Below are 112,604 nucleotides of genomic sequence, written 5' to 3' on the forward strand. Positions count from 1 at the left end.
GGTCTTGAAGTTGTCCAGGTCCACGAACAGCACGGCCGTGGTCGTGCCCGCCCGCGCGCCGCTGGCCAGCACCTGCTGCAGGCGGTCCACCAGCAGACGCCGGTTGGGGAGCTGCGTGAGGGCGTCGTAGAAGGCCAGGTAGCGGGCCTCGTCCTCGGCGGCCTTGCGGCCCGAAATGTCGATGTCGATGCAGAACATTTCGGAGGGGTGCCCTGGCACCTGGATGTAGGCGTGGCTGGAGAAGACGTGTACTGGCGTTCCATCCTTGCGCTGCAGTTGCAGCTCTCCCGCCGGAATCACTTCGCCGGTGGCGAACATGTGCCGCATGTGTTCGCGCACGGTATCGCGCATGGGGGGCGGAATGATGAGCTTCAGCAGGTTGCTGCCGAGCGCCTCGTCGGCCGTGTAGCCGTAGAGCTGCTCGGAGGCCTGGTTCCAGTAGCTCGTGGTGCCATCCTCCAGATAGCCCTGCACCGAGATGGAGGGGATGTTGCGCAGCAGCGAGCGAAACCGAAGCTCGGACTCGCGCAGCGCACTCTCCGCCCGTTTGCGCTCGGTTATGTCGCGTGCCAGAAAAACCACGGCAGCCTGGCCGCCCACCTTCACGCCCAGTGGTTGGGTGCGCCCCTCGAACTGGCGCGTTCCCGACAGGGTCTGCATCTCGTATTCGACACTCTGGGTTTGTCCCGACCGCAGGGTGTCGCGGATCAGCTCCATGAACCGGTCAGCCTGCCCGGCAGGCAGCACATCGTGCATCCGCTTGCCCAGCAGCTGCGGCGGGCTGGCGGCCAGCGGGGCGTCATCGGGCGAGATCACTTCCACATAGCGCCCTTCGGCGTCCAGTACCAGCAACACGTCAGGAATGGCCTGCGCAATGGCCCTCAGCCGCGCCGCTGTGCCCGCCAAGGCGCGTTCAGTGGCCAGGCGCTCTTCTACATCGCGCAGCAGCAGGCCCAGGGCGACCGTGGCAGGTGTGAAGGTCAGCAAGAACGGCAGGGCGAGGGTCTGGTTCACGCGCTGCACCGCCTCGGCCGGGAGCAATTGGAACAGCGCCAGCACGGCCGCGTGCAGCAGCAGCCCGAAGAGCGCCAGCGTCACAGGCTCCACACCCAGGCGTGCGCGTGCGCGGCCTTCCCGGTAGACCAAGCCCGCCACGGTGCACAGGGCGATCACCATCAGGCCCACCTCTGCCCCCGCTCCGCCCAGCCACAGGCGCCCGGTGGCGGCCATGGCGGCAGCGATGCAGGCCACCAGCGGCCCGCCAAACAGGCCCGCCATGCTGAGCACCACCGAGCGGGCATCGAAGATCACGCCCGGCATCAGCGCTACCGGGGTGAGCATGCCCACCACGCAGATGGTGCCAAAGAGGATGCCGGAGAACACCTGCCCGGTCAGCGGATGCCGCCGCCACAGGCGCATGTTGAAGCCATGCAGAAAGCACAGCGCCAACAGCAGGGCAACACCTTTGACCAGCTCAATGAACATGGGCCTTCCGTGCGTTTCCGGGGGGAAGGCCCATCATGGGGGAATTGTGGCTACTCGTAAACGTGCAAATGGCCCCGGAAGGAGCCATGGATCACGGTGGCGGGGCTGCCCTCAGGTGAGCAGCGCTTGGGCGAATTCGCGTGCGTTGAAGGTCTCCAGGTCTTCGAGCTTCTCGCCCACGCCGATGAAATACACCGGGATGGGGCGCTCCTGCGCGATGGCGGCCAGCACGCCGCCCTTGGCCGTGCCGTCGAGCTTGGTCACGATCAGGCCCGTGAGTTGCAGCGCGTCGTCAAAGGCGCGCACCTGGGCCAGTGCGTTCTGGCCGGTGTTGCCGTCGATGACCAGCAGCACCTCGTGCGGGGCCGTGGCATCGGCCTTGGTGACCACGCGGCGGATCTTCTTGAGCTCTTCCATCAGATGCAGCTGGGTGGGCAGGCGGCCGGCGGTGTCCACCAGCACCACGTCCTTGCCACGCGCCTTGCCGGCCGTGACGGCGTCAAAGCTCACTGCGGCGGGGTCGCCACCTTCCTGGCTCACGATCTCGACCGTGTTGCGGTCAGCCCAGACACCGAGCTGCTCGCGCGCAGCGGCGCGGAAGGTATCGGCGGCGGCCAGCAGCACGGCCGCGCCTTCATCCGCGAGGTGCTTGGTGAGCTTGCCGATGGAGGTGGTCTTGCCCGCGCCGTTGACGCCCGCCACCATGATCACGGTGGGCGTGTATTCGCCAATGACCAGTGGCTTCTCCAGCGGGCGCAGCAGGTCGGCCAGTGCGTCGGCCAGCAGGCCCTTGACGGCGGCGGGGTCGGTGGCCTTGGTTTCCTTCACGCGGCGCTTGAGGTCGGCCAGCAGGTGGGTGGTGGCCTTCACGCCGGTGTCCGCCATCAGCAGGGCTTCTTCCAGCTCCTCATACAGCACGTCGTTGATCTGCGTGCCGGTGAACACCGTGGTGATGCTCGTGCCCGTCTTGCGCAGGCCGGACTTGAGGCGGTCGAGCCAGCCCTTGCGTTCGGCCGAGGGCGCGGCGGGCGCGCTGCCCGGTGCCAGGGTGGCTGAGGCAGCGGGCATTGGCGTGGAATGGCCTGCGGGCACGGCGGGGGCCGGAGCAGGCGTTGCGGGCGGGGGCAGCGGCGTGGGGGCTGGCTTGGACTCCGGCGCCGGGTGCGCCGCAGGTTCCGGCGGCTTGGTGCCGAACGGGTTGCGCAGCCATCCAAAGGCTGAGGACCCCGGGGCGGGAGCGGGTGCGGGGGCTGCGGCAGGGGCCTGAGGGGGTTCTACCGGGGTGGGCACAGGGAGGACTGCCGCGGGTCCGCCCGTCCCGGCCGGCGTCGATGGGGGCTCCGCTGCGGGCGGAGGGGGCGCAGCCGCAGGGGCGGCCGTGTCCGTGGTGGGGACGGACTCGGGAGAGGGCTTCTTCTTGAAAAAACTGAACATTGGCGGGTTCTTAGAATCACCCCATTCTATGAAACGCGCTTTCACCCTTCTCGGCCTGGTGGCCAGCCTTTGCAGCGGGGCTGGCTTGGCGGCCACCCCGCCCCTTGTTCCTCCAACCGCCGCGCCATCGGTCACCAGTTCTGGTGCGCAGCAGTTCACGCTCAAGAACGGCATGCAACTCATCGTGCAGCCCGACCGGCGCGCCCCCACGGCGGTGCACATGGTGTGGGTGCGAGTGGGCTCCATGGACGAGGTGGATGGCACCACGGGCGTGGCCCATGTGCTGGAGCACATGCTCTTCAAGGGCACCAAGACGCTGCCGCCTGGCGAGTTCTCGCGCCGCGTGGCGGCCCTGGGCGGACGCGAAAACGCGTTCACCAGCCGTGACTACACCGGCTACTACCAGCAGATCCCGTCCAACCGGCTGGAGGACGTGATGAAGCTCGAAGCCGACCGTTTTGCCCACAACCACTGGCCGGACGAAGAGTTCAAGAAGGAACTGGAGGTGGTCAAGGAAGAGCGCCGCCTGCGCACCGAAGACCAGCCCCGTGCCATGCTGGCCGAGCAGCTGTTCGCGGCCACGTTCACTGCGTCGCCCTACCGCCGCCCCATCGTGGGCTGGATGAGCGACCTGGAATCGATGACGCCGAACGATGCGCGGGCCTTCTACCGCCAGTGGTACACCCCCACCAACGCGGCCGTGGTGGTGGCGGGCGACGTGGATGTGGAGCAGGTGCGCGCGCTGGCCGAAAAGTACTACGGCAGCATCCCCGCCCATGCCTTGCCCGAACGCAAGCCCCGCATCGAGCCCGCACAGCAGGGCCTGCGCCGCATCGCCGTCAAGGCCCCGGCCGAGCAGGCGTATGTGGCACTGGCCTTCCGCACGCCCAGCCTTGAACGCGTGGACCAACTGGCCGATACCGATCGCGACGCACTCGCGCTGATGGTGCTTTCGGCGGTGTTCAGTGGCTACGACGGCGCGCGCCTGGACCGGGCGCTGACCCAGGGCGAGAACCGCGTAGCCGACAGCGCCAGCAGCAGTGCGATGGTGACCGGCCGCGGGCCGAGCCTTTTCATGCTGACTGGCGTGCCCGCCGCAGGCAAGACCGCCGAGCAGGTGGAAGCTGCCCTGCGCGCCGAGGTGGCCCGCGTGGCCCGCGAAGGCGTGAGCGAGGCCGAGCTCACGCGGGTGAAGACGCAGTGGATCGCCTCCACCGTGTACGAGCGCGACTCGGTGATGAGCCAGGCGCAGGAACTGGGCGGTAACTGGATCCAGGGCTTTCCGCTGGACGCCAACGAACGCCTGCTGGCGCTGCTGCGCACCGTGACGCCGGCGCAGGTGCAGGCCGTGGCTGCCAAGTATTTTGGCGACGACCAGCTCACCGTGGCCACGTTGCTGCCCCAGCCTCTCGATGCGCCCCGCCAGCGCGCCCGCCCCGCAGCCGCAGCGGCCCGCCACTGACCCGCATTGCACAGGTTGCCATGATTACTATCAAAAACATAGCTGCTCGCGCTTTATTGATAAGCGCTGGGGCCATTTTTTACTCGAACGCTGCCTGGGCGCTGCTGCCCATCCAGCACTGGACGGAGCCCAGCGGCGCCAAGGTCTACCTGGTGGAAAGCCCCGTCATCCCGATGGTGGACGTGCAGATTGACTTTGACGCGGGCACGCGCCGCGACCCCGCAGGTCAGTCCGGGCTGGCGACGGCGGTGGCGGCGATGGCGAGCAAGGGCGTGAAGGCGCTGGGCGCCGAGCCCGCGCTGGACGAGAACGGCCTGGGCGAAGCCTGGGCCGATCTGGGCGCCAGCTTCGAGGCCGGGGCCGACAACGATGCCCTCCACTACACGTTGCGCTCGCTGACCGACCCGCCGCTGCTGGACAAGGCCGCCCGCCTGGCTGCGCGCCAGATCGGGGAGCCCAGCTTTCCGGCCGACGTCTGGCCGCGCGATCGTGCACGCTGGAGCGCCAGCCTCAAGGAATCGCTGACCCGCCCCTCCACGGTGGCAGCCCACGCATTCGGCGCCGCCGTCTATGGCAGCCATCCCTACGGCACGCGCACCACCGAGGAAACGCTGGCACGCATCAATGTGGCCGACATGCAAGCCTTCCACACGCAGCACATCGCTGCCTGCCGCGCCAAGGTCAGCATCGTGGGCGCTGTCTCGCGTGCGCAGGCTCAGGCGCTGGTGGCCACGCTGCTGTCGCGCCTGCCCGCTACCACCGGCTGTGCGCCGCTGCCGCCCGTGGGCGAGATCAGCGCGCTGGCCGCGTCCGTGGAGCAGAACATTCCCTTCGCCTCGGCACAGGCCCACGTGCTCATCGGCCAGCCAGGTTTTCAGCGGCGCGACCCCGACTTCGTCGCGCTGCTGGTGGGCAACCACATCCTGGGCGGCGGCGGCTTTGTCTCGCGCCTGACCAACGAGGTGCGTGAAAAACGCGGGCTCTCGTACAGCGTCTACAGCTACTTTGCGGCGGGCCTGCACGCTGGCGCCTTCACTGTGGGCCTGCAGACACGGCCCGACCAGGCGCGTGAGGCCGTGAAGGTCTCGCGCGACGTGATCGCGCGCTTCGTGGCGGAAGGCCCCACCGAGGCCGAGCTGCGCGCCGCCAAGGACAACCTCATCGGCGGCTTCGCGCTGCGCATCGACAGCAACAAGAAGCTCCTGGGCAACGTGGCCAACATCGCCTGGAACGAGTTGCCACTCGATTACCTGGACCAGTGGACGAAGAAGGTTGAGGCCCTCACGGTGGCTGATGTGCGCGCCGCCATGGCCCGAAAGCTCCAGCCCGAGCGCATGGTGACGGTGGTGGTGGGGGGCAAGCCATGAGCCGCTCCACCCTGCGCGGCAGCGCCATCCAGGCCGAGATCCGCAAGGCCCAAGCTGCGGCGTCGGCACCGGCGCCGGATCCGAAGAAGGCCAAGCCCAAGCCCGCGGCCGCCGCGCCCAAGGGCACGGGCGAAATCCGCATCATCGGCGGGCAATGGAAGCGAACCCGGCTGCCCGTGGCCCAGCGCCCCGGCCTGCGCCCCACGCCTGACCGCGTGCGCGAAACCCTGTTCAACTGGCTGGGCCAGGACCTGGCGGGCTGGCGCTGCCTGGATGCGTTTGCGGGCACGGGCGCGCTGGGGCTGGAGGCCGCCTCGCGCGGCGCGGCTTCGGTGCTGCTGGTGGAGAACGACGCTGCGCTGGTGGCGCAGCTCCATACACTGCAGCAGCGCCTGCAGGCCAGCGCCATTCGCGTGCAGCGGGGTGATGGCGTGGCGGCCCTGCAGCAGGCCGCGCCTGCCAGCCTGGACCTGGTGCTGCTGGACCCGCCTTTCGATGGGCCCTTCTTCGAACCCGCGCTGCAGGCGGCGGCCCGGGCCGTGGCGGCGGGGGGCTTTGTCTACCTCGAAGCGCCCCGCGCCTGGACCGAAGATGAACTGACCTCGACGGGCTTGGTGCCATACCGCCACCTCAAGGCCGGTGCGGTGCACGCACACCTGTTCCAGCGCGGCTGATCCCTGCAAGCGCTCCGAGTCTCCGGCCTGCGCCCATGCCAAGCCGGTTGAAGTGCCGCGCACGGCGTCGGCCGGACCCGGCTCGATGGGACGAAGTGAGCCAAAGCCGCTCCCCAGCGTCGCCCGCCGCGCCCTGCCATTCGTTTTGACGGTTTTGGCCTCTCGCGCTTTTCCAGAAAGCGCTGGCAGCTACATATTTGATAGCTAATGCGTGGCCTGGCTTAGCCCTCGGGCACCACCCTCAGCCGCAGTGCGCCGCCCTCCAGCGTGTAGATGAAGGTGTAGCGGCCGGGCACGAGCGTGGCTTGTCCGCCGGGGAAAGATGCGTCGGTCACGTGCGTCAGCTGGCGCTGGCCGATCTGGATGCGTGTCTTGCGGTAGTGCGCCAGCACGGGCGGCAGCGCGTGCCAGCGGCTGGTGTCGCCCGGCAGCAGCGGCCCCAGGTCGGCATCGGTGCCCTGCTGCGGCAAACCCTGCCAGACGTGGGTGAAGGCTTCCTGGCTGTCGTTGCGGATGCGCAGCCATACATTGCCATCGCCGGGGGCCTGGGCCTGGGCTCGCAGGCCCGCCCCGGCGAGGGCGAGCCAGGGCAGCGCCCGTGCGAACTGGCGGCGCATCATGGCGAGTCCTTCAAGCTTTCCAGATCGGTGGTGAGCGCGCAGACGCGGGCGCGGCGGCGCTCCAGTGCAGCGCCCCCGATGTTCAGCGCGGCCGAGCTGCCCTGTTGTGCAAACACGGCGCTGTCCCATTGGCCCTGGGCCGCGTCGTAGGCGAGCCAGGCACGTTGTGCTGCGCGCAGGGTGTCGCGCCGCCCCGGGCCTGCGGCTTTCATCACCTGGGCGTAGATGCGGTTGAGTTCCTTGTCCCACGCGGTGTAGGCGGCGTTCTGGGCGTTAATCAGGTCCACCGTCACGCCGCCGCTGCGTTCGGCAGCGGTGGCCAGCGCCTTGTCGATGGGGTGGGCAGTGGGCTGGCCGCAGAAGTGCGGTTCGGCGGCGTGGGCGCCGGTGGCCAGGGCCAGCAGCAGGCCCAGGGCGGCGGGGGTGAAAGCGGGGGTCATGCGAAGAGCCTGTTCAAGCGGGTCTCAGAAGGTACTGCCTCAGCAGCGGAAGGTGGCGGCGCACATCGTCGGCTTGCACGGACAACTGGTAGCCTGTCCACGCCCCGTGGGCGTCGTTGGCGTGGCGGCTGCGCGCGATGCCAAGGCGCTGCAGGATCGCGTCCTTGTCTTCCCACAGGCCATCGGCCCGGCGCAGTTCCACAAAAACCTGGCCCCGGTCGCGCTCGATGCGCAGCTCCAGCGCCGGGGCGCCGTCTGCCGTGCTGGTGTAGCGCGCCACGCAGTTGTCAAAGGCGCGGGGCGTATCGATGAACTCGGCCAGGGTGAAGCCGGCTTCCTGCTCCAGAAAGGCGAAGCCGGCGCGCAGTGGGTGCGTGGCGGTGGCGTTGTTCATGGGCGCGCGGTGGGGTCAACGGCTCACCGCCATCGCCAGCACCACCGTTACGGCAAAGGCCGAGACCACCCATGCCGCCACGGTGATGAGGGCTCCCAGCACCACGCACACGGCCACATGCCACTCGCGCGCCAGGCCCCATGCGGTCAGCCGCCGCGCCAGCGCCAGGCTCGCGCCCCACAGCAGCACCAGGGCCACCGCCATGCCGGCCAAAAAGATGCCACCGCGGTGGCCGTTCATGCCGTTGCTGCCCAGCAGCGCGCCAAACATCCAGGCGCCCGCCAGCAGCAGGTTGGCGCTGCCAGCGAGCAGCATGGTTCCGGCGTGTGGAGACATGCGGGCGGCCTGGGGGTTATTCAGTGACGCTGTAGCTCAGCACGTCGAGCGACTGCGTGTCCTTGGGATTCCACGACAGGCCGGCCGCGCGCGCGATCACGGTGTAGGTCTTGCCCTGTTCCAGCTTGCCGCCGGGCTGCAAGGCGGCGGTGCGCGGGTCCACATACAGCATGGTGGTCAGGCCTTCGGCGCTGCGCAGCAGCACGGGCTGCTTGCCGTTTTTCACCTTCACGTCGTTGACCCAGGCGGCCTTGTTGCCGGTAGGTGGGTTGATGCTTTCGACCGTGCCCGACAGCCGCACGATCTTGCGCCACACCTTGCTGTTCTTGGGGTTGGTGACCTTGCCGTTCTCAGCCGCGTCGGCCTTCTGGATGTCGCCCAGCGACTGGTAGGCGATGGTCCAGTCGCCGTGGCGGGTATCGCGGCGGATGTGGTCGGCCGCCAGCATCAGGTTTTCCGTCCAGTTGCCGCAGGCATTCTTCTTCTTGCACAGTGGCCAGGCGGTGGTCATCCAGCGCTTGAGCTGCTCGGCCTTGTCATGGCTGCCCATCTCCAGCGCGACGCCAGCGCCCAGCACGGCGGCAGCCTGGTTCTGCTCGGGCGCCACCACCAGCACGGCCCCGTTGCCCACGTCCAGCTTGCCCACGCGCAGCTGGCGCATCATGGCGTGGGCGTAGTCTTCAGCGCTTTGGCCGTCCAGGTCTTTCACCAGCAGGGTGACGATCTCCACACCCGTGGCCTGCGCGTGTTCGTACATCTGCTTTTCAAACTGGGCGCGGATGGCCGGGTCCAGGATGCCGAACTCGTCGTAAATGAACTGCGTTCCCTTGGACGGAATGGCAGCCACGTCTACCTTGGGCAGGGTTTCGGCGGGTGCGGCCGAGGCGAGGGCGGGCGCCTTGGCGGGAGGCGCCATAGTGGGGGCCGCTGGCGACGGAGCAGGGGCCTTGGCCACTGGCGTGGCCGGGGCTGGCGCGGGCGTGGCGGCTGGCGCTGCCGCCACCGCCGTGGCCCGCACCGGCTGGCCGCCGCTGCACTGTGCGCCGCCGCCCTGCAGCTCGCAGGCTTCCTTCCAGCCCGCTTCGATGGCGGCCAGGCGCTTTCTGCGGCCGGGGTGGGTTTCGCCGTCCTTCTCGGGGATCAGCGTGGCGATGGCGCGCTGGGCGTCGGCCAGCGGCGCGCCCATCTTGTACAGCACGAAGCCGCTGAACTTGTCGGATTCCAGTTCAATGGGCGGCTGGCTGCCTCCGGGCACGATGGTGTGGCCCGAGAGGTGGTGCCCGATCTCGTGCGCCATGATGCTCACGGGCGCCCAGTTGTTCGATTTGGTGGCCTCGATCACCTGGCCCATGAAGGCGGGGTTGTAGGCAATCACGCGGCGCGGCACCTGGTCGGGGCCCTGCATGATCACGGCGGCCGCGTTGGGCACCTTGCCCTCCACCACCACAAAGTTGGCGGGCAGGCCGGTGTATTTCATGATCTCGGCCACCACCTGCTTGCCGCTGCCCCCGCCCTTGGACAGGTCGGGCGGCGAAAACGCCAGCGGGCTGCCGTCGTACGAGCAAGCCTGCAGCGTGGCGGCCAGCTCAGCCACCAGCTGGGCCTTGCTGGGCTTGGCCACGGCAGCCGTCTTTTGGGCCATGGCCAAGCCGCCCACGGCCAAGCCCAGCATGGTGGCGCAGGCGAAGGCGACAGGGCGAACATTGCGGTGTTTCATGGGTGCAGGTTCCTCAGGTTGGATTGGTGAATTCAGCGGCTGCTGCGCCGTGCATCGCCCAGGGGCGTCGATACGGGCACGCCCCAGGCGTCTCAGGGGGGCGTCTCATACAGTCACCAGCGCCGCTACGCGCAGCACCCGCTGAGCCAGTTCGGCCTGGCCCCGCGTGCCCGTCTTGGCGTACAGGCTGGCCAGCTGGGAGCGCACGGTAGGCATCTTCACGTGCCGGTTGTCGGCCATCTCGCGTGGCGTCATGCCCTGCAACAGCAGCGGCAGCAGGGCCGCCTCGGCGGCCGTGAGCCCATAGAGCGCGCTGCATACCGATACCGTGGCGCCCGGGTGGGGTGGCGTTTCGGGTACCAGGATGAATTGGGCCAGCGGCTCGGCGACAGGCCCCGGGCCGTTGCGTAGCGGAGCGGCCAGCGCCACCAGCGTTCCGCCCGGCGCCGCCGGTGCTGTCGGCGAGGCGTCCTGCGGCGTTTGCAGCCGGGCCGATACCGGCGACTGGGTGCTCAGGCAGGCGGCAAGCAGCGGTGCCAGCCCGGGATGGATCTGCGCCAGCTGCAGCGGCTGGCGCGCCTGCCAGAGTGTGGCGTGGCGCAGCAGGATGCGGCATTCGTCTTCCACGCCCAGCCAGGCGCGGGCGTGCTCGTTCAGGTAGCGCACCTCGCCGCGCCGGTTCACGTGCATCAGCCCCAGCGGCAGCTGGTCCAACGTGCGTTCCAGCGCCTGGCTGTGGCGCTGGGCGTGCTGCAGGCGGCGCTGCGCTCGCATGAGGCTGCGCACCCACGGCGTCGCGGCGCGCAGCCGCGCGAACTGCTCGGGAGTGAACTCGCTCTGGCCCAGGTCGTTGTACATCGCCAGCACATGCATGCCGGTTTCCGGCGACGCCTCCACGATGCTGTTGACCATGGCGTCGATGCCCAGCGGTTTCAGGTAGTCGGCGTAGAACGCGCCGCGCCGCAGCGCCTGGGTTCCCACCAACTGCTGGCTCAGCGATCCACCGCGGGCCAGCGCCTGGGGCTGCTGCCGCTCCAGGGCCTCGCTCCAGGCGTCGCTGCCCTGGATCAGGTTCGCATAGCGCGCCAGGAAGTCATCGGGCATGCCCCATTGGTAAGCGGCCAGCGGGTCGTCGGAGCCGGGCAGCGGGCAGAACAGCACCACCTTGTGGCTGCCCAGCGCCAGGCCCAGGCGGTGCAGCAGGCGCTCCACCATGCCGGGCTCGCCCAGAGCCTCCAGGCTTTCGGCCATGAGCGTGTGCAAGCCGGCAATCCCCAGCTCCTGCGTGAGCAGTTCCTCACCCGTCAATCGTCGCTCCTTGGTGTGTCGGTTGAACTGCGCCGGATGGTAGGTGGCTTGCCTTGGGGGCGGCATCATTCAGGTGAACGATGGGGCCTTGCGAGGCTGGCTTTCCATGAAATTGTTCACGCTTTCCAGCGTGGCAACGGCAACGGCAACGGCAACGGCAGCGGCAGCGGCAGCGGCAACGGGTGCGATGCAAGCCTATCGGCCCATCTGCCAGAGCACCAGTTCCACCACGCCGCGGGCATACCAGTGCGTGGCCTGCCACTTGAGTGCGGCGAACAGGCCCCCCGCCACCAGCAGGCGCCAGCCTTCCTGCGGCAGATCCACCTGGAAGAACTGGCGCAGCGCCACCATGAGCATGGCGGTCTGCAGCGCCGTCATGTACCAGGGCGACCAGGCCTTGTGCCACTGGAGAAGCGCCGGCGTGCCTGCCAGCACCAGCGGCAGCTGGTTGAGCATCTGCAGCGCGATGAACATCGCCTGGCAATACAGCGCCAGCGCCAGCAACTCGGCCGCGTTGTAGCCCCGGCGCCTGAACACGATCCACATGCTGGCCAGCGCTGCCACGGCGCCCAGCGAGAAAGACCATTTCGAATACGCGGTGACCAGCGCGTACATGCGCTGTGCCTCCTCGCTGGGCAGGGTGGGGCGCAGGTAATCGGTGTGCCCCAGCACGATGAGCAGCAGCCCGATGGCCAGGCACAGCAGGGTCAAGGGATGAGGGTGGTCCTTGCGGCGGCCAAGCACGTACTCTCGCGCCATGGTGCCGGGCTGCAGGAGCACGCGCAGCGCGCCGCGCAGGGTGGTCCATTCGAACCAGCGAAACCGCTCCCATGCCTCCTTGCGGACGGTGCGGCCGCCGATGCGGGCGGCCTTCTTCTGGCCGCAATGGGCGCAAAAAGGCCCGGAGAGCACAGCCTGGCAGTTGAGGCAATGCGCGGTCTCAAAGAGCGCGTCGGTGGAGGAGGTGGGGATCACGAACTAAAGCACTGGCAAAGGCGCCGGTGGCGGTGGCGATGCGGCAGCGCATCGTAGGGCGGCTTGACGGACCCGGCATCGTTCACATGGATGAGGTGGGCGACGCACTCCGGCGGATGCGTGTGCTGGCCTGGAGGATCACCCGCCTTTCACGCAGGCGCGGCGTTCATGTTGCACTGCACTGCATAATGCGCGCACGCGGCCCGGCAGGCCCCGGGGCAAGCCCGGCCACGCCCGGGCTACCGCCATTCCGCCAGACAGGAGACAACCAGCCATGGCCCAGAACGTGCTCGCCGTGTACCCCGGAACTTTCGACCCCATCACGCTGGGTCATGAAGACGTGGTGCGCAGGGCCACGCAGCTGTTTGAGCGCGTGATCGTCGCGGTGGCCGCCGGCCACCACAAGAAGACGCTGTTCACGCTGGAAGAGCGCATTGAGATGGTCCGTGAGGCCGTCAAGATGTACCCCCAGGTGCAGGTCGAGCCGTTCTCGGGCCTGCTGCGCGACTTTGTGGTGGAGCGCGGCGGCAAGGCCATGGTGCGCGGCCTGCGCGCCGTGACCGACTTCGACTACGAATTCCAGCTCGCCGGCATGAACCGCAGCCTGATGCCGCAGGTGGAGACGGTGTTCCTCACGCCCAGCGACAAGTACCAGTTCATCAGTAGCACCTTCGTTCGCGAGATCGCCGTGCTGGGGGGCGAGGTCGACAAGTTTGTGTCGCCTTCGGTGCAGGACCGGCTGGCCGAAAAGGTGCGCAGCCTGACGCCGCCCTGATGGTTGAGGCAAGAAAAGGCTCCTGGCGCCCGTCATGCAAGCGCCGGCAGCTATTTAATCCGTAGCATCCTCACGCGGCGGCAGGATGCGAGTATGCCGGCCGCAGGATTTCCCGGATTCAGGCCAAGTCTTCAAGGCGCCGGGCCACATCCGCGGCTTCGGCCCGCAGGGCGTCCAGCATGGGCGCCACCTCGGGCAGCGGCGGGCGGTACAGCGGCAGCAAGGCCGACACGCTGAACGGAATCGAAAATGCCAGCCGCCGCAGGGCCAGCCGGCCGCTGGCCGCAGCGGTCAGGGCTGTCAACGGGTTGACGATGGCCAGGCCCAGGCCGTGTTCCACCATGGCGCAGACGGCCGCCGCGCTGTGGGTTTCCATGCGCAGCGTGCGCGGAACGTCGGCTTCTGCAAACCGCGCGTCGATAAGGCGGCGATAGGGGTCATCGGCCGACAGGCTCACGAAGGGCTGACCGGCGAAATCCGCCAGCTGCAGCACGGGTTGGCTGGCCAGCGCATGGGTGGTGGGCAGCACGGCCACTTCATCCAGGGTGAGCAGCACTTCAGCCCGGGTGCCGGGTGGGGCGGTGGTCTGTTCGCTCAGGCCCAGGTCAAAGCGCTGGGCGCTCATCCATTCCTCCAGCAACGGCGATTCCTGGGGCGTGACGGAGAGGCGCGCATGCGGCTGCACCTGCATCAGCCGCGCCGCCGCACCGGGCAGCAGCGCGTGTGCCAGCGCGGGCAGGCACAGCACGGCCAACTGCACGGCGTCGGAGCGGCCCAGCGCCACGGCGCGGTCCACCACGCGCTCCAGGCCTTGCCACGAGCGCTGCACCTCGTCCCACAGGGCCAGCGCCCGCGCGTTGGCGCGCAGGCGGCCTTGCACGCGTTCGAACAAGGCATAACCCAGCAGCGACTCCAGCCGGGCCAGCTCGCGGCTCACCGTGGGCTGTGAGCTGTGCAGCAGGTCGGCCGCGCCGGTGGCGCTGCCAGCGGTCATCACCGCGCGGAAGACCTCAATGTGCCGGTGGGTGATGCGGTGGGCCAGGGGGAAGTCGGTCGTGCCAGTCATGCGCGAAGCATATCGAAAGTGAATGGATGGCGAATATCAAAGCATTCGACCAAATAATCAGGCGGCGGCATCATCACGGCTTCCATCCGCTTTCCTGCCTTCCGGAGCCCTACATGTCCAACCCCTTCTCCGCCGCCCAGCTCTGGGAGCTGGCCGACCAGTTCGGCACCCCGCTGTGGGTATACGACGCGGCCACCATCCGCCAGCGCATTGCGCAGGTGTCCAACTTCGAGACCATCCGCTTTGCGCAAAAGGCCTGCTCCAACATTCACATCCTGAAGCTCATGCGCGAGCAGGGCGTGAAGGTGGATGCGGTCTCGCGCGGCGAAATCCTGCGCGCGCTGGCGGCGGGCTACGTGGCCGGGGGCGAGCCTTCGGAGATCGTGTTCACCGCCGACCTGTTCGACGCGGCCACGCTCGACTGCGTGGTGGAGCACGGCGTGCCCGTCAACGCCGGTTCCATCGACATGCTGCACCAGCTGGGGGCGCGCTCCCCCGGCCATGCGGTGTGGCTGCGCATCAACCCCGGCTTTGGCCACGGCCACAGCAACAAGACCAACACGGGTGGCGAGCACAGCAAGCACGGCATCTGGCATACCGACCTGCCTGCGGCGCTGGCTGCCATTCAGCAGCATGGCCTGAAGCTGGTGGGCCTGCACATGCACATCGGCTCGGGCGTGGATTACAGCCACCTGCAGGAAGTGTGCGGTGCCATGGTCAACCTGGTGCGCACGGCGCACGCGGCGGGGCATGACCTGCACGCCATCTCGGCGGGCGGTGGTCTGTCCATCCCCTATCGCAGCGGCGACCCGGTGGTCGATACGCAGCACTACCATGGCCTCTGGGATGCCGCGCGCCAGCAGGCCGAGGCCATCGTGGGCCACAAGCTCGGGCTGGAGATCGAGCCCGGCCGCTTCCTGGTAGCGGAATCCGGCGTGCTGCTGGGCCAGGTGCGCGCCACCAAGGACGCGGGCAGCAACCACTTCGTGCTGGTCGATACCGGCTTCAACGAGCTCATGCGTCCGTCGATGTACGGCAGCTACCACGCCATGAGCGTGCTGCGCCGCGATGGATCCGCCGCGGCGCCGCAGCCCACCGTGGTGGCCGGGCCGCTGTGCGAATCCGGGGATGTGTTCACGCAGGGCGACGGCGGCGTGGTGCTGCCGCGTGAGCTGCCCGCCGCGCAGGTGGGCGATCTGCTGGTGATCCATGACACGGGGGCCTATGGCGCCAGCATGTCCTCGAACTACAACACGCGTCCGCTGATTGCCGAAGTGCTGGTGGACGGCGGGCAAGCGCGCCTCATCCGCCGCCGCCAGACGGTGGAAGAACTGCTGGCGCTCGAAGTCGGCCTGTAGGAGTCCGTCCACGGTCTCCCAGGGGTCGCGCAGCGGTCTTTGCGGGATGGTGTGCAAGGCGCGGTACGCAGCCAATAGCTCGGCTATTGGCAAACGCCGCAACGCCACAGACCGCCCGCAAAGACCACTGCCCGAGGGGTTGGAGTGAATTCGGGCTGATGAACTCGGAGCTTTGACGCCCCGGCTGCTTGCATGGGCACGAGCCCATGCGGCACACCCGAAGCATCCACGTCCATCACGATGGCGCTCTCACGCGACCCCTGCGAGATCGCAAACACGTTCTAAGGGGCTGCTCAGGCCGCGGGCAGGGGGGTAGGCACGGGACTACGCGCAGGGGCAGCGATGGCGCACAAGCAGGGGCAGGGGGCGACGATAAGGTGACATCACCTCATCAACCTTTACCCCTTCTACAAGGAGATCACCATGCCCATCATCGCTTGGCTGCTCGGCGTCCCTCTGTCGGTTGTGCTGCTGCTCATGCTGTTTGGCGTGTTCTGAACACCGGGCCTGTCGAGCAGGCATCCCGTAAAGAACGAAAGCCGCATGGCACCTGATTGAAGGGTGCCCTGCGGCTTTTTCTTGTGTGGAAGAAGGGCTCAGGCCTCGACCCGGGGGCCGCGACCCATCAGCTGTGCCACGGCCTCCGCGGGACGCAGGCGGCCATCCAGCAAGGCCACCACGGCCTCAGCAATGGGCATGTCCACGCCCAGCAGCTGCGCACGCTGCACCACGGTGCGCGCGCTGTAGACGCCTTCGGCCACATGCCCCAGCGACTCAACGGCCTGTGCCAGGCTGCGGCCCTGCGCCAGCAGCATGCCCACGCGCCGGTTGCGTGACAGGTCGCCCGTGGCCGTGAGCACCAGGTCGCCCAGGCCCGACAGCCCCATGAAGGTGTCGGGCCGCGCTCCCAGTGCCAGCCCCAGCCGCGTCATTTCGGCCAGGCCCCGCGTGATGAGCGCCGCGCGCGCATTGAGGCCCAGCGAGAGCCCGTCGCACAGGCCGGTGGCGATGGCCAGCACGTTCTTCACCGCGCCGCCCACTTCCACGCCCACGATGTCCTCGTTGGCGTACACCCGCACGCTCGGGCTGTGAAAGGCGTGGACCAGCGCATCGCGCACGGCGGCATGGACGCTGGCCGCCACCAGCGCCGTGGGTTGCGCCAGGGCCACCTCTTGGGCAAAGCTCGGGCCGCTGAATACGCCTGCTATCAAATCGGGAGCTACCTGCGCTTGCACCTCATGCGCCAGCAGCCCAAAAGATGCTGTATCGGCACCGGGCGGCACCGCCTCGAACCCCTTGCACAGCCACGCCACCGGCGCAGCGCAGCCCGCCAGCGCCTGCAGCATGCCACGCAGCGCCGCCATGGGCGTGGCCACGATCACCAGGTCGGCGCCCGGCAGCAGGGCGCCAAAGTGGCCATCCGCCACGGTGAGAGAGGGGGGGAAGTCGATGCCCGGCAGGTACCGCGCATTCTGGCGCGCCGCGCGCATGGCCTGTGCCTGGCCCGCATCGCGCGCCCACAGCGTGACCGCATGCCCGGCCGGGTGCTGGGCAGCACTCATGGCGAGCGCCGAACCCCAGGCGCCGGCACCCAATACTATGATTTTCATAGCTGCTTGCGCTTGCTAGATAAGCGCTGGAGCCCAAAAAGACGTTGAAGTTATCAGACCCTGCGCTGCGACCTGAGAACTGCCGCTGGAACCAGCGCGGCCCAGTCGGGGTAGCCGCGGAACTGGCTTCGCCAGGCCGCTGGCTGCGTCCCCCACCCGAGCGCGCAGCGCGACGAGAGAGGGGGAAGGCGCGAAGCGCCTCAGGGGGAGCACGCTTCTTACTGCGTGACGATCGGCGAAGCCTGGCCAGCGGCCTGGGCTTGCTGCTGCTCGTACATGCCCTGGAAGTTGATTTCAGCCAGGTGCACGGGAGGGAAGCCTGCGCGGTTGATCAAATCGGCCACGTTGCCACGCAGGTAGGGGTACACGATCTGCGGGCAGGCGATGCCCATGATCGGGCCCATCTGGTCTTCGGGCACGTTGCGGATCTCAAAAATGCCGGCCTGCTTGGCTTCCACCAAGAACACCGTCTTGTCCTTGATCTTGGTCTGCACCGTGGCCGTCACCGCCACTTCAAAGATGCCTTCGGCCACGGGCGTGGCTTCCACGCCCAGCTGGATGTCTACGTTGGGCTGCTCTTGCTCAAGCAGGATGGCGGGGGAGTTGGGCTGCTCCAGCGACATGTCCTTGAGGTAGACGCGCTGGATCTGGAAGACGGGAGTTGCTTGATCGGCCATGGTGAAGTCTCTTTTGCAAACGAGTTTTTGGCAAAACGAAACCCGCCGGGGATCAGCTCCCGCAGCGGGCACATGGGGCTGCATTATGCAGCGCCCGGGGCAGGGGTCAGGCGCCTAGCAGGGGCATCAGCTCGCCGCGGCCGTCCAGCGCCACCAGATCGTCGTGGCCGCCCACGTGCGTGTCGCCGATGTAGATCTGCGGCACTGTGCGGCGTCCGGTGATCTCCATCATGTGCGCGCGCGCGGCCGGGTCCATGTCGATGCGGATCTCCTCGATCTGCTCCACACCCTTGGACTTGAGGATCTGCTTGGCCCGGATGCAGTAGGGGCAGACGGCGGTGGTGTACATCTTCACGGGTTGCATGGCGATCCTTCCTTTTCTTCCGGTGGGGCTAAAACCAATGGCAAGACTAGCGCTGATGGAATAACTGGGGGCGGATCAGTTCTTTTCCACGGGCAGGCTGGCTTCGCGCCAGGCCTTGAGGCCGCCGGCCAGGGACTGGGCGTTCTCATAGCCCAGCTTCTTGGCAATCGCCACGGCCCGGTTGGAGCGCGCGCCGCTGGCGCACACGAGCACCACGGGCAGGGCCTTGTTCTTGACCACGGCGGGCAGGCGCTCTTCGAGCTGGCCCAGCGGCACGTTCTTGGCACCGCCCACGTGGCCGGCAGCGTATTCCTCGGTTTCGCAGACGTCGATGACCACGGCCTTCTCGCGGTTGATGAGCTGCACGGCGCGTGCCGGCGTCAGCGAACCGCCACTGGCGCTCTTGAGCGCCGGCCACAGCAACATGCTGCCGGAGGCCAGTGCAACGAAGATCAGATACCAGTTGTCGATAATGAATTTCACAAAGATTCCTTGGGTTGGCGAACCCCGTAATTCTAGAATGCTGGGTTTTGGCCCGCTTTTCGCTTTTCTTAGACCCGCCTTTCCTGGGGAAACCATGTACAAGCTCGTTTTGATCCGCCACGGCGAATCCACCTGGAACCTTGAAAACCGTTTTACCGGCTGGACCGACGTGGATCTCACGCCCACAGGGGTTTCCCAGGCCATGTCCGCCGGCAAGCTGCTCAAGGCGGAAGGCTACGAGTTCGACCTGGCCTTCACCAGCGTGCTCAAGCGCGCCATCCACACCCTGTGGTACGCCCTGGATGAGATGGACTGCACTTGGCTGCCGGTGGTCAAGGACTGGCGACTGAACGAGCGCCACTACGGTGCCCTGCAGGGTCTGAACAAGGCCGACATGGCCAAGCAGTACGGCGACGAGCAGGTGCTGGTGTGGCGCCGCAGCTATGACACGCCGCCGCCCGCCCTGGAGGCCGCCGACCCCCGCAGCGAGCGCAGCGACCGCCGCTACGCTGGCCTGGCCGAAGGCAGCGTGCCGCTGACCGAATGTCTGAAAGACACCGTAGCCCGCGTGCTGCCGTTCTGGAACGACGCCATGGCGCCGGCCATCCGCTCTGGCAAGCGCGTTGTGGTGGCGGCGCACGGCAACTCCATCCGGGCCCTGGTGAAGTACCTGGACAACATTTCCGAGTCGGACATCGTGGGCCTGAACATTCCCAACGGAATCCCGCTGGTATACGAACTCGACGCCGAGCTCAAGCCCATCCGCCACTACTATCTGGGCGATGCGGAGGCGGCTGCGAAGGCCGCCGCCGCTGTGGCTTCGCAGGGCAAAGCGTAAAGCCCGCGTAAAGGCGGGAAAACCCCGCCATATTCCGCTGCCAAAACCAGCGTCCGCGCGGAACCGCAGCGGGCCAGGCCCTTCCAAGGTGTATATTGATTTCGAAGCGGGAAAAGGTAGTTGTATGGGCCAGAAACTGAAAATCGCGGGTTGGGTGTCCGTCGGGGTGGTGGCGGGTGCGCTCACCACCGTGTCGCTGCAGACCGTGGCGCGCGGGGCCATGACGCCGCTGCCCCTGGAAGAAATCCAGCAGCTGTCGGCGGTGTTCGGCCTGGTCAAGACCGATTACGTCGAGCCGGTGGATGACAAGAAGCTCATCACCGACGCCATCTCCGGCATGGTCGCGAGCCTGGACCCCCACTCCCAGTACTTCGACAAGAAGTCCTTCAAGGAATTTCGCGAAGGCACCTCGGGCCGTTTTGTGGGCGTGGGGATCGAAATCACCCAGGAAGACGGCCTGATCAAGGTGGTGTCCCCCATTGAAGGCTCGCCCGCCTTCCGCGCCGGCCTCAAGACCAACGACCTGATCACCAAGATTGACGAGACAGCCGTCAAGGGGCTGACGCTCAACGACGCGGTCAAGCGCATGCGGGGCGAGCCCAACACCAAGGTCGTGCTCACCATCTTCCGCAAGGACGAAAACCGCTCGTTCCCCGTCACCATTACGCGCGAGGAAATCAAGACCCAGTCCGTCAAGGGCAAGGTGGTGGAGCCGGGCTACGCCTGGATCCGCCTGTCGCAGTTCCAGGAGCGCACGGTGGATGACTTCGTGCGCAAGGTCGAAGAGGTCTACAAGCAGGAGCCCAACCTCAAGGGACTGGTGCTGGACCTGCGCAACGACCCGGGCGGGCTGCTGGATGCCGCCGTGGCGATCTCTGCGGCGTTTTTGCCCGAGAACGTGACCGTGGTTTCCACCAACGGCCAGCTGGCCGACAGCAAGGCCACCTACAAGGCCTCGCCCGACTACTACCAGCGCCGCGGCGGAGGTGATCCGCTCAAGCGCCTGCCCGCAGCGCTCAAAACGGTGCCGCTGGTGGTGCTGGTCAATGAAGGCTCGGCCTCGGCCAGCGAAATCGTGGCGGGTGCGCTGCAAGACCACAAGCGCGCCACCATCATGGGCAGCCAGACTTTTGGCAAGGGCTCGGTGCAGACCGTGCGCCCCCTGGGACCGGACACCGGCATCAAGCTGACCACTGCGCGTTACTACACCCCGAGCGGCAAATCGATCCAGGCCAAGGGCATCGTGCCCGACGTGATGGTCGACGAGTCCGAAGAAGGCAACCTCTTTGCAGCGCTGCGCATGCGCGAGGCTGATCTGGACAAGCACCTGGGCAGCGGCCAGGGCGAGGAAAAGAAGGACGAAGCCCGCGAAAAGGCCCGTGAGGACGCCCGCAAGCGCATGGAAGAAGAGGCCAAGAAACCCGCGGCTGACCGCAAGGTGCCCGAGTTCGGCAGCGACAAGGACTTCCAGCTCGTGCAGGCGCTCAACCAGCTCAAGGGCCGTTCTGTCCTGGTCAGCAAGACGCAGACGGAGCGCAAGGAAGAAAAGAAGGAAAATTGAAGCTTCTTTTCTGAAGCCCAAAGCCGGATTCCCGCGGAATCCGGCTTTTTCATTGGCCCTCCCGGCCCCCTGAAGATTGCCTCATGACCGACGACCAGCTCCTCCGATACTCCCGCCACATCCTGCTGGATGAAATGGGCATCGAAGCGCAGGAAAAAGTGCTGGCTGCCCACGCGCTCATCATCGGCGCCGGCGGCCTGGGCTCCCCGGCAGCGCTGTACCTCGCTTCGGCCGGCGTGGGGCACATCACCCTTGTGGACGATGACGTGGTCGATCTGACCAACCTCCAGCGGCAGATCGCACACACCACGGCAAGGGTGGGTCAGCCCAAGGTAGCCTCTGCGGCCGTGGCGATGAGCGCCATCAACCCCGAAGTGCGGGTGACCGCGCTGCAGGCACGCGCGGATGCTGCCGGGCTCGATGGCCTGGTGCGCGAGGCCAGCATTGTCCTGGACTGCAGCGACAACTACGTCACCCGCCATGCCGTCAACGCGGCATGCGTGCGCCACGGCAAGCCGCTGGTGGCCGGAGCGGTCATCCGCTTCGACGCGCAAATCACGGTGGTGGACCCGCGCGATGCGCTCTCGCCCTGCTACGCCTGCATCTTTCCGCCCCAGGCCGAGTTCGAGGAGGTGCGTTGTTCCACGATGGGCGTTTTCGCGCCACTGGTCGGCGTGGTGGGGGCTCTGCAGGCGACCGAAGCGCTCAAGCTTGTGGCGGGCGTGGGCACCTCCCTGGCGGGGCGCCTGCTGATGCTGGATGGCCGGTCCATGGAGTTCAGCTCGCTCCAGCTTCAGCGTGCTTCCCACTGCGCGGTGTGCGGGACCGAGGGACTTGCAAACGCAGCGGCTCACGCGTAGCCCCTGGAATCCGCCGCGCCGGTCTGTACCGATTCCTCGAATGGGGTGAACCAGCAAGGGTGTGGCGGGGTAGGAAAACGCCTACGAGCGCCGCGTGCGGCGGCTGGCAGAATTGCGATGTTCGTGCATCTACATTGGAACTTCGATCAGCGCAACTGTGCACCGGTCGCACCTTGGATTCACCCGTGAAACTCCGCACCTACATTGTTGAAGACAACGCGACCATTCGCGAGAACCTCATCGGGACTCTCGAAGAACTTGCGTCCGTAGAGGCAGTCGGGGTGGCGGAAACGGAAGACGAAGGCAAGAGCTGGCTCGCCGCGCACCGCGGCGAGTGGGACTTGGCCATCGTGGATCTCTTTTTGCGCCAGGGCAGTGGACTGGGTGTTCTGGCCGCATGTCGCGACCGCAAGCCCGGCCAAAAAATGGTGGTGCTCAGCAACTACGCCACGCCGGATGTGCGCATGCGTTGTGCGCAGTTGGGTGTCGATGCAGTGTTTGACAAATCCAATGAAATCGACGCGTTGGTGGACTACTGCATCCAGCACAGCACCCCGGTGGGCCTGGACTTCAATCCACCCATGCCCGCTTCAGGGCAAGCCGCCTGAGGTCATCAGCCAGCGGCGGCGCCAAGCCCCCGTTACCGCGGTGACTGTTGAAATCTCTTCTGTCGGCGGGTCACCGCTTCCGCGCGGGCTGCCTTGCGCGCTGCGGCAAGCCGTGTTGGCGCGGCTGAGGCATCCACCGCCGTGCCAACGTGGCTCGCATGCTGACCGTGCCCGGTGCGCACCGGGCAGCGGCCGCAGTTCCGTCGATCAACCGGTTCTTGAGAGCGTAGTAGGTCAGGTCGCTATTGGACGAGAGGCTCATCTTCTCCATCAACCGCGTGCGGTAGGTGCTCACCGTCTTCACGCTCAGCGACAGGGCCTTGGCAATATCGCCCGCCGTTTCGCCCTTGGCCAGCTTGAGGAACACCTGGAACTCGCGTTCCGAGAGTTGTTCGTGGGGCGGCGCGTCGTCCTTGCGGTTGAGTTGCTGGGCCAGCAGTTCGGCCACGGCAGGCGTGAGGTAGCGTCGACCCAGCGCAATGGTGCGAATGGCCTCCACGATCTCGGAAGGTTCGCATTCCTTGTTGAGGTAGCCGCTGGCGCCTTGCCGGATCAGGTTGATGGCGTAGTGCTCTTCCGGGTAGCCGCTCAGGATCAGGATGCCCATGTCGGGCGCCTTTGCACGCAGCATGGCCAGTGCGTCGAGCCCGCTCTGGCCGGGCATCGACAGGTCCATGAGAAGGACGTCAATCTCTTTGTTGCGCACGAGGTCGATCGCTTCGCGGCCGTTGGCAGCCTCGCCCTCGACCCGCAGGTCCACATGCTCGGAGAGGAACTGTCGCAAGCCGGAGCGAACAATCGCGTGGTCATCCACAATGCCAATTTTGATCATCGAACTTTCTTTCGCAGGGCGGGAGTGCCGCGCCTGATGGTGATTGGTTGGAAAGGTTCTCGGGCAGCCGACCCTGGGTGCAGGGCGGTGCTTGTAGGGCTTACACATTATCCAGAATACCGCGTATGAGCCTTAAAGAAAACACCCGCATCTGGCTGCCCAAAGTTCGCAAGATGGCGCTGAGCCTGCCAATGGCCTTGCTGGCTGCGATGGTACTGGTGGGTATCAACGAGACAGGGCACATGCGTTCCCAGGATGCCGTGGAGCAAATGACCCACGGGCAGAACACGCGCAAGGCCGTCAATCTCTTGCTGCAGAGCATGCTGGACGCTGAAACAGGCCAGCGCGGCTATCTGCTCACGGGCAACGAGACCTACCTTGAACCCTACGACAAGGCCGTGGCGAGTGTGCAGACCAATCTGGACGGATTGCGGAACCTGTTCATGAACTCGCCAGAGGACATGCAGGAATTCGCGCTGCTGTCGCGGCAGATATCGCGCAAGCTGGCGGAGATGGAGCTCAGCCTGCGTCTGCGCCGCCAGGGCAACGAAGATGCGTGGAAGTTCATCTTGCACACCGACGTGGGCAAGGAGCACATGGAGGGCATCCGCAAACATGCACACGAACTGATTGCTCGCAGCGACGAACATGTGCGGCTGGGGCGCGAACAGATTGAGCAGTCGCTCATGCTTTCGCGCATTGGCATTGCCACGGTGACGGCCATCGGCTTGCTCGCGTTCTACATGTACCTGCGCCAGGCACAGGCGCTCCAGTCGGTCAACCTGCGCGAGCAGGCATTGCTAGAGCGTGAGCGTGACCGTCTGGAGAGTCTGGTGAAGCTGCGCACAGCCACCCTCTCTGAACTGGCGAACCACCTGCAGCAGGTGCGGGAGGAAGAGCGGGGCCACCTCGCGCGCGAGCTCCATGACGAACTGGGCGCCTTGTTGACGGCTGCCAAGCTGGACGTGGCGCGGCTCAAATCGCGGATCGACACCGCCGCCACGCCAGAAGTGGGCGAGCGGCTCAAGCACCTCACCGACACGCTCAACAGCGGCATTGCGCTCAAGCGCCGCATCATCGAAGACCTGCGGCCTTCGTCGCTGTCCAACCTCGGGTTGACGGCAGCCATCGAGATCCTCACGCGCGAATATGCGGAACGCGCCGGCATCGAGATCGAGACCAGCCTGGAGTCTGTGCAGCTACCCGACGCCGCGCAACTCACGGTGTACCGCATGGTGCAAGAGGCCCTCACCAACATCGGCAAATACGCCAAGGCCACCAAGGTGCTGGTGTCCATCCACGGGTACCCCACCCATGTGGCGGTGCAGGTGCGCGACAACGGCAGCGGCTTCGATCCCGCCGCAGTGCGGCCTACTTCGCACGGGCTGTCGGGCATGCGGCACCGTGTGGAGTCCGCGGGGGGCCGGTTGTCCATCACGTCCCGGCCGGGCAACGGCACCCTCGTGTCGGCCGTGCTGCCGCTGCAGCAGCGACCCGGTGCGGCGGACACGCCCCTGCCCAAGCCCGCAGAGGCCTGACGGCAAGCGTCCGCACGGCGCGAAATCTACGACGCGCCGGCAGCCATGGCAAAGCATCACGGCTTTGTCCTACAGGGCCCTCCCCGCATCGCCGACAGGGGTGCGCGCCGAGGACCGGCATCGTCCCTCATCAGAACTTCCTACAGTGGACTCCAGGCGCTGAAGTCCTGTGCCGTCCTTAACCGCCGGCACACCCCCTGAAAGGAGAAAAGAAATGTTGCATTACGCAGTGGTTTTTCTGGTGATCGCACTGATCGCGGCTCTCTTCGGCTTTGGCGGCATCGCTGCCGGGGCGGTGGGCATTGCCAAGATTTTGTTCTTCGTGTTCGTGGTCATGGCCATCGTGACCTTCGTGCTGGGCCTGCAGCGAAAGGGCTGACCGCCTGGGCTGCCTGAACACCTCACCGTTTTTGTATTTACCTCACCGCATCCAAGGAGCCCCTCAATGAGCATCCAGACCGCCACCGACAAAGTTGCGAGCAGCGCCCGTCACATCGCCGACGACGTGCTGCAAAGTGCGCAAGACGCCGTCCAGTCCACCCGCGCCACGGCCAACAGCACGTTGGAAAAAGCCGAGGAAGGCGTGCGCACCCTGCGCAGCCAGACGGATCCGGTCATTGACGATCTGGCCGCGCGTGCCCAGGAACTGGCCGCACGCAGCATCGACTACTGCGCTGAAACGAGTGCCCGCGCACGCCAGAAGATGCATGAAGCAGCAGACGCCACCAGCAAGTACGTGGCCGAGCAGCCTGGCAAGTCCCTGGTCATCGCCGCCGCATCTGGTGCTGCTCTGGCTGCCTTGTTCATGATGGCGTCGCGCCGCCGTCATCACCCCCATCATTCAGCCTATTGATCAAGCCAGCCGCTCCTGGCTGGCGCGGCGGCGTGGCGATGAGTCCACTGCCCGGCCGACCAGGAAGCACAAGAACTATCAGACAAACCCAACACTGGAACCCACGGTTTGCCGGTCACGGAGGGTGCAACAGACCGGCGGATTGAACTCCCCAGCACCCGCGTTTCCAACCTATCTTCCATAAGGACAACATCATGAAATACGCACGTGCCCTCGCTTTTGCCGCCGTCGCTGGCGTCACCATCGTCACCGCTACGGGCTGCTCCGTGGCGCGCAATCAGCAGACCATGGGCGCCTACGTGGACGATGCCAGCATCACCACCGCGGTGAAGGCCAAGATGGCGGAAGACAAATCGGTGTCGGCAACCTCCATCAGCGTGGAGACGCTCAACGGCACGGTCCAGCTGTCGGGATTTGCGAAATCGCAGGCCGAAAAGAACCAGGCTGAAGCCATCGCCCGCAATACCAAGAATGTGCGCGAGGTCCGCAACAGCATCGTTGTGCGTCCCTGATCGGACAGACAGCTTGACCTTCGTGTAGCGCGCGGCGCGGCCGCTCTGCAAGAAGGCAGGATGTGGGCTCCAGGACCAGTGCCTGGAGCCTTTGTCATTTGTTGCGAGGCGAGGCAAGCGAGGAGGCTGAAAATCGAGCCGCTTCACTCGCCGCCGCACCAGAGGTATAAGCTCGGCTCCATGCGTGTTTTCAACTGCGACCATTGCGGTCACCTGGTGTTCTTCGATAGTGTGCGATGCCTGCATTGCGGCAGCACCTTGGCGTTCTTGCCCGATGAGCTGACCATGGCGGCACTGGCTCCCGCGCCCCAGGATGGCGCAGGGCTTTGGCGCCGCATGGGAGAGCGCGGGGGCACCCACTACGGAGGCCGCCTGTACCGGATGTGCCACAACCACACGGCTCACGAGGCTTGCAACTTTGCCATCCCCGCCAATGACTATGCCGACCTGTGCGTCTCGTGTCGGCAGACCCGGGTGCTTCCGGATTTGTCGGACGCCGCGAATCTGCGGCGCTGGAAGCAAATCGAGGCGGCCAAGCGCCAGCTCTTCTATACGTTGGCGCGGTTGGGCCTGGAGCCATTGCCGGGGAAATTCGGCCCGGTGTTTGAATTTCTTGCGGACCTGCCAGGGGGCCCAACGATCCTCACGGGCCATCTGGGCGGCACCATCACCCTGAACGTGGCAGAGGCGGACGACGACGAACGGGCCCGCCGCCGCATTGCCCTGGGTGAGCCTTACCGCACGCTCATCGGGCACCTTCGGCACGAGTCGGGTCACTTCTACTGGGACCAGCTCGTGCGCGATGGCGGCCGCATTGAGGCATTTCGGCAGGTGTTTGGCGATGAGCGCCAGGACTACGCCGCTGCACTGGACGCGCACTACGCGCGGCGCAATGATCTCGGCGACTGGGCTGCACGCCACGTGAGCGCCTACGCCGCAGCCCACCCCTGGGAAGACTGGGCCGAGACATGGGCCCATTACCTGCACATGATCGACTTGCTGGAGACGGCAGCCAGCTACGAGACGGGCGTCACCGTCCCTGACCCCCATGCAGCCCTGCGTCACCACGTCACTGATCCGTTTGCCGAACCTCGCCCTGCGTTCCAGGACATGGTGCGCCAGTGGGTTCCGCTGACCTTGATGCTCAACAGCCTGAACCGGAGCCTGGGTCAGCATGATGCTTACCCCTTTGCGCTGTCTTCTGGGGCCATGGTCAAGCTGAGGTTCGTGCACGATCTGGTGCAGGCCCAGTCTCCTCGGGCGTCCCCGCAGGTGGCATCATCGGAGATGCTTTGAGGTAAAAGCGGCCCCCGCGCTGATGGAACAAGCGCAGGCAGCTACTAAATCAGTAGCATTAGAACTCGAGATTGTCGATGAGCCGGGTGGTGCCCAGGCGTGCAGCTCCGAGCACGACCAGTGCGCCGGGCTGGTCCTGCGCCGTGGGGGGCTGCAGGTCGCTGCGGCGGCGCACGGTCAGGTAGTCCGGCTGCCAGCCCCGCGCGCGAAGCGCTTCCATCGCGAGCGCCTCCAGGGCATCGCGTTCGTGGGGCGCGCTGGTGGCCCACCGCCCCGCGAGCTGCTGCAGGGCCTGCGGCAGCGCCACCGCCTCCTGCCGTTCTTGCGAGCTGAGATAGCCGTTGCGTGAACTCAGCGCAAGCCCATCCACTGCGCGGCGCGTCTCGCCTGCCACGATGTCGATGGGCAAGGCGAATTGCTGCACCATCTGGCGGATGACCATGAGTTGCTGATAGTCCTTCTTGCCAAACACAGCGGTGCCGCCGGTGGTGCCCAGCACGCAGGCAAACAGCTTCATCACCACGGTGCTCACACCCACGAAAAATCCGGGGCGGTAGTGGCCTTCCAGGATGTCCGCGAGGGCCGGGTCGGGGTGCACCTTGAAGGTCTGGGGCTGCGGGTACAGGTCTTTTTCGCGGGGGGCGAACAGCACGTCGCAGCCTGCCGCCCGCAACTGCGCACAGTCCGCGTCCCAGGTACGGGGGTAGCTGTCAAAGTCCTCGTGCGGCAGGAATTGCAGGCGGTTCACAAAAATGCTGGCTACCGTGACGTCGCCCAGTGGCTTGGCCTGGTGCACCAGGGCAATGTGCCCGGCGTGCAGGTTGCCCATGGTGGGTACAAAGGCGGGGTGGCGGTGCGGGGCCAGGGCCTGGCGCAGCTCGGCGATGGTGTGGGCGATGAGCATCGGAATCGGAAGGGAAGGCGAACGGGAGTTCGGTGCGCGCAGCGCGTGAAGGGCTGCCGAGGGCTACCAAGCATGCACGGCGTTGTCGGGAAAGTGTCCATGCTTGACGGCTTGCACGTACGTTTCCATGGCCGCACGCACGCTGCCCGCGCCGTCCATGAAGTTGCGGACGAACTTCGGCATCTTGCCCAGGTTCATGCCCAGCATGTCGTGCAGCACCAGCACCTGGCCTGCGGTGCCGTTGCCTGCGCCGATGCCGATCGTGTGGCAGTGCGGCAGTTCGGCCGTGATGTCGGCGGCCAGCGCACTAGGCACCATCTCCAGCACCAGCATGGCGGCCCCGGCGTCCTGCAGTTCGTGGGCGTGCTGGCGCAGCGTGCGCGCGGCATCTTCGCCCTTGCCTTGCACTCGGTAGCCGCCAAGGGCGTGAACGGTCTGGGGCGTGAGCCCCAGGTGCGTGCACACCGGCACGCCGCGTTGCACCAGGAACTCCACGGCGGGCACGGTCCACCCGCCGCCTTCGAGCTTGACCATGTGGGCGCCTGCCTGCATCAGCGTGCAGGCGCTGCGCAGGGCCTGCTCGCGGCTTTCGGCATAGGTGCCGTAGGGCAGGTCGGCGATCAGCCAGGCCGTGCCCTGCGCCCGCTGCAGGCCCCGCGCCACGCTGGCCGTGTGGTAGGCCATGGTGTCCAGTGTCACCCCCACGGTGCTGGGCAAGCCCTGACACACCATGCCCAGCGAGTCACCCACCAAGATGCATTCCACGCCCGCAGCATCGGCCACGGCGGCGAAGGTGGCGTCGTAGGCTGTCAGCATGGTGATCTTTTCACCCGCCTGCCGCATCTGCGCCAGCCGCGGCAGGCTGACGGGGCGGCGCTGGGGCATGGGGGACGCGGGCGGCAGCGTGCCGTAGGGCGACGCGGAAACGGCGCTGGTTGCTGTCATGAGGGCTCCCGGGGCAAGAAAAATTGCCGCGAGTCTATGCGACCAATCATGGGCGTACTTATGGTTTCCGGGGCGGGAGGCCGTGGCCTACTCTGGCGCAGTGGCCTTTGCGTTCCCGGTATGCTCGCGGCTCATGACAGCAGTGTTACACCCCGCGACCCGTCCCATGAATGACAACGATGTGAGGGCTCTGGCCCAGGCTGATGTGGCCCGTGCCCTGGCTGAAGACGTCGGCTCCGGCGACCTCACGGCCGGTTTGATCAACCCCACCCGCCGGGCCCGCGCCCGCATCCTGGCGCGCGAGTCCGCCGTCATCTGCGGCGCTCCGTGGGCCGAGGCGGCGCTGCGCGCACTCGACCCCACCGTGCAGATCACCTGGCATGTGCCCGAAGGCCAGCGCTGCACGCCCGACCAAGTGGTGCTGGAGCTGGAAGGCAACGCCCGCGCGCTGCTCAGCGCCGAGCGCACGGCGCTCAACTTCCTGCAACTGCTCTCGGCCGTGGCCACCAAAACCCGCACCTATGTGGACGTGGTGGCGGGCACCCGTGCCCACATTGTGGATACGCGCAAGACCATTCCGGGCCTGCGCCTGGCGCAAAAGTATGCCGTGCGCGTTGGCGGAGGCACCAACCACCGCATCGGCCTGCACGATGCGGTGCTCATCAAGGAAAACCACATTGCCGCGGCCGGTGGCGTCACGGCCGTGCTGCGCGCGGCCGAGAAGGTCGCTACACAGGCCCAGTTCATTGAGATTGAAGTGGAAACGCTCGAACAGTTGGCCGAGGCGCTGGATGCCGGCGCCAAGATGGTGCTGCTGGATAACATGCCCCTGCCCATGCTGCGCGAAGCCGTGCGCATCAACGCAGGCCGGGCCATTCTCGAAATTTCGGGTGGCGTGACGCTCGATGGCCTGCGCGAGTTGGCCGAAACCGGCGTGGACCGCATTTCCATCGGCACGCTGACGAAAGACGTGAAGGCCACCGATTTCTCCATGCGCCTGCAGGAAGTTCAGTGACCACTCGCCTGAGCCGCTGCGCGGCGGGGCGGCCCTTGCGCGGCGTCCGCTGGCCTCGTGCGTGCCTGTTTGAAGTGCGGCTGCCACTTTGCAATGCTATGGAACCCTGCCATGACTACAGTGATTGATATCGAATACGAGCAGCCCGATGAGGCCGCAGGGGGGGCGGTGTGCTCCACCAAACACGCCTGGGCCCGCGTGCCGCCCGAACCAACCCAGGCCGAGCGCGCCGCGTTGAAAGACAAGATCCGCCGCCTGCTCAAAGAGAAAAACGCGGTCATGGTGTCGCACTACTACGTGCACCCCGACCTGCAAGATTTAGCCGAGGAAACCGGCGGCCTCGTGAGCGATTCGCTGGAGATGGCCCGCTTCGGCCGCGACCACGCCGCCCAGACGCTGGTCGTGAGCGGCGTGCGCTTCATGGGCGAGACGGCCAAAATCCTGAGCCCCGAGAAAACGGTGCTCATGCCCGACCTGGATGCCACCTGCTCGCTGGACCTGGGTTGCCCCGTGGACGAGTTCAGCGCGTTTTGCGATGCGCACCCCGACCGTACCGTGGTGGTCTATGCCAACACCAGCGCTGCCGTCAAGGCGCGGGCCGATTGGCTGGTCACGTCGAGCTGCGCGCTCGACATCGTCGGCGCCTTGAAGGCTGCGGGGCAAAAAATCCTTTGGGCACCCGACCGCCACCTGGGCGCGTACATCCAGCGCGAGACGGGAGCGGACATGGTGTTCTGGAACGGCGCCTGCATCGTGCACGACGAGTTCAAGGCGCTGGAGCTGGAACTGTTGAAAAAGGACCACCCCCAGGCCAAGGTGCTGGTGCACCCCGAAAGCCCTGCGGATGTGATTGCCCTGGCCGACGCCGTGGGCTCCACCAGCGCCATCCTCAAGGCCGCGCGCGAAATGGACGCCACCGAGTTCATCGTGGCCACCGACAACGGCATGATGCACAAGCTGCGCACGCTGAACCCTGGCAAGACGTTTTACGAAGCCCCGACCGCCGGCAACAGCGCCACCTGCAAGAGCTGCGCGCATTGCCCCTGGATGGCCATGAACGGTCTGGCCGACGTGGCCCGCGTGCTGGAGACGGGTGCCAACGCCATCGAGGTGGACCCGGCGCTCATCCCGCGTGCGCGCCAGCCCATTGACCGCATGCTGGCCTTCACCGCGGCGCTCAAGGGCGGCGCGCCGGTGGATACGCTGGTGCCTGGCATCGGCGCAGCCTGAGAAGGTGTGAACGAACCCACCATGCCCGCTCATTCCCCCAAAACACGCCCGTTCGTCGTTGCAAATGCTCGCCATAGCCCGCGCTATGGCTGCGCTTTGCGCCTAGATCGGCCGCGTTTCGGCGGTCTGCTCGGACACGCCGGATTCATTCACACCTTCTGAGGTCCGGGCAGTGGCCTACGCCACGCCGTCCACGATCACCTGCGGTGCCCCCTGCGAGCAGCTTTCGACGCGTGCCTGGATGCGGTAGATCTCCCGAAGCATGTCCGTCGTGATCACCTGGTCGCAAGGGCCGCTGCGCTGCGCCCGGCCGTTGGCGATCACCAGGGCCTGATCGCAGTAGCGCAGGGCCTGGTTGAGGTCATGCAGTGCGACGAATACGATCAGCCCACGCGCCCGCGCCAGTGCGCGCATGAAGTCCAGCACCTGGATCTGCCGGTACAGGTCGAGTGCACTGGTGGGCTCGTCCATGAGCAGGATCTCGGGGTCGCGCGCCAGCGTCTGGGCGATGGACACCAATTGCCGCTGGCCGCCGCTCAGCTCGCCCAAGTTGCGAAAAGCCAGTTCCGCGATGCCCAGGGAGGCGGCGATGGCGCCGACCTGCGCCAGCTCGGCATCGCTCACGGCCCAGCCCTGGTGCTGCTGTTTGGCGGCCAGCAGGATCGACTCATACACCGTGAGCCGGGCGCTGGCGTTGATGTCCTGCGGCATGTAGCAGATACCGCCTGAGCCCCGGCGCGAGCCTTGCAGCAGCACTTCGCCCGGGCCCTTGAGCATGCCGGCCACCCGTTTGAACAGCGTGGACTTGCCGGCTGCGTTCGGGCCGATCACCGCCACCACCTGCCCTGCGTGGTAGACCGGCGTGCTGATTTTCTGCAGCGCCGCACGGCTGCCGTAGTGCGCGCCCAGGCCCTGTAGTTGCAGTGTCACCATGAGCGCCCCCGGCCGCTCAGGATGAGCGAGATGAAGAACGGCACGCCGATCAGCGACGTCACCACGCCGACGGGAAAGATGGCTCCGGGGATGAGCGTCTTGCTGACCACCGAGCTGATCGACAGCAGCAGCGCCCCGGTCATCACCGAGGCGGGCAGAAAGAACCGCTGGTCCTCTCCGATCAGCATGCGCGCGATGTGCGGGCCCACCAGCCCGACAAAGCCGATGGTGCCCACGAAAGCCACCGGGAAGGCGGCCAGCAGGCTGATCAGCACCAGTGTCTGCAGGCGCAGGCGCGACACGTTGATGCCGAAGCTGGCGGCCTTGTCGTCCCCCAGGCGCAGGGCCGTCAAGGCCCAGCTGTTGCGTGCAAACAGGGGCAGCGTGACCGCGATGACTAGGCACGTCACGCCGAGCTTGGGCCAGGTGGCCTTGGTCAGGCTGCCCATCGTCCAGAACACCACGGCAGCGACGGCTTGCTCGGTGGCGAAATACTGCACCAAGGCGAGCAGCGCATTGAAGGTGAACACCAGGGCGATGCCCAGCAGCACCATGGTCTCGGTGGTCACGCCCCGTTTCACGCTGAGCAGATGGATCAACCCGGCCGACAGCATCGCCATGACAAACGCATTGACGGGGACCATGTAGCCCGCGAAAGAAGGGAAGAGCGCGACGCCAAACGCCAGCCCGAGCGCGGCGCCGAAGCTGGCGGCCGCCGAGATGCCCAGCGTGAACGGGCTGGCCAGGGGGTTGTTCAGCGTGGTCTGCATTTGCGCACCGGCCACCGACAGCGCCGCGCCCACGGCCAACGCCATGAGCGCCGTGGGCAGCCGGATGTCCCACACCACCACGCGCAGCTGCAGGGGCACGCTGTCAGGCCACAGCACCGCCTGCACGACCTCCTTCACGCTGTAGCCGACCGGCCCGAGCGCCAGGTCGAGCACCAGGCTCAAGGTGGTCAGCACCAGGAAGCCCAGCAGCAGCCAGCGCTTGCGGCGCACGAGCGCGCGGTAGCCGGCGGTCTGACCCGCCGGGGTTGCCATCGCAGCGATGTTCATGGCGCTGCCTTGGCTGCGGGCGATGCACCGCCGTCCAAGCTCACGAAGTAGCCCGGCTGGTAGGGCACGGGCAGGAAGCGCTCGTGCAATTCGCGGTAGGTGGCGTCCGGGTCAAGGTCCGCGAACAGCGCGGGGTGGAGCCACTTGGCCAGCTGCTGGATGGCCACGAACTCGTACGGACTGTTGTAGAACTGGTGCCAGATGGCGTGAAACGCGCGGTCTTGCGCGGCCCGGGTGCCCGCGTACGCCGGGCGACGGGTGTAGGCTTCCAGCTTGCGCCGCGCTTCGGCCAGATCGGCGCCAGGCCCCACGCCGATCCAGCGGCCCGAGGGCACGTAGGCCTCCCAGTTGGCGCTGGTGACCACGACCTGGTCGGGGTTGGCGGCAATCACCTGTTCGGGGTTGAGCTGGCCGAACGTGCCTGGAATCATGCCCCTGGCCACGTTGGTGCCACCTGCCACTTCCACGAACTTGCCGAAATTTTCGTTGCCGAAGCTCAGGCAGCAGTCTTCCGTGTAGCCGCCGATGCGTTCGATGAAGACCTTGGGGCGCGCTGGCTGAGCCGCCGCAATGGCGCCCGACACGCGCTGGATCTGCGCGTTGCGGTAGGCAATGAACTCCTCGGCGCGCGCTTCCTTGCCGAGCAAGCGGCCGATCAGGCGCATGGTAGGTTCGGTGTTTTCCATGGGATGGTGGCGGAAGTCCACGTACACCACGGGGATCCCTAGCGCCGCGAGCTTCTCGATGTAGCGGGCGTCGTCCGTGGCGCGCTGGGCCTCGATGTTGAGCAGGATCACGTCGGGCTTTTGCGCAATGGCCTGCTCGATGTCAAAGGTGCCGTCCTCGAAGCCGCCAAAGGTGGGGATGTCTGCAATGGCCGGAAATCTCCGTGCGTAGGCCGAGTAGGTATCGGGGTCCGCCTGGATCAGGTCCTTGCGCCAGCCCACGATGCGCTGGATCGGGTTGTCCGTATCGAGCGCCGCCACCAGGTACAGCTGCCGGCCTTCGCCCAGGATCACGCGCTGCGCCGGCACGCGGACCTGCACCTCGCGGCCCAGCAGGTCCTTCACCGTGACGCTCTGGGCTTGCGGTGGCAGAGCAGCGGCTGCAGTGCTGTCTGCGCGGCGACCTGGATCGAGGAGAAAGATGCCCGCGGCCACGACACCGACGGATACGAGAGTCAGGAGCGCAATGCCCCAGCGGCGATCAATTGCCATCACATAGCCTCTTTATGGTTTGAAAAGTGGGGAGTTGAAAAGGGGGCGCTGTCTCAGGGCCCGGCCAGCGTTCCGCTGCGGGCCTGGCTTGCACGGCTTGCGCGCAGCAGCGCCAGGATGACGCCCAGCGCACAGGCATAGGCCGCGGCCACGAGGAAATAGGTGCTGTGCAGACCCAGCAGCTGCGTGAGCCCGCCGCCCAGGGCGATGCCGCTCATCGACGAAAACTGCGCCGTGCTCTGGGCCACGCCCAGCATGCGCCCCTGGCGCTCCCTGCTCGTGGCGTGGGAGATCAGCGTCATCAGCACCGGGGTGGTGGCGCCCAGCAGCACACCCCATGCAAAGTGCAGTGCGATGAAGAACGCCACGCTGCGCGTGACGCCTGCCAGCACCATGAGCACCATGCATACTGCGGCCACCCAGGCCAGGCGCGCCAGGGTGGTGTGGCCGTCGCGCCGCTCAAAATAGCGCGCCCACCACGTGGCGGATGCGATAAAGCCCAGCGAGAGCAGCCCGTAGCACAGGCCGACCACCCAGTTGTCCACCGCGAACACTGAACGCACGTACAGCGCAAACGGCGTCTGCGTGAGCATGCGGGCCACCAGCAGGCACCCCAGCACGGCCAGCAGGCCGGCCACGGGCGACGCGTGCCACGGCACGGGCGGTACAGGCGCGGCGTCGCCGGTGGAGGTGGATGGAGAGCGCTGCGGCGCAGCCAGCGCTGCGGCGCCTTCTGCAGGGGTGCGCGGCAGCAGCCCGGCCACCGCTACGGCGCACAGCGCGCACAGCCCGGCGGCGGTGAGGTTGATCCAGAAGAACGTGGCGTGGTCCAGGATGAGCCCTCCGGCGAGGGCACCCAGAAGCGAGCCCACGTTGGTGGAGACCTGCAGATAGGCAAACAGCCGCCCTCGGCTGGCCGGCGTGACGATGCCCACGCCATAGGCCTGCGCGGGCGCCAGGTACCCGGCGCACGCGCCTTGCAGAAAACGCAACGCGAGAATCGTCCACACGTCCTGCGTGAACGCCAGGGCCAGTTGCGTCACCGCGAGGCCCAGCAGGGCACGGATCATCATGGGCTTGTGGCCGAAGCGGTCGCCCACCTTGCCCCAGAAAGCGCTGGTGAGCGCGATGCCCAGCATGGGGCCCACGTAGACGGCGACGCCGGCAAACGCCCGCAGGGCCGGTGAGGCCGCCAGGGATTGCAAGTGCACAGGCCAGAACGGCCCACTCATCTCCATGGCGCCCATGGAGACGAGCTGGATCACGAACAGCGCGTGGACCAGGCCAGGCAAGCGGGCGTTGGCGATGGAGTGCGCAGCCGGTGCGAGAGCCATCAGCCGTGTGCACTGGGCTGCAACGCCGCCAGCGGATTGGGAAGGTGGTGCTGCAAGCGATAGTCGGCGTACTGCTGCAGGTGCATGCGCAGTACCGAGCGTGTGGGCCAGGGCGCTTCCAGAAACTGCGTGCGCTCCGCATGCCACAGCGAGGGCTCGATGCGGGGCTTCACCGCGTCAAATGCTGCGGCCGTTTCTTCGCGCAGGATCTCCCAGAGCCACGTGGGCGGCAACTGGTATTCGTGCGTGAGCGCCAGCGCCAGTTCGTGCAGGTGGCAGACAAAGCACGCGTCCAGCACAAAAGTGCGAACGGGTTCGATATCGTCCCGGAAGACGGTGGGCAGGATGCCCGGGTGCACGTAGGGCTGCAGCGTGTGCCCGCGCGCCTCCAGCAGTGGAGCAAAGGTCCGCCCGTCCCCGAAATCCCGGATCAGCAGGCCCCGGGGGGTGCCATCCTCGGCGCACAGCACCGAGGTGTTCTGCTGATGTGCTTCCAGCCCGATACCGTAGAGCAGGTAGATGGCCAGTACGGGCTGCACCACGGTGCGTGCGTACTGCCTGAAATAGACGCCCACCGCCTCGGGCGTGGCGCGGCCCGCTAGCGGCCGCTCGATGAGTTCGGTGATCAGCGCTCGCCCATCCACCGGCGAGGCGGTGAAGAGCGTGGCTACGGTGATGGGCAGCAAGCCGTCGTTGCGGTCCAGCGCCTGTGCGGTGGCACGGTAGGCCACCGACAAATGCCTGCCTGGCCGATCTTCCTGGCGGACCGCGTGCCGGTAGTGCAGGGCCACTTCCTCGGGGAAGATCTCCAAGCGATGGCCGAACCCCTGCTCCTGAGCCAGGATGCGTTCAATCACCGCGCTGATGCGCGGGCCCATGTGGATCGACTTGGCCTGCAGGCTGCGCTGCTCGCTGGTCAGCCACAGCGCCAGCGGCAGTTTGATGAAGGGCGGCGTGGCGCTGGGCAGCTGCGGCACCATGGTGCGAAACGACATGGTGGGACGGGTGTCGATGTCGGGGCCGTCGAAGACCAGCACGCCTTCGGCGATTTCGGCGGCGTACGCGTCCTTCACGTAGTGATCGAGGTGCCAGCTGTGGATGGGCAGGGGCAGCCAGTCGCGCTCGTCGAGGTGACGCGCCGCGAGGCCATCCTTCCAGCGTTGCCACACCTGCGGGAACCGCTCGGCAAACCACGTGCGGTAGTCCGCCACGTGGGGCATGCGTTCCACATAGGCCATGTTGGAGCGCAGCGCGGCGATGCGCACCGGCACCTGTGCGTCGAACTCCGGCGACAGCTGCGCGACCTCGGCGGGGCTCAGCTGGGGCTTGGTTTTCCAGGTGGGGTAGAAGGGATGGCCCTCCAGCGAGCCCCATTGCTCGAGCAGCACCGCCGCCTCGCGCAGGGTGCAGTTCTGACGCAGGTGGTCCACCAGGCCCCGGGCGCCCGTGGCCTCCATGGCCTGGCGCAGGGTCTGGTTCCAGTGGGCGCGGTGGGACCGCGCCAGTGCGTCGTTGGCGACGCTGTTGGCCACGTCGTCGTGAAGCCCGGCCAAGCTCTCGGGCGATGGCGTGAAGTCAAACCGGGGTGCCAGCAGGTCGATGAGCTGGCCGGGCGTGTCGATGGCCAGCCGGGTGCCGTCTGCCTTGACCAGGGTGACCGTGCCGGTCAGCACATAGGTGGCCGCTGGCGCGGCCCACAAGCCGCTGAAATACAGCAGGGCGTGCTGGTCCCACAGCGGAAACCATGCGGCTGCGCCGTGGGGCGCGAAAACCAGGGCGCTGCAGTCCAGGATGCCTTCGGCAAAGAGGCAGCGCACCAGGCGCCGCAAGGCGTTGTGCCGCGAGAACGCGGTCGCATCCTGCTGCGGCGCCGATGCTGCAGGCAGGGCCTGCGAGGTGGGCGAGGCGGGCAAGGGGTGGTTGGAAAGTTGCATGGGTGTGCTTCAAGCGTCAGGCCCAGCTGGTCAGGCTGGCCAGGTGGATGGGAAGTAATCGAGCGCGGAGCCGCGCAGGCCCTGCATGTAGCCCACGTTCCAGTCGAAGATCTCCTGGATGTGGGGCAAGCGGACATCCAGTCGGCGCCCCATCTCCACCAGCACGGCCAGGCCGTAGGCCACGTCTTCCTGGAAGGCCCGGCTCTCCTTGTCGATCACGTAGCCGGGCTGGGTGGGGGCCGGGGCCATGGGGGCTTCGATGGCGTCGTAGGCCTGGTTGGTGCGCAGTGTCGACAGCAGCGTGCGCGGGTCGCGGATCTGGTCGCCGTAGGCTTCGACGATTTCCTGGTGCAGCGGCTTGACGGACGACAGATCAATGCCCAGGCGCTCCTGCACCGCCTGGCACAGGCGCTGGCATTCCTCATCGCTGCGCTGCAGAAAGTACGCCCCCAGCTCGGTGCAGTCGGTCCACCAGCACACCGGCGCGGGAAACGCGCGCCCGTGCCACTGGCTGTAGGGGCCTGCCAGCCCATAGACGACCGAGCTGTGCATGATCGGGTTGCCCGGTGTGAGGGTGATTTCCAGGAAGTGGTCGAGCAGGTGCACGGGCGCCGCATACAGGCGCTGCAGCAGGCCTTGCAGTGCGGCCCGGGCCTCGGGGGTTTCGCGTGCATGGGTGCCCACATGCAGCACCTGCTTGGCGCCGCCCATGCGCACCGAGACACCGGGGTGCAGGTCGAACGCGGTGTGCGGCACGTCCTTCATGCCCCAGATCACTGCGTTGGGCCGTTCGGCAAGGATCTGCTCGGCCAGCCAGTCGAAGCCGCAGAAACCGGGGATTGCGCCCACGTACACCGGTTTGTCACGTGGTAGCGCGTGCACCACGCGGCGCAGCCAGGGGGCGCGCACGTGGGCCGGTACGGTCAGGACCACGAGGTCTGCCTGGGCGGCCAGGCTGGCTTCGGCGCCCACGGCGTCCAGGCGCGCGCGCAGCGGCGGGGCATCGGGCACGAAGGCGGTCAGGCTTTCGCTGCTGGCGTGGTGCTGTGCGATCACGTCCTGCCGTGTGGTGAGAAGCGACACGCGAACGCCGGGCACCTGCTTGAACAGCACGGCGTTCAAGTGCCCTGTCCGCCCGCCGCCGCAGACGACCACGTTCAGGTCTTGTCGGGCGCCCACGCTCAGGCCACCTTCAGCCGGTCGGCGGCACGCGGCATTTCTTCCACCACATCCTTCGCAAGCCAGCCATCCAGCTGCGCCCAGACCGTGGGGTCGATCATGTTGCGTTCTTTGAGCCAGGCTTCGTTGAACACCGTGTGCAGGTACTTCTCGCCCCCATCGGCCACCACCGCCACCACGTTGCCCGCGATCACGCCGCTGTGAATGAACTCCAGCGCCTTGTAGAGCACGCCGCCGGTGGATCCCCCCACCAGCAGGCCCGTGTGTTGCGCGAAGTAGCGGGCAGTCTCGAAGGCCTGCGCATCGGTCACCTGCACGCCCATGTCGATGCAGCTGTAGTCCAGCACCAGGCCCACGGTGTCGCCCTTCGGCGTGCCCGTGCCCGACTGGTAATACGGCCGCCCTGGCTGGCCGAAGATGATCGACCCCGCAGGCTCCACCGCGATGGTGCGGGTGCGGGGGTTGTGCAGCTTGAGGCCGCGCGCGATGCCTGTCATGGAACCGCCCGTGCCCACGCAGCCCACGTACGCGTCCACCGGGCCCTGGACCTGTTCCACCACTTCGCGCACGAAGTCGAAATAGCCGCCGGCGTTGGCCACGTTGTCGGACTGGTTCATGAACACAGCGCCGGGGATCTTGGAGGCCACCTCGGCCGCCAGCCGCTGCCGCTCGACCACGGCCACCTCGTCTTCGCGGTATTCGCCCTCCACGTAGCGGATCTCCGCACCCAGGGCGCGCATCACGGCGATCTTGTCGGGCGCGGCGTGGTGGTCTACCACGGCGATGAAGCGCAGGCCGAACTCGATGGCGGCGATGGCCAGCCCGATGCCGGTGTTGCCCGAGGAGGACTCGACCACCACGCCGCCGGGCTGCAGGCGGCCGGAGCGCATGGCCGCCACGATCATGTTGCGGGCCATGCGGTCCTTGATGCTGCCACCCGGGTTGTTCTTCTCGATCTTGAGCAGCAGCCGCGTTTTCTTCGCGGGAATGGGGATGCCCAGGATGGGCGTGTTGCCGATCAGGTCCGTCACTTTGCTGAGAATCATGTCTTTACTCCGTTCGGTTGTCGTCTGGCGAAAAGGCCATGCCGCCGGCCGCAGTGCGCGTGACCGCAATGCGCCGGGGCATGGGGTGGCGGTGAAACTCGTTTTCCAGCAGGTCCATCTGGTAGCCGGCCGTGTTGGCATACACCAGCAGGTCGCCGCGCTGCGGCGTGCGTGCAAAGTGGATCCAGCGGTGGGTCAGCACGTCGTCGTCCAGGCAGCTGTGCCCCGCGATGTAGGCGTGGCAGGTTGCCGGGGGCGCTCCTTGCGGCTGCGGGCACGCTGCGGGCACATGCAGCGGGTCGACCAGGAATTCCGAGCTGAACCACGTTTCGCAGGCGCTGAAACTGCTGCCCTCCACCAGCACTACGCACCGCCCTGGCGCCAGGGGCTTGGTCCGGGTGACGCGAAAGACCGAGATCGCAGCCTGGTCCACCAGGCTGCGGCCGGGCTCGATGGCCAGCGTCAGGTCGGCGCCGCGCAGACACGCGGCCACGTCCAGGCCATCGGCACAGGGGGAGGCCAGCAGGTGCGCGAGCCAGGTGCTCGCATCCATCGGGCCGCCGTAGGGGTAGAAGGAGGCAGGCACCTTGCCGTGGCGGTAGTGGCCGCCGTCTTGCGCCGCCAGGAAAGACGCGTAGGCAGCGGCGTCCACGTAGCGGATCGGCAGCCCGCCGCCGATGTCCAGCATGCGTGGCGCGAGCCCGGCGCGGCGCGCCTCGCGGACCCAGGGGAGCAGCTCGCGGATCGCCTGCACGCGCGGCCCCACCTCATAGCCTCCCAGGTGGAAGTGGAAGCCCTCGAAGGCGACGGTGCCCTGGCGCTCTGCGAGCCGCTGCAGGCAGTCCTGCAGCTCTTGGGGGCCCATGCCGAAACGGCTCGATCCGCTGGCCACAGGCCGGTAGCGCAGCAGCACGCGCGCCGGGCGGCTGGGTGGTCCCGGGCGCAGGCAGTCTTCCAGGTCTTGCAGCTCCTGCCGCGAGTCGATGGAAACGAGCGCGCCTTGCGCGATCAGCAGCTCGTGAAAGGCGCGGGTCTTGGCCGGGCCGGTGGCGCAGAGCCGGCCGGGGTCTGCGCCGGCCTGCAATGCGTCGGCCGCCTCATGGAGGCTCGACACATCAACGCCGATGCCTGCCTGCACCGCGGCATGGATGAACGCCTGGGATTTGTTGACCTTGGCGCCGTAGAAAACCTCGTGCCGCACGCCGTGGCGGCGCAACACATCGGTCAGCTTGCGGGCGTTGTCGCCCAGCAGGTGCGGCCACACCAGATTCAGCGGCGAGCCGTACTGCTCCACCAGCTCGTGCAGTACCACTGGCGATTCCTGCACCAGTTGGGCCACAGCCTCGTCCAGCAGGGGGGGCAGCGGGGGATAGGTGCTTGTCAGCCGCCCGCTCGGCAGCGAATGCACGGTGGCGTGCATTGTGTCGGCCACGCCCGGCAGGCTCGCGGGCTCGCCATGGTGATGCGCTCGCATCGGCGATCGCTCAGAAGTCCACCGTGGCCGAAACCACCAGGGCCCGCGGGGCGCCTTGCACCAGGCTGCCGTATTGGGACACGCTGGCCCAGTAGGCGCGGTCCGCCGCGTTGCGCAGGTTGGCCCGGAAGGTGGTGGTCTTGCCCGCGATCAGCGTGCGGTAGCGCGCACCCAGGTCGAGCGTGGTCCACGCGGGGATGGCGAGCGTGTTGGCACGGTCCACGTACTGCTTGCCCGTGTGGGTGAGGCCACCGCTCAGCGCCAGGCCGGGCAGCCACGGCACGTCCCATTCCAGGCCCAGGTTGGCTTGCACCGACGGAACGCCAATCGCCTTCCTGCCCTGCGTGGTGGCGCTGTTGGTGTGGGTCAGCACGCCTTGCAGCCAAGTGATGCCGCCCGTGACCGACACGCCGGGCGCCGCGCGGCCGCTGGTGTTGAGTTCGATGCCGCGGTTGCGCTGCTCGGCGTCCACCGCAAACAGGCCATTGGTCTGCTGGCCGCTGGGCTTGGTGATCTCGAACAGGCTCAGGGTGGTGACCATGCGGCCCCACTCGACCTTGGCGCCGATTTCCTTTTGCTTGGTCTTGTAGGGCGCGAACATCTCGCCTGCGTTGGTTGCGGTGGCCGGTGCGCTATCGCCCTTGCTGAGGCCTTCGATGTAGTTGGCGTAGAGCGAGACGTTGTTCTGCCAGGGTTTCACCACCAGGCCGGCCAGCGGTGTCACCGCGCTCTGGTCGTACGAAGAAGCCACCGCCCCCGTGGTGGCGTTGAAGTTGTCGGACTGCACGCGCTGGCGGCGCACGCCCAGCATCAGCTGTACCCGGTCATCCAGAAAGGACAGGTTGTCGGCCAGGGCCAGGCTGGACAGCTGTGTGTCCGACACCCGCACCGCCTGGGGGCTGGTGACGTGTTGCGCCGGGCTGGTCACAGGGGCGTAGAGGTTGGACAGCACTGCTGTGCCGTTGACCGAGCCGCGTGCCAGGCGGTCGTTGTATGTGCTGGCTTGCAGCGTGACGGTGTGGCGCACCCCGCCCGTGGCGAATTGCGTGCGCAAGCCGGCGTCTGCGGTGCTGCGGTCCACCTCGAAGCGAAAGCGCTGCGGCAGCGTGCTGGTGTCGCCGCGCAGGTTCAGCAGTGTGGGGTTGCCAAAGAGCCGGTCCACGCGGCTGCGTCCGCCCCCGGCGTTGGCGAACACGGTGGTGCGATCGTCCAGGTCATATTCGGCGTGCAGCAGCAGGGAGCGGTCGGTGGTGTCGAACCACTCCCAGGGCTGGCTCACATTGCGCCGGCCGTCAGGGGCCCGGGGAACCGCCGTGGCGCCCGCGGCGAGGAAGGGGCGGCGCAGGGGCGCGTCCACGCTTTCCTTCTGGACGATGGCATCCAGAGTGGCGCGCAGCCGCTCGCCTTGGTAATCGAGCGCCAGCGCCCCCACGCCGGCCTTGCGCGACTGGTGGTCCAGCAGGGTGTCGCCTTGGTGGTGGCTGCCGTTGAAGCGCACGCCGAACTGGCGTTCGGGGCCGAAACGGCGGCTCACGTCGATCTGGCCGCCGCCCTGGGCGCCGGCGCCGAAGTCGGCGGACACGCGCGTCAACGGTGCGCCCGTCGCGCGCTTGGGCACGATGTTGATGGCGCCGCCCACGCTGCTGGCCGGGGACATGCCATAGAGCAGCGCGGCCGGCCCCTTGATGATCTCGATGCGCTCGGCATAGTCGGCGAGCACGCGGTAGTTGGGCGCAACGCCATAGACTCCATCGAAAGCGATTTCGCCCGAGTTTTGGTCGCCCACCGGGAATCCGCGGATGAAGAACGAGTCGAGCTGGTCGCCCGGATGGCCGGAGAGGCGGACGGAGGAGTCGTTCCTCACGATGTCGGCCACCGTGACAGCCTGCTGGTCCTGCACCATCTGCGACGTGTAGCTGGCCGTGTTCAGTGGCGCATTCAGGACATCGGTGTTGCCCAGCAAGCCCAGCCGCGCGCCGCGTGCGGTGTGCCCGTTGCCCAGCGTGGTGGGCAGGACTGCAGCCTCGCCTTCCGCGGTGACGCGAACCTCGGGCAGCGAAGAGGGCAGGCCTTGAGCCGGTTGAGGTGCCGTGGTCTGGGCGAAGGCCGGCGCCAGGAACCCTGCAGTGACCAGGCCGCCGAGCGCGCGGCGGATGGCGACGGCCAGCGGCGAAAGCGCGGGTGCGCAGGCGCTGCGCGAGGACGAAGGCGATGAACAGGAAGAGCGCAAGGAGGGCTCGTAGCCCGGCAGGGTCGATGGCAGCACAGTGAGAATCCTTGATGGGAAGGAGGCTGGCTGGCGTCGGCTGGCTGCGTCGGGCGACTGGGACAAAAGGCCCAGAAAGCGCGCGGGTTGCACACTATAAACGAGAATTATTCTTATTCAAAATACTCCGGGCCGGTGCGGCGGCCCAGTGTTTGCGTCCGAGCAGGGCGCCCCGGCATCGTGGCGTTTACGATAGCTGCCCGCGGGCCTTGCCGGGCATGATGGACGCCAAGGTTCCGCGTCGCCCGCACATCCCCATGAACTCCTGCATCGACTTCACCGATCCCCTCCACCCCTCGGGCCCCCGTCTGCGCCACGTGTTCAGCACACCGCGCACGGTGCTGGCTGCCCGCGTGCTCGGGGAGGTCCGGCAGGTGCTCGACGATGTCCAGGCGGCGGCAGCGGCGGGCCGATGGTGTGTGGGCTTTGTGCGCTATGAGGCCGCACCCGCCTTTGACACCGCGCTGCAGACCCATTCCGTGGAGGAAGTATCCGGGCCGTTGGCATGGTTCGCCGTGTACGACGCCCCTGGCCCATGGCCGATGGACAGCGGCACGCAGGGTCCCGAGGCCGCGCAGGTGGTGTGGGAGGGCGCCCTTGGGCGGGCCGACTTTGAAGCCGCGATGGCGCGCATCCACCACGCCATCCGCGAAGGCGAGCTCTACCAGGTGAACTACACCGCGCCGTTGTCCGGGCAACTGCTGCAGGGCGATGCCTGGGGTTTTTTCCAGGCGCTGCAGCGCGCCCAGCCCGGCGGCTACGCGGCGTACATCGATGCGGGCGCCGAGCAGGTGTTGTCGGTTTCCCCCGAGCTGTTCTTTGACTGGCGCGACGCGCCCGATGGCGGCAACATCCTGGCGCGGCCCATGAAAGGCACTGCCCCGCGCGGCGCCACGCCCGAAGCGGACGCCGCGCAGGCTGCCCGCCTGCGCACAGCGCCCAAGGAGCGTGCCGAGAACGTGATGATCGTGGACCTGCTGCGCAACGACCTCTCGCGCATCGCGCTGCCCCACAGCGTGCGCGTGCACGACCTGTTCGCCACCCAGGCCCTGCCCACGGTGTGGCAGATGACGTCGGACGTGGCGGCGCGCACGCGCCCCGGCACCACGCTGAGCGATGTGTTCGCGGCGCTGTTCCCGTGCGGTTCCGTCACGGGGGCACCCAAGGCGCGCGCCATGCAGCTGATCCGCGAACTGGAGCCCGCGCCGCGCGGTGTGTACTGCGGCGCGGTGGGCGTGGTGCGCCCGGCGGGGCCAGCGCGGCCCGACGGCAGCTTTGCCGCGGCCGCCACGTTCAATGTGCCCATCCGCACGGTGGTGCTGCGCCCCGGCCGCAGCAGGGACACGGGCGATGCGGCAGTGCAGGCCATCTGCGGCATTGGCAGCGGCATCACGGCCGATGCGCAGCCGGATGCGGAGTGGAGCGAGTGGCGCCACAAGCGCGCCTTTGTGGAAAGGGCCAGCATGCCGTTCGAGATTCTGGAAACCTTGGGTCTGCACGAGGGCAAGTTTCCGCACGCGAGCCTGCACCTGCGCCGCATGGGTGAAGCGGCGGCGCATTTTGGCTATGCCTTCAGCGCCCACGCCGTGCGGCAGGAGTTGCAGGTGACCGCGCTGCGCCACCTGCGCGGCCATTGGCGCGTGCGCCTGCTGCTGGCGCCCGACGGCAGTTCACGCGCCGAGGCGTTTGCGCTGCAGCCCACGCCGGGGCCGGTGCGGCTGCAGCTGGCCACCCGGCCCTTCGAAGCCGCCCACAGCGAGTTCGTGCGCCACAAGACCACACGGCGCGCGCACTACGCCGCCTTTGCCCCCACCACGCCGGGCGTGTTCGACACCCTGCTGTGGAACGAGGCTGGCGAGCTCACCGAGACCACGTTCGGCAACATCGCGGCTTGGGTGGGCGGCGCCTGGGTCACGCCAGCGCTCACCTGCGGCCTGTTGCCCGGCGTGGGCCGTGCAATGGCCTTGGGCGACGGCTTGGTGACCGAGGGTGTGCTGCGGGTGGAGGATGTGCCGCAGGTGGAGCGCTGGGCGTTCATCAACAGCCTGCGGGGGTGGATCGACGCCACCGTGGAGGTGGCGGCAGCCCCTGAGAGCGCCTGATCTCCAGGAACTGGATTCAGGCATTTTTGGCCGCTGGCGCCCGGCCAGTAAGCGCTAATAGCTATCAAATTGGTAGCATTCCGGGCGGCAGAGCCTCACGCCAGCCCACCGGCCGCCCACAGCCGGGTGGCGTGCAGGCCCGCTGGCGTCCAGTGCAGGGCCGGCCCCATGGCGGCCACGAGAGCCGCGCGCCGAGCGTCGCCCGTCAACTGCGCCAGGCGCTCGTCCAACGCCACCCGGTCTGGATCGGACGCGTCATCGGCTGGCAGGCCCCCAGTTGATCGCCCGGCAGAACCGTGCATGCGCTGCAGTGCGCGAAAGCTGGGGCGGCGACCGCTCTGGTTGGCGGCGGCGGGCTCGAAGTACGCTTGGCCGTCCGCGCTGTCGGCACCGCGAATCCAGTCGTGGATCACCTGCAGCTCATAGGGGCTGAACACGCCGAACATCTCGGCACGCTCGCCCTGGAGCAGGTTCCACAGGCGGCTGTCCTGCGCCGGCTTGCCGTGTTGGATCCAGCCGCCGTCGGCCAGCGCCAGCAGGAACTCGCCCATGCGTTCGGGCTCGGCCAGCCATTGATTCACTGTTCGCCCGCCAATGCGCGCGTAGTCCGAATGGAGCCCGGCGCCCGCAGCGGCCTTGGCCTGGAAAATGCGCGTGGCCTCGGCGGCGGCGTCAAAGCTTTCGATCACGCTCACCGTGCCGCGTCCCACGCTGCCCAACTGGCTGCCAGCCCGCACCCGTTGCCAGAAGGCCTGGCGCGCGTCGGCGTCGCCATCGCCGCGCGCGCCCGCAGGAGGCAGCATGTGCAGCACCGCATCGCAGGCTTGCCGTGCGTGACCGCTGTCGCTGTTGTCCACGGTCACATGCAGGGTGAAGTAGTACGGGTCGATGCCCAGTTCGTTGAGCTCGTAGGCCGTGATCAGCAGGTGCAGCGGCAGCTGCTCATAGCCCAGGTTGAAGCCGATGATCTCCGGCAGGAATTCTTCAGCCGTCCATGCCAGCGCCAGCTGCATCAGGCCCTGCTCGTACAGGGCGTCGTCAGTGGGCAGGTCATCGGCCATGCCATGCCGGGCGAGCAGTTTTCGATACAGCGTGACGTGGTTCTTGTCGGCCTGGCCATCACCCAGTTCTTCGAGGTAGGTGCGTACCAGCGGCGCCAGCCGGGGGTTGCCGCCGTGCGCCATCAGGCCATACAGCCAGGCACCGTCCACCAGCTTGGTGGGCGCGACCGAGCGCAGGAAATACAGCGCATGCGCGCGGTTGCTGAAATAACGGCGCGGTGCGCCGGCCCGGCGTTGCTGCAGATAGTCGGCATAGGCCTGCGCGGTCCGGGCGGCCTGTCCGCGCATCCAGGCATACAGATCGTCGGGCGATGCGGGCAAGTCGCATTCGTCCTGGGCCGTGCATGCCAGCGCACCACGCACCCACGCAGCCGCTTCGGCCCGCGCTGCAGGGCTGGGCTCGGGCTGGGCGAGGCGCTGGTAGAGCGTTTGTAGCGGCCCGGGCGTCGGAGCGTGCGGCACGCGGAGCGCTCGGGCTTCCTCTTCTTGCGAGTTGCGATGGAGTGAGGTGAAGGTGCCGTCTGGCAGCGGCCGGTGCGCGAGGGCACAGACGCCGGGTGTGGGCTGGTCGGTGACCGGGCCGGTGGCTGGAGGTGCGGCCAATGTGGCAACGGCGTGAAGGCGCATGGTGAAAGGCTTGGAAGCTTGGGAAGCAGCAGTGATGCCGATGTCCCATGGTCGGCTGGTGCTCGGCTTCGCCGCGCTGGCCGATGGCCCGAAACCGGGTCAGCAGACTCCTACGCCAGGTGGGTGCCCGGCGATTCGATCCAGCCCAGGCGCTGCAGGCGCGCCCATTCGCCCGCCAGCAGACGTTCGCCGATGTCGGTGCGGTAGCGCAGGTTGGGCACCAGCACCTGGCGTGCCAGGGCCACGGCGGCGTCGTTCGCGGTGGAGATGGCGTCACCCCGCCCCAGCGCCACGCCCAGGTAGCCGCAGGCGCCGCTGGCAACGAGCTGGCCGCCTTCTTCCAGCGCCACCTCGCCCCAGGCGATATCCGTGCGCTGTGCGTCGGTCATGCCGGGCCCAAGGAGGATGGGTGTGCCTTTGGAAAGCTCCGCATAGCCCTGGCGGTAGGGAAATGGCGGCACGGTCAGCACCACGCCGGCCGCAAAGCCGCCCCGCGTGCCGAAGTTCAGCCGCTCTGCTGGCGGCGTCCTGTCGCTGTACGCCAGGCGCCGCAGCACCATGTCCCACGGGTCGGTGTGCAGCGCCCCGCAGATCGCAAAGCCGGGATAGCCAAAGCGGCTGGTGAACTCCAGCGGCCACAGCCCCTCTTCGTTGGCGATCAGGTTCACATTGATGTAGCCGCAGTAGCCGCCATCGCGCAGCACGGGTGCCAGCGGCGCCAGCGCTGCCCGGAACAGCCGCTCGCCGCCGCGGTAGGTGACGATGGTCCCCATCTCTCCGGTCAGCTCGCCCAGGTCGCCCGGGAAGAACCGCTTGTGCTCAAAGTCCATGCACACGGGCTGCATGAATTGTTCGCCGTTGAAGTACGCCCCCACGCCCACTTCCACGCCTTCGAGGTGGTCCATGAGCACGTAGTCCACCTCATGGGCCGTTGTGGTGTCGAGGGTTGCGTGCGGGTCCGCGCCGGGGTTCGCGTCGCGGGCAGCTGCATGGTGTGCATAGCCCTGCAGCAGCGCGGCCACGTCGCTGCCATCAGGCGCCTGGCCCACGTAGTTGCGGGTGCGTTCGCTTCCTGCGCCGTTGAACTTGAGCACCAGCCGGGCCGGCGCCCGCTCGATGTGCGCGATGCCCTCGGCATAGCTGGCAAACCGCGTGCACCGTGCCACGGGCAGGCCCGCGGCGCGCAGCACCTCCTGGCCAAAGCTGCGGTCGGCTTCGAGCCGGTCGCCCAGGGTGCTGCCGCCCACCACCCGAAAACCCTCGGCGCGCAAGGCGTCCTGCAGCGGGCCTTGCGTGGCAGATTCAAACAGTACCAGGCTCTCGCCAGAGCCCGCGGCGCGCAGCCAGCCCAGCTCCGCGCTCCAGTCCGGCACGCGTTGCAGCAGGCCGGCGTACACGTCGTGGCATGCCTCGTCACGAATGTAGACCTTCACCTCGTGCCCATGCTCCTGCAGGGCCAGGTACATGGCGGCCAGGTCGTTGGTCTCGCCGATGCCCAGCACCCTCATGCTGCGGGCCTTTGCACCACCATGCCCACAGCGGCAATGCGCTCGGCGCAGACGTAGGCGGGTGCGTCCAGTTCCTCGCCGAAGACATCCGGGTCGAGTTCGCCGTAGGCCATGGGCCAGCCGCGCGCGCGCACGATCGCCGCCAGACTCTCGCGCAGCGGATCGCGGCCGCGCACCATGGCCGCGCCCGTGTAAAGCACCAGACGGCCGCCGGGCCGCAGGAAGTCGAGTCCCTCGCGCACGATGCGCTCCGACAGCTCGCCACCCAGCGCACCGCCGCCGTGCCGGTAGGTGCGCGATGCACCGTCCACCAGGTAGGGCGGGTTGGCAACGATCAGGTCATAGGTTCCTTCGATGCCTGCGTACAGATCCGTGGTCACGCACTGCGCCTGGGGTAGGCCCGCCAGCAGGGCGTTGGCCTGGGCATGCGCCAGGGCGCGGCCGTTGATGTCGGCCAGCACGATGGATGCGGGCGGCACGCCTCGCTCCAGTGCCAGCGTGGCCGCCAGCAACCCGCCGGGGCCGCCGCCGCAGCCCATGTCCAGGATGTGCGCCGCACGGGGCAGGGGCGCCAGGCGCAGTGTTTCGGTGATCAGCGAGGCAAAGCGGTAGGTGTCGGGGCCGAAAAAAACCGCGTCGGCCGCCGTCGTCGGGTAAGCCGAATGGGAAATGAGCAGGCCATCCAGCGTGCTCCAGCGCACGGTGCTGCGCCACGCGCCGCCAGCCCCGTCCTCCACAACGATGCCCGCCTGCAACAGCCGCTGGCCGAGAGCGTGGGGGAGGAGTGTGGGGGCGAAAGGCCGGCTCCAGCCAAACGCGTCGCGCTCGTCGGCGTCTTGCACTGCGCGGTGGCGAGCGAGGATCCGCTGGTGGGTGAGGGGCGTGACAGTGATGAAACGGTAGGCCCGGCTTTGCAGCCAGCGGCCCAGGTCCAGCAGCTCCGCGGGGCCGGGCAGGGCGGGGGGGGGTGGTGGGCGGAGCGAACTGGCGGCTTCCCGCAAGACGGGTGAAATGCTGGACATGGCTGGGGCGTTGTGTACCTCTGCATGGTCCAGCGGCCAAGTGTGCGCCGCTGTAGGACGCGGCATGCGGCGGCTGTCGGTGCCCGCGGCGGCCCGCCGCGCAGGATCAGAGGCGTTCCTTGACGTACGAGCCGCGGTCCATGTCCACCACCTCCACGCTCAGGTGGATCGCCACGCCCTGCGGGCGGGGCGTGCGCTCGCGCAGCACGGCGGCAATGGCTTCGGAGAGCTCCTTCTTGGCCTGGGGCGTGCGGCCTGCCAGCAAGCGCAGCTGGGCATGCACAAAGGCGCGCTGGGCGGGTGCCGTGCCCATCTCGAAGCTGTCGGCCACGATGAAGCGGGTCTTCAAGTCGACTTCGTCCTGGATCTCCGGGTGGGCGCACAGCGCCGCATTCAGCGCGGTGAGGGTTTCGGCCTCCGGGTAGTGGGGCAGGTTGGCGGTGTATTCAATGGTGAGATGGGGCATGGTAGGGGTCCAGTCGGGTCGCTGCGATTCAATGCGCCTCGAAGCCCCGGGGGGGCGCAAGCAACCCCTGGGCCGTCAATGGCACCGTGCAGTTTAGGGCTTGCTCGCACTGTTTTTGCCAGCTGCGTTGCGACGCCAAAGGGCCAGGCGCAAGGCGCCAAAAGAAGGGGGGTTGCGGCCCCGCGAGGCATGGCAACGTCGTGGATGGCCCTTTTGGCATCGCAACCCGAGAGGAAGGCTGCCCTCGCCACGCCACTCGTCGTCACGCGCCTGGATTGGCGCGGTGGGGCCGCCTTCGCGCTGGCAAGAATAGTGTGAACAGGCCCTTAAGCCGCCGTTAAGCTGGGCTATCGACTATCACGCGGCTGCGCTATGCAGCTTGACTTGCATCAATTTATTGTTCTTCAGAAGCCATGATCACCTTCCATCGGATCCAGAAAACCACATTGCTTGCCCTCATCCTGGGCGCTGCCACTTGGGCGAACGCCGAGGGTGCCCACCCCCATTGGGAATACAAGGGCAAACACGGTGCAGCCCACTGGGGCGAGCTTGAACCCGGCTTCGAGGCATGCGCGCGAGGCGCGGCGCAGAGCCCCATCGACATCCGCAAGACCGTGAAGGAGGCGCTGCCCGCACTGGACTTCCAGTACACGGCCGGAGCGCCCACCCTGGTCAACAATGGGCACACCGTGCAGGTGAACATGCCCGCGGGCAGCAAGCTGGTGGTGGATGGCAAGGCGATGGAGCTGCTGCAGTTCCACTTTCATACCCCCAGCGAAGAGGCTGTGGGCGGCAAGCGCGCGGCCATGGTGGCGCACTTTGTGCACAAGGCCGCCGACGGTGGGCTGGGCGTAGTGGCCGTGCTGATCCAGCCGGGTAAGACCAATAGCGTCTGGGCACCCATCTTCGCGCACCTGCCGCGCGTGGGTGAGCAGGTGACGGTGGACGGGCTCACACTCGACGCCAGCACCCTCTTGCCCGCCAAGAAGGGCTACTACAGCTTTGCCGGTTCACTCACCACGCCGCCATGCTCGGAAGGGGTGCAATGGATGGTGCTCAAGGAGCCCGTGAAACTGGGCGCCGGGCAGATCAAGGCGTTTCGCCAGCTCTACAACGCCAACGCGCGGCCGCTGCAGCCGCTCAACGGCCGTGTGGTGAAGGAAAGCGCCTGAAAGCGCCGGACGGTGCGCCGCCCCGGTCACGCAATTGCAGCTGACGGGGCGCTGGTGCCTGTGGCTTGCTCCGGGCGGGCACCGATGCAGTCGGCCGCATGGGCGGCGAGTGCGAGCAGCAATTCCTGCACGTCCGACTCTGTGTGCGCGGCCGACAGCGCAATGCGCAGCCGGGCCGTGCCTGGGGGCACCGTCGGCGGGCGGATGGCGGGCACCCACAGGCCCCGCTGGCGCAGGCTTTCCATCACGGCCAGCGCCGCTTCGTTGCTGCCGATCACCAGCGCCTGCACGGCCGTGTGGGACGGCAGCAAGCGCCAGCCCAGCTGCGGGGGCAGTTCGGCCAGGCCGTTGCGCAGTTGCGCAATGCGCTGGCGCAGCCCTTCGCGCAGGTCGTCTGCCGCAGCGATCAGCGCCAGGCTGGTGCGCAAGGCGCTCGCCAGCAGCGGCGGCGCGGCCGTGGCAAAGATGTAGGTGCGGGTTTTTTGCAGCAGCCACTCAATGATGGCGGCATCACCCGCCACAAAGGCGCCTGCCACGCCCGCGGCCTTGCCCAGCGTGGCCATGTACAGCACGCGGCGCGAGGCATTGGCACCCGTCAGGCCTGCCTGCGCTAGGCTGCCGCGCCCCTGAGGGCCCAGCACGCCAAAGCCATGGGCGTCGTCCAGCAGCAGCAGCGCGTCGTAGCGCTCGCACAGAGCGAGCAGTGCGGGGATGTCGATCAGGTCGCCGTCCATGCTGAACACGGCGTCGCTGATCACCAGCTTGCGGTGTGCCGGGCTGGCGGCCAGCTGCGCCTCCAGCGCGGCCAGGTCGGCATGCGGATAGCGGTGGATGGTGGCGCGTGACAGGCGAGCGCCGTCGATGAGGCAGGCGTGGTTCAGCGCATCGGAGAAGATCGCATCTCCATCGCCCACCAGCGCGGGGATGATGCCGCTGTTGGTGGCGTAGCCCGCGTAGAAGTACAGCGCACGGGGCAACTGCACGAAGGCGGCCAGTTCGTGCTCCAGCGCATCATTGGCTGCGCTGTGGCCGCTGACCAGCGGCGATCCGCCCGAGCCCACGCCAAAAGTGTGCGTGGCTTCGCGGGCGGCCTGGGCCAGCGCCGGGTGGCCGGCCCGGCCCAGGTAGTCGTTGTTGCAAAACGCGAGCATGGACTGCCCGTCCACCCGCAGGCGGGCGCCGCCTTCGGGCTGCACCACGCGGCGGCGGCGCAGCAGGTGGGCGCGCTCGATGTCGGCCAGGCGCTGCGGCATCTCGTCGAGCCAGGAAGCGGTGTGGAGATCTTGGGTCATCGCCATTCCAGGGGGAGTTCGAACGCCAGGCCGTGCGCGTCGGGCAGATCCTGGTAAGGCACCTCGGCCAGCAAGGGGGCGCCCAGGCGCGCGCGCAGGTAGGCAATGTTCTCGTCGGCGGCTTCCATGGCTGGGTCCACGCGATTGGCGACCCAGCCCGCCAGCGTGAGGCCGCGCGCGCGAATGGCCTCGGCCGTCAGCAACGCATGGTTCAGGCAGCCCAGGCGCAGGCCCACTACCAGCACCACCGGCAGGGCCAGCGCCTGGGCCAGGTCGGCGCCGGTTTGCGTGTCGGTCAGCGGCACCAGAAAGCCGCCAGCCCCTTCGACCACCACGGCATCGGCCTGGGCCGCCAGCGCCTGGTAGCTGCGCACGATGGCGGCAATGTCGATCTCCACCCCGGCCCGGGCAGCGGCGATGTGGGGCGACAGCGGGTCGGACAGCAGCACGGGGTTGTCCAGTTCGGGCGCCACGGCCACCGTGGAAGCCGAGCGCAGCGCGACCGCGTCCTCGCTGGCCCAGTCGTCCCCCCAGGGTACGAGCCCGGCGGCCACGGGCTTCATGCCCACCACGCGCGCGTGGTGGCGTGCCAGCGTATACAGCAGGCCGGCAGATACCAGCGTCTTGCCGACACCCGTGTCGGTGCCGGTCACAAAACATCCCATCATCCGTGTGGTTCCTCTTGCAGGGTTGCGTTCAGCGCAGCGAGCGCGCCGCTGGCGAGGCACTGCACGGCCTCGTCGTCGAGCGCATAGGGCGGCATGGCGTACAGCGTCTTGCCGATGGGCCGCAGCACCAGCCCCCGCGCCATGGCGTGTTGGTGGTAGCGGCGTGAAAAGTCGGGCAGGGGGGTGTCCACATCCCAGGCCCAGATCATCCCCAGCCGCCGCGCATGCCGCACGCGCGGGTGCTGTGCCAGGGGGGCACAGGCCGCGTCAATGCGCTGCGCGAGCGCCTGATTGGCGTTCAGCGCGTCCAGCTGGTCAAAAAGTTCCAGCGTGGCCAGCGCAGCGCGGCAGGCCAGCGGGTTGCCGGTGTACGAGTGCGAATGCAGGAAGCCGCGCGCCACGTCATCGTCGTAGAACGCGGCATATACCGCATCGGTGGTGAGCACGGCCGACAAGGGCAGCGTGCCGCCGGTGAGGCCTTTGGAAAGACAGATGAAATCCGGCCGGATGCCTGCCTGCTGGTGCGCGAACATCGTGCCCGTGCGGCCAAAGCCCACAGCGATCTCGTCCACCACCAGATGCACCTCGTAGCGGCTGCACAGCGCGCGGGCCCGGCGCAGGTATTCCGGGTCGTGCATCGCCATGCCGGCGGCGCATTGCACGAGTGGCTCCACGATGAGTGCGGCCGTGGTTTCGTGGTGCTCGGCCAGCCAGGCCTCCAGCGCCGCAGCAGCGCGCAGGGCCGCGTCCTGTGCGTTCTCGCCGGGCGCGGCGCTGCGTGCATCCGGGCTGGGCACGGTCGCGGCCAGGCGCACCAGCGGGGCATAGGCCTCGCGGAAGATGGCGATGTCTGTCACCGCCAGCGCGCCCACGGTTTCACCGTGGTAGCCGCCCGCCAGGCCTACGAAGCGGCTCTTGGCGGGACGGCCAGTGTTGCGCCAGTAGTGCGCGCTCATCTTCAGGGCGATCTCGGTGGCGGCTGCGCCGTCGCTGCCGTAGAACGCATGGCCCAGGCCGGTGAGGGCGCCAAGGCGCTCGGACAGCTCCACCACGGGCGCATGGGTAAAGCCCGCCAGCATCACGTGGTCCAGCTGGCCCAACTGCTCCACCAGCGCGGCCTGGATGTGCGGGTGGCTGTGGCCGAACAGGTTGACCCACCAGGAGCTGATTGCGTCGAGGTATCGCTGGCCGTCGGTGCCATAGAGCCAAGGGCCTTGCGCGCGGGCGATGGCCACGGGTGGCTGGGCCTCGTGCCGCTTCATCTGCGTGCATGGGTGCCAGACGCTGGCGACGCTGCGGGCCACGAGCCCGTCGTGCAGGGGCTGCATGCTCAGACGGCTTGGGTGGGCACGGCGTGGCGCAGTTCCGTCTGCCGGTTGTGCTCGTCCACAAATACCAGCTGCGGCTGGTGCGTGGCCACCTGGTCCTCATGCACCTGGGCGAAGGCCGCGATGATGATGAGGTCGCCCACCGCGGCGCGGCGTGCGGCCGAGCCGTTCACCGAGATCATGCCGCTGCCGCGCTGGCCCTTGATGGCATAGGTGATGAAGCGCTCGCCGTTGTTGATGTTCCAGATATGGATCTGCTCGTTCTCGGCGATGTTGGCGGCGTCGAGCAGGTCTTCATCGATGGCGCAGGAGCCCTCGTAGTGCAGCTCGCACTGGGTCACGGCCACGCGGTGGATCTTGGATTTGAGCAAGGTGCGGAACATCGGGCTTCCTGGGGTGAAGTCTGTGAAATGGGGGGGGCGGGTCCTGGCGTGGCTTCAGGGTGCAGGGAAGTCCAGCACGCAGCTGTCCCCCAGGGCCTCTCGCCACACGCGCACACGGCTCACGCTGGCGCGCAGGTCGGCAGGCAGGGCCCGGGCGATGAACACACACAGGTTCTCCAGCGTGGGCGTGCCCAGGCCGGGCACCTCGTCCAGCATGTGGTGGTCCAGCTGCTCGCGCACCACTTCGAGGCCCCGGCGCAGCAGGCCCAGGTCCAGCACCATGCCGGTGGCGGGGTCGCGCGGGCCGGTCAGGAACACTTCGGCATGGTAGGTGTGGCCGTGCACGCGGCGGCTGCCTTCGGCCTCGATCTCGCGGCGCAGGGTGTGGGCGGCGTCGAAGAAGAAGCGCTGGGAGATGGTGAACAACATACGGGAACCAAGAAGAGAGCTGCTCAACGGATGCCGGCGAGCTTGTGGGTTTGCAGGCTCAATCGCCATGCGGGGTGGGCCAGGCAGGCATCAATGCAGGCGGCAGTGTTCTGGCGCTGCATCGGGCCGTCCATGGGCTGCAGAAAGCGGTGGGTGAACTGCGTGTCCTGCTCCAGCGCCTGCAGGTCGAAGCCGGGCTGGGGCCAGACCAGTTTCAGCTCCTGCCCGCTGCGTTGCACCCAGGGCGCGCCGGCCTTGGGGCTGATGCACAGCCAGTCGATGCCCTCGGGCGCGGCGACCGTGCCGTTGCTTTCAACGGCGATGCGGAACTGCTGGGCGTGCAGCGCGTCGATCAGCGCCGCGTCGACCTGCAGCAAAGGCTCGCCACCCGTCAGCACCACCAGGCGGTGGCCCATGCCCGCAGGCCATTGGGCTGCGATCAGTTCGGCCAGTGCCGTGGCGGTTTCGAACTTGCCGCCCAGCGTGCCGTCGGTGCCCACAAAGTCGGTGTCGCAGAACTGGCAGATGGCCTGCGCGCGGTCCTGCTCGCGGCCCGTCCAGAGGTTGCAGCCTGCAAAGCGGCAGAACACGGCGGGCATGCCGGCCTGGCCGCCTTCGCCTTGCAGAGTGTAGAAAATTTCCTTGACGCTGTAAGTCATCGGGGCACCGGGGGGACGAGGATGGTGGGCGCGGCGGGCGCGGCCATCTCGGGATAGTCGCGGCTGAAATGCAGGCCCCGGCTTTCGCGGCGGGCCTGGGCGCTTTTCACGATCAGGTCGGCCACCTGCACCAGGTTGCGCAGCTCCAGCAGGTCGCGCGAGACGTGGAAGTGGGCATAGAACTCCTGGATTTCGGCCTGCAGCATGGCAATGCGGTGGGCGGCGCGCTCCAGGCGCTTGTTGGTGCGCACGATGCCCACGTAGTCCCACATGAAGCGGCGCAGTTCGTCCCAGTTGTGCGAGATGACCACGCACTCGTCGGCGTCGGTCACGCGGCTGTCGTCCCAGGCAGGCACGGTGGGCAATTCGGCCGCGGGGGCGGCTGCGATGGCCTGCGCGGCCGCGCGGGCAAACACCATGCATTCCAGCAGTGAGTTGCTGGCCAGCCGGTTGGCGCCGTGCAGGCCGGTACAGGCGACTTCGCCCACGGCATACAGGCCGGGCAGGTCGGTGCGCCCGGCCAGGTCGGTCAGCACGCCGCCGCAGGTGAAGTGCGCAGTCGGCACCACCGGGATGGGTTCCTTCGTGATGTCGATGCCGAGCGTCGCGCAATGCGCCAGGATGTTGGGGAAGTGTTCTTGCAGGAATTCAGGACTCTGGTGCGAGATGTCCAGGTGCACGCAATCGAGCCCGTGCTTCTTCATCTCGAAGTCGATGGCGCGGGCTACCACGTCGCGGGGGGCCAGCTCGGCGCGGGGGTCGTGGTCGAGCATGAAGCGCGTGCCGTCGGGCAGCTTGAGCTGCCCGCCTTCGCCGCGCACCGCCTCGCTGATGAGGAAGGACTTTTCGTGCGGGTGGTACAGGCCCGTGGGGTGGAACTGGATGAACTCCATGTTCGCCACGCGGCAGCCCGCGCGCCAGGCGGCGGCGATGCCGTCGCCTGTGGCGGTGTCGGGATTGGTGGTGTACAGGTACACCTTGCCCGCGCCGCCCGTGGCCAGGATGGTTTGTGGCGCGCGGAAGGTCACGACCTCGTCGGTGTCGCTGTCCAGCGCGTACAGACCCAGGCAGCGCTGGCCGGGCAGGCCGAGCTTGCGCGTGGTGATCAGGTCCACCAGCGTGTGCTGCTCGAACAGCGTGATGCCGGGTGTGCTGCGCACCACGTCGATCAGCGTGCGCTGCACCGCTGCGCCGGTGGCATCGGTCACATGGGCGATGCGGCGTGCGCTGTGGCCGCCTTCGCGGGTCAGGTGCAGCTGGTCGCCTTCCAGCGTGAAGGGCACGCCCAGGCGGCGCAGCCAGGCAATGGACTCGGGCGCGTTCTCCACCACAAAGCGGGTTGTGGCCAGGTCGCAGAGGCCTGCACCTGCGACCAGCGTGTCTTCGATGTGGGCCGCAAAGCTGTCGTCGTCGGCCAGCACGGCGGCAATGCCGCCCTGGGCCCAGCCGCTGGAGCCATCCTGCAGCGTGCGCTTGGTGATGACGGCCACGCGGTGGGTGGGCGCCAGATGCAGTGCGGCCGAAAGGCCAGCGAGGCCGCTGCCTACGATGAGGACGTCAAAGTCGTGGGATGCCATGGCTTGCGGGTGAAGAAATGGGTAACGCCACGGCCACCGGCCAGGGCGGTGAACAGGGGAGCCAGCCTAGACCGGCGTGTAAGCGAGGCGCACGTAAATGGGGGCAAAAGCCTCGGCCTGCGTGATCTCGATCAGTGTCTCTTTGGCCAGCTCCAGCAGCGCGATGAAGGTCACCACGAGCACGGTGCTGCCTTTTTCGGGCTCGAAGAGTTCTTCAAACTCCACGAAGCGGCGGCCCTGCAGCGTCTTGAGCACCATGCTCATGTATTCGCGCACGCTCAGCTCTTCGCGCGTGATCTTGTGGTGCTGCACGAGCTTGGCGCGTTTCAGGATATCGCGCCAGGCCTCCTGCAGCTCCACCACGTGCACGTCCGGAAAGCGCGGCTGCAGGCTCTGCTCGATGTAGACCTGGGCCTTGAGGAAGTCGCGGCCGTACTGCGGCAGGTTGGCCAGGCGCATGGCCGCCATCTTCATCTGCTCGTATTCGAGCAGGCGGCGCACCAGCTCGGCGCGCGGGTCTTCGGGCTCCTCGCCGCCCTCCTGCTTCTTGGGCGGCAGCAGCATGCGCGACTTGATCTCGATGAGCATCGCTGCCATCAGCAAATACTCGGCCGCCAGCTCCAGGTTGCGGCTGCGGATCTCGTCCACATACGCCAGGTACTGCTTGGTCACCCCCACCATGGGGATGTCCAGGATGTTGAAGTTCTGCTTGCGGATCAGGTACAGCAGCAAGTCCAGCGGGCCTTCGAAGGCTTCGAGGAAGACTTCGAGCGCATCGGGCGGGATGTACAGGTCCTGCGGCAGCGCAAACAGCGGCTCGCCGTACAGGCGCGCCAGAGCCACCTGGTCGACCACCACGGGCATGCCCTCGGCATCCAGCGTGGACAGGCGCGGGAGACCGTCCGCGTCGGCTTCGTTCGCGGTGGTGGTCATTTTTTGCTATTAAAAAATGAGCTGCCAGCGCTTGCTGGATAAGCGCTGGATGGCAATTAGATGCTCAATCCGCATTCGTCTGGTAGACGTAGGGCTTTTGGCCGACCTGGCCCTGGCGGTATTCGGTCCAGATGTTGCGGTCGACCTTCTTGTCCCACAGCAAGGCACGCCCTGCCTGCTGCTGTGCATCCAGCTCGGGGCGGCTCGCCTTGAGCTGGTTGATGAACTGGGTGGCGTCGGACTGGTAGTCGGGGCGGCGGAAAATGGACATGGACTGTTAACCTTGTTCTGGGAGCGTTGAGCGCAACCCAGGATTTTACCGGGAGCCCCCCCATGCCCTTGAACCACCGTGCCGCAGCCACCCTGGCCGCGGCCTTTTGCCTGCTGGCGCTTGCTGCCTGCGACCCCCAGCGCATCAGCGAACTGCAGCCGGGTGTCTCCACCGAGGCCGACGTGCGCGATCGCTTCGGCGCCCCCGAGAACGTGTGGGACGAACCCGGCGGCGCGCGCACCTTCGAATACAACCGCCAGCCTGCGGGCCAGGTCAACTACATGATCACCATCGGGGCGGACGGCCGCATGACGGCACTGCAGCAGGTGCTCACCCAGGACAATTTCGCGCGCGTGCAGCCCGGCATGGGCATGGATGCTGTGCGCCGCCTGCTGGGCAAGCCGGCCAAGGTGACGCCCTTTGCGCTGCAAAACGAAACCCACGCCACCTGGCGCTACCTGCAGCCGCCCAACCAGCCCAAGGTGTTCTCGGTGATCTATGGCCCCGACCAGCGGGTGCTGCGCACCCAAACCGGTGACGACCTGGACGCGCCGGAATTCAAGGGTGGCGGCCGGTAAGCCGCCCCTGTGCCCTCACAGCCCTATCAGATCGGCACGTCCGCCAGGCCTTGGGCGGCCAGCTTGGCGGCAAAGCCCGAGCGCTCGATGAGCGAGCGCGGCTGGTCTTGCAGATTCACCACCGAGAGGCGCCCGCCGCGCGCCGCCACGGCCTTGAGGATTTGCGCCAGGGCGTCCAGCCCCGTGGTGTCCAGCACCACCAGCTCGCTTGCATCCAGCACCACGTCCAGGCCGTGGGGGCCTTCTTCCACCGCCTGCACGATGGGGTCGACCTTGGCGGCCGCGCCAAAGAACAGCGCTCCGTGCAGGTGCCACGTGGCCACCGGGCGCGGCGCGGTGCCCACCGGGGGCGGCCCGCCCGTGGCGCCTGGGGTGTCAGCCTGCCGCTCTACCCGGAACAGCGCGCTCATGCGCCGCACGAACAGGGCGCAGGCCATGAACAGCCCCACCTCCACCGCCACCGTGAGATCGAACACCACGGTGAGGAAGAACGTGCCCAGCATCAACAGCCGGTAGTGGTTGGTGAAGTATTTCAGCCGCACGAACTCGTGCCACTCGCCCATGTTCCAGGCGACATACAGCAGGATGCCCGCCAGCACCGCCAGCGGAATGTGCAGCGCCAGCGGCGCCGCCACCAGCACGATCACCGCCAGCGTAGCCGCGTGCACCATGCCCGCCACGGGCGATGTAGCGCCCGAGCGGATGTTGGTCACCGTGCGCGCGATGGTGCCGGTGGCTGGCATGCCGCCAAAAAACGGCACCACCAGGTTGGCCACGCCCTGGGCCATGAGCTCCTGGTTGGGGTCGTGCTTCTTGTGGTGCGGGTCGGTGGCCAACTGGTCGGCCACGCGCGCGCACAGCAGCGACTCGATGGCGCCCAGCAACGCGATGGTGAGCGTGGGCGCCACCAGCAGGCGCACCGTCTCCCACGAAAAATCGGGCAGCGCGAACACCGGCAGCCCCTGCGGTATGCCCCCGAAGCGCGAGCCAATGGTCTCCACCGGAAAGCGGAACGCCCAGGCCAGCACGCTCAGCAGCACCAGCGCCACCACGGGCGCGGGTACGCGCGCAAACTGCCGCACGCTGTGGCCTTCCAGCAGCCGGACCACGGGCGAGCCCTTGAGGAACAACCGCGGCCAGATGAACAGCAGCGCCACGCAGGCCAGCCCCAGCCCGAAGGCATACGGGTTGAACGTGCCGATGTGCCGCGCAATCGCACCCACCTGCGAGAAGAAATCGCCCGGCATGCGGTCGATGGACAGGCCCAGCCAGTCCTTCACCTGCGACAGCGCAATCAGCACCGCGATGCCATTGGTAAAGCCGATCACGATGCTCACCGGCACAAACCGCACCAGCGTGCCCAGCCGAAACAGCCCGAGCAGCACCAGCAGCACCCCCGCGCAGGCCGTGGAGATCAGCAGGTTGGCCACGCCATAACGCTCGACGATGCCGTAGACGATGACGATGAACGCCCCCGCCGGCCCGCCGATCTGCGCATTGGTGCCACCCAGTGCCGAGATGAGGAAGCCCGCGATGATCGCCGTCCACAGCCCCGCCTCGGGCTTGAGCCCGCTGGCAATCGCAAACGCCATGGCCAGCGGCAGCGCCACGATGCCCACGGTGACTCCTGCACCCACATCGGCCAGCCAGCGGCTCTGGCCGTAGCCGCGCAGGGCATCGAGCAGGCGGGGGCGGAAGCTGGGCGAGAACGTCATCAACAGGGACTCCTGGGGGCGGGCGGTGCGCGGGGCGCCGCAAAATGCTTGCATCCCTCCAAGCAAGGCGTGTTCCAGTGTAGTAAGCGCGGCGGCAAACGCAACCGAGGGCAACCCCGATCTGCCGCGCTGCGGTCTTCCGGTGGACCACGGGTGCTGCAACTTTTCCTGCTCACCCCGGGGCGGCAAGGGGCTCGCAAATGTCTCATGAGCGGCTTGCGATTGGCCGCTCCATCGCGGGCACCGCGCGGCAGGCGCGGCCCTTGCTTGCAGCGGTGTCATGCACCATGCCGATACTTCCCCCAGCGCGCCTGCCATTTCCCCACTGCCCATGCCCACGCCAGAACCCTCTCCCTCCCTGCGCCACGGCGCATTTGAAGACGCGCAGGCGCTGTTCGCCGGCACGCTGTTTGTTGCCATGGCGCTCATGCTGTTCAACCAGGCGGGGCTGCTGGTGGGCGGCACGGCCGGTGTGGCGTTTTTGCTGCACTACGTCACCGGCATTTCGTTCGGCAAGCTTTTTTTCGCGGTCAACCTGCCGTTCTATTGGTTCGCGTGGACCCGCATGGGCCGCGAATTCACCATCAAGACGTTTGTGTGCGTGGGGCTGCTGTCGCTGCTCACCGAACTGTTCCCGCACGTTATGCACGTGGACTACCTGAATCCGCTGTTCGCCTCCCTGCTAGGCGGCCTGCTGCTGGGCACCGGATGCCTGTTCCTGGCGCGCCACCGCTCCAGCCTGGGCGGGGCGACCGTGGTGTCGCTTTACTTGCAAACCCGCTACGGCATGCGCGCGGGCAAGGTGCAAATGATCATCGACGGCACAGTGGTGCTGCTGGCCCTCTTTGTGGTGCCGGTGGAGCGGGTGGCGTACTCGGTGCTGGCTGTGCTGGTGATGAGCGGGTTTTTGTGGATCAGCCACCGGCCCGGGCGGTACGTCGGACACTGACGCGGGACGAGGCGCAGGCCGCACAGGTCCGGTAGCCGAGCCTGCGAGCTGTCAGTCCGCATGGTTCACGTAGAAAACCCCGTCCGCGTCTTCGCCCACTTCCAGCGCAATACGGCGGCGGCCCGTGCGGTGAAACAGCGACCGCGCCGTGTCTGCAATCTCGCAGTGATGCGCCACGAGCAGGCCCAGCAGTTCGGCGGCGGTGCCTTGCTTTGCGCCGGTGCCGGCGCCGCGCCGGGGCCAGGCCACGTCCACGCCGATGACATCGGTGCCCTCGGTGTAGTCCATGTGGATATGCTGGCCCGTGCGCCGGGTGGCCCGCTGCCGCTCTTTCTGGAGCATCGAGCGCACGACATCGAGCGACGCGCCCGGGTCTTCCTCTCCGGCAACGGAGTCAAGAATGTGGGCTTCGGACAGGTTGGGCTGGCTGGACATGGTGGCGACCTCGCAGGACAACACGCAGAACCGCATGCCCCGCGGCACACAGACCTGCTAACGCAGCCGACATTGGCTGCAACAGGCTCCACGGCGGCGTGGGATGGGCGCCTTCCCATCGTCACCATCGCAAGCACCACGGCGTGGGCCTCCATGCAACCCATTGAGCGCTGGCGGCAACTGCGAGCGTGTCGGAAATCTTCGCACCGTGGGGTCGGCGTGGTCTGGTGCGCTCGGGTTCTCACAGCGCACCGGCACATCGGTGCCCGGCCCAGCATGGGGCCGGAGGCCACGCCGCGCGCCGTCTGAGGGGGCGGGCAGGGCAGGGGGCACAGGGCGGGGGATCAATCCCCCGAAACTCGCACGATTGCTATGTTTTTGATAGCTATCTGCGCTCTTCGGATCAGCGAGGACGGCCTGTAGCGCTCAAATCCCTTTTGCGTTGCAGTGCCCGCACGCCCAGCGTTGCCGCCGCCAATGACAGTAGCGCCAGCGCCCACTCTCCCAGCGTGGGCACGGCCGTGGCAGGCCCTGGCGGCGCGCCGTTGCACTGGGCGTGCCAGGGGGTGACGCCGGTGGCGACGTTCCAGTCGTTGCTGGCGGACGGCGTTAGCGGATTGGGGCACAGGATGGATTGCCCGGTGAGCAGCGAATTCGGCGCGGCGGGCACGGGGCCGGTGAGTTGGTTCTGTTGCGCCACCAGGATTTGCAGGCCGGGAGGTAGTGCGGGAATGGAGCCGCTGAGCTGGTTCGCTTGCAGTGCCAGAATTTGCAACGCGGGCATGCCCGCCAGCGATGGAATGGTGCCCGTGATTTGGTTGTCAGACACGATGAGCCATTCGAGCGCGGGCAGGCCGGTGAGCGGCGGGAGCTGTCCTGTGAAGGCATTTCCTGCAACGATGTAGCGCGTAAGGTGCTGAAGGCCTGAAGGATCCGGAAGCGGACCCGTGAACTGGTTGTTGCCCACGCTGAAGAATGTCAGTTGTGTCAGCCCGGCGATGGGCGGCAAGGGGCCCGTCAAAGTGCTGCTGACGATGCTGATGGAGGTAAGGTCCGGTAACGCCGCCCAATCTGGCAGCGGGGTGCCGGGTGGGGAACTGGACATGGCATTGGCGACGAATTGCATGCCCGTGACGGTGGTTTCCCCGACATCGCAGGTGATGCCAGCCCAGTTGCATTCCGTGCCGGGCACGCCGCCCCAGCCACTGTTGTTGAGCCAGTTGGGCCCGTTGGTGGCGAAGTAGAAATCCATCAGGTACTGGCGCTGGGATGGCGGAATGGCGGCCTGCGCACTGACGACGGCGGCGGCGAGCAGAGCAGGCGCTGCCAGCTGGGTGAAGAGGCGGCGAAGGCTGGAAGTGGCTGGTTTGCGAAATGGCATGGTGCGGGGATTCTTGAGAAACCGCCGCGCCGCGTCGTTGTCGGCAGCGACAAAGCCTGTGCCGCACGCGACATGCTTCCCAAAGTCCTCAACCTGAGGCGCCGCGCACCTCGCTGGGCGTCATGCCAAAGCGCCGCCGGAAGGCGCGGCTAAAGGCGGAGAAATCGTCGAACCCACTTTCCAGCGCAATGGCCAGCACCCGGCGGTGGCGCTGCGCGGGGTCGGCCAGCGCCGCGCGGGCGCGCTCCAGCCGCGCGTCCCGCACATAGTCAGAAAAGCACGTCCCCTCGCGCGCGAACAGGCGCTGCACCTGGCGCGGCGTGATGTGGTGCAACCGTGCAATCTGCGCGAGGCTCAGCTCCGATTGCGCGATGCGCGCAAGGATGTCGCGCTGGATGAGCGCCAGACGCGGCACGTCCACCGCATCGCCCGCGGGCGGACGCGCGCCTGGCTGCCCAGGCCCCAGCAGCATGCCGGCCACCAGCTCCTGCAGGTGCAGTCGGGCTGAATGCAGCAGGGGCGCCGAAAGGCCCGGGCCGGCGGCCAGCAGCTGGGCATAGCCCATGGCCAGCGCCGGTTCGGGTATCCCCGCGTGCAGCCGCCGCAGCGGTGCTTCCTCCAGCCCTGGGACGCGTGCCGCCAATGTTGCGCGGGGCAGCTGAAGGCTGGCCGTGCGCCCGCCCCACCGATGGATGAACTCATGCGCCCGGGCCTTGGAGTGCAGCACAAAGCCCCCCGCCGGTATCTCCAGATCGCCGCCCGCACTGCGGATGGTGCAGCCATGCTGCGTGGTGGTCAGCAGGAGGTCGTCCGCCCCAGCCCCGATGTGCGCGGGCCGGTGCGCAAAATGTGCAGGCGTGTGCTCGCTGTAGGCATACGCCGCCGTCCCCGCGCCGAGCGGCATCAGGGTGACATGGAAATCCAGCGGCACCGCATCTTGGCAAGCCCACAAATCCACCCGCATCAGCGCACGGCCAAACAGCTCCCGCAACGCCTCGGCCTTGTCGCGCCCGGCGTAGTCGCGCGACGACATGTGAACGCGCTGAGGGAGGCTGTGGGACGGCTGCGTTGGCTGCATGGCGGGCAGTTTAAGGCGGCGTGCCGCGGCTTGCCGGGGCCGGTGGTGGTCTCGGGATGCGTCGAAAACTACCCGGAGTGGGGGCTTGTTTCCAGATCCTTGTCCAAAAGACAGGCGATAAAAGCAGCGAGAAGTGCTGGCTGATGCTGCCTGTTCGGGTAGTAGAGGAAAAGCCCTGGGCGCGAGACCGACCAGTCTGCCAGGACTTGGACCAACCTGCCCTGGGCCAGGTGCTCCGCCACGCCATCTCGCTCGAAATGGTAGGCAATGCCGAGCCCATTCAACGCAGCAGCAATGCCAATGTCCGCATGATTGGTGACGACCGGCCCATCCACCGCGACTTCCAGTTTTTGGCCCTTCTTCTCGAACTCCCAGCGGTATTGCCTGCCGTCTACCTGGAGCCGCCAGTTGATGCATGCGTGCCGGTGCAAATCGGCGGGTGTTTTGGGAATGCCTCGCTCAGCAAGATAGCCGGGAGACGCCACGGCCACCATGTTGAGGTCTGGCGTGAGGCGGACGGCGATCATGTCCTTCTCAAGCCTTCCACCCACCCGGATGCCCGCGTCAAAGCGGCCAACGACGATATCGGCCAGCGCGTCATCCACCACGATGTCGAGCACCACATCAGGGTAGGCCTGATGAAAGCGGGAAAGCCGGGGCGCAATGATGGTTCTCGCCGCGATCCCTAGCGTGTTGATGCGCAGTGTGCCCGTGGTCTGCCCTGCCGCTTCGCTGGTTTCGGCAACAGCAGCTTCCATCTCCCGGAACAGCGGGGCGATGCGGCCATAGAGCATCTCGCCGCTTGCCGTTGGCGCAACGCTTCGGGTGGTGCGGTTGAGAAGGCGCGTGCCGATCCGGCCTTCAAGCTGTCGAATGGTCTGGCTGAGCGCGGAAGGCGACAGGCCGAGATGCTCCGCCGCGCGGACGAAGCTGTTGCGTTCGACCACGGCCGCGAAGGCTTTCAGCTCAGCGAATTCAAACCCGCGCATTATGTATTTATTTCTACATAGTTCATTCGAATTTTAGGCGATTAACTTAATTCCATTTGGCGCGCATCCTCGGGGCTCACCGACCACATGGAGCGATAGACATGACCCTCGTCACCCTTCCCGAGCCCATTGCCGCGTACTTTGCGGCCGAGCACCAGCCTGAACGCTTGGCGCGTTGCTTCATGCCCCAAGCGATCCTCAGGGACGACGGCCACACTTACACGGGCGTTGACGCCATCAAGGCTTTTATGGCCGAGGCATCAGCCAAGTACAGCGCCACGAGCGTGCCCTTCGCTTTGGAGCGCGAGGACAGCTTCCAGATCGTCCGCGCCAAGGTCACAGGCAATTTCCCTGGCAGTCCGATCGACCTGTCATATCGCTTTCGCCTTGAACGCGGCCTGATCGCATCTCTGGAGATCACGGCATGAGCTTCGACCTCCAACTCACAGGGCAGCGCGCCCTTGTCACGGGCGGCACCAAGGGCTTGGGCGCAGCTCTCGTCCAAAGCCTCCGGGAAGTTGGAGCGCAGGTGATGACGACTGCGCGCTCCGCACCGGAGATGCCATTGGAAGGCGTGACGTATGTCCAGGCTGACCTGACAACCGCAGAGGGCGTGAATCAACTGGCCCGCGCGGTGAACGAGCGGTGGGGCGGTGTCGATATCCTGATCAACTCCGTCGGAGGCTCGACCGCACCGGCCGGTGGTTTTGCAGCACTGGACGATGCTGTATGGCTCAGTGAGCTGAACCTGAACCTCCTGTCCGCAGTGCGTCTTGACCGTGCGCTGTTGCCCGCCATGTTGGCCAGGGGAAGCGGCGTGGTCTTGCACGTGACGTCGATCCAGCGTGTGCTTCCGCTTCCGGAGTCGACTACCGCCTATGCGGCTGCCAAGGGTGCCCTTTCGACCTACAGCAAGTCTTTGTCAAAGGAGGTCACACCGAAAGGCGTGCGCGTTCTGCGCGTCTCTCCCGGTTGGATTGAAACCGAGGCTTCGGTAGCGTTCGCAGAGCGCATGGGCGCAGAAGCAGGCACGGACTATGAGGGCGGCAAGAGAATGGTCATGGACTGGCTCGGCGGAATTCCGGTCGGGCGGCCCGCCACGCCGAAAGAAGTTGCCGACCTGATCACCTTTCTTGTGTCTCCGCGCGCAGCATCGGTGGCGGGCTCCGAACACGTGATCGATGGCGGGACGGTTCCTACCGTTTAGAACCCTGCCAACGCGCAACAGTTGGGCCCACAGGTTGCAAGACTGGTGGGCCTTTTGATTTCTGTGGGTTGGACTCCGCGATAAGGCACATGACTGTTCAAGGCTGAGTGCCAATGCGCGATACGCAACTGCCGGGGAGCGCTGTCAGTCTTGAACCGATGGGTGCTCGCCGAGGGCGGATGTGCAGCGGAAGCCGTCATTCGCCCTTGGCCAACGAACGCGTCCTGTCAGCATCAAGCCGCCGCGCCAAATGTCGGTTGCGCAGCGATGCAAGGTTGACCGAGTGCGCCGCAATCTGGGCAGGGGCCCGCTGGACGATCTCATCCAACCCGGCGATCAGCTGAAACAGGCACTGAGCCGGTATCGCCAAGAATGTGCGTGCTAGCGTTCCTTGGACAGCTGTCTAGCACTGGCCAACAGGAATGCGCGCGTGCCCGGCACAGCCAGCCCGTCGAGTGCGCCATCGTCTTCCGCTCCACTGGCCAGCCAGGCTCGCATTGCGGCCTGCGCGACCTCCAGATGAAACTCTTTCAGCAGCAGGTTGACCAGCGGCGCCCCCGCCGCAGGGGCTGCGATCTGCCCTAGCGCCATGGCCGCTCCCTGGCGGCGGCGCGCGTTGGCGCTGCTCAGTTGATCGACCAGTGCAGGCACAGCTGCTCGATCGCCCAGACGGCCCAAGGCCTCCAATATCGCCTCGGTGGCCACATCGGCCTGCAGCGCCCGTATCAAATCGGGAACCGCCTCGCGCGTGGCCGCTTTCGCCAGGGCTTCGGTGATCAGCCGGGCGTCTGCAGGCGACTCAGCCAGCGGCAATGCAGCAGCCAGGGCTGCACGGGCCTCAGCGCTGGGCGTGGCCAACAACGACTGCATGGCCGCGTCCCGCAACGGGTTGCGGCGGACCATGAGAGGAGCCAATAGCCCGGCCCCTTGGGGGTCGCGGAACTCGGCAAGCGCCGCAATGTAGCGGTATCGCAAGCCGTCGCTGGCCTCCTGGGCTGCGCCGATCAGCGCAGGCAACACATCAGCCCCTTGCGCAGCCAGGGCTGCGCACACGTGGTGGAGATATTCGTTGCGGATGCCGTGCAGCAGGCCCAAGAGCAGGGCCTGCACCTGGGGCCCGCGAAGATTTTTGCAGGCGTACGCCACGGCGCTGGCGTTCCAGTGATGGGGATCGTCTTCCAATGCGCGCGCGAAACCTTCGAAACCCTCCGCACAGCCCATGGAGGCCAGCGCCTTGGCCACACTCACGGCGTCGCCGCTGGAGAGCTGGGGCAGCATGGCGCGCAGATGCTCTGCCGCTTCCTCGGGCGCTGTGTGCGCCAGCTGCAGCGCAGCGGCACGGCGCACCTGCAACGACGCCGAATGCAAACCCGCGCGGGGCCACTGCTGCTCGCCGGGGCCTTCCAGCTGGGCCAATACCTCGGCCAATTCGCTGGCATCGCGCGGTGTCCTGGCCTGCTCCAGAGCGGCCATCAGTTCGGGCACGGCTACCTGCGCCTTCAGCGGGCCCAGCGCCGGGGCGGCAACGGCCACTCCGGCCCGCAGCAGCGGCGCGATCGCACGCGCGTCGCCCAACTCGCCAAGCACCCTGACCAGTTCCATCCGCAGTTCCAGCGGCATCCCCCGGCGCGGGTGTTCAAAGGTTTCGATCAGCGGGACCACCGCCGCCGCATCGCCGAGACGCCCCAGTGCGCTGATACAGGTCCGGCGGACTCTCGCGTCCGCGTCGCCGAGTCCTTCCGTCAGCAGGTCCAGGTTGGAGCGTGTGGATTTCTGGATCACGGCGCTGCACAGCGTGTCGATCACCTCGCCAAAGTCCTTCTTTTTGTCGGCCTCTTCACGCCGCAGCGTACGGATGGCCTCCAGCAGGTCGGCGATCCAGTGTTCGTCGGCGTGGCTGTGGATGGACGTCGCGGCATACTCGCGCACCGTCGCGCTGCGGTGGCCCAAGGCCTTGAACAATGGCGCACGCACCTGCGGCGAGGAGATACGGCCCAGGTACATGAAACCCGAGCAGGCTTCGTCAACGCTCTTGGACTTGGCCATGCGCAGGTACAGGGGCAATGCGTCATTGGAGGGCTGGATCAACAAGGCCTGCCTGGCCGCGTCCGCCACCTTCGCGTCTTCGTCCAGCGTGGCTTTCAGCAAAAGCGCTGGAGCACGATCCGCCAACGCCAGCAATGCATTTCGGGCCAGCGGCAGCTGATTTGCTGGCGCGGACCTTATGAATGTCGTGATGGCCTCGAAAGCCACTGCGGGGGCAGCGAAGGAAAGCGCTTCCAGTGCCAGAAGCACGTCGACATTTTTTGTGGAGCTCTGCAGCTGGTCTGCAAGTGCCTGGCTTAGATTTTCATTCATAGGTACTAGAGGACCGGCAGGATTGCCTGGGTGCTACTTGCCTAAGAAACGGTCCCTACATGGCAACCCGACGGCCAATCGCAAACACAGGAAGCGAAGGTCGGCTTCGGGCCCTAAGCCGTCGTAGCAGCGGGCCAAAGCAGAATCGTCATCCGGGCGAACCCACTACGGTTTTCCCCTCGCTGCGACCTCGTATCTGTCTAAGAGCCGTTGGAGAGTCGCGCGCTCCTCGTCAGAAATGGCGCTCGCAAGGTCAACGACGATACCGTTGATGAGGTAGTACTCGGTGTCGTTTCGGATGGTCCCTCGTTTAGTGATGCGCTTGTACGATGAAGCGTATCGACGCCGGACCTCTGACGCAGTTATCAATCCGGAAGCGTGAAGAGCCTCGTCAAGGGCTGCGACGCCGGCCGCTCGTTTGCCGCTCAGCTCCTCGATGACGTCGTTCGCCGCTTGCCGAAGCCCCTCCAGTGCCTTTGACTTGCCGTGCTGCTCGATGATGCCCGCACACACGGTTTCAATGCTCAAGGTTGGGGTTGGGGTCACGCCTGAGACATGGGTCATATAGAAAGATACGAACGCCAGCAACTCTTGGAATTCGCACTCGCGGTCTGGTGAGAGTGGCCGTGTCATCGAGAGTCTTGGGCTAGTCAGGATGGTCTGATCTTGGCCTACGATCAGGCGCGCAAGCGAGGATGCGGCTCAACGGTATCGTGGTGAACTGTCAGACCTGATGATGAGCCAGGGACTCCATCCAGCGTCTCATCAATCTGCAGAAGCACTTTCCAGTGCGGTGTGGCTTGCAGTGCCCGCTGAATCGCAGAAATTAGATGTGGGGTAACGAACCCAAGCCGAGAGATGCGCACATTGTGGCAGGGGGTCCCACAACTGTCGTCGACTATCCAATAGTCACCATTACCGTAAGCGTCTTCCTTGCCAAACTGAATGAGAACGGCTCCAAGCGCGTCATACAAAGCTTGCCATTCCTGGTCGTGCTGGCTTTGATTTACCGCATCAGTACTAGTTTCGGGGACTGGTTGTGCGACCACCATGGCGTCCCAAACAGCGACGCCATAGCGCCGCTCTATATCAGGGCTCATACGCTCAAACGCTACACGCAACTCTTCATCACTGACCTCTTCGTTTGATCTCCCTGCACGAGCCGCTTCGGCCGCAATGGCTAAGTCGTGTCGCAGCGCATCAATGTCCATTGACGCGCGCAGTTCATTTAGGTGGTCGTTGTCGCGAATTGGCATCGTGGTTTGAAGGTCTGCTCTTGGCCGGTAGTACTCAGTCGCCAGCGGGCGCTGTATGTCCGCAATCGGCCCAAAGGCGACTTAGCCGCCATCCCTCCCAAAACGGGAAGCACTTCACTCGTCGTTTGTCTTTCCAGCGTCCACGCCCACAACGCGTGCACGCCGCCGTTCAGCGCACCCGCATGCCAGGCGAGGCGCCCGGCCAGGGGTTGAGCACGTAGATCCCTGGGTTGGCCTTCTCATCCCCATGGCTGGCGGCCAGCACCATGCCTTCGGAGATACCAAACTTCATCTTGCGCGGGGCCAGGTTGGCGACCATCACGGTGTGCTTGCCCACCAGATCTTCGGGCTTGTAAGCGCTGGCGATGCCGCTGAACACGTTGCGCGTGCGGCCTTCGCCCACGTCCAGCGTCAGGCGCAGCAGCTTGGTGGAGCCTTCCACCGGCTCGCAGTTCACGATCAGCGCGATGCGCAGGTCGATCTTGGTGAAGTCGTCGATGGTGATGGTGGGGGCCAGCTCTTCGCCGCCGGGTGCTGCTATCGTTTCAGTAGCTACTGGCGCTTGTTCTGCTTGCGCTGGGGGCTCAAACAGTGCTTCCAGCTGCTCGGGTGTCACGCGCTGCATCAGGTGCTGGTAGGGCTGGATGGCCTGCACGTCGCCTGCCACGTTCCACTGCTGCATGTTCACGCCCACAAACGCTTGCACGGCCTGGGCCAGGCCCGGCAGCACGGGGGCCAAGTAGCGGGTGAGTGCGGCGAAGGCGTTGACGAGCACGGAGCACACCTGGTGCAGGGCCTCGTTGTTGGCTGTGTCCTTGGCCAGGTCCCAGGGCTTGTTCTGGTCCACATAGGCGTTGACCTTGTCGGCCAGCAGCATGATCTCGCGCGTGGCCTTGCTGTACTCGCGGGTTTCATACATCTGCGCGATGGCGTCGCTGGCACCGCGCACCTCGGCCAGCAGGGCGGCACCTGTGGTGCCAAAGTTGCTGGTCAGCTTGCCGTCAAAGCGCTTGGTCAAGAAGCCCGCCGCGCGGCTGGCAATGTTCACGTATTTGCCGATCAGGTCGCTGTTAACCCGCAGCATGAAGTCTTCGGCATTGAAGTCGATGTCTTCATTGCGCGCCGAGAGTTTGGCGGCCAAGTAGTAGCGCAGCCATTCGGCGTTCATGCCCAGGCTCAGGTACTTGAGCGGGTCCAGGCCGGTGCCGCGGCTCTTGCTCATCTTCTCGCCGTTGTTCACGGTCAAAAAGCCGTGCACGAACACGTTGTTGGGCGTCTTGCGGCCGCTGAAGTGCAGCATGGCGGGCCAGAACAGGGTGTGGAAGGTGACGATGTCCTTGCCGATGAAGTGGTACTGCTCCATGGCCGGGTCGGCCATGTAGGCGTCGTAGCTTTCGCCGCGCTTTTCCAGCAGGTTCTTGAGCGATGCGAGGTAACCCACGGGCGCGTCCAGCCACACGTAGAAGTACTTGCCCGGCGCGTCGGGGATCTCGATGCCGAAGTAGGGCGCGTCGCGGCTGATGTCCCAGTCGCCCAGGCCTTCGCTGGTGGTTCCGTCGGGGTTGGTGCGGACGGTGAACCACTCCTTGATCTTGTTGGCCACCTCGGGCTGCAGCTTGCCGTCCTGCGTCCAGTTTTCCAGAAACTCCACGCAGCGTGGGTCCGAGAGCTTGAAGAAGAAATGCTCGGAGTGCTTGAGCTCGGGCTTGGCGCCGGAGAGGGCCGAGAAGGGGTTGATCAGGTCGGTGGGGGCGTACACGGTGCCGCACACCTCGCAGTTGTCGCCGTACTGGTCCTTGGCGTGGCATTTGGGGCATTCGCCCTTGATGTAGCGGTCGGGCAGGAACATGTTCTTCTCGGGGTCGAAGAACTGCTCGATGGTGCGCACCTCGATCAGGCTGCCGTCGGCGCGGTCGCGCAGGTCGCGGTAGATCTGGCGGGCCAGTTCGTGGTTTTCGGGCGCATCGGTGCTGTGCCAGTTGTCAAAGCTGATGTGAAAGCCGTCCAGGTACTGCTTGCGGCCCGCGGCGATGTCGGCCACGAACTGCTGGGGTGTCTTGCCGGCCTTTTCGGCGGCGATCATGATGGGCGCGCCGTGGGTGTCGTCGGCACCCACAAAGTTCACCGCGTTGCCCTGCATGCGCTGGAACCGCACCCAGATGTCGGCCTGGATGTATTCCATGATGTGGCCGATGTGGAAGTTGCCGTTGGCATACGGCAGGGCGGTGGTCACGAAGAGTTTGCGGGCGGATGACGTCATGAAAAGCGGCTTTCTCAGGCGGAACCCGCGATTTTAGGCGGTTGCCATTGTCCCCGGCCGTCGCAAGCACTGCGCGGCCGTGCCCAGGTCGCACAAGTGCCAATCAGCGCGTGCATGCCGGCCCCCGCTGGCGCCACAATGCCCCGCATTCCAACAATCAACAGGAGACGACACATGGCCAGAACCTGGGCAAAACGGGTGGGATGGGGCGTGGGTGGCGCCGTGCTGGCGTTGGCCGCATACCTGGCAGCGTGGCCGGTTCCCATCGAGCCGATGGCCTGGAGCGCGCCTGCCGCGCCCGGCTACCAGGGGCTGCACGCACCTAATCAGCGCCTGGCCCGGCTGAACATCATCGACCTGAAAGGCGAAGTGGGCCCGGAACATGTGGCATTCGGCAAGGACGGCAAGCTCTACACCACCGTGCTCAGCGGCAACATCCTGCGCATGAACGCCGATGGCTCGGGCCTGGAGGTGTTTGCCAACACGGGCGGGCGGGTGCTGGGGTTTGACTTTGACGCGGCGGGCCACCTGATTGCGGCCGACGCGATCAAGGGCCTGCTGTCCATTGCGCCCGACGGCAAGGTCACCGTGCTGGCCGACAAGGTGGGCAACGACCCCATCCGTTATGCCGATGCTGTGGTGGTGGCCCAGAACGGCAAGATGTACCTGAGCGACGCCTCCACGCGCTTTGCGCCCAAGGACTGGGGCGGCACGTTTGAAGCCAGCGTGCTCGACATCCTGGAGCAGGCCAGCACGGGCCGGGTGATCGAATACGACCCCACGACCCGTGCCACGCGCGTGGTGGCACGGGGCCTCAGCTTTGCCAATGGCGTGGCGCTGAGCCAGGACGAAAAACACCTGTTCGTCAACGAAACCGGCAAGTACCGGGTGTGGAAGATTGCGGTGGACGCGAACGACCTGGACATCGGCCAGCTCAATGGCAGCACCAGCAGCCAGCCAAGCCCCCAGGCCCGCGTGCTGCTCGACAACCTGCCCGGCTACCCCGACAACCTGCTGCGCGGGCAGGGCGGCAAGGTGTGGCTGGGCTTTGCCAAGCCACGGGGTGCGGCCATCGACAACATGTCGGGCAAGCCCTGGCTGCGCAGCCTGACCTTGCGCCTGCCGCGTGCGCTGTGGCCCATCCCCCAGCCTTACGGCCATGTGATTGCGTTCACGGACGAAGGCAAGGTGGTGGCCGACCTGCAGGACCCGAGCGGCGCCTATCCTGAGACTACGGCCATCACCGAAACGGCAGACCGGCTGTACGTGCAGAGCCTGCACGCGCATGGGCTGGGTTGGCTGCCCAAGCCGCAGCCGTAGGGGGCAGCTCGAATGGTTCTGCCGGTTCCCGTGCGAATCCGCTTCAGCTGGCTTCCCCGTGCTGCTTTGTCTGCACCTCGGCGCCCGTGTCGGTCCACCCGAAGAACCTGCAGACCTCAGCCCGCATGGCCAGCGTGTCTGCCCGGCCCAGGGCCATCAGCTCTTGCGTGTAGCCGGATTCGAACAGCAGGTAGCTGGCCAGCGCGGCGCCGCGCACGTCTGCCATGTTGGAGGTGACGCCCAGCGCGCCCAGCATGGTGCGCACGGGCCCTGGCAGGTCTGCCACATGGCGTGCGGCCACGGCGTCCAGCCGTTGTGATGGGGCAATCACCAGCAGGTCGATGGGCCGCAAGGCGCTGCGCTCGCGCATGTCCGCGGGGATGAGCGACAAGGTCTGGTTGATGCGCTGCACGCGTTCGACGTCCACGGCCAGTGCGTCCAGGAAGATGTTGGAAAGCGCGTGCCCCGCGATCTGCGCCAGCGAGGGGTAGCTGGGCGTGGGGTTGGCGGCGGCGTCGCCCTTGGGCTCGTGCATGCGGCCCGCACCGATCACCAGGATGCGCTCGGCCCCGAGATGGATGGCCGGAGCGATGGGGGCCGACTGGCGCATGGAGCCGTCGCCGAAGTACTCGATGTGGTCGTCCACCTCGATGCCCTTGGCCGGGAAGATGAACGGGATGGCCGAGGACGCCAGCAGGTGTTCGTGCGTGATGCGGTCGCGCGCCGCCTTGCGCTGCGAGCGCACCCAGGGCTGCACGGGCGCGTTGGACTCGAAGAAAGTCACGTGTTCGCCCGAGCTGTAGCTCGAAGCCGTGACGGCCAGCGCGGTGAGGTGGCCCTTGCGGATGAGACGGGGCAGGCGCACCAGCGGCACCATCTTGACCAGCAGTTTTTCGAGCGGCTTGTTGTCCAGCAGCGACTGGGGCCGCATGCGCCGCCAGCGCGCGAGCGCCCAGCCAATGGACAGCAGGGTGAGCCAGCGCGCGCCGCTGCGCATCACGCTGAGCGAGTCGGCGCCATACACCTGGCTGGCGTGGAACTGGCGCCACACCCGCGCGATGCGGCGCACGGCGCGGTCGAAGTTGTCGGCCCCGCAGGCCAGCGCTGCGGCATTGATGGCGCCTGCCGAGGTGCCGGTGATGATGGGAAACGGGTTGGGATCGCCGCCGGCTCCGCAGGCGTTGCGGATGTCGGCAATGGCCTCCAGCACGCCCACCTGGTAGGCCGCGCGGGCGCCGCCGCCTGTGAGCAGCAGGCCGGTCGCAGGCCGGGCGGGATCGGTGTCGCAAGGGCGGGCGCGGGAGGTGGTCGGCATCGAAAAGCAGCGAGAAAAGAGGAGGGAGCGCGGTGTGCCGGGGCTTGGCAAACACCCCTCAGTGTGGAGGGGCTTGCGCATGCCGCCATCTGGGGAAACCCCAAAAGCGACAAGGGCCTGTGCACACTATTTTTGCCAGTGCGAAGGCCTCCCCGCCGCGGTGGGATCAGCGCGCGTTCAGCAGCATTTGCGCCAGGGCGTCGGCCTGCATCACCACAATGCCGTGGTCCCGCGCAAAGATGCGGGCGTTGTCGCTCAGCTGCCCCAGCGTGACCACATAGACGCCTGCTGTGGCGCCGCGCGCCTGCATGGCCGCGTGCAGGTCGCGCAGCGGCTCGACGCCGTGGGTGGCGGCCTTCCAGCGGCGGGCGCTGACCAGCGTGGTCTGGCCTCCCTTGGCCAGTGCCATGTCGGCCGCGCCGCCCGCGGGCAGGCGCTCCACGGCGCAGCCTTCGCGGGTCCAGGCGGCTTCCAGCGTGTCGGCAAAGCTGCGCCAGGGCATGCTGTTCACGGCGCCCAGGATCTCGGCCACCCGGGCCGGGCTGGGCGCGCGCAGTTGCCGCCACGCTGCGATGCAGCCCACCACAAAGATTGGAAACGATGACAGCGCGCCCACCACGAAGTATTCGCGCGGCAGCAGCGCGCCAGAGGCCAGCGTGATGAGGCCCACCACCACAAAGCTGATCCACCACGGCGAGCGCAGCAGCACGGCAAACAGGGATTTTTCGGCCATCTTGAACTTCACGGGGGGTCCTCTTTTTCTTTCGGGGTGCGGCTGCGCAGGGTTGGAATGCAGGGCGTGCGCATTGTCCTGCAGATGGCCGGGGTTGGAGGGCTTGGATAGACTACCCGCCCCCACAGGAGTTATTTGAATGGCAGTCACCGAACAAGGCCTTTTGGCCGCACTTTCCAGCGTGCTGGACCCGCATACGGGCAAGGATTTCGTCAGCACCCGCGCCCTGCGCAATGTGCAGATCAGCGGCGGCGACGTGGCCTTCGACGTGGAGCTGGGCTACCCCGCCAAGAGCCTGGTGCCCGAGCTGCGCCGCAGCCTGGTGGCCGCTGCCAAGGGGGTGGCGGGGGTGGACAACGTGTCAGTCAACATCACCACCAAGGTCATCGCCCATGCCGTGCAGCGCGGCGTGCAGCTGCTGCCCCAGGTCAAGAACATCATCGCCGTGGCCTCCGGCAAGGGCGGCGTGGGCAAGAGCACCACGGCCGCCAACCTGGCGCTGGCCCTGGCGGCCGAGGGCGCCAGCGTGGGCGTGCTGGACGCCGACATCTACGGCCCCAGCCAGCCCATGATGCTGGGCATCAACCGCCGCCCCGAAAGCGAAGACGGCAAGACCATGGAGCCGCTGGAGAACTACGGCGTGCAGGTCATGTCCATCGGCTTCCTGGTGGACCAGGACGAAGCCATGATCTGGCGCGGCCCCATGGCCACGCAGGCGCTGGAGCAACTGCTGCGCCAGACCAACTGGAAAGACCTGGACTATCTCATCATCGACATGCCCCCCGGCACCGGCGACATCCAGCTCACGCTCTCCCAGCGCGTGCCCATGACCGGCGCGGTGATCGTCACCACCCCGCAGGACATTGCCCTGCTGGACGCCAAGAAGGGCATCAAGATGTTTGAAAAGGTGGGCGTGCCCATCCTGGGCATCGTCGAGAACATGGCTGCCCACGTGTGCAGCAACTGCGGCCACGTGGAGCACATCTTTGGCGCCGACGGCGGCAAGAAGATGGCGGCCGAGTACGGCATGGACTACCTGGGCGCGTTGCCGCTGAACATGAGCATCCGCCTGCAAGCCGACAGCGGCAAGCCCACCGTGGTGGCCGACCCCGATGGCGAGGTCGCCGCCATCTACAAGAAGGTGGCGCGCGATGTGGCGGTGAAGATCGCCCAGCAGGCCAAGGACTTCTCCAGCAAATTCCCCACCATCTCGATCAGCAAGAACACCTGATCGTCCTGAGCCGCCGCGCTGCGCCATGAACCTGCTCGCCTCCCTGCGCTATCTGGTGGCGCTGCACGAGCACCGGCACTTTGGCCGCGCTGCGCAGGCCTGCCACATCACGCAGCCGGCTCTCTCCAACGCGCTGCGCGCGCTGGAAAAAGAGTTTGGCGTGGTCGTGGTGCGCCGGGGGCGCAGCTTCGAGGGCTTTACACACGAGGGCGAGCGGGTGCTGGCCACGGCGCAGCGCATGCTGCACGAGCACACGCTGCTGCAGCAGGACCTGAGCAGCGACGCTGCCCACCCGCGTGGCACCCTGCGGCTGGGGGCGGTGCCCACGGCCATGCCCATCCTGGCGCGGTTTGCGGCGCAATTGCAGGCGCGGCACCCGGGCATCGCGCCGGTGGCGCTGTCAATGAGTTCGCAGGCGCTGGAGGCGGGGCTGGAAAGCATCTCGCTGGACCTGGCGCTGGGCTACACCGAGCGCATGCCGGCGCGCGGAGGCCAACTGCGGGCCTGGCCGCAGTATGTGGAGCACTACTTCCTGCTGCGCCAGGCTGGCAAGGCACGCCGGCGCGGGCTGCAGATCGGGCCGCCCATGAGCTGGGCCGACGCGGCACGCCTGCCGCTGTGCCTGCTCACGCCTGAGATGCACAACCGCACCCTGGTCGATGGTGCCTTTCGCAGCGCAGGCGCCACGGTGATGCCTGCGATGGAAACGGATTCGGTGCTGACCCTGGCCCTCTGCGTGGTGGCGGGCAACCTGTGCAGCGTGTTGCCCGGCGCGTTGGTGGATGCCGTGCGCGGCCACGACGGTCTGGAGGCCTTGCCGCTGATCGGCCCGGTGCTCACCACGCCCATCGGTTTCATGTCGCACCGCCAGGTGCAGCCCACGCGGGCGCTGGATGCGGCGCTGGCGCTGGCACAAGACCCGGCGTGGCTGCAGCACGCCACGTCGCACAGCGGGTTGCTGACGGCTTCACAGCGATAGAGCAATAGGCAAGGCGCTACCGCCGGCCAAAACAATTTCAGCCCGCCTGTTCGGTGGACCGCCACAGTCAGGGCTGGTTGTATGAACGCGCGCTGCGCACACCCATGCCCACCGTCGCCGCGATGACCAGGAAAAGAGGCCACAGATACAGGCTGGTGACGTTGCCAAAGCGGGTAACGCTGTAAATCAGAAACAGCGCGGACAACGCCACGAGTTGCGCCACGATGTATTTGGCGAGAGCGACGTTGTTTGGCTGGATGAACAGGTAGATGAGTGCCGCCACCATCAGCCCATAGGCGGTGGTCACGGAATGCCAGGCCACCTCTGCAACCGCGCGAATGCCCGGGGGTAAAGAGCTTTGTTGGATCGGCGCATTCAGCTGCGGGCTGCCCACGAAGATTTGCATCCCCATCATGAACAAACACAGCATTGCCGCGACCAGGTACCAGTAATTGAGCTTTTGCACAGGATGTCCTTCAGATCGTAAACACGTTCTTAGATGTCATTGAACGGCCGATTGCGCAGCCACCCGGCGCTGCCAGGCGATGAAGGCGGGGGCGCCAATCAGCTCGAGCACCGTGAAGCCGATGAAAGGCGCGGGCGGGAGTCCCACGAAGGCCATCGACAGCGCCCGCCCCACGCCACCCAGAAACACCGCGCCCCAGAGCACCGCAAACATCCGCCCCTCACGGTCGATGCGCGGCACCAGCGACCACATTGCCAGGCCCAACGCCAGCCACACGCCGCCAAAAAAGCGCAGATTGCCGTCGAGCAGGGCATCTCGTGGCAGGCCGCTGGCGTAGTAGATGGGGTCATCGATGCCCATCATGGTCAGCACGCCGGTGGCGACCGGGATGAGGGCCATCGCGGCCGTGGCGGCTTGAAGCAGGCGTCGCGCCATGGGTTGATCTTTACGGTGTCAGGATTGGCGCATTGTCCGGGCGCATCTTGACTGTGTCAAGATTGCTTTTGTGAACCATTCAGACACCCTGCCCACCCCCGATGCCCCCCGCGCCAGCTACCACCACGGCGACCTGCGCGCCGCTCTTGTCGCCGCGGCCGAAGGCCTGCTGGCAGAGGGAATGCCGCTCAGCCTGCGCTCGGTGGCCAAGGCCGCTGGCGTGTCACACGCCGCCCCGTACCACCACTTTGCCAATCTCGAAGCCCTGATGGCAGCCGTGGCCGCGCGGGGCTTTGCCGACTTGGCTGCCGCCATGGAGAGCGCACACCGGCCGGGCGACACGGCGGCCACCCTCGTCGGGCACTGCACGGCGTATGTGGACTTTGCGCTGACCCGCCCAGCGGTGTTCCGGCTGATGTTCAGCCCGCTGCTGCAGCGCAAGTCCGATCACCCTGCGCTGCAGGCGGCGGCGGACGGGTCGTTTGAAGTGCTGCGTGCAGCCGCCCAAGCCCATGTGCCCGGGGGAGGCGACGAGCTGGCGCTGGCGGGATGGAGCCTGGCCCACGGCCTGGCCGGCCTCGCCATCGACGGGGCCCTGTCGGCTGCGCCGGTGTCCACGATGCCCCCTGTCCAAGCGCTTGCGGCCATGCTGGCGAGCCGTCTGCTGGCCAACTTTCCAGCGGGCGGGGCGGCCGGCTGACCGGCGCCCCCCGCCCGTACCCTGCAACGCCACCGGCTGCGGCTCATTTGTTTTTGTGATCGACCCATGTGCATCCGCAATTTGACGCCCCAAGGGGCCTCGCCGACACTGCGCACGCCAGGCGGCCCTATGCAGGCGGCTTCATAAGCACAACAGAACGTTCCACGATTTCGCTCCATGCACCTTGTTCCCGAAGCTCCCGCCACGCCTGTCGTGGCCGCCGTGTCCGTCAACGACCTGCGCGAGCGCATCCGCCGCAAAAGCCGCCTTAAGGGCCGCCAGCCTGAAGACGCGGCGATGGCCGATGTGGCGCAGTTGCTGGGCCCGCGCCCGGCTGAAGGCTTCCGGCGCGACCTGCTCATTGAATACCTGCACCGCTTGAACGACCACTTTGGCGTGCTGCACGACCGGCACCTGGTGGCGCTCGCCAAACTGATGAACCTGTCGATGGTCGAGGTGTACGAAGTGGCGAGCTTCTATCACCACTTCGAGATCGTGCGCGGCGAAGACGCCCAGGCACCGCGCTTGGTGCTGCGGGTGTGCGACAGCCTGAGTTGCAGCCTGGCGGGTGCGCGCGAGCTGCTGGCCGCGCTGCCCGAGCGCCTGCGCGCAGCCGGTCAAGGCGATGTGCAGGTGCAGGCTGTGCCTTGCGTGGGCCGTTGCGAGCAGGCGCCTGTGGCTGTGGTGCACCAGTGCCCCGTGCCGCACGCCACGGTGGATGCGGTGATGGAAACCGTAATCTCGAAGCCAGATCGGGCGCTGGCGCTTCATCCATCAGCGCAAGATGCTATCAATTTTGATGTTTCCGAGTTCGCCGAGGCGAGTGTTCCAGCGCAGCGCGAAGGCGTCAGCCCGGCACACACCGACTTGGCCACCTACCGCGCCCATGGCGGCTACCAGACGGCCGCTGCGCTGGTCAACGGCGAGATGGATGCCGAGGCCATGCTCGCGGCGATGGAGGATTCGGGCCTGCGCGGTTTGGGTGGCGCAGGCTTCCCTGCCGGGCGCAAATGGCGCATCGTGCGAGACCAGTTGGCTCCGCGCTTGATGGCTGTCAACATTGACGAGGGCGAACCTGGCACCTTCAAAGACCGCACCTACCTCGAACGCGACCCGCACCGCTTTCTGGAAGGCGTGCTCATCGCCGCCCAGGTGGTGGGCACCGAGGCCGTCTACATCTACCTGCGCGACGAGTACCACGGCTGCCGCGCGCTGCTGCAGCGTGCCCTGGATGACCTGCGCGCCGAGCCGCCCTGCCACCTGCCGCACATCGAACTGCGGCGCGGCGCGGGTGCTTACATCTGCGGCGAAGAGTCGGCCATGATCGAGAGCATCGAAGGCAAGCGTGGCGAGCCCCGCATGCGCCCGCCCTACATCGCGCAGGTGGGGCTGTTCGGCAGGCCCACGCTGGAGCACAACTTCGAAACGTTGTACTGGGTGCGCGACATCGTCGAGCGCGGGCCACAGTGGTTTGCCAGCTTTGGCCGCCACGGGCGCAAGGGGCTGCGCAGTTTCAGCGTGAGCGGCCGCGTGAAGCACCCGGGCGTGAAGCTCGCCCCGGCCGGCATCACGGTGCAGGAACTCATCGACGAATACTGCGGCGGCATGCTGGACGGCCACCAGCTTTATGCCTACCTGCCCGGCGGCGCTTCGGGCGGCATCCTGCCCGCCAGTCTCAACAACATCCCGCTCGACTTCGACACGCTGCAGCCCTACGGCTGCTTCATCGGCTCGGCCGCCGTCATCGCGCTCAGCCAGCACGACCGGGCGCGCGATGCGGCGCTGAACGTGATGCGCTTTTTTGAACACGAAAGCTGCGGCCAGTGCACGCCCTGCCGCGTGGGCACGGCCAAGGCGGCTGCGCTGATGGAGGCGCCGCGGTGGGACGCCGACCTGCTCGACGACTTGGCGCAGGTGATGGCCGATGCGTCCATCTGCGGGCTGGGCCAGGCGGCGCCCAACCCCATCCGCTGCGTCCACAAATACTTCCCGAACGAAGTGGGCGAGGGGCCCTGGCCAGGCGACTTGCCCAAGCCGCGCAACAGCCCGCTGACCGAACAACTGCCTACCGGGGTGAAGCCATGAGCGCCGTGTTGACTTCTGCCGCAGCGCAGCCCGGCGTGGCTTTCGAGCTGGACGGCCAGCCCGTCACCGCCCACCCTGGCGAAACCATCCTGAAGGCTGCGCAGCGCCACGGCGTGGAGATCCCGCACCTGTGCTACAGCGACGGCCTGCGCCCCGACGGCAACTGCCGCGCCTGCGTGGTGGAGATCGCGGGCGAGCGCACGCTGGCCCCCAGCTGCTGCCGCGCGCCGACCGAGGGTATGAAGGTGCAGGCCGCCAGCCCGCGCGCGCACAAGAGCCAGCAGATGGTGGTGGAGATGCTGCTGTCGGACATGCCAGACACCGGCTACCGATGGAACGACGGTATCGAAACTCCTGAATTGATAGCTGGTGGCGCTTATCCATCAAGCGCTAGAGGCCGATATGAATCAAAAAATCCAGAAGTCATAGGCCAGCACGGCGAGTTGAGCGAATGGGCGGATCGTTTGGGCGTGACCGTGCGACCGGCACTCCAAGCCCTGCGCCGAGAGCAGCCCGCGCCCGACCTGAGTCACCCCGCGATGGCCGTGAACCTGGACGCCTGCATCCAGTGCAACCGCTGCGTGCGCGCCTGCCGCGAGGAGCAGGTGAATGACGTGATCGGCTACGCCCTGCGCGGTGCCGACAGCAAGATCGTCTTTGACCTCGACGACCCCATGGCCGAGAGCACCTGCGTGGCCTGCGGCGAATGCGTGCAGGCCTGCCCCACGGGCGCGCTCAGCCCCAAGACGCACATCGGCTCGCAAAAGGTGGATCGCAAGGTCGATTCCGTCTGCCCGTTCTGCGGTGTGGGCTGCCTCATCACCTACAACGTGCGCGACGAAAAGATCATCAGCGTCGAAGGCCGCGACGGCCCCGCCAACCAGGGCCGCCTGTGCGTGAAGGGGCGCTTTGGTTTTGACTACGCCCACCACCCGGACCGCCTGACGGTGCCGCTGATCCGCAAGCCGGGTGTGCCCAAGGAGGTGCAGCCCTACGGCGCCGACTGGCGCAGCACCTTCCGCGAGGCGACCTGGGACGAGGCGCTCGACCTGGCAGCCGGCACGCTCAAGAACCTGCGCGACACGCACGGCCCCAAGGCGCTCGCGGGCCTCGGCTCGGCCAAGGGCAGCAACGAAGAGGCCTACCTGTTCCAGAAGCTGGTGCGCACCGGCTTCGGCAGCAACAACGTGGACCACTGCACGCGGCTGTGCCATGCGTCCAGCGTGGCCGCGCTGCTCGAAGGCGTGGGCTCGGGTGCGGTCAGCAACCCGGTGAACGATGTGGAGCATGCGGAGCTGATCTTCGTGATCGGATCCAACCCCACAGCCAACCACCCCGTGGCCGCCACCTGGATGAAGAACGCCGCCCAGCGGGGCGCAAAGATCGTGCTGGCCGACCCGCGCGTGACCGACATTGGCCGCCATGCCTGGCGCACGCTGCAGTTCAAGGCCGATACCGATGTGGCCATGCTCAACGCGCTCATCCACACGGTGATCGACGAGGGCTTGGTGGATGAGGCCTTCATCCAGGATCGCGCCAACAACTTCGAGGCGCTCAAGGCCAACGTGATGGGCTGCAGTCCTGAGGCCATGGCGACAGTGTGCGGCATTCCGGCCGAGACGCTGCGCGAAGTGGCGCGCGCGTTTGCCACGGCCAAGTCCTCGATGATCCTCTGGGGCATGGGCGTGAGCCAGCACGTGCACGGCACCGACAACGCGCGCTGCCTGATTGCGCTGTGCGCCGTCGCGGGCCAGATCGGCAAGCCCGGCTCGGGCCTGCACCCCCTGCGCGGCCAGAACAACGTGCAGGGCGCGAGCGACGCGGGCCTGATCCCCATGATGTTCCCCAACTACCAGCGCGTGGACAACGCCGGGGCGCACGCGTGGTTCGAAGACTTCTGGGGCACATCGCTGGACAAGGCGCCCGGCTATACCGTGGTCGAGATCATGCACAAGGCCTTGGCGCCCGACGCCGACCCGCACAAGGTGCGCGGCATGTACATCCTGGGCGAAAACCCCGCCATGAGCGACCCCGACCTGAACCATGCGCGCCACGCGCTGGCCAGCCTGCAGCACCTGGTGGTACAGGACATCTTCCTCACCGAAACCGCGTGGCTGGCCGACGTGGTGCTGCCCGCCAGCGCCTGGCCGGAAAAGACCGGCACGGCCAGCAACACCGACCGCCTGGTGCAGATGGGCCGCCGCGCGCTCAACCCGCCGGGCGATGCGCAGCCGGACCTCTGGATCATCCAGCAGTTGGCTGTGCGCATGGGGCTGCCATGGAACTACGAAGGCGAAGAGTCTGGTGTTGCCGCCGTGTACGAAGAGATGCGCCAGGCCATGCACGCCAGCATCAGCGGTATCTCCTGGGACCGGTTGGAGCGTGAATCGAGCGTGACCTACCCCTGCCTGACACCCGACGACCCCGGCCAGCCCATCGTCTTCACCGAGAAATTTCCGACGCCCACGGGCCGCCTCCAGCTGGTGCCCGCCAGCGTGATCCCGGCGGCCGAGAAGCCCGATGCCGACTACCCCCTGGTGCTCATCACCGGCCGCCAGCTGGAGCACTGGCACACGGGCAGCATGACGCGGCGCAGCTCGGTGCTGGACGCCATCGAGCCCATGGCCACGGCCTCCCTGCATGGCGACGAGCTTGCCCGGCTGGGCGTGCAGCCCGGTGCGCTGGTGGGCATCCGCTCACGGCGCGGCACGCTGCAGGTGCGCGTGCGGCGCGACGACGGCACGCCGCGCGGCACGGTGTTCATGCCCTTTGCGTATGTGGAGGCGGCAGCCAACCTGCTGACTAACGCGGCACTCGACCCGTTCGGCAAGATCCCGGAGTTCAAGTACTGTGCGGTGGCCATCGAAAAGCTCGAAGCCGCCACAAGCTGACGGCGCGCAAAGGGGCTTTGCGGAAATGGCCGCCGGCGGGGCGCCGCCGGGGTACAGTCCACGCCCATGACCGAACGCCCCTTCACCGACGTGGCCGTGATCATGCGCTGCGAGCGCATCGACAACCGCTGGCAGCCCTGGCGCTGGTCGCTGGCCGAAGTGGTGATGCATGAGCCGGCCTTTGGCACTGAGCCCCGCCCGCTGATCCAGGACGAGCGTGAGCAGCGCTGGCTGTTTCCCAACTTGCGCGTCGAACTGTTCCGCGACGACGCCGAGGGCTACCACCTGAACCTCAGCTCGCCCGCGCCGTGCTGGTTCGTGATGTGGCGCCGCGACGAGGACAGCGGTAACGGCGAGACGCCGTTGGCCCGCCCCGTGGCCGTGAGCCTGAGCTACCACGACGCCGGCCGCTGGCTGGACGCGCAGGAAACCGTGGAGCAGGTGCCCGCGCCCGCCGAAGTGGTCGAGACCTTGCGCGCCTTCGTGGCCGAGCATTTCCAGCCCGAACCCAAGCGCCGTCAGCGTCCCGACAGCTTCCGGCCGCTGCAGGACCGGTTTGGAAACCCCGCCTCCGTGTCCACCGAAAAGCGCCGCGGGCCAGGACCTGCGGGCAACCCGGCCGGAGGCCGCGGCCATGGGTGACGGTTTTTTGGGCCGCTGGTCCCGCCGCAAGCAGGAGGTGCGCGAAGGCAAGCCTGTGGCGGACCCGCCCCTGCCGTCGCCGCCTGCGGTCACATCCCCGGCCCAGCCCGAGGCCCCATCGCCGGCACAGTCCGCTTCCGGGGGCTTGTCTGCACCCGTCACGCCACCTGCACCTCCACCCGCTGCCGAGGCTGCTGCGTCCATCGCCGAGGCCCCGGTGCCCACGCTGGAAGACGCCCAGGCGCTCACGCCGGCCTCCGATTTCACCGCGTTCGTGGCACGCGGCGTGCCGCCCGAAGTGCGCAACGTGGCCATGAAGAAACTGTTCGCCGATCCCCACTTCAATGTGATGGACGGCCTGGACATCTACGTGGGCGATTACACGCAGCCCGATCCGCTGCCCGCCGGCATGCTGCGCCAGATGGCCAGTGCCCACGCCATGGGCTTTTTCGACGAGGAAAAGAAGACGGCGACGGGGCAGGCACCGGCGTTGTCTGAAGGCGAGGGTTCAATAGCCCCTGCCATTGCTCAGCCTCGGGATGATGCGGGGGCCACCGGTGCCGCAGACGTGGCAAAGTCCGAGGTATGCAACGCTGTTCCCGGCGTTTCCACCAGCGAGCCTGCGCTGGCCGACCGTTCTGCACCAGAACAGATGGCCATGCCAGCCAGCCACACCCACGATGACCACGACGCTCATTTGCGATTGCAACCGGACGATGCCCCTCAACGCCAAGGCGCTGGGCGAGGCACTGCATGAAGACCTGAACCTGCACTCCACCCTGTGCCGCCGCGAGGCCGGGGCGTTCCAAAAAGCCATCCGCAGCGGCGACGACGTGGTGGTGGCTTGCACGCAGGAGCAGCGCCTGTTCGGCGAACTGGGCCAGCAGACCGAAGGCGCGGTGTCGCCCATCCGCTTCGTCAACATCCGCGAAACGGGCGGATGGAGCCGCGACGCCACCCAGGCCACCCCCAAGCTGGCAGCCCTGCTGGCCGCGGCCCGTTTGCCAGACCCCCCGCCCGTGCCCACGGTGACCTACCAAAGCCACGGCCGCTTGCTCATCATCGGGCCGCTGGATGCGGCTGAGCAGGCGGCGGCCTTGGTGTCGGACGTGCTGAACGTGACGCTGTTCACCCAGGGCCCCGGCAACGCGGGCGGCATGCAGGCCCGCCGCTACCCCGTGCTGGGCGGGCGCATCACCGGCCTCACCGGCTGGCTGGGCGCGTTTGAGCTGCAGTGGGCGGCCGACAACCCCATCGACCTGGATCTGTGCACACGCTGCAATGCCTGCGTGGCCGCGTGCCCCGAAAACGCCATCGGGCTGGACTACCAGATCGACCTGGCTGCGTGCCAGTTACACCGCGCCTGCGTCAAGGTCTGCCAGGTGGCGGGCGCCATCGACTTCACGCGCGATGCCCAGGCGCAGACCGAGCGTTTCGACCTAGTGCTGGACCTGCGCCCAGCCACCGCCACGCCCACGTTCTTGCAGCATGCGTTGCCGCAAGGCTACTTCCGCTGGGATGGGCGGGACATGGGGGCGCTGCTGAAGTTGCGCGAGCTGGTGGGCGAGTTCGAAAAGCCCCGGTTCTTTGCCTACAAGCAGAAACTCTGCGCCCACAGCCGCAACGAAACCGTGGGCTGCAATGCCTGCGTGGACATCTGCTCGGCCGAAGCCATCAGCAGCGACAAGAGCCGCCAGCGGATTGTGGTGAACCCCAACCTGTGCGTGGGCTGCGGCGCCTGCACCACGGTGTGCCCCACCGGCGCGCTCACCTATGCCTATCCGGCGGCAGGCGAGCAGGGCGCCAAATTCAAGACATTGCTCGCCACCTATGCCGCCGCCGGTGGCAAGGACGCCGTCTTGTTGCTGCACAGCCAGGAACGCGGCCAAGCGTTGGTGGAAGAGCTTGGCCGGGCCGCGCAGCTGCAGCTGGCGCACGGCGTGCCCGCCAACGTCATTCCCGTCGCGCTGTGGCACACCGCGAGCACGGGGGTGGACTTGTGGCTGAGCGCTATTGCCTACGGGGCATCGCAGGTGGTGCTGCTGACCACACAGGAAGAAGCGCCACAGTACCTGGAGGGACTGCAGGCGCAAATGGACGTGGCGCAGGCCATCCTGCGCGGCCTGGGCTACACCGGCACGCACGTGCAACTGTTGCGCGCGACGCACCCCACCGAGCTGGATGCCGGGTTGCAGGCCTTGAGCCTGACCCGACAGAAGACCCCGGCCGTGCCCGCGCGTTTTGCGGTGGCGCAGGAAAAGCGCAGCACGCTGGAGATGGCGCTGGACCATCTCATCGAGCAGGCGCTCATGCCCGCGGCCGAGCGGCCCGAGGCCATTGCATTGCCTGCCGTGGGGTCTCCCCTTGGCACTGTCGAAGTCAACAAGGACCGCTGTACCTTGTGCCTGAGCTGCGTGAGCGCCTGTCCCGCCAGCGCCCTGCAGGACAACCCCCAGCTGCCGCAACTGCGCTTCATTGAAAAGAACTGCGTGCAGTGCGGTCTGTGCGCCACGACCTGTCCGGAAGACGCCATCACCTTGCAACCTCGCCTGTTGCTCACGTCCGAGCGCGCACAGCTGCGGGTGCTCAACGAAGCCAAGCCCTGGGCCTGTGTGCGCTGCAGCAAGCCCTTCGGCACCGTCAAAGCCATCGAGGCCATGCTGGGCAAGCTGGCGGGGCACGCCATGTTCCAGGGCGAGGCCCTGGAGCGCCTGAAGATGTGCAGCGACTGCCGCGTGATCGACCTGTATTCCTCGCAAAACGAAGCGAAAGTGACCGACCTGTGAGTGCCAACCCTTCATTGACCCTGTCTGCAGGCAGCTCGGCCCTGGACGAGGAAACCGCGCGGGCAGAGCTGTACGGGCTGCTGTCGCAGCTCTATTACGCGGCGCCTTCTGCGCAGCTGCTGTCGGCCCTGCGCGTAGCCGTGACCGAAGCACCTGCCGCCGGTGGCTTTTTGCAGGAGCCCTGGCAGCAGCTGGTGGGCGCGAGCCGCGCGGACAGCGATGCAGCCATCGCGCAAGAGTTCGACCGTCTGTTTGGCGGCGTGGGCAAGCCCGAGGTGTATCTGTATGGCTCGCACTACCTGAGCGGCTTCCTCAACGAAAAGCCGCTGGCGCGCCTGCGGGCCGACCTAGACCGGCTGGGCCTGGCGCGTGACGAGGCCATGCCGGAAACCGAGGACCACGTCGCCTACCTTTGCGAGGTGATGCGCTACCTCATCGCGGGCGACGACATGGCTGTCTGCAACCTGACGATGCAGCGCGATTTTTTTGCAGCCCATCTGCAGCCCTGGGTGCTTCAGTTGTGCGATGCGCTCAACGCGCACCCCGCGGCCAGGTTTTATGCCGCGGTGGCCCATTTCACGCGGGCTTTCGTGTCAGTGGAAACCCAGGGGTTCGACATGCTGGAGTGAGGGCCGGGCCCCTCATTCGCCTTGCCTGTGTTGCTATGAAGTTGAGTGCACAGGTCGGGACGTGTAAAGCGCGATTGCGAGCTTTTACACACTGACATAGACTGTATGAATTCCGTTTCATAGCTGCCAGCCATTCTGGAGACAAGCATGCAGAACCGCCAGCCCAACACATCGCGCCGGAATTTCTTTTCCGGCGCCGCCACCGTCGGGGCAGCCGCAGCTGCCGTGGTGGCCCTCCCCCATGTGACGCCCTCCGAGCCGGTAGCTGCCGAGCCTGCTCGACCCGTGCCCGAAAACGGTGGTGGCTACCACCTGTCCGCGCACGTGAAGCAGTACTACAAAACCACCCAGATCTGAACGCGGGGCGCGCCATGTTGCTCACCAAGAAGTCTTCCCACGCCCTGCAGAACGCCACGTCTGCATCGCCATTCGTTCACAGCCTGCGCCGCGGTTTGTCGCAGGCGCTGCCCACCATGGACCGGCGCTCGTTCCTGCGGCGCTCCGGCCTTGGCGTGGGGGTCGGCATCGCCGCCTCGCAACTGACGCTGGTCAAGAAGTCCAACGCCGCCGAAGGCGCCAAGGTCGCCGTCGGCGACAGCAAGATCGAAGTGCGCCGCACGGTGTGCACCCACTGCTCGGTGGGCTGCGCGGTCGATGCCGTGGTCGAGAACGGCGTGTGGGTGCGGCAAGAGCCCGTGTTCGACTCGCCCATCAACCTGGGCGCCCACTGCGCCAAGGGCGCAGCCCTGCGTGAACACGGCCATGGCGAATACCGCCTGCGCTACCCGATGAAGCTCGTCAACGGCAAGTACGAGCGCATCAGCTGGGACACGGCGCTCAACGAAATCACCGCCAAGATGCAGGAGCTGCGCAAGGCCAGCGGCCCCGACAGCGTGTACTTTGTGGGCTCGTCCAAGCACAACAACGAACAGGCCTACCTGCTGCGCAAGTTCGTGAGCTTCTGGGGCAGCAACAACTGCGACCACCAGGCCCGCATCTGCCACTCCACCACGGTGGCCGGCGTGGCCAACACGTGGGGCTACGGCGCCATGACCAATTCGTACAACGACATGCAGAACAGCAAGTGCGCGTTGTACATCGGCTCCAACGCCGCCGAAGCCCACCCTGTGAGCATGCTCCACATGCTGCATGCCAAGGAGACCGGCTGCAAGATGATCGTGGTGGACCCGCGCTTCACCCGCACGGCGGCCAAGGCCGATGAATACGTGCGCATCCGCTCGGGCACTGACATCCCGTTCCTGTTCGGTCTGCTGTTCCACATCTTCAAGAACGGCTGGGAAGACAAGCAGTACATCCACGACCGCGTGTACGGCATGGACAAGGTGCGCGAGGAAGTGCTTGCCAAGTGGACGCCCGACAAGGTGGAAGAGGCCTGCGGCGTCAAGGAAGCCCAGATGTTCAAGGTGGCCAAGATGATGGCCGAGGCCAAGCCCGCGACCATCGTGTGGTGCATGGGCCAGACGCAGCACACCATCGGCAACGCCATGGTGCGCGCATCGTGCATCCTGCAACTGGCGCTGGGCAACGTGGGCAAGAGCGGTGGCGGCACCAACATCTTCCGCGGCCACGACAACGTGCAGGGCGCCACCGACGTGGGTCCCAACCCCGACTCGCTGCCCGGCTACTACGGTCTGGCCGAAGGCTCCTGGAAGCATTTCGCCAATGTGTGGGGTGTGGATTTCGAGTGGATCAAGAAGCAGTACGCCTCGCCCGCGATGATGTCCAAGAACGGCATCACCGTGTCGCGCTGGATCGACGGCGTGCTCGAGAAGAACGAGCTCATCGACCAGGACTCCAACCTGCGCGGCGTGTTCTTCTGGGGCCATGCGCCCAACTCGCAAACCCGCGGCCTCGAAATGAAACGCGCCATGGACAAGCTCGACCTGTTGGTGGTGGTGGATCCGTATCCGTCGGCCACCGCCGCCATGGCGGCCATGCCGGGCAAGGCCGAAGATCTGAACCCCAACCGCGCGGTGTACCTGCTGCCGGCCGCAACGCAGTTCGAGACCAGCGGTTCGTGCACGGCCTCCAATCGCTCGCTGCAGTGGCGCGAGAAGGTCATCGAGCCGCTGTGGGAGAGCCGCAGCGACCACATGATCATGTACCAGTTCGCGCAAAAGCTCGGCTTTGGCACCGAACTGTGCAAGAACTACAAGATGCAGAAGGTCAAGGGCATGGACGAGCCCGTGCCCGAGGACATCCTGCGCGAAATCAACAAGAGCGTCTGGACCATCGGCTACACCGGCCAGAGCCCTGAGCGCCTCCAGGCCCACATGAAGAACATGCACCTGTTCGACGTGAAGACCTTGAAGGCCAAGGGCGGCAAGGACAAGGAAACAGGCTACGACTTCACGGGCGACTACTTTGGCCTGCCCTGGCCCTGCTACGGCACGCCCGAGCTCAAGCACCCCGGCTCCCCCAACCTGTACGACACGTCCAAGCACGTGATGGAAGGGGGCGGCAACTTCCGCGCCAACTTCGGCGTGGAGAAGGATGGCGTGAACCTGCTGGCCGAAGACGGTTCGCATTCGGTGGGCAGCGAGATCACCACGGGCTACCCTGAGTTCGACCACGTGCTGCTGAAAAAGCTGGGCTGGTGGGACGACCTCTCGGACGCCGAGAAGGCCAAGGCCGAGGGCAAGAACTGGAAGACGGACCCCACCGGGGCCATCATCCGCGTGGCCATGAAGCACGGCTGCCACCCGTTCGGCAACGCCAAAGCCCGCGCCGTGGTGTGGAACTTCCCCGACGCCATTCCGCAGCATCGCGAACCGCTGTACGGCACCCGGCCGGACCTCATGGCCAAGTACCCCACGCACGATGACAAGAAAGCCTTCTGGCGCCTGCCCACGCTGTACAAGAGCGTGCAGGAGAAGAACGTGGCGGACAAGGTGCACGAGAAGTTCCCGCTCATCCTCAGCTCCGGCCGCCTGGTCGAGTACGAAGGCGGTGGCGAGGAAACCCGGTCCAACCCCTGGCTGGCCGAGTTGCAGCAGGAATCGTTCGTCGAGATCAACCCCAAGACGGCCGCCGACCGCGGCATCCGCAACGGCGAGCGCGTGTGGCTCAGTTCTCCCACGGGAGCGCGACTCAACGTGCAGGCGCTGGTCACCGAACGCGTGGCACCCGACACCGTGTGGATGCCGTTCCACTTCTCGGGCCACTGGCAGGGCGCTGACATGCTGGCCCATTACCCCAAGGGCGCAGCCCCCGTGGTGCGCGGCGAAGCTGTGAACACCGCGACGACGTATGGCTACGACAGCGTGACCATGATGCAAGAAACCAAGACCACGATCTGCAACGTGGAACGCGCCTGATCGCGCCGCGCAAGGAGACAACATGGCACGAATGAAATTCATCTGCGATGCAGAGCGCTGCATCGAGTGCAACAGCTGCGTGACAGCCTGCAAGAACGAGCACGAGGTCCCCTGGGGCGTGAATCGCCGTCGCGTCGTCACGCTCAACGACGGTGTGCCCGGCGAGAAGTCCATCTCGGTGGCCTGCATGCACTGCAGCGATGCGCCTTGCATGGCCGTCTGCCCCGTCAACTGCTTCTACCGCACCGAAGAGGGCGTGGTGCTGCACGACAAGGATGTCTGCATTGGCTGCGGCTACTGCAGCTATGCCTGCCCGTTTGGCGCGCCCCAGTTCCCGTCGCAAGGCACGTTTGGCGTGCGCGGCAAGATGGACAAGTGCACCTTCTGCGCTGGCGGCCCCGAAGCCCACGGCAGCCAGGCCGAATTTGAAAAGTACGGCCGCAACCGCCTGGCCGAAGGCAAGCTGCCTGCTTGCGCCGAGATGTGCTCGACCAAAGCGCTGCTTGCAGGCGACGGCGACGTGGTGGCAGACATCTTCCGCAACCGCGTCGTGCAGCGCGGCAAGGGCGCCGAGGTGTGGGGCTGGGGCACGGCCTACGGTTCGCAACAGGCGGGGCAACCCGCAGGGGGCAAGTCATGATGAAGCGTCCTGTCCAATCCACCGTGGCCGCAGCGGTGGCGCTGATGGCACTGGTGGCGCTGACCGCCTGTGGCGAGAAGCCGCAGACCGGCGCGGCCATCCGCACCGATGCAGCGCCTTACGCCGGCACGGGCAGCAACTTCATGCAGCCCGGCTGGAAGGCTGGCGACAAAGCCGCGTGGGAGGCGCAGTTGAAAGCACGCCAGCAGTACGGCCAGAACGAATACACCCGCAGCCAGAACAAGTGAGGCCCACCATGAAACACATCATGTGGTCGGTGGCGCTGGTGTCGGGGCTGGCAGGGGGATCGGCAGGCGCGCAGGCTCCGGCAGCTGGCACCGCAGCGGCGCCTGCCAGTGCGAGCGCAACGGCTTCACCGGCCGCTCCCGCTGCCGCAGCGGTGCCCGGCGGCATTCAAGGCCAGAATATTTTCGAGGTCAAGCCGGACGCCAGCGCAGACCCCAAGTACGCCGAGCAGACCAATGGCGAACGCGCCAAGGTCCAGCCCGGCAACAACGCGCCCATGTGGCGCCAGGTAGGGCAGGGCGTGACGGGCTATAGCAGCCTGCCCAAGACCCAGGCGCCCGAAGCCGGCAATCTGATCCAGCCTTTTGTGCAGTACCCCGGCTCGCGGGTGACCAATGCTGGCGAAGCCTGGAGGCAGGTGCGCAACCAATGGATCATTCCGTACGGCGCCGCGCTGCTGGCCATCGTGCTGCTGGCTCTGGGCATCTTCTACTTTGCCAAGGGGTCGCTGGGACATGAGCACCCCGATGGGGTGGGCCCCCGCCGCATCGAGCGCTTCACCCCGTTCGAGCGCGCAGCGCACTGGACCAACGCGTTTGCGTTCATCACCCTCGCCATCTCCGGCATCGTGATGGCGTTTGGCAAGTTCTTCCTGCTGCCCATCATGGGAGCCACCCTGTTCGGCTGGCTGACCTACGCCCTCAAGAACGTGCACAACTTCGTCGGCCCGTTGTTCGCCGTGTCGCTGCTCGTCATCATCATCACCTTCGTCAAGGACAACATCGCCAACCGGGCCGACTTTGTGTGGCTGTCCAAGGCTGGCGGCATGCTGGGTGGAGACCACCAGATTCCTTCGCACCGCTTCAACGCGGGCGAAAAGGGCCTCTTCTGGTGGGGTGTCACCATTCCTGGCATCTTCGTGGTGGCATCGGGGCTGGTGCTCGACAAGCTCATCCCCGGCTTTGGCGATGTGCGCGGCGACATGCAGATCGCCCACATGGTGCACGCCAGCCTGGCCATCTGGATGATGGCGCTGATCTGCGGCCACATCTACATGGGCACCGTGGGCATGAAGGGCGCCTACAAGGCCATGCAGACCGGCTACGTCAGCGAAGGCTGGGCCAAGGAACACCACGAGCTTTGGCACGATGACATCCAGGCCGGCAAGATCCCCCGTCTGCGCAGCGCCGAGGCACAAGCGCCCGCTACCAATACACCCCCACCATCTGCGGGCCAGCCCGCACAGGTATGAGGCTTCGCACCATGAATCACCCACACGGTTTCCGGATCTTTCTAATGGCGGTGTGCGCTGCCAGCGTGAGCGGCGCGGCATGGGCCAAACTGCCACCCCCTTCGCCGGAGGCGGCTGCCAAAGCCGCCGAGGCCGCAGCCAAGACCGCGTGGTCCGGCAAGGTGGACAACTACAAGCTGTGCCTCGCGCAAGACCGCGTGGCCGCCCACTACCGCAAGACGACGCCCGCGGCCAAGCCAGCTGCAGCGCCCAGTGCTGCGTGCGCCGACCCAGGCCCGTTCGCCTACACGCCCCCCGCGGCCAAGCCGCTGGAATCCGCCGGTGCCCATTCGCCACCGGGTACTGCCAGCAGCCCACCGAACACCCCGACGGTACAAACACCCGCCGCCAACACGGCTGCATCGGCCGCCAAGCCCTGAGAACACGCTCTGGCGGCAGCGATTGCCATCGTTGCGTCCACCCAGGTAAGCCGCGCCCCGCCTCGGGAGCGCGGCTTTCTTCTTTGGAGAGGCTGTGCGACCGCCGCCTCTGGACCAGTCCGTCCCCGCGACGCGGCCCCTCTGTCGCGTGACCTGCGTCGGCGCCATGGAGATAGCTGTCCGGCAGCCCGCCCCTTTGCCGCCAGAAACCCCAGCACCAGCCGATGGCGCCGCACTGCTTATATTTGCCCCATGACCCTCGCTCCATCCTCGCCCTCCCGCGCAGCTGCGCCCACGCTGCCACGCCTCACCCAGGCCCGCGCGCCGTTGACCCATGCGGTGGAAGGCATCAACGAACTGGGCGAGCGCGAGCAGCTGCAGATCCCCGCAGAGCGGCCCTTGACCATCTATGTCGACAAGCGCGAGCTCGTCACCCTCATGACCCTGGGCGCACATCCCGAACTGCTGGTGCTCGGTTACCTGCGCAACCAGCGGCTGGTGGAATCAGTGTTCGACATCGAGTCCATCACCGTCGATTGGGAAGTGCACGCTGCTGCCGTGCGCACGCGCCACGGCATTGCCCGCATCGAAGAGCGCACGGCCAGCAAAGTCGTCACCACGGGCTGCGGGCAGGGCAGCGTGTTTGGCGGGCTCATGGACGAAGTGGACCGCATCGTTCTGCCCGCGGCCCGTCTGACGCAAGCCGAGCTGTACGGCATCGTCAACGCCATCCGCCTCCAGGAGACCACCTACAAGTCCGCAGGCTCCGTGCACGGCTGCGCGCTGTTCAGGGGTGAGACGCTGCTGACCTTTGTGGAAGACGTGGGTCGCCACAACGCCATCGACACCATTGCCGGATGGATGTGGATGAACAAGGATGGGACGCGCGCGGAAGCGGGGGCAACCGCCGCGCAGGGCCGTGCGGCGCCTGACGACGGGGCAGCGCTGCCAGGCCCGCACGCGCCCGTGTCGGGTGCCGACAAGGTGTTCTACACCACGGGCCGGCTCACCAGCGAAATGGTCATCAAGTCCGCCCAGATGGGTGTGCCCATCGTGGTTTCGCGCAGCGGCATGACCCAGATGGGACACGCCGTGGCACAACAACTGGGGCTGTGCGCGATCGGGCGGGCCACCAATCGGCGGTTTGTGTGCTACAGCGGTGCGGATCGGCTGGTGTTGCAGCCGGAGCTGGCGCAACAGCCGGTGGCCAAGGGGCTGTCGACCGCCTCAACCATATCCCCAAACATTCAGAACTGCTGACAAAACTCGCCTGGCGTCATTGTGTTGCCTTGTCGTACTACTGCCTGTACTGCTCCAGCCAAGGCCGCTTGACTGAGCTTTGCTTGCCGCTTGGCACCCCGGGTGTTGCGCTACCTCTTTCCGCCAGCGCCGTAGGGCGCAAAGCCACTGACGTTCTCATCTGCGTCCAGCGGCCTGCCCACGTACGGAAAGGCGCGCTGGGGGCAGTCCACCCGCTCACACACCTTGCAGCCCATGCCGATGGGCGTGGCAGCGTCGGGGTCCGCAAAGTCCAGCCCCTTGGCATAGACGAGCCGAGGCGCATGGCGCACGTCGCAGCCAAGGCCGATCGCAAACATCTTGCGGGGTGAGCCGTAACCGCGCGACGGACCGCTGACCACGGTTCGCGCGATCCACAGGTAGGCGCGGCCGTCGGGCATGCGCGCCAGTTGCGACAGCACGCGCCCCGGCTGGGCAAACGCTTCGTACACATTCCACAGCGGGCAGGTGCCACCGGTGCGGCTGAAGTGGAAGTGCGTGGCCGATTGCCGCTTGGAGATGTTGCCCGCCCGGTCCACCCGAACAAAGAAGAACGGTATCCCCGGCGCCGTGGGGCGTTGCAGTGTGCTCAGCCGGTGGCACACGGTCTCGAAGCCCACACCGAAGCGCTGACCGAGCAGGTCGATGTCGTAGCGCAGCGCTTCGGCCGCCCGCAGGAAGGGCGCATACGGCAGCAGCAGTGCGCCCGCAAAGTAGTTGGCCAAGCCGATGCGGGCCAGTTGCACGGTGGGCACATCGCCAGCAAAAGGCGCTGCCCGGGTGAGCCCTTCGATGAGCTCGCCGGCCTCCAAAAACGCGAGTTGCGTGGCCAGCTGAAATGCTTGCTGCCCGGCGTCGAGCGCGCGCGACAAGGACAGGGTCCGGCTGTGCGGGTCGTACCGGCGCTTGCCATCGCCCGTGCCGTCATCGTGAACCACGCGCACGCGGTGCTGCTCCAGCAGACGCTGCGCCAGCCATGGCGCCAGTGCCGCACCCTCCAGCGCCGCCTTGGCCGCCAGCGCCTCCGCGGCGCGGTCGAGTGCATCGAAGTGGTTCTGGTGGGCAAAGAAGAAATCCCGCACCGCTTCGAACGGCATGGCGCGGGCCGCGGGCGCTGCTTCCATGCGGTCGTCGCCCAGGCGCAGCGCCATGGCCTCCATCTGGGCTGTGGCGTCCAGCGTGCGCCGGTACATGGCCACGATGGCGCGTCCCAGCGCCGGCATCTGTGCGGCCACCTCCTGCAGCTCGGGAAGGCTCACGGGCTCGGCGGCGTCGGCCAGGGCCTCGCGCATGCCGGCGATCAGGCGGCCTTCCTCGTCCTCCGAGAACTGCTGGATGTCCACGCCCAATGCGCGGTTGAGCTTGAGCAGCACGCTCACCGTGAGGGGGCGCTGGTTCTGCTCCACCTGGTTCAGGTAGCTCGGCGAAATCCCCAGCGCCTGGGCCAGCGCGATCTGTGACATGCCGCGCTCGGCGCGCAGCCGACGCAGCTTGACGCCCATGTAGGTTTTGGCCATCGATGCCTCTTCGTTTCTAGAAATTCGCAAAATTTGCAAATTCCTCCGAAGTCATTCGCAGGAATTCGCCTTTTCAGTGCTGTTGCCAGCGGCGCATTTTGCGTAAATTGCGAAGCATGACAAGCCCTGCCGGAACCATGGCCTCGTCCGGGGGCATTCCGGCAGAGGCCGTCCTCCAAGGGGCGTTGGAAATGGCCGCACGGAATGCCGCAGGCCGCCCATCGCCATGAACCGCACCGATCTGAACCAGGAGACCGCCCCATGAGCATCGCCACCATCACTGCAATGTCCGCGCCCGCATTCAAGCCCAAGAAATCCGTGGCCCTGTCGGGCGTGACCGCGGGCAACACGGCGCTGTGTACCGTGGGTCGCACCGGCAACGACCTGCACTACCGCGGCTATGACATCCTGGACATGGCCGAGGTGTGCGAATTCGAAGAGATCGCGCATCTGCTGGTGCATGGCAAGCTGCCCACCCGGGCTGAACTCAAGGCCTACAAGGCCAAGCTGCGCGCCCTTCGCAGCCTGCCCGCCAGCGTGAAAGAAGCGCTGGAGCGGCTGCCCGCCGGATCCCACCCCATGGACGTGATGCGCACGGGCGTCTCGGCACTGGGCTGCATCCTGCCCGAGAAAGACGACCACAACCTCCCGGGTGCGCGCGACATCGCCGACCGGCTGATGGCCTCGCTCGGGTCCATGCTGCTGTACTGGTACCACTGGAGCACGCAAGGCAAGCGCATCGAGCTGGAGACCGACGACGACTCCATCGGCGGCCACTTCCTGCACCTGCTGCACGGCGAGAAGCCCAGTGAAGCCTGGGTGCGCGCCATGCACACCTCGCTCAACCTCTACGCAGAGCACGAGTTCAACGCCAGCACCTTCACCGCACGGGTGATTGCCGGCACGGGCAGCGACATGTACTCGAGCATCGCGGGCGCCATTGGCGCGCTGCGCGGCCCCAAGCATGGCGGCGCCAACGAGGTGGCTTTTGAGATCCAGAAGCGCTACGACAACCCCGACGAGGCCGAGGCCGACATCCGCCGCCGCGTGGAGGCCAAGGAAGTCGTGATCGGCTTCGGCCACCCGGTGTACACCGTGAGCGACCCGCGCAACGTGGTCATCAAGGGCGTGGCCAGGCGGCTGTCCGATGCTGCGGGCTCGACCAAGATGTACGACATTGCAGAGCGGCTTGAAGCGGTGATGTGGGACGCCAAGAAGATGTTCCCCAACCTCGACTGGTTCAGCGCCGTCAGCTACCACATGATGGGTGTGCCCACGGCCATGTTCACGCCGCTGTTCGTCATTGCCCGCACCAGCGGCTGGGCCGCGCACGTGATCGAGCAGCGCGTGGACAACAAGATCATCCGCCCGAGCGCCCACTACACGGGGCCGGAAGACCAGAAGTTCGTGCCCATCGAGGCGCGCGGCTGAAAAAAACCGGGGATGCCCTGCATAACCCTCGCGAGTCGGTGGTAGTGCGGATCGGGATGGGCTAGAAGGCGTCTTTTTGCAGCCAATAGCCCGGCTATTGGCAAGAAAAGCAACGCAGTAGACCGCCCGAGGCCGCGCTATCACCGACCGCAGGGAGTTATGCAGGGCATCCCTAGCGGCCCGCGCTTGCGAATTCACGATTTCAGGCCTTTTTGCCTCGAAAGCCTTATGAAACAAGCGCGAGAAGCTATCGAAAAAAGAGTGAACCGCCCCACGACATGATGAACTCTGACCACCGAAAACCCCTGCCCGGCACGGCCCTTCACTACTTCGACGCGCAGGCCGCCGTCGATGCCATCGAGTCCGGCGCCTGGGTCCGGCTTCCCTACACCGCCCGCGTGCACGCCGAGAACCTGGTGCGCCGCGCCGACCCCGCGCAGCTCCATGGCTTTCTGCGCCAAATCATCGAACGCCGGCGCGAGATCGACTTTCCGTGGTTTCCCGCGCGCGTGGTGTGCCACGACATCCTGGGCCAGACCGCGTTGGTGGATCTGGCGGGTTTGCGCGATGCGATTGCGAAAGAAGGCGGTGATCCCGCCGCAGTGAACCCCGTGGTGCCGGTGCAGCTGGTGGTGGACCATTCGCTGGCCGTGGAATGCGGGGGGACCGACCCGGACGCTTTCGCCAGGAACCGCGCCCTGGAGGACCGCCGCAACGAAGACCGCTTCCACTTCATCGAATGGACAAAAAAGGCCTTCGCCAACGTGGACGTGATCCCGGCGGGGAACGGGATCATGCACCAGATCAACCTGGAGAAGATGTCGCCGGTGATCGCTGTGCAGGGCGGTGTGGCGTTCCCCGACACCTGCGTGGGCACCGACAGCCACACCCCCCATGTCGATGCGCTGGGCGTGGTCGCGATTGGCGTGGGTGGCCTGGAGGCCGAGAGCGTGATGCTGGGCCGCGCCTCGTGGATGCGCCTGCCCGACATCGTGGGCGTGGAGCTCACGGGCCGCCGCCCCAGCGGCATCACCGCCACCGACATCGTGCTGGCGCTCACCGAGTTCCTGCGCCAACAGAAAGTGGTGGGCGCCTACCTGGAATTCCATGGCGAAGGCGCCAGCAGCCTGAGCATTGGCGACCGCGCCACCATCTCCAACATGTGCCCCGAGTACGGCGCCACCGCCGCGCTGTTCTACATCGACGACCAGACGCTGGACTACCTGCGCCTCACCGGCCGCGACGAAGCGCAAGTCCAGCTCGTCGAAACCTACGCCCGGACCGCTGGTTTCTGGGCCGGCACGCTGCGGGCCGCAGCGTATGAACGCACGCTCACGTTCGACCTGTCCTCCGTGGTGCGCAACATGGCCGGGCCATCGAACCCGCACCGCCGCCTGCCCACATCCGCGCTGGCCGAGCGCGGCATCGCGGTGGGCCTGGCCGAGGCCCGCGCGCAAGAAGAACAAGGCCTGCTGCCCGATGGCGCAGTAATCATCGCGGCCATCACGAGCTGCACCAACACCAGCAACCCGCGCAATGTGATGGCTGCCGCGTTGCTGGCGCGCAATGCCCGCCGCCTGGGCCTGGTGCGCAAGCCCTGGGTCAAGACCTCGCTGGCGCCCGGCTCCAGGGCCGTGGAGCTGTACCTGCGGGAGGCCGGGCTGCTGGCGGACCTGCAGGCCCTGGGCTTTGGTATCGTCGCGTTTGCGTGCACCACCTGCAACGGCATGAGCGGGGCGCTGGATGCGGAGGTCCAGCAGGAGATCGTCCGCCGCGACCTGTACGCCACCGCCGTGCTGTCGGGCAACCGCAACTTCGACGGCCGCATCCACCCGTATGCCAAGCAGGCGTTCCTGGCATCGCCCCCGCTGGTGGTGGCCTACGCACTGGCGGGCACCGTGCGCTTCGACATCGAGAACGACGTGCTGGCCGTGGTGGGCGGCCGCGAGATTCGCCTCAAGGACCTGTGGCCCAGCGACGAGGAAATCGACGCTGTCGTGGCCCGGGCCGTCAAGCCGGCGCAGTTCCGCGCCGTGTACGACCCGATGTTCGCCATCCGGGCGGACCACGGCGCGGCCGTGGCCCCGCAATACGACTGGCGCCCGCAGTCCACCTACATCCGCCGCCCGCCGTACTGGGACACGGAAGGCGTGGGAGCGCTCGCCGCCCATCCGCGCACCCTGCGGGGCATGCGCCCCTTGGCCCTCCTGCCGGACAACATCACCACCGACCACCTCTCGCCGTCCAACGCCATCCTGATGGACAGCGCGGCCGGAGAGTACCTGCACAGGATGGGCCTGCCCGAGGAGGACTTCAACTCCTACGCCACGCACCGCGGCGACCACCTCACGGCCATGCGCGCCACCCTGGCCAACCCGCAGCTCGTCAACGAGATGGCCGTGGTGGATGGTGTGGTGCGGCAGGGATCGCTGGCCCGCATCGAGCCCGAAGGCCGGGTGGTGCGCATGTGGGAGGCCATCGAGACCTACCTGGCCCGCCGCCAGCCGCTCATCATCGTCGCGGGCGCCGACTACGGCCAGGGCTCCAGCCGCGACTGGGCCGCCAAGGGCGTGCGCCTGGCCGGGGTGGAGGCCGTGGTGGCCGAGGGCTTCGAGCGCATCCACCGCACCAACCTGATCGGCATGGGCGTGCTGCCGCTGCAGTTCCTGCCGGGCACCAATCGCCTCACGCTGGGCCTGGACGGCACGGAAACCTACGATGTGGAGGGCCGCCTCACGCCGCGCGCTACGCTCACGCTGGTCGTCCGCCGCACGGACGGCCAGCTCACCCGGGTGCCCATGACCTGCCGCCTGGACACGGCCGAGGAAGTGTCGGTGTACGAAGCCGGCGGCGTGCTGCAGCGTTTTGCGCAGGACTTCCTGGCGAAGAATATGCAGCCAAAACAAGCCCCCGCGCTTGTCTAGCAAGCGCGATAAGCTATCAAAACATGAGCAATCACCCCACCGTGGACAAAGCCCACCCCCCAGCCCCGCAGATCCGCATTCCTGCCACCTACCTGCGTGGCGGCACCAGCAAGGGCGTGTTCTTCCGGCTGCACGACCTGCCGCTTGCCGCCCAGCAGCCCGGCGCCGCGCGCGACGCGCTGCTGTTGCGGGTCATTGGCAGCCCAGACCCGTACGGCAAGCAGATCGACGGCATGGGCGGCGCCACCTCGTCCACCTCCAAGGCTGTCATCGTCTCGCGCTCGCAGCGGCCGGGGCACGATGTGGACTACCTCTTCGGCCAGGTGGCCATCGACAGCGCCTTCGTGGACTGGTCGGGCAACTGCGGCAACCTCTCGGCCGCAGTGGGCCCGTTCGCCATCGCGGGCGGCCTGCTGCCGGCGGACCGCATTCCCGACCACGGCGTCTGCACGGTGCGCATCTGGCAGGCCAACATTGGCAAGACCATCGTCGCCCATGTGCCCATCACCGGCGGGCGGGTGCAGGAGACAGGGGCGTTCGAGCTCGATGGCGTGACCTTTCCCGCGGCGGAGGTGGCCCTGGAGTTTCTGGACCCGGCCGATGACTCCGGCGATGGCGAGGGGGGCGGCGCCATGTTCCCCACCGGCCAGCTGGTGGACGAGCTGGTGGTGCCCGGCGTGGGCAGGCTGCGCGCCACGCTCATCAACGCGGGCATCCCCACCATCTTCGTCAACGCGGCTGACCTCGGCTACACCGGCACCGAGCTGCAAGACGCCGTCAACGGCGACCCGGAGGCCCTGGTGCGCTTCGAAGCCATCCGCGCCCACGGCGCCGTGCGGATGGGCCTCATCCAGCATGTTTCCGAAGCGTGCCGGCGCCAGCACACCCCCAAGGTAACTTTTGTGGCGCCGCCCCAGAGCTACAGGGCATCGAGCGGCAAGGCCGTGCAGGCGCACGACGTGGACCTGCTGGTGCGCGCCCTCTCGATGGGCAAGTTGCACCACGCCATGATGGGCACGGCGGCGGTTGCCATCGGCACCGCTGCCGCCATCCCGGGCACGCTGGTCAATCTGGCTGCTGGGGGCGGTGCCCGGGACGCCGTGCGGTTCGGACACCCCTCCGGCACGCTGCGCGTGGGGGCGCAGGCCGAGTGCCGGGACGGCCAATGGCGAGTCACCAAGGCCTTGATGAGCCGCAGTGCACGGGTGCTCATGGAAGGCTGGGTCCGCGTACCTGGCGACTGCTTTGGAGAGCACTGAAAAGAAAGAATGAAGGAACGAACGAATGTCCACCCGCAAGACCCTCAAAGCGCTCGCAGAAGCCCGCCGCGGCGTGCTGGTCCCTGGCGCCTTCAACGCCCTGTCCGCCAAGGTCATCGAAGACCTGGGCTTCGAAGCGATCTACATCACGGGCGCCGGTGTCACCAACATGTGGTTCGGCCTGCCGGACCAGGGCTTCATGGGCCTGGCCGAGATTGCCGACCACACGGCGCGCATCCGCGATGCGGTGGAGCTGCCGCTGATCGTGGACGCCGACACGGGTTTCGGCAACGCGCTCAACGTCTACCACACGGTGCGCACGCTGGAGCGGGCAGGCGCGGACTGCATCCAGCTCGAAGACCAGGTGGCGCCCAAGCGCTGCGGGCATTTCTCGGGCAAGGAGGTCATCAGCACCGAAGAGGCGGTGAGCAAGATCCAGGCCGCCGTCGACGCGCGCCGCGATGACAACCTGCTGATCCTGGCCCGCACGGACGCCGCCGCCACCCACGGCTTCGAGGCCGCGGTGGAGCGCGCACAGCGCTTTGCCGAGGCGGGTGCAGACATTCTGTTTGTCGAAGCGGTGACGCAGGCCGAAGAAGTCCACGCGCTGCCCCGGCGTCTGGCCAAGCCCCAGCTCATGAACATGGTCATCGGCGGCAAGACGCCCCTCTTCAACGCCGATCAGCTGGGCGAGTGGGGCTATGGCCTCGTGCTGTACGCCAACGCGGCCCTGCAAGGCGCGGTGATGGGCATGCAGAAGGCGCTGACCACGCTGCGCGACGCCCGGGAGGTGCAGGAGTCCAGCGGGCTCGTGGCTTCCTTCGCCGAGCGGCAGCGGCTGGTGGGCAAGCCGTGGTGGGATGCGCTGGAAAAGCGCCACGCCTGACACCTGCCTGCCAAGGGGCTTGCGGGGCAACACGGCCGTTGGCGGTGGCATGATTCCGCCATGACTGATCTGAACGCCAAGAACGCCTGGGCCGACACCCAGCCCAGCCAGTGGGGGCCCGAGCCCGCCAAGATCGAAATTCCGCTGGGCGAAAGCCCGTCTGCGTCTTCCGGCGGCGCTGCCACCGCTGCGTCCGCGATCCCCGCCATGCCGCAGACGCCCCCCGCACTCTCTCTGTGGGCCTGGATGCGCGAAGGCCTTCGGGCGGCACTGTTCCTTTCGCCGCGCACGGGGTCCGCGGCGCCGTCGCCCTGGCAGGTGCTTATGCTGTCGCTGATCGGCGGTGCGCTGATCGTGGGCGCTGCGCGGTGGCAGGTGGTGGGGCCGGCGCAGTTCAACTTGCGGGGATGGCTGGCGCCCATGTGGAGCAGCCTGGTGCTGATGTGGCTCGCGTGGTGGGCCATGGCGCCCGCCCAGCGCGCGGCGTCTGCGGGAGCCCCTTCGATTCCCCCCGCGGGCGCGCCGGTGCCGCCGTCGGGCGGGCTGGCGGCCTGGTATGTGCTTTCGGCGTGGGCGCCGCTTGCACCCCTGTTGCTGCTCTATGCCTTGATGGCGGCTGCGGCGCGCAAGCCTGAGCTGGAAGGCGGGGCGGTGGCGGGCATCGTCTTTCTGGTGGCCTATGGCGTGCTCACGCTGTGGGTGCTGGCGGCCCTGGTGGTGGTGACCGCGCGGTTCATCCGCTCGCGCTCGCGCACGGCGGTGTTTGCGGTGGCCATGGCGGCGGTGGTGGGCGTGGGCATGTGGCAGTTCCAGGATCAGCCCTGGGACGAAGCCAATGCGCAGGGCCTCGCCGATGCGGCTGCCGCCCAGGGGACGGAGCAGGGTGCAGAGCAGGTGCCAGAAGAACCGGCGCCCCTGGTGCTGTCGCAATCGGTGTTCGAGGAGCAGCAGGCGCTGTGGGCCCGGCAGGCGCAGGCGCTCGCCCCGCAGCGTGCCGGGGTGGTGGATGTCTATGGTCTCGTGTTCGCGCCCTACGCGGGTGAAGAGGTGTTCCGGCGCGAAAGCACCATGGTCAGCAAGCTTCTGCAGGAGCGCTTTGACGCCCAGGGGCGGGTGCTCCACCTGCTCAACCACGCGGAAACCGCAGACACCCACGCCTGGGCCACGCCGCAGAACCTGCAGCGCGCCATTGCCGCTCTGGCCCAGCGCATGGACCGTGACAGCGACATCCTGGTGATCTACATGACCTCCCACGGTGCCCGCAACCACGCGCTGGCGGCCGCGCATTGGCCGCTGGAAGTGCCGCCCGTCACGCCCGAGATGCTGCGCGCGATGCTGGACGAGGCGGGTATCCGCCAGCGGGTGATTGCCGTATCAGCCTGCTACTCGGGCGGCTGGATCGAGCCACTGGCAACCCCCAGCAGCCTCATCATGACGGCGGCGGATGCCACGCACACCTCGTACGGCTGCGGCACGAAATCCGAACTGACCTTCTTCGGCCGCGCCGTGTTCGACGAGCAGCTGCGCCAGACGCATTCGTTTGCCGATGCATTCGCCAAAGCGGTCCCGGTGATCGCGCAGCGCGAGGTCGAAGCCGGCAAGCAGGACGGTTTCTCCAACCCGCAGATCCACGTGGGCCCGCAGATCGCGCCCGTGCTGCGAATGCTGGAGCGCCGGCTGGCCATGGCGGCGCACACGCCCAGTGACGAGTCCGTGCTGGCCCAACGCGGCCAGACCCCGTGAGGAGCCTCCTCCGCTCAACACCCCACAAGCCCACAGACCGTTGACTTTGCGCTAAGGTCCGCGCCATGAACCTGTCATTTCTTCGCCTTGGCTGGCGCACCCTGGCGCGTGACCTGCGCGCGGGCGAGTTGCGGCTGCTCATCGTGGCCGTCACGCTCGCAGTGGCGGCGCTCACCTCGGTGGGTTTCTTTGCTGACCGGCTGCAGGGTGGGCTGCAGCGCGATGCGTTGCAACTGCTGGGCGGCGATGCCGTGGTGGCCAGCGACAACCCCACGCCCGCCGCGTTTGTCGAGCGTGCCAAGGCGCTGGGCCTGCAGACCGTCACCACGGTGGGGTTCCCCACCATGGGCCGTGCGAGCGATGCGCAGGGCGGTGCAAGCAAACTCGTGGCCTTGAAGAGCGTGCCGCCGGGATATCCCCTGCGCGGCAGCCTGACCGTGGCCGATGCGCCGGGCGCCATCGACCAGCCTACGCGCGACATCCCCGCGCGCGGCGAGGTGTGGGTGGATGCGCCCCTGCTCGAATCGCTGAACCTCGCCATGGGCGACGTGCTGCTGCTGGGGGATTCGCAGCTGCGCATTGCGCGCATCATCGTGATCGAGCCCGACCGGGGCGCGGGCTTCATGAGCTTTGCTCCACGGGTGATGGTGAACGAGGCCGACCTGCCCGCCACGGGCCTGGTGCAGCCCGCCAGCCGCCTGACCTACCGCTTTGCCGTCATCGGGCCGGCTCCGGCCGTCAAGGCGTTCAGCGAATGGGCCGTGGCCGAATCGAAAAAACCGGAGGTACATGGCGTGCGCGTGGAGTCGCTCGAAAGCGGCCGCCCCGAAATGCGCCAGACGCTGGACCGCGCGCAGAAATTCCTGAGCCTGGTGGCGCTGCTGGCCGCGCTGCTGTCGGCCGTGGCCGTGGCGCTGGCTGCGCGCGGCTTTGCGGCGGAGCACCTGGACGCCTCGGCCATGCTGCGCGTGCTGGGCCAGAGCCAGCGCACCATCGCGGGCGCCTACACGGCCGAGTTCGCGCTGGTGGGCCTCTTTGCCAGCGCGCTGGGTGTGGCGCTGGGTTATCTGGTGCACTACGCCTTCGTGCTGCTGCTGGCGGGCCTGGTCGAATCCGCCCTGCCGCCCCCCAGCCTGTGGCCCGTGGCGTTCGGGCTGGGCATGGGGCTCACCCTGCTGTTCGCCTTTGGCCTGCCGCCCGTGCTGCAGCTGGCACAGGTGCCGCCGCTGCGCGTCATCCGCCGCGATGTGGGCGCTCTCAAGCCCGCGTCGCTCGCGGTGCTGGGCATTGGCGTGGCCGGTTTTGCCGCCTTGCTGCTGGCCGTGAGCAGCGACATCCAGCTGGGCCTGATCGCGGTGGGTGGATTCGCCGGGGCCGTGGCCCTGTTTGCGGGGCTGTCGTGGGTGGCGGTGAAGGTGCTGCGCAAGAGCGTGAATGAGGCCACCGCGCCGCGCTGGCTGGTGCTGGCCACGCGGCAGATCTCAGCCCGCCCCGCGTATGCGGTGGTGCAGGTCAGCAGCCTGGCCGTGGGCCTGCTGGCGCTGGTGCTGCTCGTGCTGTTGCGCACCGACCTGGTGGACAGCTGGCGCAAGGCCACGCCGCCCGACGCGCCCAACCGTTTCGTGATCAACGTGATGCCCGACCAGGCCGACGCGTTCCAGCAGGTGCTCAAGGACCACGGCGTGACGAGGTACGACTGGTACCCCATGATCCGCGGCCGCCTGCTGGCCGTGAACGGCAAGCCCGTGGGCCCGGCCGACTACACCGATGACCGCGCCAAGCGGCTGGTGGACCGCGAGTTCAATCTCTCGAACGCAGTGGAGGCACCGGCCCACAACCAGGTGGTGGCAGGCGCGTGGACGCCGGGAGAGGAGGGCGCCATCAGCGTGGAGGAGGGCATCGCCGAGACCCTGGGCCTGAAGATGGGCGACCGCCTCCTGTTCGACATGGGCGGTGTGCAGAACGAATCGCGCATCACCAGCCTGCGCAAGGTGGACTGGGGCTCCATGCGAGCGAACTTCTTCGTGATGTACCCCGTGGCCGCCCTCAAGGACGTGCCCGTGACGTACCTGGCGGCCTACCGTGCGCCCGAGATCAACGGTTTTGACAACGGCCTGGTGCGCCAATTCCCCAACATCACCAACGTGGACATGGGCGCCACCATCGCGCAGGTGCAGCGCGTGCTGGACCAGGTCATCCGCGCGGTGGAGTTCCTGTTCGCCTTCACGCTGGCGGCCGGGCTGGTGGTGCTGTTTGCCGCCGTGACGGCCACGCGCGAAGAGCGCGCCCGCGAGTACGCCATCATGCGCGCCGTGGGGGCCCGCGCCAGCCTGCTGCGCCAGGTGCAGCGCGCCGAGCTGCTGGGCGTGGGGCTGCTGGCGGGCTTTCTGGCCAGCAGCGTGGCGGTGGGCGTAGGCTGGGCGCTGGCGCGGTTCGTGTTCGACTTCACCTGGACGGCCGCGCCCTGGGTTCCCCTCGCCGGGGCCTTGGGAGGGGCCGTGCTGGCGCTGGCTGCCGGCTGGTGGGGGCTGCGCGAGGTGCTGCTGCGGCCCGTGGTGGACACACTGCGCCGTGCGGCCGAATGACCCCGCGCGGGCCTCGTTAGTGTTATGAAAATAATAGCTGGTGGCGCTTGATGGATAAGCGCTGGAGCCCGTTTTGATATGAATTCTGAGACTTCCACCACATCCAGCGATGCAGCGTCTGCGCCCCAGGCCATCACGCCTTTCGAATGGATCGGCGGCGAAGACCGCGTGCACGCGCTGGTCGAGCGCTTTTACGACCTGATGGACCTGGAGCCCGCGTACGCCGAGCTGCGGGCCGCCCACGGCAGCGATCTGGCCAGCGCGCGGCAGAAGCTCTTCTGGTTCCTGTGCGGCTGGCTGGGTGGCCCCGACCATTACCAAAGCCGCTTTGGCCACCCGCGCCTGCGCATGCGGCACATGCCATTCTCCATCGGCATCAAAGAGCGCGACCAGTGGGTGGCCTGCATGGACCAGGCCATGGGCGAGACGGGCGTGCCTGGCGAGCTGCGCGCGCGCCTCAAGGAGAGCTTCATGGGTACGGCGGACTGGATGAGGAATCGGGGCGCCCCTTGAGGGATGTCCTGCATCGCTCCCTGCGGTCCGTGATAGCGCGGCCTCGGGCGGGGACACTGGCGGGGTCGCTGTCGCTGGCTTCGCGTGTGGACCCGTTCGCACGGCGCGCCTGATGTGGCGCGCCTGTTAAATTCGGGCTCCGCCAGTTACCCCGCCGGTTTCGCCGCCGCTGCGCCATGCCTGTGACCTCCGCCCGCAAGACCACTGCACGCAAGACAGCAACGCCCGCCAAAGTGCGCAAGTCCGGCGAGCGCTCCGGTTTTCGCTGCGGCAGTTGCGGCGAGTGGCATGAAGAGCTGGCCACGGACATCGGCTGCGGCCTGCCTGACGCCGTGTTCGAGCTCAGCTACCTGGACCGCTACCGGCGCGCCCGCTACAACCAGGATTTCTGCACGCTCGACGGCAAGCGATGGTTCATCCGCTGCGTGCTGCCTGTGCCCTTCACCTATCGGGATGACTATTTCGGCTGGGGCGTCTGGGTCGAGGTGACGCAGCAACAGCATGACCAATACCTCGTCTTCTTCGAGGAGAGTGGCGGCACGCCGCCGGTCATTCAAGGCACGGTCGCCAACCAGCTCAGGGGCTACCGCGCCACGCAGGGCCTGTCCGTGCGCCTGGACATGGACCCGGACCGCCGTCCGCTGGCCTATCTGCTGCCCACATCGCGCCATGCGCTGGCGCGGGAGCAGCGCAAGGGCATGGACGCCGAGCGGCACCATTCGCTGATAAGGCCCTTCGCGGGGTGACGTGCCGTTGCCGTCGTCGCCCCTCTTCATTGTCTGCACTCCACTTGTTTGTCTTCATATGTCACGCGACCAACGTTTTCAGGATCAGGCCCAGGCCCTGGGCTACAGCTTCGATGGCGAGATCAAGATTGGCGGCAACTACGTGCCGCTGGTCCGCGATGGGCACCACGTCTACCTGAGCGGCCAGATCCCGCGCGTGGGCGACACGGTGGTGGTCACCGGGGCCGCGGGTGCCGGGGCGTCGCTGGCCGATGCGCAGAAGGCTGCCAAGGTGTGCGCGATGCGCGCACTGGCGCTGCTGCAACGCGCGCTGGGCTCGCTGGATGCGGTGCAGTCCATCCTGCGCATCACGGTCTACGTGCAGTCGGCTCCCGCGTTCACGCAGCAAAGCGAGGTGGCCGACGGCGCGTCGGAAATCCTGTTTGCCGTGCTGGGTGAGGCGGGCGCGCACACCCGCACGTCGGTGGGCGTGCTGCAGCTGCCCAAGAACGCGACGGTGGAGGTGGACTTGATCGCTTCAGTGTCCCCAGCGGCCGCGCCCACCGCCGCGACCGCTGCACGCTGAGCCTGCCCAGCCGCTGCCCTGCATCACATCGCATCGCATCGCGCTCATCATCCAAGGAAGAACCGCCATGACCGATACCGTCGTGCACCAGGGAAGCTGCTTGTGTGGCGGCGTGCGCTATGAGACCACGGCGCCCGTCCGGGCCTCGTCGCACTGTCACTGCTCGATGTGCCGCAAGGCGCATGGCGCGGCGTTCGCCAGCTATGGCAACGTGCGGCGCGAACACCACCGCTTCGTGCAGGGCGAGGCGCTGGTGCGGACTTACCACTCGTCGCCCCAGGTGACGCGGCAGTTCTGCTCGGTGTGCGGATCGCCCTTGCTGTGGCACAGCGACGGTGCGCATGCCGACGTTGTGGCCGTGCCGCTGGGCACGCTCGACACACCGTTCCACACGCCGCCGCAAAAGCACATCTACGTTGCCTCGAAGGCGCCGTGGGTCGAGATCTGCGACGGCCACCCCCAGATGGACAGGGAATAGCCGGAGCTACCCCATGGACAGCACCCCCTCCACCTCCCATCCGCGCTTCAACGTGTTTGGCCGCATCGTCGAAGTGCGGCGCGAAGGCGCGCTGTGGCAAGCCTACCGCGTGGGCGGCGATGGCAAGCGCACGCCTGCGGGCTTTGTGATTCCGGACTTTGTCGCCGAGGATGAGCTCGCGCAATTCCTGGAAGACTTGTTCCACGAAAGCGCCTCGCCGCATAACGGCGACGTGCGCCGCATCGGCTGAGCTGCCGCGTCACACCCCTGTCAAACCCCCGCCAGACACTCGGTCCCTTGTTCATCCAGGGACTGTCCATGTCTGAGCGCACCCCCAATTTCCCGTTCCTTTCCCGGCCTGTTTCGCGCCGCATCGCCGCCATCGGCATGCTGGGGCTGGCGGCTTCACTGGCCGCCTGTGGCGGCAGCGACGGCAGCAACAACAATGCCGGTGCCACCGCCACACTCGCGGTGCTGGAGACCACCGACCTGCACTTCAACGTGCGCAGCTACGACTATTTCAAGCTGGCCGAGGACAAGAGCTACGGCTTTGAGCGCACCGCCACGCTGGTGCGCGCGGCGCGCAAGGAGTTTGCCAACACGCTGCTGGTGGACAACGGCGACACCATCCAGGGCACGGCCCTGGCCGACTACGAGGCCACCATCAGCCCTATCCCCTGCACGCAGCAGCTGTCCATGTACAAGGCCATGGGCGCGCTGGGCTTTGACGCCGGCACGCTGGGCAACCACGAGTTCAACTACGGCCTGCCGTTCCTCAATCAGGTGCTGGGTGGCGGCCTGGACGTGGAGGGTGTGGATGCCACCAAGAAATGCGCTGGCGCGGGTTTTCCGGTGGTGCTGGCCAATGTGGTCAGCAACAAGACCAAGAA

The 112,604-nt window shown here is 67.1% G+C and carries 103 protein-coding genes and 1 pseudogene (1 of these 104 running past the window's edge); 51 read left to right on the top strand and 53 right to left on the bottom strand.

The window, feature by feature from the left end:
- Positions 1-1,485: PAS domain S-box protein (locus tag MRY84_RS00245; protein WP_291503768.1), on the bottom strand; the 1,485-nt coding region annotated here is incomplete at its 3' end.
- 111 nt (positions 1,486-1,596) lie between these two features.
- On the bottom strand, positions 1,597-2,919 hold the full coding sequence (gene ftsY / locus MRY84_RS00250) for a signal recognition particle-docking protein FtsY (RefSeq protein ID WP_291503769.1): 1,323 nt from the start codon (positions 2,917-2,919) through the stop codon (positions 1,597-1,599).
- A gap of 28 nt (positions 2,920-2,947) precedes the next feature.
- On the opposite strand from ftsY, the gene MRY84_RS00255 reads away from it, so the two are divergent.
- From MRY84_RS00255 to rsmD, 3 genes are read left to right on the top strand one after another with little or no spacing between them, the layout of a single operon-like run.
- The gene (locus MRY84_RS00255; RefSeq protein WP_291503770.1) at positions 2,948-4,381 is read left to right on the top strand and encodes a pitrilysin family protein; all 1,434 of its coding nucleotides are present in this window, start codon (positions 2,948-2,950) and stop codon (positions 4,379-4,381) included.
- A 20-nt stretch (positions 4,382-4,401) separates the two neighbouring features.
- The gene (locus tag MRY84_RS00260) at positions 4,402-5,748 is read left to right on the top strand and encodes a pitrilysin family protein (protein ID WP_291503771.1); all 1,347 of its coding nucleotides are present in this window, start codon (positions 4,402-4,404) and stop codon (positions 5,746-5,748) included.
- Positions 5,745-6,422, top strand: coding sequence for a 16S rRNA (guanine(966)-N(2))-methyltransferase RsmD (rsmD, locus tag MRY84_RS00265; protein ID WP_291503772.1), 678 nt, complete (start codon positions 5,745-5,747; stop codon positions 6,420-6,422). The genes MRY84_RS00260 and rsmD overlap by 4 nt, the downstream gene beginning before the upstream one ends.
- A 221-nt stretch (positions 6,423-6,643) precedes the next feature.
- Here the strand turns inward: rsmD and MRY84_RS00270 are convergent, their stop codons facing one another.
- From MRY84_RS00270 to MRY84_RS00300, 7 genes are all read right to left on the bottom strand, one after another.
- Complete coding sequence (locus tag MRY84_RS00270) at positions 6,644-7,042, bottom strand: hypothetical protein (protein ID WP_291503773.1); 399 nt, start codon at positions 7,040-7,042, stop codon at positions 6,644-6,646.
- A complete protein-coding gene (locus tag MRY84_RS00275) occupies positions 7,039-7,482 on the bottom strand; it encodes a lysozyme inhibitor LprI family protein (protein WP_291503774.1) in 444 nt (147 codons plus the stop codon). The genes MRY84_RS00270 and MRY84_RS00275 overlap by 4 nt, the downstream gene beginning before the upstream one ends.
- A gap of 13 nt (positions 7,483-7,495) precedes the next feature.
- The gene (locus tag MRY84_RS00280) at positions 7,496-7,876 is read right to left on the bottom strand and encodes a hypothetical protein (protein WP_291503775.1); all 381 of its coding nucleotides are present in this window, start codon (positions 7,874-7,876) and stop codon (positions 7,496-7,498) included.
- A 15-nt stretch (positions 7,877-7,891) separates the two neighbouring features.
- A complete protein-coding gene (locus MRY84_RS00285; RefSeq protein ID WP_291503776.1) occupies positions 7,892-8,212 on the bottom strand; it encodes a hypothetical protein in 321 nt (106 codons plus the stop codon).
- A gap of 16 nt (positions 8,213-8,228) precedes the next feature.
- Positions 8,229-9,929, bottom strand: coding sequence for a TPM domain-containing protein (locus MRY84_RS00290; RefSeq protein ID WP_291503777.1), 1,701 nt, complete (start codon positions 9,927-9,929; stop codon positions 8,229-8,231).
- 105 nt (positions 9,930-10,034) lie between these two features.
- Positions 10,035-11,306, bottom strand: a complete 1,272-nt coding sequence (locus MRY84_RS00295; protein WP_291503778.1) for a helix-turn-helix transcriptional regulator — start codon at positions 11,304-11,306, stop codon at positions 10,035-10,037.
- A gap of 126 nt (positions 11,307-11,432) precedes the next feature.
- Positions 11,433-12,212 carry a DUF3667 domain-containing protein gene (locus MRY84_RS00300; RefSeq protein WP_291503779.1) on the bottom strand — a complete coding sequence of 260 codons (780 nt, stop codon included), beginning with the start codon at positions 12,210-12,212 and terminating at the stop codon, positions 11,433-11,435.
- A 274-nt stretch (positions 12,213-12,486) separates the two neighbouring features.
- On the opposite strand from MRY84_RS00300, the gene coaD reads away from it, so the two are divergent.
- The gene (gene coaD / locus MRY84_RS00305) at positions 12,487-12,987 is read left to right on the top strand and encodes a pantetheine-phosphate adenylyltransferase (protein WP_291503780.1); all 501 of its coding nucleotides are present in this window, start codon (positions 12,487-12,489) and stop codon (positions 12,985-12,987) included.
- Between the two features lie 118 nt (positions 12,988-13,105).
- Here the strand turns inward: coaD and MRY84_RS00310 are convergent, their stop codons facing one another.
- Positions 13,106-14,053, bottom strand: a complete 948-nt coding sequence (locus MRY84_RS00310) for a LysR family transcriptional regulator (protein WP_291503781.1) — start codon at positions 14,051-14,053, stop codon at positions 13,106-13,108.
- A 113-nt stretch (positions 14,054-14,166) separates the two neighbouring features.
- Here MRY84_RS00310 and lysA point away from each other — a divergent pair, with 113 nt between their 5' ends.
- The gene (gene lysA / locus MRY84_RS00315; RefSeq protein ID WP_291503782.1) at positions 14,167-15,411 is read left to right on the top strand and encodes a diaminopimelate decarboxylase; all 1,245 of its coding nucleotides are present in this window, start codon (positions 14,167-14,169) and stop codon (positions 15,409-15,411) included.
- Between the two features lie 596 nt (positions 15,412-16,007).
- Here lysA and MRY84_RS00320 read toward each other — a convergent pair.
- The 4 genes from MRY84_RS00320 to MRY84_RS00335 form a co-directional block, all read right to left on the bottom strand.
- Positions 16,008-17,021 carry an NAD(P)H-dependent glycerol-3-phosphate dehydrogenase gene (locus MRY84_RS00320; RefSeq protein ID WP_291503783.1) on the bottom strand — a complete coding sequence of 338 codons (1,014 nt, stop codon included), beginning with the start codon at positions 17,019-17,021 and terminating at the stop codon, positions 16,008-16,010.
- A gap of 218 nt (positions 17,022-17,239) precedes the next feature.
- The gene (gene secB, locus MRY84_RS00325; RefSeq protein ID WP_291503784.1) at positions 17,240-17,698 is read right to left on the bottom strand and encodes a protein-export chaperone SecB; all 459 of its coding nucleotides are present in this window, start codon (positions 17,696-17,698) and stop codon (positions 17,240-17,242) included.
- Between the two features lie 106 nt (positions 17,699-17,804).
- The gene (gene grxC, locus MRY84_RS00330) at positions 17,805-18,062 is read right to left on the bottom strand and encodes a glutaredoxin 3 (RefSeq protein WP_291503785.1); all 258 of its coding nucleotides are present in this window, start codon (positions 18,060-18,062) and stop codon (positions 17,805-17,807) included.
- 75 nt (positions 18,063-18,137) lie between these two features.
- Positions 18,138-18,545: a rhodanese-like domain-containing protein gene (locus MRY84_RS00335; protein WP_291503786.1), complete on the bottom strand. Its 408-nt coding sequence runs from the start codon at positions 18,543-18,545 to the stop codon at positions 18,138-18,140.
- A gap of 94 nt (positions 18,546-18,639) precedes the next feature.
- Between MRY84_RS00335 and gpmA the strand changes: the two genes are divergently transcribed.
- From gpmA to MRY84_RS00355, 4 genes are all read left to right on the top strand, one after another.
- On the top strand, positions 18,640-19,383 hold the full coding sequence (gene gpmA / locus MRY84_RS00340; protein WP_291503787.1) for a 2,3-diphosphoglycerate-dependent phosphoglycerate mutase: 744 nt from the start codon (positions 18,640-18,642) through the stop codon (positions 19,381-19,383).
- 124 nt (positions 19,384-19,507) lie between these two features.
- A complete protein-coding gene (locus tag MRY84_RS00345) occupies positions 19,508-20,944 on the top strand; it encodes a S41 family peptidase (RefSeq protein WP_291503788.1) in 1,437 nt (478 codons plus the stop codon).
- 83 nt (positions 20,945-21,027) lie between these two features.
- Positions 21,028-21,804, top strand: coding sequence for a HesA/MoeB/ThiF family protein (locus MRY84_RS00350; protein WP_291503789.1), 777 nt, complete (start codon positions 21,028-21,030; stop codon positions 21,802-21,804).
- 185 nt (positions 21,805-21,989) lie between these two features.
- Positions 21,990-22,412: a response regulator gene (locus MRY84_RS00355; RefSeq protein WP_291503790.1), complete on the top strand. Its 423-nt coding sequence runs from the start codon at positions 21,990-21,992 to the stop codon at positions 22,410-22,412.
- A 202-nt stretch (positions 22,413-22,614) separates the two neighbouring features.
- On the opposite strand, the pseudogene MRY84_RS00360 reads toward MRY84_RS00355, so the two are convergent.
- Positions 22,615-23,244 (bottom strand): annotated as a pseudogene (locus MRY84_RS00360) (response regulator transcription factor); the annotation flags it as partial.
- A 125-nt stretch (positions 23,245-23,369) separates the two neighbouring features.
- Between MRY84_RS00360 and MRY84_RS00365 the strand changes: the two are divergent.
- From MRY84_RS00365 to MRY84_RS00385, 5 genes are all read left to right on the top strand, one after another.
- Positions 23,370-24,782 (top strand): CHASE3 domain-containing protein, encoded by a 1,413-nt coding sequence (locus MRY84_RS00365; RefSeq protein WP_291503791.1) that lies wholly within the window; start codon positions 23,370-23,372, stop codon positions 24,780-24,782.
- Positions 24,783-24,996: 214 nt separating this feature from the next.
- Entirely contained in the window at positions 24,997-25,161 is a 165-nt protein-coding gene (locus MRY84_RS00370) for a DUF1328 domain-containing protein (RefSeq protein WP_291503792.1), read from the top strand.
- A gap of 66 nt (positions 25,162-25,227) precedes the next feature.
- On the top strand, positions 25,228-25,635 hold the full coding sequence (locus MRY84_RS00375; protein ID WP_291503793.1) for a hypothetical protein: 408 nt from the start codon (positions 25,228-25,230) through the stop codon (positions 25,633-25,635).
- Between the two features lie 194 nt (positions 25,636-25,829).
- The gene (locus MRY84_RS00380; protein ID WP_291503794.1) at positions 25,830-26,147 is read left to right on the top strand and encodes a BON domain-containing protein; all 318 of its coding nucleotides are present in this window, start codon (positions 25,830-25,832) and stop codon (positions 26,145-26,147) included.
- Between the two features lie 180 nt (positions 26,148-26,327).
- Complete coding sequence (locus tag MRY84_RS00385; protein ID WP_291503795.1) at positions 26,328-27,443, top strand: putative zinc-binding peptidase; 1,116 nt, start codon at positions 26,328-26,330, stop codon at positions 27,441-27,443.
- Positions 27,444-27,501: 58 nt separating this feature from the next.
- Here MRY84_RS00385 and panC read toward each other — a convergent pair whose 3' ends face one another.
- Together panC and panB are read right to left on the bottom strand one after the other, a co-directional pair.
- Positions 27,502-28,347: a pantoate--beta-alanine ligase gene (gene panC / locus MRY84_RS00390; RefSeq protein ID WP_291503796.1), complete on the bottom strand. Its 846-nt coding sequence runs from the start codon at positions 28,345-28,347 to the stop codon at positions 27,502-27,504.
- A gap of 63 nt (positions 28,348-28,410) precedes the next feature.
- The gene (gene panB, locus MRY84_RS00395; RefSeq protein WP_291503797.1) at positions 28,411-29,292 is read right to left on the bottom strand and encodes a 3-methyl-2-oxobutanoate hydroxymethyltransferase; all 882 of its coding nucleotides are present in this window, start codon (positions 29,290-29,292) and stop codon (positions 28,411-28,413) included.
- A gap of 166 nt (positions 29,293-29,458) precedes the next feature.
- Between panB and nadC the strand changes: the two genes are divergently transcribed.
- Together nadC and nadA are read left to right on the top strand one after the other, a co-directional pair.
- Entirely contained in the window at positions 29,459-30,307 is an 849-nt protein-coding gene (nadC, locus tag MRY84_RS00400; RefSeq protein WP_291503798.1) for a carboxylating nicotinate-nucleotide diphosphorylase, read from the top strand.
- A 111-nt stretch (positions 30,308-30,418) separates the two neighbouring features.
- A complete protein-coding gene (gene nadA / locus MRY84_RS00405; protein WP_291503799.1) occupies positions 30,419-31,537 on the top strand; it encodes a quinolinate synthase NadA in 1,119 nt (372 codons plus the stop codon).
- Between the two features lie 177 nt (positions 31,538-31,714).
- Here nadA and MRY84_RS00410 read toward each other — a convergent pair whose 3' ends face one another.
- The 9 genes from MRY84_RS00410 to MRY84_RS00450 are packed head-to-tail and all read right to left on the bottom strand — an operon-like array spanning position 31,715 to position 43,978.
- Positions 31,715-32,470: an ABC transporter ATP-binding protein gene (locus MRY84_RS00410; protein ID WP_291503800.1), complete on the bottom strand. Its 756-nt coding sequence runs from the start codon at positions 32,468-32,470 to the stop codon at positions 31,715-31,717.
- Positions 32,464-33,528, bottom strand: coding sequence for an iron ABC transporter permease (locus MRY84_RS00415; protein WP_291503801.1), 1,065 nt, complete (start codon positions 33,526-33,528; stop codon positions 32,464-32,466). The genes MRY84_RS00410 and MRY84_RS00415 overlap by 7 nt, the downstream gene beginning before the upstream one ends.
- Positions 33,525-34,745, bottom strand: coding sequence for an ABC transporter substrate-binding protein (locus tag MRY84_RS00420; RefSeq protein ID WP_291503802.1), 1,221 nt, complete (start codon positions 34,743-34,745; stop codon positions 33,525-33,527). The genes MRY84_RS00415 and MRY84_RS00420 overlap by 4 nt, the downstream gene beginning before the upstream one ends.
- A 53-nt stretch (positions 34,746-34,798) precedes the next feature.
- Positions 34,799-36,079: an MFS transporter gene (locus tag MRY84_RS00425; RefSeq protein ID WP_291503803.1), complete on the bottom strand. Its 1,281-nt coding sequence runs from the start codon at positions 36,077-36,079 to the stop codon at positions 34,799-34,801.
- Positions 36,079-38,013 carry an IucA/IucC family protein gene (locus MRY84_RS00430; protein WP_291503804.1) on the bottom strand — a complete coding sequence of 645 codons (1,935 nt, stop codon included), beginning with the start codon at positions 38,011-38,013 and terminating at the stop codon, positions 36,079-36,081. The genes MRY84_RS00425 and MRY84_RS00430 overlap by 1 nt, the downstream gene beginning before the upstream one ends.
- Before the next feature lie 30 nt (positions 38,014-38,043).
- Entirely contained in the window at positions 38,044-39,192 is a 1,149-nt protein-coding gene (locus MRY84_RS00435) for an NAD/NADP-dependent octopine/nopaline dehydrogenase family protein (protein WP_291503805.1), read from the bottom strand.
- Between the two features lie 2 nt (positions 39,193-39,194).
- Positions 39,195-40,238, bottom strand: coding sequence for a cysteine synthase family protein (locus MRY84_RS00440; protein WP_291503806.1), 1,044 nt, complete (start codon positions 40,236-40,238; stop codon positions 39,195-39,197).
- A gap of 4 nt (positions 40,239-40,242) precedes the next feature.
- Positions 40,243-41,712 carry a Y4yA family PLP-dependent enzyme gene (locus tag MRY84_RS00445; protein WP_291503807.1) on the bottom strand — a complete coding sequence of 490 codons (1,470 nt, stop codon included), beginning with the start codon at positions 41,710-41,712 and terminating at the stop codon, positions 40,243-40,245.
- Positions 41,713-41,722: 10 nt separating this feature from the next.
- Positions 41,723-43,978 (bottom strand): TonB-dependent siderophore receptor, encoded by a 2,256-nt coding sequence (locus MRY84_RS00450; RefSeq protein WP_291503808.1) that lies wholly within the window; start codon positions 43,976-43,978, stop codon positions 41,723-41,725.
- 257 nt (positions 43,979-44,235) lie between these two features.
- On the opposite strand from MRY84_RS00450, the gene MRY84_RS00455 reads away from it, so the two are divergent.
- Complete coding sequence (locus MRY84_RS00455) at positions 44,236-46,080, top strand: chorismate-binding protein (RefSeq protein ID WP_291503809.1); 1,845 nt, start codon at positions 44,236-44,238, stop codon at positions 46,078-46,080.
- 95 nt (positions 46,081-46,175) lie between these two features.
- Here MRY84_RS00455 and MRY84_RS00460 read toward each other — a convergent pair whose 3' ends face one another.
- The 4 genes from MRY84_RS00460 to MRY84_RS00475 form a co-directional block, all read right to left on the bottom strand.
- The gene (locus tag MRY84_RS00460; protein WP_291503810.1) at positions 46,176-47,768 is read right to left on the bottom strand and encodes an iron-containing redox enzyme family protein; all 1,593 of its coding nucleotides are present in this window, start codon (positions 47,766-47,768) and stop codon (positions 46,176-46,178) included.
- A 110-nt stretch (positions 47,769-47,878) separates the two neighbouring features.
- A complete protein-coding gene (locus MRY84_RS00465) occupies positions 47,879-49,276 on the bottom strand; it encodes a phosphoribosylamine--glycine ligase (protein WP_291503811.1) in 1,398 nt (465 codons plus the stop codon).
- Positions 49,273-50,298: a class I SAM-dependent methyltransferase gene (locus tag MRY84_RS00470; RefSeq protein WP_291503812.1), complete on the bottom strand. Its 1,026-nt coding sequence runs from the start codon at positions 50,296-50,298 to the stop codon at positions 49,273-49,275. The genes MRY84_RS00465 and MRY84_RS00470 overlap by 4 nt, the downstream gene beginning before the upstream one ends.
- A 106-nt stretch (positions 50,299-50,404) precedes the next feature.
- Complete coding sequence (locus tag MRY84_RS00475; protein ID WP_291503813.1) at positions 50,405-50,764, bottom strand: 5-carboxymethyl-2-hydroxymuconate Delta-isomerase; 360 nt, start codon at positions 50,762-50,764, stop codon at positions 50,405-50,407.
- Positions 50,765-51,177: 413 nt separating this feature from the next.
- Between MRY84_RS00475 and MRY84_RS00480 the strand changes: the two genes are divergently transcribed.
- The gene (locus MRY84_RS00480) at positions 51,178-51,936 is read left to right on the top strand and encodes a carbonic anhydrase family protein (RefSeq protein ID WP_291503814.1); all 759 of its coding nucleotides are present in this window, start codon (positions 51,178-51,180) and stop codon (positions 51,934-51,936) included.
- 26 nt (positions 51,937-51,962) lie between these two features.
- Here MRY84_RS00480 and bioF read toward each other — a convergent pair whose 3' ends face one another.
- The 9 genes from bioF to MRY84_RS00525 all read right to left on the bottom strand — a co-directional run bounded on the left by bioF (position 51,963) and on the right by MRY84_RS00525 (position 59,476).
- Positions 51,963-53,228, bottom strand: a complete 1,266-nt coding sequence (bioF, locus tag MRY84_RS00485; RefSeq protein WP_291503815.1) for an 8-amino-7-oxononanoate synthase — start codon at positions 53,226-53,228, stop codon at positions 51,963-51,965.
- Entirely contained in the window at positions 53,225-53,896 is a 672-nt protein-coding gene (gene bioD, locus MRY84_RS00490; protein WP_291503816.1) for a dethiobiotin synthase, read from the bottom strand. Before bioD ends, bioF begins: the two co-directional genes overlap by 4 nt.
- Positions 53,893-55,224, bottom strand: a complete 1,332-nt coding sequence (bioA, locus tag MRY84_RS00495; RefSeq protein ID WP_291503817.1) for an adenosylmethionine--8-amino-7-oxononanoate transaminase — start codon at positions 55,222-55,224, stop codon at positions 53,893-53,895. The genes bioD and bioA overlap by 4 nt, the downstream gene beginning before the upstream one ends.
- Positions 55,225-55,226: 2 nt before the next feature.
- Positions 55,227-55,607, bottom strand: a complete 381-nt coding sequence (panD, locus tag MRY84_RS00500) for an aspartate 1-decarboxylase (RefSeq protein ID WP_291503818.1) — start codon at positions 55,605-55,607, stop codon at positions 55,227-55,229.
- Positions 55,608-55,661: 54 nt separating this feature from the next.
- Positions 55,662-56,036, bottom strand: a complete 375-nt coding sequence (locus MRY84_RS00505; RefSeq protein ID WP_291503819.1) for a 6-carboxytetrahydropterin synthase — start codon at positions 56,034-56,036, stop codon at positions 55,662-55,664.
- Between the two features lie 23 nt (positions 56,037-56,059).
- A complete protein-coding gene (gene queE, locus MRY84_RS00510; protein WP_291503820.1) occupies positions 56,060-56,695 on the bottom strand; it encodes a 7-carboxy-7-deazaguanine synthase in 636 nt (211 codons plus the stop codon).
- Complete coding sequence (gene nadB / locus MRY84_RS00515) at positions 56,692-58,272, bottom strand: L-aspartate oxidase (RefSeq protein WP_291503821.1); 1,581 nt, start codon at positions 58,270-58,272, stop codon at positions 56,692-56,694. Before nadB ends, queE begins: the two co-directional genes overlap by 4 nt.
- A 66-nt stretch (positions 58,273-58,338) precedes the next feature.
- Positions 58,339-59,205: a ScpA family protein gene (locus tag MRY84_RS00520; protein ID WP_291503822.1), complete on the bottom strand. Its 867-nt coding sequence runs from the start codon at positions 59,203-59,205 to the stop codon at positions 58,339-58,341.
- 64 nt (positions 59,206-59,269) lie between these two features.
- On the bottom strand, positions 59,270-59,476 hold the full coding sequence (locus tag MRY84_RS00525; protein ID WP_291503823.1) for a DUF3460 family protein: 207 nt from the start codon (positions 59,474-59,476) through the stop codon (positions 59,270-59,272).
- Positions 59,477-59,538: 62 nt separating this feature from the next.
- On the opposite strand from MRY84_RS00525, the gene MRY84_RS00530 reads away from it, so the two are divergent.
- Positions 59,539-60,054 carry an outer membrane protein assembly factor BamE gene (locus MRY84_RS00530; RefSeq protein WP_291503824.1) on the top strand — a complete coding sequence of 172 codons (516 nt, stop codon included), beginning with the start codon at positions 59,539-59,541 and terminating at the stop codon, positions 60,052-60,054.
- Positions 60,055-60,080: 26 nt separating this feature from the next.
- Here MRY84_RS00530 and MRY84_RS00535 read toward each other — a convergent pair whose 3' ends face one another.
- Positions 60,081-61,769, bottom strand: coding sequence for a SulP family inorganic anion transporter (locus MRY84_RS00535; protein WP_291503825.1), 1,689 nt, complete (start codon positions 61,767-61,769; stop codon positions 60,081-60,083).
- Positions 61,770-62,100: 331 nt separating this feature from the next.
- On the opposite strand from MRY84_RS00535, the gene MRY84_RS00540 reads away from it, so the two are divergent.
- Positions 62,101-62,718 carry a YitT family protein gene (locus tag MRY84_RS00540; RefSeq protein ID WP_291503826.1) on the top strand — a complete coding sequence of 206 codons (618 nt, stop codon included), beginning with the start codon at positions 62,101-62,103 and terminating at the stop codon, positions 62,716-62,718.
- A gap of 51 nt (positions 62,719-62,769) precedes the next feature.
- On the opposite strand, the gene MRY84_RS00545 is transcribed toward MRY84_RS00540, so the two are convergent.
- From MRY84_RS00545 to MRY84_RS00560, 4 genes are all read right to left on the bottom strand, one after another.
- Positions 62,770-63,153: a hypothetical protein gene (locus MRY84_RS00545; RefSeq protein WP_291503827.1), complete on the bottom strand. Its 384-nt coding sequence runs from the start codon at positions 63,151-63,153 to the stop codon at positions 62,770-62,772.
- Between the two features lie 403 nt (positions 63,154-63,556).
- Positions 63,557-64,534, bottom strand: a complete 978-nt coding sequence (locus MRY84_RS00550; protein WP_291503828.1) for an IPTL-CTERM sorting domain-containing protein — start codon at positions 64,532-64,534, stop codon at positions 63,557-63,559.
- 88 nt (positions 64,535-64,622) lie between these two features.
- Positions 64,623-65,612, bottom strand: coding sequence for an AraC family transcriptional regulator (locus tag MRY84_RS00555; protein ID WP_291503829.1), 990 nt, complete (start codon positions 65,610-65,612; stop codon positions 64,623-64,625).
- 68 nt (positions 65,613-65,680) lie between these two features.
- Entirely contained in the window at positions 65,681-66,601 is a 921-nt protein-coding gene (locus MRY84_RS00560; RefSeq protein ID WP_291503830.1) for a LysR family transcriptional regulator, read from the bottom strand.
- Between the two features lie 101 nt (positions 66,602-66,702).
- Here MRY84_RS00560 and MRY84_RS00565 point away from each other — a divergent pair, with 101 nt between their 5' ends.
- Entirely contained in the window at positions 66,703-67,029 is a 327-nt protein-coding gene (locus MRY84_RS00565) for a nuclear transport factor 2 family protein (protein WP_291503831.1), read from the top strand.
- Positions 67,026-67,808: an SDR family oxidoreductase gene (locus MRY84_RS00570; RefSeq protein WP_291503832.1), complete on the top strand. Its 783-nt coding sequence runs from the start codon at positions 67,026-67,028 to the stop codon at positions 67,806-67,808. Before MRY84_RS00565 ends, MRY84_RS00570 begins: the two co-directional genes overlap by 4 nt.
- Positions 67,809-68,189: 381 nt before the next feature.
- Here the strand turns inward: MRY84_RS00570 and MRY84_RS00575 are convergent, their stop codons facing one another.
- The 4 genes from MRY84_RS00575 to metG all read right to left on the bottom strand — a co-directional run bounded on the left by MRY84_RS00575 (position 68,190) and on the right by metG (position 73,682).
- Entirely contained in the window at positions 68,190-69,956 is a 1,767-nt protein-coding gene (locus MRY84_RS00575; RefSeq protein WP_291503833.1) for a HEAT repeat domain-containing protein, read from the bottom strand.
- A gap of 375 nt (positions 69,957-70,331) precedes the next feature.
- Positions 70,332-70,694 carry a hypothetical protein gene (locus tag MRY84_RS00580; RefSeq protein WP_140426213.1) on the bottom strand — a complete coding sequence of 121 codons (363 nt, stop codon included), beginning with the start codon at positions 70,692-70,694 and terminating at the stop codon, positions 70,332-70,334.
- A gap of 149 nt (positions 70,695-70,843) precedes the next feature.
- The gene (locus MRY84_RS00585) at positions 70,844-71,422 is read right to left on the bottom strand and encodes a hypothetical protein (protein ID WP_291503834.1); all 579 of its coding nucleotides are present in this window, start codon (positions 71,420-71,422) and stop codon (positions 70,844-70,846) included.
- 169 nt (positions 71,423-71,591) lie between these two features.
- On the bottom strand, positions 71,592-73,682 hold the full coding sequence (gene metG, locus MRY84_RS00590; protein ID WP_291503835.1) for a methionine--tRNA ligase: 2,091 nt from the start codon (positions 73,680-73,682) through the stop codon (positions 71,592-71,594).
- A 174-nt stretch (positions 73,683-73,856) separates the two neighbouring features.
- Here metG and MRY84_RS00595 point away from each other — a divergent pair, with 174 nt between their 5' ends.
- Entirely contained in the window at positions 73,857-75,002 is a 1,146-nt protein-coding gene (locus tag MRY84_RS00595) for an SMP-30/gluconolactonase/LRE family protein (RefSeq protein WP_291503836.1), read from the top strand.
- 43 nt (positions 75,003-75,045) lie between these two features.
- Here MRY84_RS00595 and MRY84_RS00600 read toward each other — a convergent pair whose 3' ends face one another.
- Both MRY84_RS00600 and MRY84_RS00605 read right to left on the bottom strand, forming a co-directional pair.
- On the bottom strand, positions 75,046-76,317 hold the full coding sequence (locus tag MRY84_RS00600; protein WP_291503837.1) for a patatin-like phospholipase family protein: 1,272 nt from the start codon (positions 76,315-76,317) through the stop codon (positions 75,046-75,048).
- A 166-nt stretch (positions 76,318-76,483) separates the two neighbouring features.
- On the bottom strand, positions 76,484-77,050 hold the full coding sequence (locus MRY84_RS00605) for a restriction endonuclease (RefSeq protein WP_291503868.1): 567 nt from the start codon (positions 77,048-77,050) through the stop codon (positions 76,484-76,486).
- Between the two features lie 139 nt (positions 77,051-77,189).
- Here MRY84_RS00605 and apbC point away from each other — a divergent pair, with 139 nt between their 5' ends.
- Complete coding sequence (gene apbC, locus MRY84_RS00610; RefSeq protein ID WP_291503838.1) at positions 77,190-78,281, top strand: iron-sulfur cluster carrier protein ApbC; 1,092 nt, start codon at positions 77,190-77,192, stop codon at positions 78,279-78,281.
- Between the two features lie 25 nt (positions 78,282-78,306).
- Positions 78,307-79,260 (top strand): LysR substrate-binding domain-containing protein, encoded by a 954-nt coding sequence (locus MRY84_RS00615; RefSeq protein WP_291503839.1) that lies wholly within the window; start codon positions 78,307-78,309, stop codon positions 79,258-79,260.
- 67 nt (positions 79,261-79,327) lie between these two features.
- Here the strand turns inward: MRY84_RS00615 and MRY84_RS00620 are convergent, their stop codons facing one another.
- Entirely contained in the window at positions 79,328-79,726 is a 399-nt protein-coding gene (locus MRY84_RS00620; RefSeq protein WP_291503840.1) for a hypothetical protein, read from the bottom strand.
- Positions 79,727-79,762: 36 nt separating this feature from the next.
- Positions 79,763-80,161, bottom strand: coding sequence for a DUF4345 domain-containing protein (locus MRY84_RS00625; protein WP_291503841.1), 399 nt, complete (start codon positions 80,159-80,161; stop codon positions 79,763-79,765).
- A 70-nt stretch (positions 80,162-80,231) separates the two neighbouring features.
- Between MRY84_RS00625 and MRY84_RS00630 the strand changes: the two genes are divergently transcribed.
- The 14 genes from MRY84_RS00630 to MRY84_RS00695 all read left to right on the top strand — a co-directional run bounded on the left by MRY84_RS00630 (position 80,232) and on the right by MRY84_RS00695 (position 97,049).
- Positions 80,232-80,861 (top strand): TetR/AcrR family transcriptional regulator, encoded by a 630-nt coding sequence (locus MRY84_RS00630; RefSeq protein WP_291503842.1) that lies wholly within the window; start codon positions 80,232-80,234, stop codon positions 80,859-80,861.
- 177 nt (positions 80,862-81,038) lie between these two features.
- The gene (locus MRY84_RS00635) at positions 81,039-82,946 is read left to right on the top strand and encodes an NAD(P)H-dependent oxidoreductase subunit E (RefSeq protein ID WP_291503843.1); all 1,908 of its coding nucleotides are present in this window, start codon (positions 81,039-81,041) and stop codon (positions 82,944-82,946) included.
- On the top strand, positions 82,943-85,837 hold the full coding sequence (gene fdhF, locus MRY84_RS00640) for a formate dehydrogenase subunit alpha (RefSeq protein WP_291503844.1): 2,895 nt from the start codon (positions 82,943-82,945) through the stop codon (positions 85,835-85,837). Before MRY84_RS00635 ends, fdhF begins: the two co-directional genes overlap by 4 nt.
- A 66-nt stretch (positions 85,838-85,903) precedes the next feature.
- Entirely contained in the window at positions 85,904-86,479 is a 576-nt protein-coding gene (locus MRY84_RS00645; RefSeq protein ID WP_291503845.1) for a DUF3305 domain-containing protein, read from the top strand.
- Positions 86,472-87,236, top strand: coding sequence for a DUF3306 domain-containing protein (locus MRY84_RS00650; protein ID WP_291503846.1), 765 nt, complete (start codon positions 86,472-86,474; stop codon positions 87,234-87,236). Before MRY84_RS00645 ends, MRY84_RS00650 begins: the two co-directional genes overlap by 8 nt.
- Positions 87,196-89,265 (top strand): 4Fe-4S binding protein, encoded by a 2,070-nt coding sequence (locus tag MRY84_RS00655; RefSeq protein WP_291503847.1) that lies wholly within the window; start codon positions 87,196-87,198, stop codon positions 89,263-89,265. The genes MRY84_RS00650 and MRY84_RS00655 overlap by 41 nt, the downstream gene beginning before the upstream one ends.
- Positions 89,262-89,894, top strand: coding sequence for a molecular chaperone TorD family protein (locus tag MRY84_RS00660; RefSeq protein ID WP_291503848.1), 633 nt, complete (start codon positions 89,262-89,264; stop codon positions 89,892-89,894). The genes MRY84_RS00655 and MRY84_RS00660 overlap by 4 nt, the downstream gene beginning before the upstream one ends.
- Positions 89,895-90,041: 147 nt before the next feature.
- Positions 90,042-90,251, top strand: a complete 210-nt coding sequence (locus tag MRY84_RS00665; protein ID WP_291503849.1) for a twin-arginine translocation signal domain-containing protein — start codon at positions 90,042-90,044, stop codon at positions 90,249-90,251.
- Between the two features lie 14 nt (positions 90,252-90,265).
- Positions 90,266-93,232: a formate dehydrogenase subunit alpha gene (locus MRY84_RS00670; RefSeq protein ID WP_291503850.1), complete on the top strand. Its 2,967-nt coding sequence runs from the start codon at positions 90,266-90,268 to the stop codon at positions 93,230-93,232.
- 22 nt (positions 93,233-93,254) lie between these two features.
- Positions 93,255-93,872: a formate dehydrogenase FDH3 subunit beta gene (gene fdh3B / locus MRY84_RS00675; protein ID WP_291503851.1), complete on the top strand. Its 618-nt coding sequence runs from the start codon at positions 93,255-93,257 to the stop codon at positions 93,870-93,872.
- Positions 93,869-94,120 carry a hypothetical protein gene (locus MRY84_RS00680; RefSeq protein ID WP_291503852.1) on the top strand — a complete coding sequence of 84 codons (252 nt, stop codon included), beginning with the start codon at positions 93,869-93,871 and terminating at the stop codon, positions 94,118-94,120. The genes fdh3B and MRY84_RS00680 overlap by 4 nt, the downstream gene beginning before the upstream one ends.
- Before the next feature lie 8 nt (positions 94,121-94,128).
- Positions 94,129-95,370: a formate dehydrogenase subunit gamma gene (locus MRY84_RS00685; RefSeq protein WP_291503853.1), complete on the top strand. Its 1,242-nt coding sequence runs from the start codon at positions 94,129-94,131 to the stop codon at positions 95,368-95,370.
- 11 nt (positions 95,371-95,381) lie between these two features.
- Positions 95,382-95,789, top strand: a complete 408-nt coding sequence (locus MRY84_RS00690) for a hypothetical protein (protein ID WP_291503854.1) — start codon at positions 95,382-95,384, stop codon at positions 95,787-95,789.
- A 252-nt stretch (positions 95,790-96,041) separates the two neighbouring features.
- Complete coding sequence (locus tag MRY84_RS00695) at positions 96,042-97,049, top strand: formate dehydrogenase accessory sulfurtransferase FdhD (protein ID WP_291503855.1); 1,008 nt, start codon at positions 96,042-96,044, stop codon at positions 97,047-97,049.
- Positions 97,050-97,159: 110 nt separating this feature from the next.
- Here MRY84_RS00695 and MRY84_RS00700 read toward each other — a convergent pair whose 3' ends face one another.
- Positions 97,160-98,584, bottom strand: a complete 1,425-nt coding sequence (locus MRY84_RS00700; protein ID WP_291503856.1) for a short-chain fatty acyl-CoA regulator family protein — start codon at positions 98,582-98,584, stop codon at positions 97,160-97,162.
- 261 nt (positions 98,585-98,845) lie between these two features.
- Here MRY84_RS00700 and prpC point away from each other — a divergent pair, with 261 nt between their 5' ends.
- From prpC to MRY84_RS00760, 12 genes are all read left to right on the top strand, one after another.
- The gene (prpC, locus tag MRY84_RS00705) at positions 98,846-100,015 is read left to right on the top strand and encodes a 2-methylcitrate synthase (protein ID WP_291503857.1); all 1,170 of its coding nucleotides are present in this window, start codon (positions 98,846-98,848) and stop codon (positions 100,013-100,015) included.
- 281 nt (positions 100,016-100,296) lie between these two features.
- A complete protein-coding gene (gene acnD, locus MRY84_RS00710) occupies positions 100,297-102,939 on the top strand; it encodes a Fe/S-dependent 2-methylisocitrate dehydratase AcnD (protein ID WP_291503858.1) in 2,643 nt (880 codons plus the stop codon).
- 23 nt (positions 102,940-102,962) lie between these two features.
- Positions 102,963-104,198, top strand: a complete 1,236-nt coding sequence (gene prpF, locus MRY84_RS00715; protein WP_291503859.1) for a 2-methylaconitate cis-trans isomerase PrpF — start codon at positions 102,963-102,965, stop codon at positions 104,196-104,198.
- Positions 104,199-104,223: 25 nt separating this feature from the next.
- Complete coding sequence (locus MRY84_RS00720) at positions 104,224-105,084, top strand: isocitrate lyase/PEP mutase family protein (protein WP_291503860.1); 861 nt, start codon at positions 104,224-104,226, stop codon at positions 105,082-105,084.
- A gap of 60 nt (positions 105,085-105,144) precedes the next feature.
- Positions 105,145-106,827 carry a C13 family peptidase gene (locus MRY84_RS00725; RefSeq protein WP_291503861.1) on the top strand — a complete coding sequence of 561 codons (1,683 nt, stop codon included), beginning with the start codon at positions 105,145-105,147 and terminating at the stop codon, positions 106,825-106,827.
- A 65-nt stretch (positions 106,828-106,892) separates the two neighbouring features.
- Positions 106,893-109,412: an FtsX-like permease family protein gene (locus tag MRY84_RS00730; RefSeq protein WP_291503862.1), complete on the top strand. Its 2,520-nt coding sequence runs from the start codon at positions 106,893-106,895 to the stop codon at positions 109,410-109,412.
- Between the two features lie 78 nt (positions 109,413-109,490).
- Positions 109,491-109,925, top strand: a complete 435-nt coding sequence (locus MRY84_RS00735; RefSeq protein ID WP_291503863.1) for a group II truncated hemoglobin — start codon at positions 109,491-109,493, stop codon at positions 109,923-109,925.
- 176 nt (positions 109,926-110,101) lie between these two features.
- Complete coding sequence (locus MRY84_RS00740) at positions 110,102-110,671, top strand: DUF2199 domain-containing protein (RefSeq protein ID WP_291503864.1); 570 nt, start codon at positions 110,102-110,104, stop codon at positions 110,669-110,671.
- Positions 110,672-110,729: 58 nt separating this feature from the next.
- A complete protein-coding gene (locus tag MRY84_RS00745; RefSeq protein ID WP_291503865.1) occupies positions 110,730-111,236 on the top strand; it encodes a RidA family protein in 507 nt (168 codons plus the stop codon).
- A gap of 67 nt (positions 111,237-111,303) precedes the next feature.
- On the top strand, positions 111,304-111,714 hold the full coding sequence (locus MRY84_RS00750) for a GFA family protein (RefSeq protein WP_291503866.1): 411 nt from the start codon (positions 111,304-111,306) through the stop codon (positions 111,712-111,714).
- A 13-nt stretch (positions 111,715-111,727) separates the two neighbouring features.
- Entirely contained in the window at positions 111,728-111,964 is a 237-nt protein-coding gene (locus tag MRY84_RS00755; protein ID WP_291503867.1) for a hypothetical protein, read from the top strand.
- A gap of 137 nt (positions 111,965-112,101) precedes the next feature.
- Positions 112,102-112,604, top strand: partial view of a bifunctional 2',3'-cyclic-nucleotide 2'-phosphodiesterase/3'-nucleotidase gene (locus tag MRY84_RS00760; protein ID WP_291503869.1) — the 5' end (the start) only. 1,492 nt of this gene lie beyond the right edge of the window; the window shows 503 of its 1,995 coding nt (coding positions 1-503); the start codon lies at positions 112,102-112,104; its stop codon lies off the right edge, out of view.

The sequence above is a fragment of the Acidovorax sp. genome, from assembly GCF_022763525.1.
Lineage (GTDB): Bacteria > Pseudomonadota > Gammaproteobacteria > Burkholderiales > Burkholderiaceae_C > Acidovorax.

Bases quoted from the DNA above. Each gene is read 5' to 3' on its own strand.
- ftsY (WP_291503769.1), bottom strand. From the start codon at position 2,919: ATGTTCAGTTTTTTCAAGAAGAAGCCCTCTCCCGAGTCCGTCCCCACC.
- MRY84_RS00255 (WP_291503770.1), top strand. From the start codon at position 2,948: ATGAAACGCGCTTTCACCCTTCTCGGCCTGGTGGCCAGCCTTTGCAGC.
- MRY84_RS00260 (WP_291503771.1), top strand. From the start codon at position 4,402: ATGATTACTATCAAAAACATAGCTGCTCGCGCTTTATTGATAAGCGCT.
- rsmD (WP_291503772.1), top strand. From the start codon at position 5,745: ATGAGCCGCTCCACCCTGCGCGGCAGCGCCATCCAGGCCGAGATCCGC.
- MRY84_RS00270 (WP_291503773.1), bottom strand. From the start codon at position 7,042: ATGATGCGCCGCCAGTTCGCACGGGCGCTGCCCTGGCTCGCCCTCGCC.
- MRY84_RS00275 (WP_291503774.1), bottom strand. From the start codon at position 7,482: ATGACCCCCGCTTTCACCCCCGCCGCCCTGGGCCTGCTGCTGGCCCTG.
- MRY84_RS00280 (WP_291503775.1), bottom strand. From the start codon at position 7,876: ATGAACAACGCCACCGCCACGCACCCACTGCGCGCCGGCTTCGCCTTT.
- MRY84_RS00285 (WP_291503776.1), bottom strand. From the start codon at position 8,212: ATGTCTCCACACGCCGGAACCATGCTGCTCGCTGGCAGCGCCAACCTG.
- MRY84_RS00290 (WP_291503777.1), bottom strand. From the start codon at position 9,929: ATGAAACACCGCAATGTTCGCCCTGTCGCCTTCGCCTGCGCCACCATG.
- MRY84_RS00295 (WP_291503778.1), bottom strand. From the start codon at position 11,306: ATGATGCCGCCCCCAAGGCAAGCCACCTACCATCCGGCGCAGTTCAAC.
- coaD (WP_291503780.1), top strand. From the start codon at position 12,487: ATGGCCCAGAACGTGCTCGCCGTGTACCCCGGAACTTTCGACCCCATC.
- MRY84_RS00310 (WP_291503781.1), bottom strand. From the start codon at position 14,053: ATGACTGGCACGACCGACTTCCCCCTGGCCCACCGCATCACCCACCGG.
- lysA (WP_291503782.1), top strand. From the start codon at position 14,167: ATGTCCAACCCCTTCTCCGCCGCCCAGCTCTGGGAGCTGGCCGACCAG.
- MRY84_RS00320 (WP_291503783.1), bottom strand. From the start codon at position 17,021: ATGAAAATCATAGTATTGGGTGCCGGCGCCTGGGGTTCGGCGCTCGCC.
- secB (WP_291503784.1), bottom strand. From the start codon at position 17,698: ATGGCCGATCAAGCAACTCCCGTCTTCCAGATCCAGCGCGTCTACCTC.
- grxC (WP_291503785.1), bottom strand. From the start codon at position 18,062: ATGCAACCCGTGAAGATGTACACCACCGCCGTCTGCCCCTACTGCATC.
- gpmA (WP_291503787.1), top strand. From the start codon at position 18,640: ATGTACAAGCTCGTTTTGATCCGCCACGGCGAATCCACCTGGAACCTT.
- MRY84_RS00345 (WP_291503788.1), top strand. From the start codon at position 19,508: ATGGGCCAGAAACTGAAAATCGCGGGTTGGGTGTCCGTCGGGGTGGTG.
- MRY84_RS00350 (WP_291503789.1), top strand. From the start codon at position 21,028: ATGACCGACGACCAGCTCCTCCGATACTCCCGCCACATCCTGCTGGAT.
- MRY84_RS00365 (WP_291503791.1), top strand. From the start codon at position 23,370: ATGAGCCTTAAAGAAAACACCCGCATCTGGCTGCCCAAAGTTCGCAAG.
- MRY84_RS00370 (WP_291503792.1), top strand. From the start codon at position 24,997: ATGTTGCATTACGCAGTGGTTTTTCTGGTGATCGCACTGATCGCGGCT.
- MRY84_RS00375 (WP_291503793.1), top strand. From the start codon at position 25,228: ATGAGCATCCAGACCGCCACCGACAAAGTTGCGAGCAGCGCCCGTCAC.
- MRY84_RS00380 (WP_291503794.1), top strand. From the start codon at position 25,830: ATGAAATACGCACGTGCCCTCGCTTTTGCCGCCGTCGCTGGCGTCACC.
- MRY84_RS00385 (WP_291503795.1), top strand. From the start codon at position 26,328: ATGCGTGTTTTCAACTGCGACCATTGCGGTCACCTGGTGTTCTTCGAT.
- panC (WP_291503796.1), bottom strand. From the start codon at position 28,347: ATGCTCATCGCCCACACCATCGCCGAGCTGCGCCAGGCCCTGGCCCCG.
- panB (WP_291503797.1), bottom strand. From the start codon at position 29,292: ATGACAGCAACCAGCGCCGTTTCCGCGTCGCCCTACGGCACGCTGCCG.
- nadC (WP_291503798.1), top strand. From the start codon at position 29,459: ATGAATGACAACGATGTGAGGGCTCTGGCCCAGGCTGATGTGGCCCGT.
- nadA (WP_291503799.1), top strand. From the start codon at position 30,419: ATGACTACAGTGATTGATATCGAATACGAGCAGCCCGATGAGGCCGCA.
- MRY84_RS00410 (WP_291503800.1), bottom strand. From the start codon at position 32,470: ATGGTGACACTGCAACTACAGGGCCTGGGCGCGCACTACGGCAGCCGT.
- MRY84_RS00415 (WP_291503801.1), bottom strand. From the start codon at position 33,528: ATGAACATCGCTGCGATGGCAACCCCGGCGGGTCAGACCGCCGGCTAC.
- MRY84_RS00420 (WP_291503802.1), bottom strand. From the start codon at position 34,745: ATGGCAATTGATCGCCGCTGGGGCATTGCGCTCCTGACTCTCGTATCC.
- MRY84_RS00425 (WP_291503803.1), bottom strand. From the start codon at position 36,079: ATGGCTCTCGCACCGGCTGCGCACTCCATCGCCAACGCCCGCTTGCCT.
- MRY84_RS00430 (WP_291503804.1), bottom strand. From the start codon at position 38,013: ATGCAACTTTCCAACCACCCCTTGCCCGCCTCGCCCACCTCGCAGGCC.
- MRY84_RS00440 (WP_291503806.1), bottom strand. From the start codon at position 40,238: ATGATTCTCAGCAAAGTGACGGACCTGATCGGCAACACGCCCATCCTG.
- MRY84_RS00445 (WP_291503807.1), bottom strand. From the start codon at position 41,712: ATGCGAGCGCATCACCATGGCGAGCCCGCGAGCCTGCCGGGCGTGGCC.
- MRY84_RS00455 (WP_291503809.1), top strand. From the start codon at position 44,236: ATGAACTCCTGCATCGACTTCACCGATCCCCTCCACCCCTCGGGCCCC.
- MRY84_RS00460 (WP_291503810.1), bottom strand. From the start codon at position 47,768: ATGCGCCTTCACGCCGTTGCCACATTGGCCGCACCTCCAGCCACCGGC.
- MRY84_RS00465 (WP_291503811.1), bottom strand. From the start codon at position 49,276: ATGAGGGTGCTGGGCATCGGCGAGACCAACGACCTGGCCGCCATGTAC.
- MRY84_RS00470 (WP_291503812.1), bottom strand. From the start codon at position 50,298: ATGTCCAGCATTTCACCCGTCTTGCGGGAAGCCGCCAGTTCGCTCCGC.
- MRY84_RS00475 (WP_291503813.1), bottom strand. From the start codon at position 50,764: ATGCCCCATCTCACCATTGAATACACCGCCAACCTGCCCCACTACCCG.
- MRY84_RS00480 (WP_291503814.1), top strand. From the start codon at position 51,178: ATGATCACCTTCCATCGGATCCAGAAAACCACATTGCTTGCCCTCATC.
- bioF (WP_291503815.1), bottom strand. From the start codon at position 53,228: ATGACCCAAGATCTCCACACCGCTTCCTGGCTCGACGAGATGCCGCAG.
- bioD (WP_291503816.1), bottom strand. From the start codon at position 53,896: ATGATGGGATGTTTTGTGACCGGCACCGACACGGGTGTCGGCAAGACG.
- bioA (WP_291503817.1), bottom strand. From the start codon at position 55,224: ATGCAGCCCCTGCACGACGGGCTCGTGGCCCGCAGCGTCGCCAGCGTC.
- panD (WP_291503818.1), bottom strand. From the start codon at position 55,607: ATGTTCCGCACCTTGCTCAAATCCAAGATCCACCGCGTGGCCGTGACC.
- MRY84_RS00505 (WP_291503819.1), bottom strand. From the start codon at position 56,036: ATGTTGTTCACCATCTCCCAGCGCTTCTTCTTCGACGCCGCCCACACC.
- queE (WP_291503820.1), bottom strand. From the start codon at position 56,695: ATGACTTACAGCGTCAAGGAAATTTTCTACACTCTGCAAGGCGAAGGC.
- nadB (WP_291503821.1), bottom strand. From the start codon at position 58,272: ATGGCATCCCACGACTTTGACGTCCTCATCGTAGGCAGCGGCCTCGCT.
- MRY84_RS00520 (WP_291503822.1), bottom strand. From the start codon at position 59,205: ATGACCACCACCGCGAACGAAGCCGACGCGGACGGTCTCCCGCGCCTG.
- MRY84_RS00525 (WP_291503823.1), bottom strand. From the start codon at position 59,476: ATGTCCATTTTCCGCCGCCCCGACTACCAGTCCGACGCCACCCAGTTC.
- MRY84_RS00530 (WP_291503824.1), top strand. From the start codon at position 59,539: ATGCCCTTGAACCACCGTGCCGCAGCCACCCTGGCCGCGGCCTTTTGC.
- MRY84_RS00535 (WP_291503825.1), bottom strand. From the start codon at position 61,769: ATGACGTTCTCGCCCAGCTTCCGCCCCCGCCTGCTCGATGCCCTGCGC.
- MRY84_RS00540 (WP_291503826.1), top strand. From the start codon at position 62,101: ATGCCCACGCCAGAACCCTCTCCCTCCCTGCGCCACGGCGCATTTGAA.
- MRY84_RS00545 (WP_291503827.1), bottom strand. From the start codon at position 63,153: ATGTCCAGCCAGCCCAACCTGTCCGAAGCCCACATTCTTGACTCCGTT.
- MRY84_RS00550 (WP_291503828.1), bottom strand. From the start codon at position 64,534: ATGCCATTTCGCAAACCAGCCACTTCCAGCCTTCGCCGCCTCTTCACC.
- MRY84_RS00555 (WP_291503829.1), bottom strand. From the start codon at position 65,612: ATGCAGCCAACGCAGCCGTCCCACAGCCTCCCTCAGCGCGTTCACATG.
- MRY84_RS00560 (WP_291503830.1), bottom strand. From the start codon at position 66,601: ATGCGCGGGTTTGAATTCGCTGAGCTGAAAGCCTTCGCGGCCGTGGTC.
- MRY84_RS00565 (WP_291503831.1), top strand. From the start codon at position 66,703: ATGACCCTCGTCACCCTTCCCGAGCCCATTGCCGCGTACTTTGCGGCC.
- MRY84_RS00570 (WP_291503832.1), top strand. From the start codon at position 67,026: ATGAGCTTCGACCTCCAACTCACAGGGCAGCGCGCCCTTGTCACGGGC.
- MRY84_RS00585 (WP_291503834.1), bottom strand. From the start codon at position 71,422: ATGCCAATTCGCGACAACGACCACCTAAATGAACTGCGCGCGTCAATG.
- metG (WP_291503835.1), bottom strand. From the start codon at position 73,682: ATGACGTCATCCGCCCGCAAACTCTTCGTGACCACCGCCCTGCCGTAT.
- MRY84_RS00595 (WP_291503836.1), top strand. From the start codon at position 73,857: ATGGCCAGAACCTGGGCAAAACGGGTGGGATGGGGCGTGGGTGGCGCC.
- MRY84_RS00600 (WP_291503837.1), bottom strand. From the start codon at position 76,317: ATGCCGACCACCTCCCGCGCCCGCCCTTGCGACACCGATCCCGCCCGG.
- MRY84_RS00605 (WP_291503868.1), bottom strand. From the start codon at position 77,050: ATGGCCGAAAAATCCCTGTTTGCCGTGCTGCTGCGCTCGCCGTGGTGG.
- apbC (WP_291503838.1), top strand. From the start codon at position 77,190: ATGGCAGTCACCGAACAAGGCCTTTTGGCCGCACTTTCCAGCGTGCTG.
- MRY84_RS00615 (WP_291503839.1), top strand. From the start codon at position 78,307: ATGAACCTGCTCGCCTCCCTGCGCTATCTGGTGGCGCTGCACGAGCAC.
- MRY84_RS00625 (WP_291503841.1), bottom strand. From the start codon at position 80,161: ATGGCGCGACGCCTGCTTCAAGCCGCCACGGCCGCGATGGCCCTCATC.
- MRY84_RS00635 (WP_291503843.1), top strand. From the start codon at position 81,039: ATGCACCTTGTTCCCGAAGCTCCCGCCACGCCTGTCGTGGCCGCCGTG.
- fdhF (WP_291503844.1), top strand. From the start codon at position 82,943: ATGAGCGCCGTGTTGACTTCTGCCGCAGCGCAGCCCGGCGTGGCTTTC.
- MRY84_RS00645 (WP_291503845.1), top strand. From the start codon at position 85,904: ATGACCGAACGCCCCTTCACCGACGTGGCCGTGATCATGCGCTGCGAG.
- MRY84_RS00650 (WP_291503846.1), top strand. From the start codon at position 86,472: ATGGGTGACGGTTTTTTGGGCCGCTGGTCCCGCCGCAAGCAGGAGGTG.
- MRY84_RS00655 (WP_291503847.1), top strand. From the start codon at position 87,196: ATGCCCCTCAACGCCAAGGCGCTGGGCGAGGCACTGCATGAAGACCTG.
- MRY84_RS00665 (WP_291503849.1), top strand. From the start codon at position 90,042: ATGCAGAACCGCCAGCCCAACACATCGCGCCGGAATTTCTTTTCCGGC.
- MRY84_RS00670 (WP_291503850.1), top strand. From the start codon at position 90,266: ATGTTGCTCACCAAGAAGTCTTCCCACGCCCTGCAGAACGCCACGTCT.
- fdh3B (WP_291503851.1), top strand. From the start codon at position 93,255: ATGGCACGAATGAAATTCATCTGCGATGCAGAGCGCTGCATCGAGTGC.
- MRY84_RS00680 (WP_291503852.1), top strand. From the start codon at position 93,869: ATGATGAAGCGTCCTGTCCAATCCACCGTGGCCGCAGCGGTGGCGCTG.
- MRY84_RS00685 (WP_291503853.1), top strand. From the start codon at position 94,129: ATGAAACACATCATGTGGTCGGTGGCGCTGGTGTCGGGGCTGGCAGGG.
- MRY84_RS00690 (WP_291503854.1), top strand. From the start codon at position 95,382: ATGAATCACCCACACGGTTTCCGGATCTTTCTAATGGCGGTGTGCGCT.
- MRY84_RS00695 (WP_291503855.1), top strand. From the start codon at position 96,042: ATGACCCTCGCTCCATCCTCGCCCTCCCGCGCAGCTGCGCCCACGCTG.
- MRY84_RS00700 (WP_291503856.1), bottom strand. From the start codon at position 98,584: ATGGCCAAAACCTACATGGGCGTCAAGCTGCGTCGGCTGCGCGCCGAG.
- prpC (WP_291503857.1), top strand. From the start codon at position 98,846: ATGAGCATCGCCACCATCACTGCAATGTCCGCGCCCGCATTCAAGCCC.
- acnD (WP_291503858.1), top strand. From the start codon at position 100,297: ATGAACTCTGACCACCGAAAACCCCTGCCCGGCACGGCCCTTCACTAC.
- prpF (WP_291503859.1), top strand. From the start codon at position 102,963: ATGAGCAATCACCCCACCGTGGACAAAGCCCACCCCCCAGCCCCGCAG.
- MRY84_RS00720 (WP_291503860.1), top strand. From the start codon at position 104,224: ATGTCCACCCGCAAGACCCTCAAAGCGCTCGCAGAAGCCCGCCGCGGC.
- MRY84_RS00725 (WP_291503861.1), top strand. From the start codon at position 105,145: ATGACTGATCTGAACGCCAAGAACGCCTGGGCCGACACCCAGCCCAGC.
- MRY84_RS00730 (WP_291503862.1), top strand. From the start codon at position 106,893: ATGAACCTGTCATTTCTTCGCCTTGGCTGGCGCACCCTGGCGCGTGAC.
- MRY84_RS00735 (WP_291503863.1), top strand. From the start codon at position 109,491: ATGAATTCTGAGACTTCCACCACATCCAGCGATGCAGCGTCTGCGCCC.
- MRY84_RS00740 (WP_291503864.1), top strand. From the start codon at position 110,102: ATGCCTGTGACCTCCGCCCGCAAGACCACTGCACGCAAGACAGCAACG.
- MRY84_RS00745 (WP_291503865.1), top strand. From the start codon at position 110,730: ATGTCACGCGACCAACGTTTTCAGGATCAGGCCCAGGCCCTGGGCTAC.
- MRY84_RS00750 (WP_291503866.1), top strand. From the start codon at position 111,304: ATGACCGATACCGTCGTGCACCAGGGAAGCTGCTTGTGTGGCGGCGTG.
- MRY84_RS00755 (WP_291503867.1), top strand. From the start codon at position 111,728: ATGGACAGCACCCCCTCCACCTCCCATCCGCGCTTCAACGTGTTTGGC.